The organism is Ensifer sp. YR511, assembly GCF_900103045.1.
Lineage (GTDB): Bacteria > Pseudomonadota > Alphaproteobacteria > Rhizobiales > Rhizobiaceae > Ensifer > Ensifer adhaerens.
Genome location: NZ_FNGR01000011.1, coordinates 1 through 115,343 on the forward strand (window position 1 = coordinate 1; position 115,343 = coordinate 115,343).

Sequence of the window (115,343 nt, forward strand, 5' to 3'; positions counted from 1 at the left end):
CTGAAACAGTCATCGCTCAACTGCCGTTCTGGTTCGAGCATTACAACAATCTTCACCCGCATAGTGCTTTAGGATATCAATCACCGCGCGAGTTCATCAACTCGCAATCTCAAACCTGAGCATGTCCGGTCTTTTGGGGGCAACTCCACCTCAGATCTGGTCCCCGCTTTCAGCGGCCGCCCTATTATCCCACTTTCGACGGATACGGGCTCAGTAGAACGGGCTAAACTCAAGGTCGGCGGTTCAGCCCAAACTGACTCCCGGTTCGTTCACCTGGATCCGTCAGGGCTGGTCGGGCCCGAGAGCTCGCCTGTTTCCAGAGTACGATCAGCAACTTGTGAGCGGAGCCGACGAACATCGGTTGTTTGAGACGGCCGCTATTGCGTGCGATGCGCTCCTTGAAGCAGAAGGTTAGCATCGGGCTCTGTTGATGGCGCAGCCATAACTATGCGAGTTCGACCATTGTCGCTCGCAGCCGCGGATTCCATTCCCGATTCCAAGCTGGTGTTCGAGCAAATACACCTCTCCTTCCCATTGCTACGTTTGAAAATATGGTTGCCTACCCCTGGGTTGTGACGTACCAAGTATTGCAACGTCACGCATTTTTGTGAGTTCAAAGAGCCACAGTCTTTGAGGGAAGAGATGAACCCACGCAATCCCTACGATTATGAAGTATCTTTTGATCAGCACGTTTGGCTTCCGGCCGCGGCACAGACATACCGCAGTATCGTCGACTTGATCGACGACCGAGGGGCGATTGATCGCTTGATCAATCGGCACTTGAAGCCAGCTGTCGGCCGCGACCCGGAACCTCTTGCGACAGAAAAGATACTCCTTCGGCTCTCAGAGGATGAATTGACGGAGGTACGACGCGCACTCGAAGCCAGGGGCGAGCATGCATACTCGCAAAATATGCTCGTTTTCGCCTCATTTCATTACCCAGACCTCAGGAGTAGGCTCGGCACATCCGTTAAGAACCCTCCGGACCACATCCATCGGATGCAGAAATCTGATTACTATATCGGGGACATTTACAGCGCCGACCTAGTCGCAACTACTTTGAGCCGATGCAACCTCGGGCTGGAGCCCGACTGCGTGTATTTGGACTTTGGGTGCTCATCGGGTTCACTCATCCGCGTTCTTCAGGCGGCCGCCCCAGAGGCTTCATTTCACGGTGTTGATCCGGTTCGCAGTTCGATTGAATGGGCGTCTCAGAACATTGAACGCGCCACCTTCGCGGTATCGAACATCTCCCCGCCTCTCGCATATGAGAGCGGGCAGTTCCGCGGCGTTACGGCAATCTCAATCTGGTCTCACCTAGGCCAGGTTGAGGCACTAGCGTGGTTCAACGAAATGCACCGCGTGATTCAGCCTGGTGGTTGGCTCTTGTTCACGGCTCACGGGGAATCGTCGATCTGCCATTACAACGCGATTGAGTTGTTCGCCCCACGTCGGATCCTCGCCCTTCTCGAAGGAATCGTTAACAGCGACTTCGTCTTCGAAGAGGTCTATTTGGGCAAGTCCCCGGAAGGTCTCAGTGCCGCCGGGTATGGGAATGTCTACTTTCGCCGTGCTTGGATCGAACGTTGGCTCGGCGATAAATGGGAGATAGTTTATTTCGGGGAGGCTGAGAACCAACGGAACCAGGACGTATATGTCTTGCGAAAGCGCCCGCCCGAAGTAGGAACGTTTCAGGCAGCTCGCTTAACAAATTCATACATGAGCCGGGTCCTCAGCAGGTTGTCCTGGATTGTAGCGTCGATCGAGCCGATATGGGGCAAGCGGACAGCCCAAGGGCTGCCGAAAATAGTGTGATCAGCGTAAGCGGTGACGTGAGGCAGTCATTTCTTGAGATTCCAGGGCATCAATGCGTCGATATCGCTCGCTGGCCAACCGGCCGCGATGCGCTCGAGCGTCTGCGACAATCACGCCAGTGGATCGACTTCGTTCATCTTGGCGGTCTGGATGAGGGTGGAGAGCGTCGCCCAAGTTCTTCCACCGCCGGCATCTCCGACGAATCGGTTATTTCTCCGAACGATTGCCTGTGGCCGGATGGCACGCTCGACGAAGTTGGAGCCTATTTCAATCCACCCGTCGTGGAGGAAGTTTCGAAGGCTTCACGCCGACTAAGGGCATAGCGAATAGCCTCGGTGAGTTTTGACTTTCCGGGAATGCGGGGCAGCGTGTCCTGCCAGAGCTTGTAGAGATTGGCAACGACTGCAGCGGAGGTCTCTTCGCGGGCTTCAACGCGAACATCAGGGGGTTGGGCATGCACCTTTTCCTCGATCGACCAAAGCACGACCGTCCTTCAATTGTCGCCGTTGCCACTTGGAGCTTTCGTTTGCGTGCAGCTCGTAAAACCGGCGCCAACTGTGCGCCCAGCATCCCGCCAGAACAGCGCCGTCATTTCCGCGCTCTGTCGCGCGACACGATTGTAGGCGGTGTAGCCGTCTGCAGGATACCGCGATAGTCATCGAGATGCCAGGCGACGCAATCGTCGGAGCGACGCATCGAGATCTGTGTCAATGGTCTTGCCCTGCTGTTGCGAGCGGCGGTTGGTGTCGGCAATCGTGTGGTCGCCGCGGACTACGTTCCCGATCCCCCGACGATGAAGTGATAATGCTCCCTGTCGAGAACTGATGCCAAATAGGCGCCGGCGAGCGATGATACGCGACATCTTTACCGGCTGGAGCATTCCAGCGTTAGGCGGTATTTCATGGCGATGTCCTTGTGGTTGGGCGAGCGTTCCTCAGTGGCCCGGCTTCCGCGATTGGTGGAAACTATATATATTATTGTCGTCTTATATATGTGAGCGAACGCCTCGGCGTAGATTTTTAGAACCGAAGCATTACAGGGGGCATTCATGGAGCTTGGCGAGTCAACAATCAGCGCCCAATTTCAGGGTAGCGAAATCAGCCTGATATCGAGGGATCCGCTTCTGGGGAGCTTCGAGTTAGTCTCATCGGCGGGCGCGACGATCGAAGTTTCGTTAGACCGTCCCAGTGCGGAGGCACTACTGTCAGCACTCGTCCAGTTTGTCTCGCAGGGGCAGGCTGTAGAATTTGACGATTGGATGTAATTCAACTGCGCGGCGTAATGTGCTCACACGCTTCAGGAAAGCGAGACCGCTTACTCGCAGTTGACGATCAATCGAGACTAATTTTGATTCCCGACAAAATTGCCAAAGAAGCATGGAGCCTTTCAGCCTGTCACCTTGCGCGCGGACAGCGCGACCCGACTATTATGGTGGCTGAGGCGACGGCCTTGGAGCGGCAGCGCTGTCTGGAAATCGCCACGGAATACTGCGGAATGGACAGCAAAGTTGCCAGAGACATCCGAAGTGACGCAACAGTAGTCGGAGCGCGGTTTCGGCACGCTGCCGTCACCCGAGCTGAAGAAAGCTCCAGAACCTCACGAGGATGATCTGGAGCCTTTCGTCTTGGCGTCGAAATCACAGACGTCCGCTTGTAAGGCGGTCGCGTTTGTTACTCAAGCTTGTAACGCGCCTCAGGCTGCGGTTTTGTGAGTCAGGCGCCATAATTCCAATAACCCTACGACACCGATCGCGATGAGAATTCGACGTCGGACATGCCCAGGCAGCCTCTGTGAAAGACGAGCCAGATGACAGCATGGTGAGAGCGGGTTTTTCTCTATTCGTGATGAACTGCAATTCGTTGCACGCATAAGAACAACTCTGCTGGCCTCAGCCAGCATTGTATGGTTGGCTTGCGACGCCGCTTGTGCAACACAATCGCGCAATCAAACGGAGGTGCAAGCATGTCTGGTATAGTAGAGCAAAACGCGTCAGAGGCGGTTCCGGTGTCCACCGACACCACGATTGAAGAACTTGCCGACCTCGCCTACCGGTCAATTCTTGGCCGTCCTGCTGAAAAGGGCATCGCCGAGAAATGGGCGCAGAGGGCGCAACAGGAGCCGAAAGAGCGGCTTATGACGAACCTGGTCAATTCTCCTGAGTTCCAGCGAAACTACCTGCACCGCCTCGTCCGGAAAGATGGGATGCGTGCTGTCGCCGACATCAACAACCGCCTGTCTTTTTCCATCCTCCCCAAGCCGCTTCACCAGGAGCGCTTGAGAATGATCAAAGACCACCTCCCGGTGGTCCCCAAGGTTCTCGATCTCGGCGGCGCCTCAGGCGACGAGCAAGGCGCCCTCCTCTCGATGGGGTACCGCGGAGCCGAAGACATTACGATCATCGATCTGCCACCGGATATCCGCTTCAAGGCCGCGATGGAAAAGGCGACCGTCTCGGAGCACCACGGAACAACGGTACGGTATGCCTATCATTCGATGGCCGACCTTGAGCGGTATGAGGACGAGAGTTTCGATTTCGTCTGGTCTGGCGAGACAATCGAGCACATCCCGCTCGAAGCCGGCGATAACGTCTTCAAGAGTGTCCAGCGCATCCTGAAGCCAGGTGGCATCTTCGCACTCGATACGCCGAACCGCACAGTTACCCGCCTCGGCGTGGGGGACACTGGGTTTATCCACGCCGAGCATGCTCACGAGTATCGTTTCGAGGAATTGCTCGATCGTCACAGGGATTGCGGCCTCGACGTCATCGAGACCAAGGGCTTGATGGACGCTCGCCGCTCGCTTGAGGTCGGCTATCTCCTTCCAGACGAAATGGCCGCCGGGACTATCAACGACACCCCCGAGACCTCTTACGTCTTCTTCGTGAAGTTCCAGAAGCCCGCTTAGTTCGCGAGACTGGATAGCCACTGCCATTGGGTACCGGCTACGTTCTGTAGGGTGATCCGCGAGATGTTGTTCGCCAGCGTGATATCCGCCCCTAGAAACAGGTTTTCGGTACCATTTTTCAAGGCGACATCCCGGGCGCCGGAACGTAAACAACGTGATGATGTCGCCATTGACCTGAGCCTCAAGTTTCCTACGGTGTTTCGGAAAGTCTTGGGTTTTCATGAACTGCCCCAGGTTGCTGGACCAGCGGAGGCTAGAGTTTTCCAGCTTCTCTCAGGGCCGCGGGCTGGTTGCGCCACCCGAATTCACCAGCGAGATCGGCACCTTGTTGCCGATCGCACCATATGGCCGAACCTCATTTTAGTTTCTTCGCCAATCCTCCATCCTTTCGCGGGCAATGCCACACCCCCAAACGATCGACGACGAGGACCGAGTCGCACTTCCGTGCAGCGCACGGGGTATCCGGCCATCATGAACCCCGGAATTCTCTGATTCCTGAGATGCAGGCGTGTGCTTGCCGCTTGCGTTGTCGGATGAAAAAAGTAATGTGGGCGCGTCTGTGAAGTCGAACGCTCAGACAGAAGGCTCCTTGCGCTCTCACGGCAATAGGGGCCTTTTTGTCATTGTGAAAGCGTGGATTTCTCGCGAATTGCATCGAACCACGCATTCGAGCTTTCCGGCCATTGACATCCCCAATCATCCGCCCCTAGCATTCTTCCTGCCGAGGGGCGCACTGTCACGGTGCTGAGATGGCGGTGAGCCAGACCCTTGAACCTGATCCGGATCATACCGGCGTAGGAACGGCAAGGGCCCTTCTGCTCACCAGCCGTCTTTGCGCTTACCGATCGGATCTCCGTCCATTTCCGGGAGGTCGCTTTGCTCGTGTCTGTTTTTGAATCAGTTATAGAAGGCTCAAACCTCATTCGGGTGGTCCGATGACTGCGATCGCCGTTACCATCGCAGGTTCGGATTCCGGTGGCGGGGCGGGCATTCAGGCGGATCTGAAGACGTTCTCGGCGCTGGGCGTTTATGGCGCCAGCGTGATCACGGCGGTCACGGCGCAGAATACCCGTGGGGTTTCTGCGGTTGCAGATATCTCCCCGACCGTCGTTGCGGCTCAGATCGACGCGGTGTTTTCCGATCTTGCCGTCGGTGCGGTAAAAATCGGAATGGTGTCGCGGCGCGAGACGATCGGGGTGATTGCCGCCGGTCTTAAACGCTATGGCCAGCTGGCTGTCATCGACCCGGTGATGGTGGCAACCTCCGGCGATCATCTGATGCAGCCGGACGCGATCGCGACGCTCAAGGAGGAGTTGTTGCCGCTGGCGCTTGTGCTGACGCCGAACCTCCCCGAGGCGGCGCTGTTGACCGGACGCGCAATTGCCGAAACCGAAAGCGAGGTCGCGCGTCAGGCGGAGATGCTCCTGAAGCTCGGTGCGCGTTCAGTGCTGATGAAGGGCGGCCATGCCAAGGGCAAGGACGCGATCGATATTTTCTATAGCGGGGAGGGTGTCCTTAACCTGTCACGGCCGCGGATCGAAACCAGCAATGATCATGGCACCGGGTGCACCCTATCGGCCGCAATCGCCTCGGGGCTTGCCAAGGGTATGCCGATTGACGATGCGGTTGTGGCAGCCAAGGCCTACTTGCATGCCGCGTTGGTGGCGGCCGATCGTCTGACCATCGGACAGGGGCGGGGGCCGGTGCATCATTTTCATCATTGGTGGGGCGACGCCAAAGGGTCGGCGTCGCGCCTTCGAACGTAACCGACTCCCAGGGCGCTCTTGGTCGTGCTTCGCGATCTGGCTGAGCAGTGTGGGCTTCGGGTCTATCTCAGGCCACTGCCGCGCTCGGCAGGGCCGGTTGTTCGCCCTTGAGCATCTTGCGATAGAGCGCCACATGTTCGCGCGCGCAATCGACATGGCTCGTCGGTCGCCTAAGCGTTGCCCGCAGATTGTCCCATGCCCGCGGCGCGCCGAGGACGTCGATCAGGCGGTCGGCCAGATCCTGGGCGCTGCCGGTGCGGAAGTGATAGCCGTCCAGGCGGTCGCGAACCTTTTCGGCCATGCCGCCGATGTCGGAGCAGAGGATCGGCCGGCCATGATGCAGCGCTTCCTGGATAACGACAGGGGAATTTTCCCACCAGACCGACGGCATCACCACCCAGTCGACCGAGCGCATCAGCCTTGGCATGTCCTGGTTCTGGTAGGCGCCGTAGAAGCGGACACGACGACCGGCGTCCTCAATGAGTTTCGCCACCTTCTCCTGATAGTCTTTCGGTTGGCGCTCGAGGTTGCCGCCGAAGATCATCAGCGAGGATTCATCGCCCCAGATGTCATCGGGCACGCGCGATACCGCGTCGATCAGCACGTGAACGCCCTTGAACGGCGTCATCTGTCCGAAATAGGCAAAACGGTTGCGCCGGGCCGTTGGCGACGGCAATTCGCGGGCCGGAGCCTTGTCGCCCATGACGATGCCGTTCTCGATCACGAAGATCTTTGCGGCTTCGAGCCCCCATTCGACATAGCGGTTGGCGAGAAAGGCGCTCGGCGCGATGAAGGCATCGGCGAGATTGAGCATGCCGCGCACGAACTGTTCGCGGCGAACGAAGCGCGACACCGGGATTTCGGGGAAGCACGTGTGGCAACTGATCGGTGAGGCGCCGTTGCAAAGCTGGCCCGAGGGGCGTTTCACCATTTGCCCGTGATTGTGGCAGATCGGCAGATACTCATGGAACGTCACGACGATGCGTGCCTTGGGCAGGGCATCACGGACGGCATAGAGCGCTTCCAGGCCGAAGCCGAGAATATGATGGAAGTGAATGACATCCGGCTTGATGTCGCCGACGAAGCGCAAAAGGTCGCGGCGGATCGCGTCCGTATCGCCGTTGGAGAGGAAGAAATGGTCGAAGTCTTCGGCGTGGTAGAGCACTTCGTCCATGGCGAGACGCAGGCTCATCAGTGCGGAGGCACCATGGCGCGGAACCGGATTGCCGACACGGGCGAGGTAGATCGATTCCACACCCGACAGGCCGTTCAGTGCCTTGTGAAGACCATGCGAAGCAATTTCCGCACCTCCGAGCGAATGGGTCGGGTGGCCATGGGAAACCACAAGTACGCGGAGTTTTTCGCTCATGCGTCAGTCTCCTCGAAGAATGTTTGGGCGGTTTCGGAGGCGGGCATCCAGCGGGCGCGGAAGAGCGTCCGGTCGACACGCTCCACGAACCGGGCGGTGGCGGCGGAGCCCGCTCCGGGCACCTCGTCCGATCCGACCATCTGCAGGGACGGAAGCCAATAGGCCTCGTAGCCCTTGCCGCTCAGGCGAAGGGCAAGATCGAGCCCCTTCAGTGCTGCGCCGAGATAGGTCGGCGACGGGCCTGCATCCTCCATCAGCGCCTCGCGCGGCAGGATGCAGCAATCGAGCGATGCAGTTGCGACCCGGGTCAGCTTCAGGCGATTGACGGCACCGACCGGATAACCGGCGTAGCGGCTCGATTGAAGATGGTCGGGGCGATCGAGCGACGTGCTGCCGGCCCAGCGGATCGAGTGATCCTCATAGGCTAGGGTCGGCGAAATGATGCTTCCCGTCTTTGCCTCGTAAGCGGAAACGAGTGCCTGATACCACCCGGTAATGGCTGGCGTCAGCGACGAGGAAAGCAGAACGACCGCGTCGCTGTTTACCCTTTCGGCAGCCGCTTGCGCCAGGTCGCATGCATCGCCGGCGCCTTCGACGGATATGAGCCGCAGCGGTAGGCGATAGAATTCCGAGAGCTGACGGATATGGACCGCGTGCCGTCGGAACCGCTCGGCCTGGAGCACGAGCGCGATCGGGGCCTGGCGCGTTTGCGGATCAAGCGCAAGCAGCCCCAAAAGCGGTGCGAAATCCGTCTCGGTTTCTTCGGCGACAAGAAGGATGGCGGTACCCTCGGCCTGATCGAACGGTCCCATGTCGACGACTGTCTCGACGCTCGGTGCGGTGTTGCGCGCCGCCGTCAGGAAAGGGACGATCTGCCGGTCGATAATATCGGGCAGGGCCCAGCTTGTCGGATCGATCGAGCCAAGCAGCCGCAAGGCGGCGGCGCGTGCGGGCAGCCGCACGGGGAAAAGTGGCATGTAGGCGCGGCGGGCGTCCCTGAGGGTGAGTTCGAGGTGAACTGGTCCCTCCGCTTCGCCACCAAGCGCCTCGATCCGACTGATAAATCCATGAGACCGGCGATGGCCGGAAATCGCGCTTTTGAATTCCGGCCGATCGACGAAGGCCTCTTCGACGTCGGATCGTTCGGTACGGGTCCAGGCTGCGTCCAGCCGCGCTCCGCCGCCCTGTCGGCAAAGTCGCACGCTTTCAACGTGCCCATCAGGGTCTAAAAGCCAGCCCGAAATTAGGAAGGCCCCATCCTCACCCTGGTAGAGTGCATCCACGCCAAGGCGGACAGGGACCGGAAGGCTTGAGATCGTCTCGGTGCCATCGTATCCGCTGGCGGCATCGCGTAGGCGAAGCATGACTTGCGGCGAGCTCTGGCTCTGGAGCAGCATCGCGCGGATATGGCCGGGTGTCTCGAGTGGACCTGTCACCACCCGGCGTTCGTGGAGCCCGACATAACGCCAGGCGCCGCGGCCGCGATAGAATATGCCCTTGATGTCGCGCGCTCGGGGCAGATCGTTTGCGGACAGGAGGCCGACAAAGCCGGCCGAACCGTCAGGCGCGTCGTTGCGCTGGAAAATGGCGACGTTGCAATCGGCAAGGAAGGTATCCTCGCTCTTGACGATCGCCCGGCAGACGCCGGCGGGCAGGTCGTGCGCCCATCCTTTCAGGGCGATGGTTCCATCATGCCCCTCGCCGAGCAGTTCGATATATCCGTCGCTCGCCGCTCCCGTTTTAAGCAGGGTCGTAATGGCCGCGAGCCGTTGATCGGCATCCGGCGGCTTGATCAGCACGTCGACCAGGCGGCCGAGCACGTGTACCAGCTGCGGACCGGCGAAATCCTTCAGCATCGCCGTGACTTCACCGATTGAAACGGTGCGTGGCGCAACCATATAGCGCTTACCGTTACCCGCCTTGCCGAAGCGGAGCGTAGTCGGCAGCTGCTCCGAGCCTTCGACCGGAAGCAGCGCGGCAAAGCCATGCGTGGCGGAAGACTGGGGTGCCGCCAGCCGCCAGCCGACGACCGACGCCATGACCTGGCTTGACGCATCTTCATTGATCTCGACCGGCAACTGATCGGCCAACGGGCCACCGGTACTGATAACGAGAAGCATTGTTTCGTCGATCGGGCAGGCGATAATGCGTCCACTGCGCGCAATACGGCCAAGCGGTGCAGGGCTTGCGGAAAGGCTGAGTTCCGTACTGGGCATGAGATGGGCCTCAGGTCCGAAGGAAGACGGAAAGGATCGCGCCTGCCGCAAAGCCTGCAAGGACAAAGAGAAGCAGAAACGCCGGCTTCAAATCGCCGTTCGAGCGCTGCTTCAGTGCGTTGAGGCTCTTTTCCATACCCGCGATTACACCGTCGAGCCGCATCAGATGAACGTCGAGATCGGTCAGTCGCTGGGTGATTTCTCCGCGGAGGTTCGCGACATCGTCGCTGATTGCTGCAAGTCCGGGGCTTTCGACTTCATCGCCGTCGTCAACTTTCGACCGCAGGGCGGAACGCTGCGAGACCTGCAATTGCCGTTGCGCTGCCATCAGCACGTCGAGCTTGTCGAGCACTTTTGCAAGTGGCGCTGCAATCAGCGCTTCGGCCGCCTGTTCGTCGGGCTTGGGAACACGAAGCGGCAGTTCGCCCCCTTTGCCGGTCGCCGCAAGCACGACGAGTTCACCGCTGCGCGCGCTCGCCATCTCAGGCAACGCGATTTCAAACGCGTGGTTGCCGTCGCCGATCCCGTTGCGCTTGAGATCGGGCCGGTTGCGGTCGGCGAGCGCCTCGGCGATCACCTTGCCGTCGAGAAGCACGCGAATGGCAAGCCGCTTCTCCGGGGTTTCCGGGTCGAAGGCCCAGCCGAAGACGCGGCCCTGGTCGATCGCGTCCACGCGGCCCTTCAGCGGCTTTGCATTGTTTTGCTCCGGTGCGACGTCCGGTTTGTCGGCTGCTACAGACATGGTCTTCCCTCTAGGCGGCGGCGGGTTCTCGGGGCTCGATCGCGTCGATGAGCGTGAGATAGCGCCGGGCAGTGGTATCGATATCGTTGGGCTTGCGGGCATTGGCCGAAAGGCGGCGCCGAAGGTCAGGGCTTTCCGCCATGCGGCGCATGGCGGCAGCCAGCGCACGCGGATCGTTTGGCGAAACGGTGATGCCGTTGACGCCGTCCTGCACCATTTCGGCCATCCCGCCGATATTGCTGGCGATCACCGGTTTACGCTGGGACTGGGCCTCGCCGATGACGAGCGGTGCGTTCTCCCACCAGATCGAAGGCACAATGGTGCAGTCGACCGCAGCAATGAGGCCGCCGATGTCCTCGCGCCTGTAGGCGCCGCGCTGCTGGACGGAAGGCGCCGTCTTCTTGAAGAGCCGGGCGATCTCGTCCTTGAAACTGTCGGCCTGGAAGGGGGCGCCCCCGTGCACCCGCAGCTCAAAACGCAGGCCCTCGTCGATCAGCTGCCGCGCAGCCTCGAGAAGCACGGACGTGCCTTTCCAGGGATTGAGATTGCCGAAATAGCCGAAGACCGGCCGATCGTTCTCCGGCTGGCCCTTGCGCGGCGGGTCTCGTGGCGGCAGGCCGTTGGCAATCACGTCGATTTGGTCGCCGTTAAGACCCCAGTCGATGAAACGTTGCCTCAGAAACTGGCTCGGCGAGATGAAGCGATCGACGGTTCTAAGCAACGCTTTCAGATGCTGCTCGCGCAACACGAAACGATCGAGCGGAATGTCCTTGAAACAGCTATGGCAACGGTCGGGGCTCGACTTGTGACAAAGCTCCTTGCCGCTGGTGCGCACCATCAGGCCGTCGTGATGGCAAAGCGGATAGTAGTCGTGCAACGTCATCACGATCCGGCAGTCGGGCAGGGTGCGGCGGACGATGTGCGGAAACTCGGCGCCAAGCAGCAGCAGATGGTGGATGTGAACCACATCCGGCCGGAAATCGCGCAAAAGCTCGGTAAGGTCGGGCACGACGCCATAGAGGTCGATCTGGCTCATGAAAAAGCGATCGAAATGGCCGGACCACAAAAGCACCTCGTCGCCTTCGGGGCCGATCGCCTGAAAGCTCGTGCCGGGCCGCACCTGGCGGTGGGTCTGGTTGGTGGCGCCGAGGAAGAGCGCCTCGTGACCGGCCCGCTGATAGGCGCGGAAGAGGTCGTGCGCGAAAATCTCCGTGCCGCCAGGGTGAAGCGCCGGATGGTTGTGCGCGGCGACCAGAATGCGCTTCTTCATCCGCTCACACTCCGACGTTCGGCGACGAAGACATCCTGGTAGTGACCGGCACTTTGGCCCCGCCAGTGACCGAGCGATTTCAGGACCGTCGTGAAGCCTGCCCGCTCCAGCGCCCGGTCGAGAAAGCCGTCGTCGAAACCGACGGCGGCAAGCGGCGGAAGACCGGGCACGAACCAGCAGGGGCCGTCGCCGCTACGAACGAAGGCAAGACGGGGATCCCGCCGGCCGTGTTCATCCTTCGCGGCGATGCTATCGACCACGAAGGCGGTAACGAAGAGCCGTCCGCCGGGCTTCAGCATCCGGTTGATCTCGCTGAAATAGACGAGCACTTCGTCCGGCGGCAGATGGGTGACGATCGACGTCATGATGGCGAAGTCGAACTGGCGATCCGGGTAAGGCAGCTTCAGCGCCTTGCCGTTGATCCTGCCTGACGGGTTGTAGAGTTCGTGGGCGATGTCGACATGCTGGAAGGTGAAATTCGGATAGACCGGCGTGACGGATTGACGGCACCAGGTGACGCCGCCTTCCACCGGGTCGATACCGACATAGCGCCCGTGATCGCTATCGAGATATTGCGTCAGCGGAACTGCCATGCGGCCGATGCCGCTGCCGATGTCGAGCACGCTGCTTTTCGGCTGTAATCCGCCCAAGCGGATGAAGTGGCCGAGAAACTCCGCGCCGACAGCCCGGTAGCTGCCATCTCCGACGAAGACGCTGTTTTGGTCAGGCTGCGGCAGGAAACGATTGGTGAGAACCGTCTGAAGCATGCCTTCGATACGGTCTTCGTTCTGTTGCCAGGCCGGCTGCAGGTTGTCTGCGTGGCGAAGTGCGGGCTGGTTCATGCGGCGCTCCTGGCGGCAGGCTTACGGGTGCTCGGCGCTGCCGCCTCTTCGGCGCCGAGGTAGGATGGCATCAGGGTGGTAATGTCTTGGTTCCAGCGCTCGGTATGCAGCCATGCATTGTACTGGCTGGCGACGCCGCGCGTGTAATCCTGGCTGCGGCTGATCGAGCGCCGCTCCAGATGATAGAGACAGGCTGCCGGCTCATAGACGATGTCGAAGCCGGCTTGGCGGATCTTGAGGCAGAGATCGCTGTCCTCGTAGTCGCCAATGACGAAGTCCTCGGCATAGCCGCCAACGAGGTCCCACACCTCCTTGCGCATCACCTGGCAGGCGCCGGTGACGCCGGGCACGCTCCGCATTTCCTGCGCCGGCGCATAGGCGCCCGGCATGCCCTTGTAGAAATGGTGATTGAGCCAGATGTCCTGCTTGTTACGGGCAAAATAGAGGCCCGCATGCTGCAGCGAGCCGTCCTCGAACAGCAGTTTCGGGCCGATGGCGCCGATCGATTTTTCCTTCAGCACCGGAAGCGCAAGCTTTTCCAGCCAGCCGGCCCCGCAGGGAACGACGTCCGAGTTGAGCATGACGATGACAGAACCGCGGGCAAAGCGTGCACCGGCATTGCAGGCGCGGGCATAGCCGCCGTTGCGGTTCATCACCACGAGCTTCATCGAAAGCCCGTGAAGCAGATGGAAGCCACCGAGCAGGTGTTCCGTCTCGTCGTGGATCTCCGGGGAATCGAGCACGTAGATGATCTCGGCGTTGGCCGCGACAAAAGGATCGGTCGCAAGTCCCGACAGCTGGAAGCGCAGGAAGTCGAGCACGCGGTAGAGGGGAACGACGATAGAGATGAGAGGCGTGGCCATCATCGGGCCGAAGTCCTTGGTCTGGTCGACCCTGATCGTCTTGCCCAGTCGCTGCTCTACGTCTCTCAGCGCCGGCGCAAGGATCGTGCGGAATGCCTGATCGTTGGCGTGTTGGGGCGGAACGGCACGCAGGATGCGGTTGCGTTGCGTTGCAGGATCGAAGGGTTGCGGTTTTGGCACCAGCGGCTTGACTGCGCCGGACGCCAGCCGCAACTGGAAGCGCGGCTGAAGAAGGGGACCAAGCGGATCGCGCATCGGCAGCCAGCTGACAAAACCGGTCACGTCGGTCTTGGAGCCTTCTTCGGCGCCGCGGGCCCAGCCCGGAAATTCATACCAGTTGCCATCGAGCGGCAAGGCCGTGCCGTCTTCCTGGAGATAGTCGATGCCGGCAAGGACGCCGTTCGCGTCCCGCGTCCATCCGCCGATGAGCAGGCCTTCCGACATGGCAAGGGCGAGGTCAATCTCAGCACCTGGGTGGAGTGCGGACTTGCCGGCCTGCCTTGCCGGCAGGGCGGAGCGAAGCTGCAGGTCGATCGCAAGCGCCGTCCCGCTTTCCGGAACCTCGCTCAAGGACCGCACGACGAACTCGCGCAAGCCCGGCGCTGCGCCGTGCTCAGGCCACCATTGCTGGAGGTTGGGATATCGGGAACCGCGCGGCGAAAGCTCACGCACGGCGATACCGCGCTTTCCCATGATGATGAGTGAGAGCGCCTGGGGCGCGCGCGGCGATTCAAGAACGAAATGGCAGCGGCGCTGGCCGCGCTCGGTTCGGCCGGTTATGGCGAATTGCTGCGGCAGCGGCAAAATTGCCTCGGCGCCGAGCGCATAGATGGCGTTGATCTCGCCGAGCTCGGCATTGACGGCCGTCTCTGCCAGATAGCGTCCATGCGCGAGCCGACAGGCGATGGTTGCGGGGCGCTGCCCAAGGTTCAGGGCGTGGATCACGTCATCGACGAGGCCAATAAAGAATTCGTCACGAGACAGGCGAAACGCGCTTCGCCAGACCGTCAGCAGATTGTTGAGAAACTTGAGACGACCTTCGGGCTGAAGATCGGAAAGCTGGGCCGCCAGATCGAGGAAAGGGAGTTTGGCGGTCGGTTCCAGAACCACCGTCTGCAAGATCTCGCCGTCCGCCGCGATTTCGCCGAGTTCGCGGTCGTTTCCGGGGCGCATCGCCCAGAAGATCCGTTGGCCCCCCTGGGCGCGCGGAAGCGCCATGCTGACGAGAGGTACGAGGGAGCGCGACGCAGAAAGGGCGTATTTGGTCTTTGCCGGGAGTTCGGAAGGTGCGTCCAAGATCAGCACAGCAACGTCGAAGCCGAGCCTGAAAGCTGCGGCGCTTGTGAAGTCGAGGCCGAAGCTTCTGATACGGTCGTCTGCCGTCACGCGCTACTCCTGAAGGACAGAAGGGAGGGCGCCCCACGGGAGGAAGTGGGGCGCGCCAGTCAATCTCAATGGATCGTGAAGTAGTGGTTCGGGTTCGCCTGGATGTCGTCGGCGTCCGCATTGACGAGCGTCAGCGTATCGCCATGGCCGAAGTCGATGACCACGTTGCCACCAACCTGGGTGACGCGCGATGCCAGATCTTCAGGCGACGAAATGTCGAGGCCGTTGATGTCCTTCGAAATCTGCAGAAGGTCTTCGCCGGGCGTGAAGTCGAGGATGACGTCGTTGCCGCCACCGCCGTCGAACACGAACACGTCGCTGCCTTCACCGCCGGTCATGACGTCGTCGCCGTGGCCGCCGTTGATGATGTCGTTGCCGGCACCACCGAACAGAATGTCGCTGCCGCGGCCGCCCATCAGCAGGTCGCTACCGTCGCCGCCAATGAGAATGTCGTTGCCGTTGTCGCCGTAGAGCAGGTCGTTGCCCTGGCCGCCGAACAGGACATCGTTCCCGTTGTCGCCATGGAGAACATCGTCGCCCCAGCCGCCGAACAGGGTATCGCTGCCGTTACCGCCGAACAGCATGTCATCACCTTCGTCGCCGAAAATGGTGTCGTCGCCATTGCCTCCGTTCACGAAGTCATCGCCAGCACGGGCATGGATGAAGTCGTCGAAGCGTGAGCCAAAAAGGGCGTCATCATACGCGCCGCCTTCCAACGTGGCCATATGCTACTCCTCTTAGTTGTTGCTTACGTCATCTTGGTTGTTGCTTGCGCTCATCCCCGGTCTCAAACCGGTGGCGAGCGCGGCGACATTGCACTGCAAAAAAACATATGGCAACAGCAAAAAAGAAATAAAAACAGCTGTACTGTATTATTATCTGCTACCTACGATGTATATCCTGTATCAGTTTGATGATTATCCCTGAGATCTAAGGGGCGATAGTTTTGTTATTACTTAGAAATAAATTCAAAATTAGAAACAAATTGCCGGCGAAATTGAATTTCGCCGGCGCAGGTGGTGTTGGAGCTCCATGGATCAGTCTTCGCGGAAGGCTCGATTGAGGCTCTCTGCAATCGGCGAGACCATGTAATCGATCGCCGAGCGCGGCTTGTGCACGATCAGCACTTCCGCAGGCATGCCGGGATAGAGGCGGATGTCCGGGTTGGCGGTGAGCGACGCCGGCGCAATGCGGGCGCGCGCCACGTAGTAGGAGACGTTCGACTTGTCATCGACCGATTGGTCGGCGGCGACGTAGCTGATTTCGCCGTCGAGCGGCAAGTGCGAGCGCTGATTGTAGGCGGTCAGCCGGATCTGCGTCTTTGAGCCGATGCCGATGCTATCGATGTCTCGGGTGCCGACATGCATCTCGACGAGAAGCGGCTCGTCCTCGGGGACGATGTCGAGCAAGGGCTGGCCGGCAGAGACCGCGCTGCCGGGTGTGCGCAACTGAATGTTGGTGACGATGCCGGTCTGCGGCGAGCGGATTTCGAGGCGGCTCAAGACGTCCTTGGCCGAGACGAGCCGCTGTCCCACATCTGCAAGTTCGAGGCGGGCCGTCGTGATTTCGCCGGCGATCTCCGACTGGAATTCGTTCTCGATACCGGTCAGCCCGAGTTCCGCTCCGGCTTCCGCCTTTTCGGCCTGGGCCTTGTTGCCGGCAAGCTCACCGCGCGAAGCGGCAAGTTCGCTGAGCTTGGCATCGATCTCGATCAGCTTGGAGCGCTGGGCAAATTCCTTTGCAACCAGCGTCGCGATCGCGGTGCGCTGCTCGGTGATCAGTTCGATCTGGCGGTCGGTCGCTCTGATCTGCTCGGCAAGCGATTTGGCCCTTTCCGAGTACTCTTCGATGGTCTTGCCCTGAACCTCTAGCCGGCCGGCCTTTGCTTCGCGCCGGCGGTCGAAGAAGTTTGTCTCCGCCTTCACCGCGTCGTCGGCAGCGGTTTCCGCGGTGCCCATCAGCTCGTCGGGGAAGTCTATCTGCGCGGCCTCCGTCTGCTCCGCCCTGAGGCGGGCAAGCTTTGCGATCAGACCAAGGCGCCGGCTTTGCAGTGCCTCAAGGTCGGATCGGGCGCGGGTGTCGGCAAGCTTGACCAGCGGCTGGCCGAGCGTGACGCGATCGCCTTCCTGGACGAGGAGGCGGTCGAGGATGCCGCCTTCGAAGTGGCTGACGGTCTTGCGCTTCGAATCGACCACGATCGTGCCGCTTGCGACCGACGCGCTGCTGAGTTCCGTCGAAAACGCCCAGCCGAAGAAGCCGCCGAAGGCGACGAGGATCGTCGTCAGGCCCGCAAGGACCACGCCGCGCAGCGGCGCGGTGGCGCTTCCTTCGGCGTCCGCATCCAGCCCGTGCAGCGGGTGGGGCCGGTCGGGGATCGCGGACAGGTTCGCGCGGTCGTCCTTGGCCACGAGTGTTCGCGCCTCGCGAGAGGCCGGCAGGTTCTGTTTGTTCGTCATGCGGATACGCCTTCCCGTCTCGGCTCGCCGGGTGTCATGGATGCGACCACGTCGGTGCGCGGGCCAAACTGGGTGATGCGCCCGTTTTCAAGAACGAGCAGCTTGTCGGCGGCCTGCATGATCGTCGGCCGGTGGGCGATCATGATGACGATCGCACCGTCGTTGCGCGCCCGCTCGATCGCGCGGATCAATGCGCGCTCGCCGATCGCGTCGAGATTGGCGTTCGGCTCGTCGAGAACGATCAGGCGAGGATGGTCGTAAAGGCAGCGGGCAAGAGCGATGCGCTGGCGCTGGCCGCCCGAAAGCGTCAGGTGTCCATCGCCGACCGGGGTGTCGTAGCCGAGCGGCAGGCGGCCGATCATGTCGTGCACGTCAGCAAGCCGAGCCGCTTCGAGCACTTTTTGGGGTTCGCCTTCCTCCATGCGCGAGATGTTGTCGCGGATTGTTCCTTCGAGCAGCGAAACGGACTGCGGCAGGTAGCCGGTCATCTGGCCAAAGGAAGCGCGTTCCCACAGATAGACATTGTTGCCGTCGAGGAAGACGCCGCCGGTGGTCGGCTTCTGAATTCCGACGAGGAGCCGGGCCAGTGTCGATTTGCCCGCCGCCGAGGGGCCGACGATGCCGAGAACTTCGCCGGGCGAGAGCGAGAAGGAAACGCCCTTGATGATCGGCACATCGAGGCCGGGCGCCGCGTAAACGAGCTTATCCACAACAAGATCGCCCTGCGTGCGCGGCTGCGGCATGGTCTGGCGTACGGCCAGATCCTGGTTCAGCGCAGTCTCTATTCGGCGCCAGCTTGCGATGGCGAGCACCCACTGACGCCAGTTCTCGATCATCGAATCAAACGGGGCGAGCAGGCGTCCGACGAGGATGGTCGTCGCCATCATCGCGCCGGGGGAAATCTCCTGTTTCATCACGAGGATAGAGCCTGTTGCCAGTGCGGCCGCCTGGATCATGAAACGCAGCGAACGGGTGATCGAAGCCATCGCCTTGCTGCGGCTTCCGCTTATTTCCAAAGCGTCGAGCGCGTGCAGCTGTGCGGTGCGCCAGCGAAGGGCGAGTGCTGGCAGCATGCCCATCGCTTCGATCGCCTCGGCATGGCGCAAGCTTGAACCAATTTTCGAAACGGCCTCGATATTGGCTTGATTGGCCTCTTTCATCAGCCGGCGAGTCAGCAAATCAGTCAGCAATCCACAGCATACAAGCAGGGCAATGGAAATGGCGCCAAGAAGGCCGAACATCGGGTGCAGCGCAAAGAGCACCCCGAGAAAGATCGGCGACCAGGCGGCATCGAGCGGAGCGCTGACGGCAGACGTCGTGAGGAAGCTGCGCAATTCCGCAAGGTCCCGCAGCGACTGGGTCGCCCGGGTCAGCCCTTGATCGGCGGCCGCCTGAACGGCGGCGGTCAGCACCGGCAGGTTCAGCCAGCGCACGACCGCACTACCCATCGCCTGAAACGTCAAAGCCCTGATGTATTCGAGCACGCCGTAGATCACGAGCGCGCCGATGACGAGAATCGTCAGCATGGTCAGCGTGTCCATGCTCTGGCTGTTCAAAACGCGGTCATGAACTTGCATCATGTAGAGTGGTGTCGAGAGCTGCAATATGCCGATGCAAGCACTCAGCAGGGCTGCATAAATAAGTGCCAAAACGAACACGCGGCGTGCCTTCAAAATAAGCAGCCGCGGATCGTTTGCTCCATTTTGCGCCTTCTTTGGCCCAATTTGGTTCTTGCTAATCATATTGCCTCGTTTGCTGTCACGCGTGGCGATTTTCTGGATAAGTTCGTTGGGGTCTTGAGGAAGCTATTTTGTTTGTTATCACTTAAATCACAGTGTTGCCGTGATAAGTGTGACACAATAATGGTGGAATGCTCAAGATAGTCGTATTCGGGGGGAGTAAAGGGGGCGAAAAATTGCTTCAAAATTTGAAGTAATTTTTGAATATTGTAGTAATGCTCAGTTGGAGAGAGGGATGAATCAAAGGATTCTCTATCCGTTCGCAGATTTTGGCGGCGCTGTTGCCATCCGCCCCGGGGATGACGCAGTTGGAAGTGCCCCTGAACATGACAATATTGACCAGGAGAGCGAAGCGTCCGTGGTCACATACTTCGAGTTGGCACGGATGATGGAACGGGCCAGCCGGCGCTTTACCGGCCTGTTGCGTGCCGAGCTGACGAAGCTCGGTGTCGACGATATCGGCCCGGCCCAGGCGATGGTCCTTCTGGCGATCGGCGATGCGGAAGTGTCGGTGGCGGAGCTTTTGGACCGTGGCCACTATGTCGGCTCCAACGTTTCCTACTACCTGAAGCAGTTGGGCGACGGAGAGTACATCGACAGGGCCGCCTCCCAGCGCGACCGGCGCTCGGCCCGCATCAAGCTTTCGGAGAAGGGCAAGCAACTCTGCGATGCCCTGCGCAAGGCGGCTGGCGCCTATGAACGTGTCCTCAGCCACGGCGAGCAGGACCGGCGCAATCTCGAAACCGCATTTCAAACGCTGCACCGGCTCGAGCTGGTTTGGGGGAATGCAACGCGCTACGGCATCTGAGATGCCCGCGCACAGGCTGTCCTTTCAACGGCTATAGGCAGGGAATATGCACGTAGCATTTGTACACCGGCGCGGCTTCTGCCAGTTCGCCGCTCTCGCGTCTCATTTGGCGCAGACGGGAAATGAAGTGACACTCGTGACGGAAACCGTGGATCAGCGGATTCCGGCAACGCGCGTCATTCGCCACAGAGCAGAACCCGGCCCGCAGGCCAATTCGCAGATGGCAAGGCACCTCGGTGTGCCTGACCATCATGTCCGGATCGGTCACCGGGTCGCGGAAACCTTCGATGCCATGGCCCGCCAGGGGCAGGTGCCCGACGTTATCGTCGGGCACATCGGCTGGGGCGGCATGACCTTCGTCAAGGATGTGCTGCCGAATGTCCCGGCACTCGGCTATTGCGAGTTTTTCTACCGAGCCGAAGGGGCCGATATCGGCTTTGCCCCCGACGACAAGCCCGACCAGGATACGCGCAAGCGGCTGCGGCTGCGCAACATGGCGCAACTCCTGACGCTTGATGCGATCGATGGCGGCTTCAGCCCGACCCAATGGCAACGGAGCCTTTATCCGGCGGAGCATCGCGCCCGTATCGGCGTCTGCCACGAGGGCGTCGACACTCGCGTCTTCCGTCCCGATCCGTCGGCATCATTGAAGCTTCCGGACGGACGGGTGCTAAAGGCGGGTGATCCGCCGATCGTTACTTTCGTCGCCCGCGATCTCGAGCCCTATCGCGGCTTCCCGCAGGCGTTGGAGGCGGCCGCAAAGGTCGCGAAGCGCCATCCTGATGCGCTTTTCGTTTTCGTCGGCGGCGACGGCGTCAGTTACGGCGCGCCGCCACCTGGTGGCGGTTCCTGGAAAGACTACCTGCTTCAGTCCCTGGATATCCCGGCTGACCGGTTCCTGTTTCCAGGCGTGGTGCCGCATGGCGTCCTGAGGCAGTTGTTCCAGATTTCGGCCGCCCATATCTATCTGACCTATCCTTTCGTGCTTTCCTGGTCGGTCCTGGAGGCCATGGCCTGCGGCGCGCTCGTCATCGGGTCGGATACGGCGCCGATGCAGGAGGTGTTGAGCTCCGGCCGGAACGGCCTCCTCGTGCCGTTCTTCGATACGGATGCGCTCGCGGAGGCGATCTCCGGCGCCTTGCAGCAACCGGAGAAGTATTCCGAGTTGCGTGCAGCCGCCCGCCGCACCGTCGAGCAAAGGTTCCGTCTGGGCGATTGCATTGCACGACAGATGGCATTGCTGGATAAGGCGATGGGAAATCCTGCATCCACTCAAATATTACGGGTCTCATCTGCATAATACTTCAAAACCCGAAGTATTATTTCACGAAAAACGCAAATATAACTTATTGTGCAGTGCAAATAACCTTGATATGCTTTCTCTAGGTCGTTGAATTCGCCGGTTTATTTCGGATCGGCGGATTCAACTACAGAGAGAATTCGGTTGTATTGAGGGTGGCGCGTGCAAGGGTTGGTGTCTTCTGGCGTGAGGTATTCGCAGGCGAAGAGAAAGCTGGTGTTGGCCTCGGATCACGATAGGGCGAGTGTCCAGGGCAGTGGCATCGAGCACCTGGTTCATTTTCTTCCGGCAGGCGATCGGCCTGATGCGACCTTGGAAAACGTGTTTCCATTGATCGGGCTCGCCTTTTCAAGGGAGGGCGAGGCGGATCTGGCCGACGGCATCGTCTCGCTGCGGGCGCTTGGCACCGTCCCGGATATCCCGATCAAGCGCTTGAGCGCCGAGGCCGTCAGCGAAAGTGCGGGGCTCATTCAGGCGCTGGTCGACGGTGGTGTCGGGCGGCTTGCCCGGTTTTCGTCGGCGATCACATCCGAGCTTGCGCTGCTTCGCCGCGAGCGCGAAACGCTGCTTGAAAACTATCGCGCACTCGAAGATGCGTTCCAGGCACGCAACTGGGAGCCGGTCGCCGAAGTCTTTGCGCACGACCCCTATGTCGATCCCAAGGACGAGGGCATCGGCCATCTGATTGCCAATGCCTTTGTCGAACAGCTCCTGCCGGTCTCCAGCCATGGCGTCGCCGGCATCGCGCTTCACTTCAATTCGGTCCCGCGGGATGGCGGCGAACTGGTCGTCGTCTTGAGTTATGTCGAGAGCGGCGAGGGGGTTGCCGAGTGGGCCGTTCCATTCTCGCAGCTCGTTCCAGGCTGGAACTTCTTTGCCCTGCCGCGCACCTGCGGGGGTGGCGCGAAGACCCTGCGGCTGCGCGTTTCGACGACCGGTAGTGAAACGATCGGGCTTTCGCTCGGCTATCCCATCGCCAGTGAACACTACACGGCTCGGTCCGAGACCCGCCACGCCGACCTTGATCTGCGTCCACTAGCGTTCCGCGTCTATACTGGCCTGCCCGGCGTCAAGCCGACGCGTATGCCGAACATGATCGCGCCGACCGCGCTGCTCGACGGCCACTTCATCGAGGACTATCGTCTGTCGGTCGATCTGCTCAGCCAGATCGTCGACGTATCGGTGACGCCGGTCGTCCCGGAATTCCAGACGGTACGCTTTCTCGAACACGAACACGCCGTCGTCTGCCATCCGCTCGCAAATGGCGTATCGGCCGGCGCCGTCGGTCGCGCTGTCGAGCCCGGCACCATATCCTTCTCCGCAAGCGCAGTGGTCGATCATCCCAAGGGCGCCCCGGCGGCCGTCAGCTTCCTGCTCGCTCCAGCGGGCTCGAACGCGCGCTCCGAAGTGGCGGAACTGGCTCGCAAGGGGGTGGTCAAGCCGTCCGCCTTCTTCAGCGGCTGGCGCGAGGTCACCAATGAGCAGCCGATCAACATCAACTTCCAGCTCGACGAGCCGGTGCGCCAGCCCATGGATCTGATGATCCTCAGCCGCGCCGTAACCGACTCGGTCGATTTCTCCTGGCTCAAGGTGTCGGGTTTCCGGATGGTCAAGCAGTCGGGTGGTGCGTCTCATGCACAGCAATAGCGATCCAAGGGACCTCATCGCGATCGCCATGCCGCTCTATGGCCACGCGGCGCTGGCGCTCGAAGCGCTCGAATCCGCGCTTGCATCGGATCTCGAGGGCTGCCGTATTGCCCTCGTCGTTTCGGTCGACGGCGACCCGCGGCAGGAAACCTTCGATCAGCTGTTGCTCTATACCGCGGCCCACCCCGATATCCATGTGGTCTTCGGGCGTAACGCCGGCCCCGGCGGCGCGCGCAACCGCGCCATCAACTACGTGCTCGAAAATCTGTCCGAGGCGAAGGCCGTCTATTTTCTTGACGCCGACAACCGAGTCCTGCCGGGAACGATCGAGACCCTCTATCGGCGCCTGCACGAAAGCGGCGCCGGCTGGGTCTATACCAACATTGACACCTTCTCGGTGAGCTGGCGAGCGCATTACGGCAACCAGTATTCGCGGCTCGTCCACTGCATCACGGACAACATCTGCGACACCGGCTCGATGATTTCGATCGAGGTCTTCCAGGAAGGCGTTCGGTTCAACGACGACCGGCAGAACGGTTTTGAGGATTGGGAGTTCTGGCTTTCCTGCGTCGAGCATGGTTTCGTCGGAACGCCCTGCCACGACACGACGTTCGAATACCGCCTGCGCGCCGAAAGCCGTTTCAAGGAAGCCAACCGCGACCGCGCGACATCCGTGAGCTTCCTCAGAAAGCGCCACAAGGCTCTGTTCCAGCGGCCGATGCTCGTCGATTTCGAGCATGAGGAGTGCCCGCGTTATCTCTTCGCGCGCACCGAAGACGCGGCGATCTCGTTCTTCACCGATCCGACGAAGCAACCGAAGCGGCTGCGCCTCGACGACATCATCCCGGCCTTCTGGGCAAGCACCGGCGAGCCCGACAACGTGCACTTCCCGCCCTTCGTGATGGCCGGCAGCGGTGCGACGATCGATCTGCTTTTGCGCTCGCGCATGCTGCCCAACGTGCTTTGCCACCTGGAGCGCCTGAGTGAGAAAGCCAACGTCGTTTTCGTGCATCTCGGCAACGACGCGACGCAGCGCAAGATCGAGCCGACCTTCCTCGACGCCGGCGCCCAGCATCTTGGCCAACCGGATCTCATCTTCATTTCGACGGCGCTCTTGCGCGACGTCATCCGCAACAATGCGCTCGACTGGTTTGCCTCTATCGGCACGCAGCAGGTGTGGCCGACCTCGGCGGTTCTCAATGTGCGCTTCCCGTTCCCGCGCGCTCTGCCGCGCCGCACGCTGATCACGCCGCAACAGGTGATGATCAACTGCGTCAACGCGATCGCCACCAGTCCGCTTCGCCGCACGGCCGGCCGCCGCTGGACCTGGCGCCCCGCGCGGCTCATGCCCTATTCCGACCTGCACAAGGCCTTGCGAACAGAGATCGGCGGCTCGCCGGTGCTGCCGCTCGGGCACAGCGAAGCCGGTAAGAAGACTGCAGCACTTCTCGTGCCGAACGCGTCGTTTGGTGGCGCCGAGAAGGTCATCTACGCCGCCTCGCGTGAACTTAGGGCTGCGGGCTACGAGACGCATCTGTTCGTGCTCGGCACCAGCCGGATGGACGTGATCGACGAGTTCGATTCGAGCTTCGACTATGTTCACTTCTGGGATCAGGGCATCCCGGCCTGGGGCGGCTCCGGCTCGTTCCTCGGCCAGGATTTCATTGCCGACCATCATGAAGTCGATTGGGGTGCGCTTAAAGGTCAGCTCTCGGGCTTCGATCTCGTCATCAACAACCACGTGATGGCGATGCATCCGCTGATCGCGCGGCTGCGCTCGGAAGGGACACGCACGGCGTGCTATCTGCACGTCGTCGACAACACGCCGTTCAAGCGCCCAGCCGGCCAGCCCTTTGCAGCCATCGCCCACGAGCATTGCTACGACGCCTTCCTCACCTGCTCGGAACAACTGAAGTTCTACCTGCACAGCTTCGGCGTGCCGCTCGAAAAGATCTTTGCCGTTCCGAACGGCGCAAGTTTTTCCGTGCCGCCCAAGGTGCTTGCAGACGTGCTGCAGGTGCGGCGGATCGAGCGCAAGGACGACCGGCTGCGGCTGCTCTACATGGGTCGTCTTGACCAGCAGAAGGGCATCGACCGCCTGGCCGCGACCATTGCAGAGCTGCGTGCGGCGCACGTGTCGTTCGACGCGCGGGCGATCGGTGGCGAGATCCTGGCGGATGCCTCGTTCTCCTGGACGGACCGGCTCAAGGAACTGGGCGTCGACGTGCGCCCACCGGTCTTTGCCAGCCGCGACCTGATCAAGGCGCTCGGCTGGGCCGATGTTCTGATCATGCCTTCGCGCTGGGAAGGTGCCCCGCTGATGATCGCCGAAGCCCAACAGCTCGGGTGCGTGCCGATCGCAACCGCGGTCGGCGCCGTCGACGAACTGATCGTCGATCGCGAGGACGGCATCCTGATCGATGCCTCCTCCGATCCCCAGGTGGTGCGCGACATGGTCAAGGCGATCGCCGAGGTTTCCCGCGATCGCAACCTGCTGGCTCCGATCATGGAAGGGTGCCTGAGAACAGCGGCGCGTCGCGGCTGGGCGAACTCTTTTTCGGAGTTCCTCGGCTGGTGCGACGGCGCCGTGAACAATTCCTCGCTTTCGCGCGCCAAGGTCATCCGGGCGCGTGAGACATCCAATACCGGCGTCGCAGCTGCAGGCTGATTGACCCGTACGACTTTTCAAAGAGAAGGGACTTACGCATGCGTCCAAGAATCCTCCTGACGGGTATTCCTGGTCATTACACGCGCCTCGCAAACGGCGCCAATGGCCTGTCGGTTTCCTATTCGGAACGGCAAAAACAGCCCGAATCCAAGGACGAGTTTCTTCAGGAGCTTCGCAATATCAGCAACACCGGCAACTATCTGATCGGTGAGGGGGCTCTGCGCGCCATCGCGCCGCACGCCAAGCAGATTCCGTTCTGGCATCTTTACAACGCCCACAAGAACGGCACCGGTTTCGACGAATTCAACAACAACTTCGACATCTGCGTGTTCACCTGCGCCAATCTGTTGCGCAAGGGGCTTTCTGCGGATGCCGAGGCTGATGTCTTGAGCAAGCTCAAGATGCCGATCGTCATGCTCGGTATCGGCCACCAGAACCGCAAGGACCTGGAAACAGGCCTGCCGGAGGGGACGAAGCGGCTGCTCGATGTTCTCAAGGACCGTGAGCACTATTTCCTGACCCGCGGCTACGAAACCGCCGGCTACCTGAAGGACCAGGGATTCAAGTACGTCCGGCCAACCGGCTGCCCCTCGGTCTATTTCGCGCCGAACAACATGCGCGCCTCGATGAAGAAGCTGCCCGACGTCAAGATTGGTCAGGCAAAGACCATCTTCTCGGGCTATCTCGGCGCCAATCACGATTGTATCGTCGATGCGATCGCGCTCAACCCGGAAGGCGCCAAGCCCCAATACATCATCCAGGACGAATTCCTGCACTTCGACATGAAGGTCGAGCCGGATGCCGATGGCAGGGTCTTCGATTCCTGCTCGGGCAAGATGCTCGGCGAGCTCGCTTTCCCGGGCGCTGAGCGCCAGAAGGTGCCCTTCGATGTACGCACCTTCTTCGATACCAACATGTGGCGCGCCTGGGCCTCGCACATGGACTTCAATTTCGGCCGTCGTTTCCATGGCTCGATCATCGCCATGCAGGCAGGCGTGCCGAGCCTGATGGTGGCTGTCGACGATCGCATGCGCGAAATGCTGGGCTTTACCGGCCTGCCGTCGGTCGACGTCCAGGAGCTCGAAAAGGCGGAAAACCGGGCGGAGTTCGTTGCCAGCCATCTGGCCGGGCTGAACGCGTCGGAACTGGTCGACCGCTACTCCGATCGCGAACGCAATTTCCGTACGGTGCTGCGCGAGATCGGCATCGGCCTCTAAACCGTGATGCCTCGGACGCGTTCGATCCGAGGCGCTCAATTCATGATGTTCGGGCGGCACGGTGAGGTTTGCAGATCCGCTTCCTCGTGCCGCCCTCCCTCTTCCTCAACTCTGTGGGCCAGTCCACAAACCAGGTGTATCGATGCGTATCCTGCTCACCGGAATCCCTTCCTACCTCCAGCGTACCGTGGCGCGCGTTTCCGGTGCGACGGTTCATCACAAACCATATTTCGACGATATCCGAAGCAAGAAGGATCTGGTCGACCAGGTCAAGAAGATCGCCAACACCGGCAACTACCTGATCGGCGAGGGCGCAGCTTATGCCTTGCGCGGTCATGACGTGACCTATGTGCCGTTCTGGCATCTGGTCAACAGCCGCGGCGCCAACGACGTCTACGATGCCCTGAACAAGGAATTCGACATGTGCGTGTTCGCTTCGGCGAACCTGCTGCGTCCGGGATACTCGGCCGATCTCGAAGCGGATGTGTTCGAGAAGCTGAAGATGCCGGTTCTGGTAATGGGCATCGGCATCCAGAAGCGTGAAGGTCTGAAAGAAAACCTGCCGGCCGGTACGTTACGGTTCCTCGAGGTCTTGAAGCAGAAGGAAAGCTTCTTCCTGACCCGCGGCTACTTCACCGCCGAGTTCCTGCGCGCGGAGGGCATGAAGTTCGTCAAGCCGACCGGCTGCCCCTCGCTCTTCTTCGCTCCCAACGAGATGCGCCACTCCTTGACGTCGCTTGCCAACGCAGACCTTGCCTCGGCACAGAAGCTCGCGCTCGGCGGCTATCTCGGTAGCGTCGCCGACACCATCGTCGATGCCCACGCGCTGCTGAAGCCGGAGAGCGTGGCCAGCTACGTCATTCAGGACGAAGTCGTCGCCTATAACCTCACGCTGCCCGTGGATGACAACGCGCCGGTTTACGACCGCTCCAGCGGCCGCATCACCGGCAAGACCGAATACAAGCATCAGGAAAAATGGCAGCGGCAGAACGAACTGATGGTGTTCTTCGACACCAACCAGTGGCGCGCCTGGTCATCGACCCGGGACCTCTGCATCGGCAGGCGCTTCCATGGCTGCGTCATCGGCATGCAGGCGGGCACGCCCTCGCTGATGATCGCCGTCGACGACCGCATGCGCGAGATGCTCGAATTCATCGGCTTCCCCTATATCGAGGCGGGTGTTTGGAACCGTGAGACGGACAAGAAGGCGCATCTCGCCAACTTCCTGTCGAAGATCGATGCGCAGGCGGTTACCGAACGCTATTCGGCATGCGAGGCGAACTTCCAAAGTGCGCTTAAACAGGTTGGCATTTAATCTGCCCCTGACCCGGGCAGCGCCGTTGGCGCTGCTCCTTGCCGCCCTGGTCTCCTGGGCGGCGCTTTCGCGTGGCGCAACGGCGTTCGCGGGCGAGGCTGCGGCTGCGCGCTACGGCGTCAATCGGCTCAATCTCGCCTGGCTGGAGCGCACGGATCAGGAACGCATCCTTCGCGAAATTGCCGACAGCGGCGCAACCCATGTGCGGCTATCGTTGTCGCGCCCCGTCGACAAAAGCATCGACGCGCTGGAGATTGCCAACCGGCTGGGTCTGCGGATCCTGCTCGAAATCCAGCTGTCGAACAAAAGCTATTATCCGGACAGCGTTCGCCCGCGCACCGGCTTCGGGCGCATCTGGGATATCAACCGGTTGTCCGATCTGGACCTTGATCGTTACCGCGTCGGCCTGGCGTCAGCTCTGCAGCGCATCGATGCCCTTGGCATCCGTCTGGACGCGGTAGAACCCGGAAACGAGATCAACCTCGCCGGCTATAACGGCGACCTCGCCGTCTACGAGAAGTCGGGCCAAGCGACGCCGCGACATCTCGGCGAACTCAGGGATCCCCAGGCGTTCGGAAAAGGTCTCGACAACTACGTCGAGGCGCTGAAGATCACCCGCGACGCCGTAAGAGCGAGCGCCAACAGCAAGGCGATCATCGTCTCTGCCGGGCTCTCCGACATGGGGCCCAAGGAAGCAGACCGGCAGGGGATGGAGCGGCTGGATCCGGGCGAGGTGATTGCCCTTTTGAGGGCGCGGGGCATGGACGCGCTCGTCGATGCCTATGGCATTCACATCTACCCGGCGCGCAAGGATAAGGCTGCAATCACGTCGATCGTCACCAGACTTCTCGATTTCTGCGCGCCTGCCGACCGGGGGCGGCCCTGCTGGGTGACAGAATGGGGGATTGCCAACACGGCGCGCAGCTGCCCCGTCGACGATCGCGAACGCGAAGGGGCGATGACGGCCATGCGGACGGTCTTCGAGCGGTTTTCCGAAGAAAATCGCCTGAAGGCGGCCTACTACTACGACTGGGACACCCAGCAGAACTACCGGCTATGGCGCTGCGGTGCTCTAAGCCCGGCCGGCGCGCTTGCGATCGAACCGGCCAAGGGTGAATGATGCGAGGCATTTTTAGCTGTGAGTTGGATGGAGCGAAGCGCCCTTGTCGATCAGCGCCGCGTTGCGCGGCTCGTCGCCGGTTCAAGCCCCTTGCCGCGGTAGGTGACGGGAATGCCGAGTTCCTCGTGGGTTCGCGCCAGCGTTTCCAGCCAGGTCGCCAGCTCCTCCGGGACCATTTCGTCCCCGGTCTCCATCGCCTCGATCCATGCCAGGTTGCAATGGAGGGCGCTTGCCAGATTGATCGGCGTCCAACGAAGAACGAGAAGGCATTGGGTGAAACGGGCGGGGGTCATCGGTTGTGCTCAAGGTTGCATGTGGAATGGATGAAGCAGGCTTTACACGTGGAAATAAGTCAAGGTGATGACTTGCCGCGGCCAAAAGTCGTGATCTTTTCGTGAGTTAGAGTTGATTGGGCAAAATGCCGCAGTGCAGCATGGAAATGGCGCCTTTCACGCGGCATTTGCCGGGACCGCCTGGACACGATTGCCGCGCCCATGCGACAAAATCGACGAAAATACGGGACTGACCGTCGCTCTCCAGAGGGTTCTCTGCCCCTAGCCGGTGCGAATCGCGCGCCTTTGAGGTTGAATGGCCGCAAATCCAGAGGACCGATTCGGTCCTGGACAAAGCGCTGAGGCGATCAACCGTTGCATGCACCCCTCTATCAGACCGCGATCAACATCGCCGCGAAGGCCGCGTTCTATCTGTCGCTCGCGATGCTGCTGCCGGCCGCAGTCGATCTGTTCTATGGTCATCCCAACTGGAGAGTGTTTGCCGGTTCGGCCTTTGCGACTGGCGGTCTGTCGCTTCTGGCGATTGCCGCCACGCAGGGCGGCTCGCCGCTGTTCAGCCGCAAGATGGGCTTTCTCGTCGTCAATCTTCTCTGGATTGTCGTGTCTCTCGTCGGCGCCGTGCCCTTCTGGCTGTCGTCGCTGAAGCTCGATTTCGCCAAGGCCTTCTTCGAATCGGTCTCCGGCATCACCACGACGGGCTCAACCGTCATCAGCGGGCTCGACCATGCGCCTCCGGGTATCCTTCTCTGGCGCTCGGTTCTGCACTGGCTCGGCGGTATCGGGATCGTGGCGCTCGGGCTCTTCGTCATGCCCTATCTCAGGGTCGGCGGCCTGTCCTTCTTCAAGATGGAGTCCTCGGACACCACCGAAAAGCCCTTCGCCCGCATCGTCACCTTCACGCGCGCCTTCATCCTGATCTATGTCGTGATGACGGTGACGTGCACAATCATCTTCTCCTATCTGGGCATGAGCCGTTTCGACGCGATCAACCACGCAATGTCGACGGTCGCGACCGGTGGCTTCTCCACCCACGATGCCTCGCTCGGCTACTTCAACAGCCTGCCGATCCTCTGGGTCGCAACCTTTTTCATGACGCTGAGCAGCCTGCCGTTTTCGGTGCTCATCCTCTTCATCGTTCGTGGCCGGCTCGATACGCTGAAGGATCCGCAGATCATCGTCTTTCTGTCCTATCTGACGGCACTTGCGCTCGCCGCAAGCCTCTACCAGCGGATCGTCAACGGGGTCTCGGCGCACGAGGCATTGGCGCACGGCTTCTTCACCGTCTCGTCGATCCTGTCGACGACCGGTTTTGCCAGCGACGATTATATGCTCTGGGGTGAGTTCATCGTCGCACTTGCCTTTGCCGCCACCTTCATGGGCGGCTGCTCCGGTTCGACGGCGGGCGGCATGAAGGCCTACCGCTTCATCATCATCTTCAATTCTATCCGCGCCGGTCTTTTCAAGCTGATCTACCCCAATGCGGTCCACACGGTGCGCTACGGCAAGACACTTGTCGACATAGACGTGCAGCGCACCGTGTTCATGTTCTTCACGGCCTACATGTTCATCTGGGCTTTCGGGAGCCTCACCATGGGGGCGATGGGCTATGATCTCGTCACGGCGGTGTCAGCGGTCGCAACGGCGCTTTCAAACGTTGGCGCCGGGCTCGGCCCGATCATCGGGCCGGCCGGCAACTTCTCGACGCTGACCGACCCGGCGCTCTATCTCCTGTCGCTCATGATGCTGCTCGGCCGTCTGGAAATCCTGACGGTCCTGGTCATCCTGACACCGCTCTTCTGGAGGGACTGAGCGACGGGTCGAAACGAGGCGCGCCCTGTCAGGCGGCCTCGGTCTTGCGGCGCGTGCCGGCGCTTTCGATGTAGTACTTCTCATAGCGGTGGCGATAATGCTCGGCACCGCCAAAGTCGCTGTACTTTGCCAGTTCCTGCATGTCGGTCTTGTTGAGGATCACGCCGAGGATCTTGGCATTGATCTGCGGCTCCGAATGCAAGAGGTCGCGCACCAGGCGCGACGGCGTCCGGCCCCATTCGGCGACATAGAGGAAGCCGTCCGCAAGCGGCGCGAAGGCCTTGGCATCGACGACCGGGGCGAGTGCCGCGAGATCGACGACGACATAGTCGAAGGACTTGCGTGCATTGTCGATGAGCTCGGCCATGGCCGGCGACGCAAGCAGCTCATGGCTGTCATACGGGCCGTTGCCGTCCACTGCTTCACCGCCGACCGGCAGGATCGCAAGCTTCGTCTGCTGGTCGATCTTGATGCCCGCCGGCCAGGATGCCTGCCCGGTCAAGGCTTCCACCAGACCCGCCTTCGGCGGCGGATTGATCATCTTGCTCAAACCCGGCTTGCGGATGTCGGCATCGATCAGAAGGGTCTTCTTGCCGCTTGCGGCAAGGAGGGCCGCAAAATTCGCGGCAATGATCGACTTGCCTTCATCGGGCACCGCCGAAGCGATGCCGATGACGCGCGAACCGTTGCCGGTCAGCATACGGTCGCAGGCAAGCTTGGCGTTGCGGAAGGTCTCGGTGAAGGACGAGCGCGGAGCGTCGAGCACGATGCGGCTGAGGCGCTCGAAAGACGGCGCCCCTTGCGTTACCGGCGGCGGCATCTTGTTCTTCATCAGCTTGGCGCGAACGAGATCCGTCGTTCCAGGGTGACGCGGGCCGACCAACGGAATGTAGCCGAACGACCGATGACCGAGGATCGCGCGCACGTCGCCTTCGAGCCGGAATGTCCGCTCGCGAAACTCCTGGAAGGCCGCAAACGCGCCGCCCGCCATCAGGCCGAGCACCGCCGAAAGCGCCAGCACCATCGACTTCTTCGGGCTCGAAGGTGAGGCCGGGACGCCGGCGCTGGAAATCACCCGCGCCTTGGCGATCGGGAAGGAGCGCTGCTGCGAGGCCTGCTCGTAGCGGTTCAGATAGGTCTCATAGAGCGTCTTCAGCGCGGCTGCCCGCTGCTCCAGTTCGCGCAGGTGCACGAGCGAGACATTTGCATTTGCGTTGCGGCCGGTGGTGCCTTCTATGTTTTCTCGCAGCGACGCTTCGCGTGAGCGCGCCACCTCGTATTCGTTGCGGTAGCTTGCCGTCAGCTGCTGCAGTTCCTGGAAGATCTGGCGGCCGACATCGGTTTTCTCCTTGCGCAACGACACGGCCTGCGGATGGTCGGCGCCGAAGCTCTGGCTCACGTCCTGTTCGCGCTTGCTGACCGCAAGGTAGCGCGTGCGTAGATCGCGGATGACCGAGTTGTCACCCTCCTTGGCGGAAATCGTGGCGTTCTTGACCGCCGTCTCCGGTCCCTGGTCGACGATCGCCTGGAATTGCTTGTAGCGCGCCGAAGCGCTTGCGCTATCGGCCTGGGCAATGATCAGCTGGCTGTTGAGATCGGCGAGCTGCTGTTCCGACATGAGTTCGCCGCGCGCAAGCGTCAGGCCGTTTTCGCTGCGGTATTTTTCGACCTCTAGAGACGCGGTCTGCGTGCGCTGCCGAAGGTCTGCAAGACGTTCCTGCAGCCAGACCGAGGCCCGTTCGGTCGCCTCGAAATTGGCGTTGAGCTGGTCGTTGAGATAGGCGTCGGCATAGGTGCGAACGATGCCGGCGGCAAGCTGCGGATCGCTTGAACGATAGGCAAGCGAGACGACGGAGCTTCGCGTCACGCGTTCGACGGCCAGTCCCTGCTGGAGCAGTGCCGCCGCCTTTTGCCTCCGGCCGTTGCGGGCCATATCCTCGGAAATCTCCGGCCCGCTCGAGAAGATGCCCGTAACGGACTTCAGCCCGTCCTTGACGACGTCGAACGGCGAGCGCGGCGGATTGAGGACGGTATCGTTGTCGGCAAGGTTCATCTTGTCGACGACACGCAGGGCGAGTTCGCCGGATTTCAGGATTTCCACGGCGCTGGCAATCTGGGTGTCGAGCAGGGCGCTGTTTTGCGGCGGCGCCTGTTCTTCGGCAAATTTCGACAGGTTCTCGTCGAGAAGGACCTGCGTTGCCGATGTGTAGAGTGGTGTTGCGAAGACCAGGTAGGCGACACCGAGCGCGATGAAGAGCGCCACAAACAGGCCGACCATTCTGGCGCGACGCAAGACGACCGAAAACAGACGATCGAGGTCGATGAAGCCGTCGGGCTCCTCCACGTTGCGCGGTACGACACTGTTGAAGGGGAGACTTCTTTGATTCATTGGGTCGCTCTGTCCGTTTCCCTTTGGTCCGAAGGCTGGCGCCTCTTCTTTTCAAAAGAGGCGCCGAAGCCAGTTATGCGGCGCGGATGCGGCCTTCGTGAGACAGGACCATGTCCTTGACCGAGGCATAGACCGCGTCGCCGAGATCGGAACGCGCCAGCGCGAAGGCGACATTGGCCGCGATGAAGCCTTCCTTGGAGCCGCAGTCGAACGTGCGCCCGTCATAGGGATGGGCGTGAAACGCTTGATTTTGCGACAGTTTCAGCATGCCGTCGGTCAACTGGATCTCGTTTCCCGCACCGCGAGGCTGATGGGCGAGTATGTCGAAGATCTGCGGCTGCAGGATGTAGCGACCGTTCAGATAAAAATTGGACGGGGCCTCGCCCATAAGCGGTTTTTCAACCATTTGGGTGACTTCGAAGCCATAGGGGACGGCCGCACCCTTGCCGACGATGCCATATTTCGAGGTATCTTCCGGAGCGCATTGCTCGACGCCGACAACGTTGCCGCCGGTCTGACGGTAGAGGTCGACAAGACCGGCCATGCAGCCGCGTCCGCCGTGGCAGAGCATGTCCGGCAGGAGCAGTGCAAAGGGCTCGTCGCCGATGAGATCGCGGGCGCACCAGACGGCATGGCCGAGGCCGAGCGGCGCCTGCTGGCGGGTAAAGCTGACGGAACCGGCGCGCGGCAGCATCTGCTCCAGTTCGGAAATCTGGGCGTTCTTACCGGAGCGGGTCAGCGACGAGATGAGTTCAGGCGTGTCGTCGAAGTGGTCTTCGATCGCCTGCTTGTTGCGGCTGGTCACGAAAACGATGTGCTCGATGCCCGCTTCACGGGCTTCATCGACCGCATATTGCACGACCGGACGATCGACGATCGTCAACATCTCCTTCGGTATCGCCTTCGTCGCGGGAAGAAACCGCGTTCCATTGCCGGCGACCGGGATCACAGCTTTCCTGACGGTCCTGATACGGTCCATGGTCTTATCCTTTACTTACGTGTGGGCTTTCGCCCGAGGTGGGTCGTTCGGCCGCCACCGTCGAGGTGGCAGGCTTCATGCGTGCGATTGGCGCAAAGAGCCGGCGCAATCGCACGGCGATCGGCATTCTGAGGTGCCGAAGCGCTCTGGGGTTGGTCAGAGCCACCTGGGTAGCTCCGGCCAATGATCTGGATTTCAGGTGTTCGACAAGGCGAAGGAAGGCGTGCGCCTCGACGAGGCTTTTCTGGCGCCGGCGCTGCATCGCCAGCGCCTCGGCATCGAGCGTGTGCCTGGCAAGGAATTCCCGGTCGGCCGTCATCATCGCGTCGATGTGGCGCAGTTCGAGCACGCGCGAAATCGAGCCCTCGCGGATGTGATAGCAATAGCCGGCCGAGGGATCGATGACGCATCGGCCGCCATGGGCAAGCGCCGAGGCGAGCAGGATGTAATCCTCACCGATGCGGATCGTTTCCTCGAAGTGCAAGCGATGTTCGTTCAGAAACCGGCGCTCAAAGATCGGCTTCATGTAGCCGAAATTGAAGGTGGAGCGGAAAAGCACGTTGGAACCGATGAAGGCCGCAAGCGTCAGCGTCCGAAGGCGCTCAAGCTCGGCTTCGGGAAACATGCGCTCCAGCCGCCCATCGAGATTGAGGACGTCGATGTTGTCGACCACAATCGAAGCTTCGGTCGAGGAAGCAAGGCCGATCATGCGCGACAGCCGCTGAGGGCTAACCGTGTCGTCCGCGTCAAGAATGGCGATCCAGTCGCCACGGGCCGCTTCGAGACCGGCATTGCGCGCGCCGCCGGGCCCGCGGTTCTCGGCAAGTCGCAGCAGCCGCACGCGCGGATCAGCGAGTTCTTCGACGACCGCACAGGTCTCGTCCTTTGAGCAATCGTCGACGACGATCACCTCGACGTCGACGCCCTTCTGCGCAAGCGCACTGTCGATGGCGCGTTGGATCGTGTCGGCAGCATTATAGGCCGCGATGACGAAGCTGACGTCGGGCGCGCGTTGCGTCATCAAGCGGTCGCCGCTCCGTATTGCTGGAGTTCGCGCACACCAATGAGGCCGCTGACGACGCCCGCATGCATGATTGCGCGAAGCGCGTAGCGCGAGCGAGCGACCGGCGATCCGAGCAGCATAAGACTTGCGATGGCGCAATAGCCTGATTTCGCCGTCGCGCGGACGATTTCGGCAACTCGGCTGCCGGCTTGGCCCGGTTCACTCAAGAGCCGGCCATGGGTTTGGCCGGAACGGAAACGACGCTTTGCAAGCCAGGCAAGTCGCGCGCGTTTCTCCGGTACCGGTTCGAAGACCAGCGCATCGGGCGCATAGGCCAGACGCCCACCATCCGCATGCATGTGGCGGAAGAACTCCGTATCCTCACCGCCGGTCTGCCCGAGCGCCAGATTGAACCGCCTGTTGAAGACGACCGGGCGAGTGAGATCGATCAGAACATTGCAGGTGTAGCCCGTGCGGATCTCGCCATCGACCCAGACCGGCCGGGTTGAATGAAAATCGCCGCGGCGCATCCAGTTCGGGGCAGACAGCGTGTATTCGGCACGAACCGGGCCGAGCACGACATCGGCGCCGGTCGTTAGCGCGGTATCGAGCAATTGCACGAGCCAGGTCCTCGACACCGTCTCGTCGTCGTCGACGAAGGCGAGATAGTGCCCGGTGCTGTTGTCGAGACAGGCGTTGCGGGCGATGGAAATGTTCGACGCCGGGCAATGCACGTAGAGGATCTCGCAAGGCATGGTCGGGCGCATCTGGTTGACGAGCGCCTCCGCACTCGGCGTCACGTCATTGTCGGCCACGATAATGCGGATCGCCACATCGGCAGGCACGGTGATGAGCGCGAGGGAATGCAGCGTTTCTGCAAGCTCCGGCCGGCGAAACGTGCACACCGCTATGTCGATCTGTGTCCGGGCGACGGTGTTGGTCATGGTGCCACCCTCCGGTTACGCGTGGTGAGCAATTCCCGCCAGAAGCCGGCCGACCAGGCAAAATGCATGACCATTGCCGAGATGGCCGCGAGCGGGCCGTAGGGGTTCTTCTGGCCGAGCGCCATCCACATGCCGTAGCCGATGCAGGCCACAGCCCAGAGCACGACCGGAACGACCGCAAGCCAGCTGACGACCGCGAGCAGTGCGCCGACAGCGACCGGAGCGACGGCAAGCGGCAGCAACTGCCTGAGGCTCGGCCAGGCGCGATGCTTCAACACATTGCGCGCGCGTCCGCGCCCATAGGCGAAGTACTGGCGGAAGAGCGGCCCGACCTTGGCGCGGGGGTAGTAGACCATGCTGGTCCGGTCGGTCATCCAGATGCGATAGCCCGCCTGGCGGAAGCGATAGTCGAACTCCGCGTCTTCGTTGTGGCTGAAGATCTCGTCGTAGCCGCCGATCGCCTGGAAGGCGGAAATGCGCATCAGTGCATGGTGACCGTGATCGGCCCAGTGGCTCGCCGCGCCGAGACGGTGCTTGGCGCCGCCATTGCCGAGCTTGGAATTCTGGGCGTAGGCCGTGGCCTTCTGGAAGGGCGTGAAGCCAACCGTCTGCATGGCGACGACGACGGAGTCCGCGCCGGTCAGAAGAGCCTCCTCGACGAGGCGCTCGCAATAGTCATCCGGATAGGTGCCGTGCGCGTCGATGCGGATCATATAATCGAAATCGGTGCCATGGCGTGCGACGGCGAGATTGATCGCAGCACTCTGGATGCGTTTCGGATTGTCGAGCACCAGCACGGCCGGATCCGCCTCGGCGAGACGCGCCGCGATCTCACGGGTGCCGTCGGTGCTGCCGCCGTCGGCGATCAGGATGGCGCCGTTGAGGCGCCTTGCCGCGGGTAGCAAGGCTTCGGCGAGGCCCTGCAGATGTTCCGCCTCGTTGAGGCAGGGAATGACGATGAGGACACGTATGCTCATGACAATCCACCTTCGTTTTGGGGCGTTGAGGTGTTTTGATGTGCTTGCGGGAAGTCCAGCGCGATGCGCGGCGGAGCGGCGGACGTGACGGCCGACAGACGGCGCACGAGGCCCTCGCAATCGCTGCGATTGAAGATCCAGGTTTCCGGCGCGCAGGCCGCGATCCGCCGGGATGTGGCGTCGTAAATCTCGGAGGTCAACGAACCCATGAGCGCGGCAAGCGCGTCGGCATCAGCTTCTTCGAGCAGCACGCCAAGGCCACGTATGGCCAGAAACCGCGCGGTCTCGGTGCCGCGAAGCGCAATCGGCACCCGCCCGAAGCGGCAGCCTTCATAGAGCCGGTTCGGGAGCAGCCATTTGGAGTTCTGACCTTCCTCGAAGAAGTCGATCGCCCAGGTGAAGTGCACGTCGGAGTAGATCGCGCCAAGCTCTTCCGGGCTGCGATAGGGTCCGTGGAACGTCATGAAAGGTTCGTTGCGGATGAAGCCGTCGAAGTCGTCGAACTCGCGATAGGCCGGCCGGCCGCGTAGCACGATCTCGAAGCGACCCTCCATGCGGCGCGAGAAGGCCGCCAGCAGCGCAAGTGATTTGCGGCAGCGCAGAGCACCGAACCAGCCAATCCGCCATGGGCCATGTGTCGGTGCGGCGGCAGCGGTCACCGATGGTCGCGCATCGGTTTCGTCGAGCTCGAGTACTTTGTTCTCAAGCATCATGGTCGGTGCCGAGATACCCGATAACGGGCGGAAATAGTTCTCGACGAAGGCGGGAGAACTGGTGATCAAAAGGCGCGCGTCACGGCCGAGCAGGCGCTCGCTTGTCCGCAACGCCTTGCCAGCGATGCCGGGGGAAAGGAGTAGGCGGTGAATGTCGAGGCATTCGTAGACGATTGGGACGTCGCCGCCGAAGAGGCTGACGGCCTTCCTGGCGATGGCCAGCATGTCGAGGTTGCGGGCTATGATCAGGTCTGGACGTTCGACGCCGCGCAGCGCCTGCTTCAGCGAGAGACAGCTCTTCGCGATCGCACCGACGCGCTGGACGAACCGGCCATCATGGGTGTTGCCGAGCTCGACAGGTACGATGCCCTCGATCGCCGCCAGCGGGTTTGCGTCGCGCCTGAACCCGGCAAGCGTCACCTTTGCGCCGCCGGTAAGCAACATCAGCACGCGTCGGCGAACGGCGGGGTCGGCAAGATCCTGGGCGAAGTAAAGTATCTGCAGCATGAACATCCAGTTTTCTGTCCGGCTGCGCCGGACATGGTTCAAATTTTGCGCCTTGCAGCGGCGAGAGCCACGCCCACCGGCGCGGCTCCCGATCGTCGGCTAGTTTATTTTGCAGGCAATCGACTCGGGGAACTGGCACTCGTCTCCCGGCGCGGTGAAAGCGACCCGGTCGACCTGCATCATCGAGGGACCCTTGTAGGCAAAGGCGCCCATCCAATCCGTCAGGGTATCGGTTCCCCAAAGGCTGAAGAAAATCTTTTGCGGATTGGGCGGGATCTTCGCTGGGTCGGTGACCTCGTGGACCAGTTCGCCATTTACGTAATAGCGAATACGCTCCTTCTCCCAGACGAAAGCGTAGTCGTTGAAGCCCTGGTTGGCGCCGCCCGGCACGTCGACCAGCTTCTCGTTGCCGCCCTTGGCGGAGACGTATTGATTGATCTGGACCTTTGCCGGGTTCTTGCCGAGCACTTCGAAATCGATCTCGTCATGCGGCTTTTTGTCGGCCGGCCCGATATAGGTGAAGAAGGCCGAGTTGAGCCCCGAGCCGTCGGCCGTCTTGATCCGCGCCTCGTAGGTGCCATAGCTGAAGCGCTTGCGGGTCTGGATTTCGCCGCAGGCGTAATTGCGCTCGCCGAGTTTTCCTTCAGCAAACGTCAGTTCGGCGATGCCGTTGACGACCTTCGCCTGTTTCTTCGACCAGGTGCAGTTCTGATGCGCGCCATTGTTCCAGCCGTCCGAGACGTACCAGACGGCGGTGTCGAGTGTATCGAAGTTGTCGATGAAAGACGCACCCGTTGTGGTCTCTTCGGCCAGGGCCGGACCGGCAAGGCCGACGGCGACAAGGGTGAGCAGGGCGAGGCGGTGAGGTCGTTTCGATCTCATGGTCAGGTCCTTTGCTGGGGGGAGGGACCGGCGCGAACAGCCCCTGTCCGCGCACGCATGTCGCGGGCCGAGCCGGTCCGGCTGCCGGTGAGAATAGCGGTGAGGGCTGGCAGCCAGCGCGCGGAAAGAGCGTAGGCGCCGGCGAGGAAGGCGATCGTGATGAGCGGAACCGCGCAGTAGAACGCCGGGTAGTAGCCGATGTCCGAGCGGTTCCAGATCATCCAGAAGAGCACGAGTAGCGGAAAGTGCGTGCAGAAGATCCAGAAGCTGAGACCGCTGCCGCGCGAAAGCTGAGCGCCGATGTTGGTTCGCACGAGAAGTGCCGAAACCGCCCAGGAACCGACGATGCCGGAAATCGCAATCAGACTGCGCAGCATTTCGAGCCACACCGGAAAATTCGGGCCAAACTGATAGAGCAGGATGGACAGGAGCACGGCTGCGCTCAGGAACGCGATGGTAATCGGCCAGGAAAAGCGATCGAAGCTGCGGACATCGATGCGATGCAGGCTCATGTAGATGCCGGCGCTAAACCCGAAGAGGATCGACTTCTTCAAGAAGATGCCGTTCGGAACGGGCAGCACTGCATAGGCGAAGAGGACGGCGAGCGTCTGTGCCGGATAGCGCTTGATCAGCCACGCGAGCGCAGGCGAAAGAACGATACATAGCAGGAGATCGCGCAGAAAATAGAGCGGTAGATTGATCGGCAGATCCTCGAGCGCGAAGGCAAAGCTCAGCCACTCTCTGGGGCTGGCTCCGATGACCTCCGGCAAATAGCCCGAACTGATGTCCTTGCTCTGCGCGACGAAAACCAGCGCGAGAAACGCCAGGTTCCACAACAGGAATGGCAAAAGTACCGTCCGAGCCTTGGTCTTCAGCGTCCGGCCATAGTCGAAATTTTCGAGACCGCGACGGAACAGGAGATAACCGGAAATCGCGCTGAGGCAAGGGACGCCGACACGGAAGAGGCTGTCGCCCAGGAAAATGCGCAACCAGTCGATGCCGCCATAGGTGCCGACATACGGACTGGTCGCCGGATCGTAAGGCACATGCACAAAGACAATGCCTGAGATCAGCACGATGCGCATCAGATTGATCCGCGAGGAGATATTCGCGTTCACATCAACGATATCCGTCACCCCCATCTGGCAGCGCGTTTAGAAGCGGCCGTTTCAACAGAGCAGACCAGAGCCCGCACCCAGAAGATTAGGCTCGGGCACGGATCAAAATATGGCGCCGCAGCAAACGAATCGGCCTTGGTTTGCTGCGGTGCAGCATTAGAAATCGCGGCAATACTAGGAAAATAGGCCTATCCCCGCACTTGGACTGGGAAAAAACCATGACGTGGGCGTCAGTTGCGGAATATTAACGGCCGCTGATTTTCTGATGCTTCTGCTTGTTAAAGTGCATATGTAACGCCGAAAAGTTGTGCGCTTTTTCTTCTGTTTTTCAGTTGAGACAATGCCGCGGATCTCATTCCTCGCCGAAATGCGGCAAGGGTGGGGCAGTCTTTAGCGCTATTCCAGCCGTTATTCGGCGGCGGCTGGTACCGAGCTCGAAGCACCGCGGGAACGAACCATATCGGTGAGCTTTGCCAGCAGCGACCGTTCGGTAACGAGTACCAACACCAGATAGATCAGGGCACCGATCGCGGCGCCAACAAGAACCTGGAGCACCGCGCTTGGAAGAAGCATGCCGTAGTGGTCCAGCAGCAGCCTTACGACGACAGCCATGATGAAAGCCGAGACCAGCGGCCTCACCGAAATCAGGAACCCGCGCAGGAAGGGCAGCTGGTCGGCGCGAAAGACAACCCAGGAATAGCCGACAAGCGTCGCTAGGTTCACGAGGCAGAGGGCGATCATCGCTTCGACGAGCGAGCCGCCGATCGCGGCATAGGCGACGGCGGCAGTGGTGGCGATTGCCCGGATCACCGCCCACCAGAAGAGGGTCGTGCCCTGGCCGATACCCTTGAGATAGGGAATGTAGGTGCTGCAGGGTGTCAGCAGGCCCTTCGACAGGGCGAGCAGGCCGAGCACCGGCCAGGCTGAGGCCCATTGCTGTCCGAAGAGCACGAGCATCGCCGGCTCGGCAAGCGCCCAGAGGCCGAACATCATCGGCGCGAGCAGCACGGTGGTGACCTGCGTGCTGAGCATCAGCGCTTGCGAGCGCCGCTGGCGATCCTCGCCCATACGGCTGAAGGCGGGAAAGAGAACGCCCATGACTGCTGAAAGGACGATCTGGTTCGGAATGCTGGAAAAGCGGTTCGCCGCCGAATAGGCGCCGGCATCCGAAAGGCCGAGATAACGGCTGATGACGACCATCGGCGATTGGAAGGTGACGAAGTTGGCGATCTCGGAGCCCATCATGCCAAAGCTGAAGCGGCAGAGCGAAAGTACGCGCCGTGCCGAAAACACGAAACGCGGGACATAGCCGGAGACGGCGTAGAGACCGGCCAAACGGATGAATGCAGAAACGAAAAGCTGGGCGAGCAGCGACCACACCCCAAAGCCGAGAAGCGCCGCCCCGACCGCGATGAGCGCGCCGAGGATTTCGGAGAGCATGGTCCAGACCGCGTCCTTGCTGAAATTCATCCGCCGGGCAAGCAGTGAATAAGCAACATCGCCGGCAAGCTGCAACGGGATGAGCAGGCTCATGATCTGGAGCAGATGGCTTGCCTCCGGCGCACCCAGCAGGCTCGCCAGCGGTTCGGCAAAGACGAAAAGCCCAAGCGCCATCATCAGCGAAACCACCAGATTGGCCCAGAAAGCGGAGTGGATGAGTTCCATGTCCTCGTCGCGCTGGATGATCAGAGCGGAGGCAAGACCGGCGCCGCCGATCATCGCCAGAAACTGCACGACGGTGAGCGCGACGGCGACCGTTCCGAACTCCTCGGGCGTCAGGATACGGGCAAGAATCGGCACGGTGACAAACTTCAGCCCGAATGTGCCTGTCTTTGAAAGGACGCTCCAGCCGACGTTCCGAGTCACAGACTTGGCATTTACGTTTGAAGGCATGTGAGCATCCCGTGATGCCTTTGAAGGATTTCCGACAAAGGGCAAGCGCTAGATTTGAGGTCGCGACCCGGTGGGAGGAGACCACGAAATACTCTTTTAGAGAAACCGCAGGGGCGAAAAGATGGCGAAGCTGACTGTTATTATTCCCTACTACCAGAAGGAGCCGGGTATTCTTCGGCGCGCGCTCGCGTCCGTCTTTGCCCAAAGCTATCAAGACTTCCATGTCCTGGTGATAGACGATCAATCTCCCTACTCGATCGACGAGGAGTTGAGGCCGCTTGCCGATGGCGAGCGGGCGCGCGTGACGGTGATCCGGCAGGACAACAAGGGTCCAGGCGGCGCGCGCAACACCGGGCTCGACAACGTTCCGGCCGACGCCGCGTTCGCCGCGTTCCTCGATTCCGACGACATCTGGACCACCGATCATCTCCAGAATGCCGTCGACAGCATGAGCCGCTTTGGTGCCGACTGCTACTGGGCGTCGATAACAGGCGGGGAGGCGTTCTACTACCATTTCGGCGTCGCCGATCTCGAGGCAAGCGATACGGTCGTGCGCTTGCAGGAAAGCCCGCTTGTCGTCGAAGTTCCCGATCTTTCCAATGTCATGCTGCGGAACTGGAGCTTCCTGCACCTGTCTTGCATGGTGGTTGGTCGCCGGCTTTTCGAGACGGTGCGCTTTGATGCCGAGCTGCGTCTCGCGGCCGAGGACGTGCTGTTCTTCTGCGACTGCATTCTGGCGGCAAATCGTGTCGTGCTTTGTGATGCAGCCGGTGCCATGCGCGGGGAGGGCATCAACATCTTCCACTCGATCGACAACGATTCGCCGCAATTCCTGCAGCAGCAGTTCAACACCTTTGTTGCCCTTGAGACGCTTGAGCACCGGCTTTCGCGCAAGCCATCGGCCGTCGCGTCGATCCAGTCCTACCAGCACACGGCCCGTCGTCAGGCGCTCTGGAGCCAGGCGCGCCGGCTGAAGCGGCGGAAGTCGCCGCAGTTTCGACTGCTGGCACGTTGGGTCCTGCGCGATCCCAAGCTGTTGCAAAGCGCATTCGAGCTTGCCGTCGGCAAGTTTTCCCGTTCACGCTGATCCGGACAGAAACTCCTTTTGGAGGAAGAACAAGCCCGCCAGGCGCGGCATCGAACCTATCTCGCATTTGAAAGAAGGGACCGCCCATGAAGCCCTATTACTGGGAATCTCAGCACGGCAATTTCGGCGACGACCTCAACCTCTGGCTTTGGGATTTCCTGCTGCCGGGTTTTCGCGATGTCCATGACGACATCCTCCTCGTCGGCGTCGGCACGGTGCTCAACCGCGCGCTTCTGCCTGATGGCGTCCGCAAGCTCGTTATCGGCAGCGGTTTCGGCTACGGCAGCTTGCCGGACATGCGGGATGCCGCCGAATGGGACCTTCGCTGCGTGCGCGGCCCGTTGACAGCCGAGAAGATCGGCCTTGCGCCGGAGCGCGGTATTGTCGATCCCGCGGTCATGGTCGCCGACATGCCGGAATTCCGGAACCTGCCTAAGCTATACAAGCGCAGTTTCATTCCCCATTGGGAAAGTGCGATCGCCGGTATGTGGCCCGTCACCTGCGGCACCGTCGGCCTGCACTACATCGACCCGCGCGGCGAGGCCAAGAGCGTGATCCGCGAGATCGCGCAATCGGAGTTCATTGTCGCCGAATCGATGCATGGGGCGATTCTCGCCGATGCATTCCGCGTTCCCTGGGTGGCGGTGACGACGTCGGACAGCATCAACAGCTTCAAGTGGAACGACTGGGCAAAAACCGTCGGCGTCGAATACCGTCCCCGCCATGTTCCGGTCTCCAGCCGCACCGAAGCCATGATTAAGGGCGCACGTTTCTGGGGCATGGGCTTCGAGGCGCAGACTGTGCCGGAGGCTGCGAACCTGCGATCCGCCGACGGCGAGGTGATCGTCGCGGCCAGAGAACCGCGTCAGACGTTCTTGCGCAGCGCGGCCAAGCAGGTGCTTGCGGCGCCGTCGACGCTTGCACTTTGGCAGGCCACTCGGGCAGAGCCGCAATTGAGCAGCGACAGCCGGCTCGCCGAACGCAAGGAACGCTTCCAGGATGCGTTGGCCGCCGTACGGCGCGCCTACTTCTAGGATGTGACAAACGACGCTCCGGACGAGATGCCGGAGCGTATTCCGCTCGCGATGGTTCGACGTGGCGCCGACGCCGCAACGCGTGGTGCTAGCGCGCGTGCTCCGCGCCGATTGGCAGAAGGTAGCGCACTGCCGCGCCTCCGCCCGCCGGTGCCGCATCCTGGCGCGGCCTGAAGCGCTCCGTCTTGTCGGCGAAAATACCGGCGGTGACGGCCGGCGCGGCGCCCGGGCGCCGCATGAGGTAACCGATCGCAGCCATAGCACCGCGCTCTTTCTTGAGGTCGAGGAAGTGGCGGTGCTGGTAGCGGCCACGCACGTGACGCTCATGCCGTCGCACGGCAGCCGCTGCCTCACCGTCGAGGTCGTTTGCCGCGAGTATGACGCGGTCGGCCTCGTAGAGGCGCTTTAGATCCTCGGTCCGGTGGCTGCCGCTCAACGAATTGCCGCGCACGATCGCCGCATAGCCACAGCTTTGAATGACCTTGTAGCGTGCACCTTTGGCCAGTGCGCGAAGATAGAGGTCATAATCCTCCCCCAGACGAAGCGCCTCCTGATAGCGGATGCCATGCTTATCGAGGAAGCGGCGGCGCATCAGCGGCTTCAGGAAGCCGATCTCGCCACGTTTCACGCCCGGCTGCGAAATATTGCCCTCGACGAAATCAATGAGGCCGAGAAGGCGCGGCCGTGGCGGGAAGTCATCGACCCTTGGAGCCGCACCAGTCACTGCGGCCTCGCCCATGAAGGCGATATTGTCGGCGATGAAATCCCACTCCTCTACTGCGAGCAGCCTGCCGAGCCTGCCCGGTAGAAAGAAATCGTCGGCGTCGAGGATCGCCAGGACCGGGGCGCGGCTGATGGCAATCGCATGGTTGCGCGCTGCTGAAGGACCGCGATTGCTTTCAAAGCGTGCGATCGTCAGCCGTCCGCTGTGATCTTCGGCAGATCGCGCCGCGGCGACGGTCTGATCGGTGGAGCCGTCATCCACCACGATCACTTCGGCGGTTTCCTGTTCGGCCAGCGCCGACGCGACCGCGCGGGCGATGGTCGCCTCGGCATTCTTCGCAGCAATGATGACGCAGACATCTGTCCGGGCGACTGTGGTCATGAGGGCCTCCAGTATCGTGTCTCGCGGGCAGCGCGGCGCCTAGGGGCCAAGTGGACTGCACCAGTTCTCGATCGCTGCATGACGCAGCCGGGTCATTGGCGACCGGCTAGATCATGCAGCCCGGCATGGAATCTTGCCGTAACGGGCCGCACCATGCAGGGCGATCATGTCGCAACCGCGTCAAAGGCGATTTTTTTGAAGAATGGCGAGGCAGGCTTGTCCGGCCGTGCGGTCAACGATTGAAGTGACCGGGCCGGTCCAGGCGGTGGCTATTGCTGCCCGGCTTGTCGTCATTGGCCGATTGCAGCACTTCAGCCGCTTTTTTTCCGCGCTCGCGCGCTTTCCTCCAGATTAGGAAAACGACCGCGAGGAAATAGCCGATCTGAATGAGGACCGCACAGATCGCCGTCTGGATCAGCGTGGATGTGAGAGAGCCATTGAGGAAATAGGTGACGACAGCAAAAACCGTCAGGGCGCCGATCATACTCACGAAGACGCGTGGTGCGTACATGGCACTAGCTCGCAATCGGTTCTATCGCTGCAGACGTCATCGCAAAATCGGCCTTTCCTCTGCAAATGTTAATATATTGGCGACGGACATCGGCTGCAACCGGCAATAGCCGCCGCTTTGGCACATAGAAACAGGCAAATCTTTATGTCGCGTTTCGAGCAGCGTCGATCGAATCAAAATCAGTTGATTGGCCTCGAACGCCATTGTGACGCGAGCCTGCGCTCGGCAGCTTATTTTCCACCTCCCGTCGGGAGACGCTCTCCGCGTCGCCCAATGGTTGCCGCCACACTCACGTGCTGATCAACTTTTATTACAAGTTTGAACGATGTTGCGAGCCTTTGTGTGCGCCGCGAAGACTTGGTGCGACGCAGCAAAATTTGGGAAATACGGACGACCGTAAATTTTGGAGCAGGGGAAATCACGCTCCCGAAGCTCAAGGAAAACATCGGCCTGCGAAGATATCGCCACTTCGACGGAAATGTAATTTGGCTCGCCAGAAACAATACAGGAATACGTGCGAGGTGATACTGTTACTCGCAATAATATAACAGCCTCTGTCACGAGAAATATTTCATATTCGAAAGTGGTGATATACGCATTTTGGCCCCTGCTCGGATACTCGCCTTTATTTCGCCTTCAAAAAGCAAATCCTTACCGGACGTTCATTATTCACGATGAGCGCGCCCCAGTGTGGGCTGTAGGCCCCCCTGGGGAGACCGACAAATCGCCAAACGTAAATGGAGTCACCTCTATGAAGTCTGCGACCAGATCGGCCAATTCGCCGTTTTTCAGTGCCGCAGAGTTTGCGGCAATCCCACCCGTGGGTGGCGTTTCGAAGCGTGGCTTCGACGTGTTTGCCGCTTCCCTCGCCCTCGTTTTCTTAAGCCCGCTGTTCCTGATGCTCATGGCGCTGGTCAAGTTTTCCGACGGCGGCAGCATCTTCTACGGCCACCGCCGCATCGGCCATAACGGCAAGTCGTTCCGTTGCCTTAAGTTCCGCACCATGCGGCCTGATGGGGACCGGATCCTGCAGGACTACCTCAAGGCCAATCCGGCCGCCTACGAGGAATGGCGCGCGACGCGCAAACTGCAGGACGACCCGCGTGTCACGGTCGTCGGCAGTGTCCTGCGCAAACTAAGCCTTGATGAACTGCCGCAGCTCGTCAACATCGTGCGCGGTGAAATGAGCATGGTTGGCCCGCGCCCGGTGGTGGAGGACGAACTGGAGCTCTACGACAGCGCCGCCGTCTACTACCTGCAATCCCGACCCGGTCTTACCGGCCTTTGGCAAATCAGCGGGCGCAACGACGTATCCTACGCAACCCGCATCGCGTTCGATACCCAGTACGTCCAGAACTGGTCGCTGCTGAAGGACTTCTCCATCGTTGTCAGAACCATTCCCGCCGTTTGCCTTTCGCGCGGCAGCTACTGACGAAACAGCGCCTGGAAAGCCCGCGCGACCGGTCGCGGGAAGGCGCCTTCAATCGGGAAGCCCATATGAGAGAACATCATCTGTCGGGAAAGTCGCGCATGCCGCGCACGCTACCCCGTTTCCTGCGCCGGGCGGTTCTCATCGCCGCGGCGCTCACTTGTGCTTTTCCGGCTTGGGCCGATGAGTATCAGCTCGGCACTATGGATAGGCTGAGAATTCGCGTGGCCGAATGGCAGACCGCGGAGGGGGCTGTCCGCGACTGGTCGGTCGTCAGCGGCGAGTACACCGTTGGTCCTTCGGGTGCTCTATCCTTGCCCTTCATCGGCGACCTGCCGGCGGCGGGCAAGACGACGACCGAAGTTGGTGAAGCGATCGGCGAGAAGATGCAGACGCTCTTCGGTCTGCGCGATCGGCCGTCCGCCTCCGTCGAACTCGCGCAGTACCGCCCGGTTTATCTCGCGGGCGAGGTCCAGAAGCCCGGCGAATATCCTTTTGCCCCCAATCTGACGGTGCTGAAGGCCGTAAGCCTTGGCGGCGGATTGCGCCGTTCGGAAAGCGGCCAGCGCTTTGCGCGCGACTACATAAATGCGCATGGCGATTCGAGCGTCCAGACGTCCGAGCGCAACCGGCTGCTGATCCGTCGCGCCCGCCTTCAGGCCGAGATCGCCGAAAAGGATGGCATCGAACTGCCGAAGGACCTTCAGGGCGTTCCCGGTATCGACAAGCTTCTCGCAAACGAGACCGCATTGATGGCCTCGCGTGACAGGAAGCAGAAGCTGCAACTGGAGTCGCTCGCCGATCTGAAGTCCTTGCTCGAAAGCGAAATCCAGTCGCTGGCAAAGAAGACGGAAACCCAGAACCGCCAGCTCGAGCTCGTCGTTGAAGACCGCGAGAAGGTCGAAAGCCTCGCCGAAAAGGGCCTGGCGCTCAGCCAGCGCAAGCTGTCCCTGGAGCAGCGCGTAGCCGAACTGCAGGCCGCCCTTCTCGACATCGATACTGCTTCGCTGAAGGCGAAACAGGATGTCAGCAAGGCGGGCCAGGACGAAACCAATCTTCGCAACGATTGGGACGCTCAGCTGGCGCAGGACCTGCAGAACACCGAGGCCGAACTCGACACGCTTTCGATCAAGCTCGGCACCAGCCGCGACTTGATGGCCGAAGCGTTGCTGCAATCGGCCGAAGCCGCGCAGTCGAAGGACAATACGGCGGAGGCGACGATCGCCTATTCGATCATGCGCGAGCGCGACGGAAAGCCGACGGAGATCTCCGCCGACGAAAATACGCCTGTATTGCCGGGTGACGTGATCAAGGTCGAAGCCAACCTGGCAACGCAGTAGGAACGGCTGTGAAAATTTCGAAGGCGAGCCTGATTTCTCCCGATCGCAATGGTGTCTATGGCACTGTTGCGATCGCGCTATCGCTCTTCGTCTTCGCCTATTCCTCGCGCTTCGGACAGGCGTCGATCCTGCTCTACTATGGCCTGTGGCTGCCGCTGGTGCTGGTCGATTACCGTCGCGTGCTCGGCAACTACGGAATCCGCCTCTGGATCTTAGGATTTGCGATCTTCGCCTGCCTGTCGGTCTTCTGGTCGGCGGCGCCCGGTATGACGGCGCGAACGGGGATACAGTATCTCTCCCACGTGATCTGCGCCCTGATTGCCATGCGGGTTGTCGGCATCAGGACCCTGGTGCGCGGCGCGATTTCCGGAACCGGCGTCGTTCTCGTCTACTCACTCCTCTTCGGCGTCTACCACCTCGATCCTCTCGACGGCACTTACAGCTTCGTCGGCGCTTTCGCCTCGAAGAACCAGCTGGGATTCTACGCCTCGCTCGGCATCTATTTCGCCTTTGTCGCGCCGATCGCGCTTGGCGAACGCGGCCTGTGGTTCGCGGCAGCCAGCCTGGTCGCGTTGCTGTCGGCCTATTCACTTTTTGCCTCGCAATCGGCGACGTCGGTGTTGACCACAGTGGTCATCATCGGGGTGTGGCTGGGCATGCGGTTGGTCGGACTATTGTCGCCGGCACACCGCAAGGGGCTCTTCCTCGCCGCCGCCGTCTGTGGCGTCATGGTCGCCGTTGCGGCCATCTATGGTGGGGGCGTCGATCTTGTCCTCGGGCTTTTCGGCAAGGATTCCACCCTAACCGGACGGACCTATCTGTGGCAGCAGGGCATCGAGGCGGCCATGTCGTCACCGCTGGTCGGTGTCGGCTATCAGGCCTATTGGGTCCAGGGCTTCTCGGAGCCCGAACGCCTGTGGGAAGAGTTCTATATTGCCACGCGCTCCGGCTTCCACTTCCACAACACCTTTATCGAAGCGATGGTGGAGACCGGCGCGATCGGGCTCGTGCTTCTGTCCGGCATCCTTCTGATAACCGTGCTCGGGCATACCAAGCGGTTGTTGACGCAGGATCATGACACGCAATCTTCCGTGCTCTTCGGCATAGCGCTGCTTCTGCTGGTGCGGTCCTTCGTCGAAATCGACATCATGAACCCCTATCACATCGGCTCGTTCCTGCTCTATTTCGCCGCCGGAAAGCTGACTTTACCGGAAGCGCGCACGCACCAGAGCGTCGAAGATCGTCCGGCGCCGGCCGTATCGGAGATCCCGCTACGACTGAGGTATCAATGATCAGCGCCCCGACGACAACGATCTACGGCATTCAGTATCTGCGGGCCGTCGCAGCGCTCGGGGTCGTCGTCTTTCATGCCGCCGAGCGCACCGGGCACCACTTCGCAATTGGTGCTGCCGGCGTCGACGTCTTCTTTGTCATCAGCGGCTTCATCATGTGGGTGATCAGCGAACGGCGGCCGGTGTCACCGCTCGCCTTCCTCCGCGATCGCATCCAGAGGATCGCGCCGATCTACTGGCTCGCAACCGCGGTCATGGTCATCGGCGGCCTTGTTGGCCTGTTTCCCAATCTTGTCTTGAGCAACGCGCATGTGCTTTCCTCGCTGCTGTTCATTCCCATGCGATCGCCAAGCAGCGGCGAAATCTGGCCAGTGCTGGTGCAGGGGTGGACGCTGAACTACGAGATGTTCTTCTATGCGGTCTTCGCCTTGACACTGCTGTTGCCGCGGTCGAGACGGCTGCCGGCGATCGCTGGCTGTTTCTCGGCGCTGGTTGCCATCGGCGTTGCCGTCGACAGCGACAGCGCGCTCTTCGTCACCTATACGCGGCCGATCATTCTTGAATTCGTGGCAGGCATGATCGTCGCCGAGTTGTGGCTGAGAGGCAGGGTGCCCGGCGCAATGTCCGGCCTTATGCTTGTCGCCGGCGCGTTTTCAGGATTTGCGGCGGTCGCCGTGCTTCGCCTGCCTTTCGACGAATTCATCCTCGGGCCTTTGGCCGTCATGCTCGTCTTGGGAACGCTGGCGCTCGAAGCGCAGGGCTGGTTCCGCCCCAGCAGGCTGCCGATGATGCTTGGCGACGCATCCTACTCGATCTACCTCTGGCACACCTTTGCGATTTCGGTCGTGGTCAAGGCTTGTGGAATGATGGGTATAGGGCTGCTCACATCGGCGCTGCTGGCGGTCATTGCGGGGACCGCGCTCGGCGTTTTCGCCTATCTTCTGATCGAGAAGCCGCTGGCCACACGGCTGCGCTCGGGCTTTTTCTCAAGGCCGGTGCAACACACGGCCTGACAAATCGGAGCCGTCTGGCGCGGCGATCACCGCCGCGCCAGACGTGGTCTATATCTCAGACACCCTGATTACGACGGGAATGCCAGTTCCACGCCGTGCGCGTGATGTCGGTGAGACCGTATTTCGGAACCCAGCCGAGAATGTCGCGCGCCTTGTCGTTGTTGGCGACCAGGGTGGTCGAATCCCCTTCGCGGCGGTCGACGAGATCGACCTGGAATTCGCGTCCCGAAACCTCGGAAATCGCCGTCAAGAGTTCCTTGACGGTCGTGCCGGTACCTGTTCCGAGGTTGAGCTCGACGCTGTCGCCGCCCGAAAGCAGGTGTTCGACCGCGCGCACATGGGCGTCGGCAAGATCAAGCACGTGGATGTAGTCGCGCACGCAGGTGCCGTCGCGGGTGTCGTAGTCCGTGCCGAAGATCTTGAAACTCTGGCGTCGGCCGAGGGCCGCGTCGATGGCGAGCGGGATGGCATGCGTCTCCGGCTCGTGCCACTCGCCGATGCGGCCTTCCGGATCGGCGCCAGCGGCGTTGAAGTAGCGCAGGATCACCGAGCGCAGGCCCTTGTACTGCCCGTAGTCCTTCAGTGCCTGTTCGCACACCCATTTGGTCCGGCCGTAAGGGTTGATCGGCGCCTGGCGGTGCTGTTCGTCGATCGGCACGCTCTCCGGCAGGCCATAGGTGGCACAGGTCGAAGAGAAGACGAAAGCTTCGACGCCTGCGGCAAGGGCAGCCGAAAGCAAGGTCAGCGTGCCGATGACATTGTTGTCGTAGAAGGAAACCGGGTCTTTCACCGATTCACCCACCTCGATCATCGCGGCAAAATGCAGGATGGCGCGTGGCTTGTGACGGGCAAGGACTTCGTCGAGCCGCTTTCGGTCGCGGATATCACCCTTTTCCAGCACGCCCCATTTGACGAATTCTTCGTGGCCGTTCGAAAGGTTGTCGTAAACGACAGGCTCGAAACCCTTGTTGGCGAGTTCGAGGCACGTATGCGAGCCGATGTAGCCGGCACCGCCGACGACGAGGACTTTATTGCTTTCCATGATGCTTACGATCCTTGGGAGGTTCAGAGAAATTGCCAAGATTTTTCGACGGATGACGACAATGGTGTCAATGCCGCGCGCAATCAAGCACGTGTCCATGTCGCGTATGTGGCGGTGGTTACCAGCGGGCTTCTTTCCACACTTCCGTCGATCCCGGCCCTTCAAAATTGGTGGGAAAAATGCGGGAAGGGACAATTATCTCCCCGGCGACGGCGCGCTAGATGCTTCTTTCGGTTCGGGTAAAACATATAGCATATTAATTTACTAGATTTAATTGATTACGCCGGCCGCAGTCGTACCATAGCCTCCAGATTTCTGAAGGAAGGCTCTCATGACGACGAAACTGAAACGCTTGGCACTGACGCTCGCCACACTTGCGACCACTGGCCTGGCTCTGAGCGACGCGCAGGCGCAAGCGGCAGATCCGGTCAAGGGCGGTACGCTGATCTATCTTGAGCAGCAGGCCCATACGAACCTCTACCCGCCGGCCGGCGGCTTTTATCCGAACGGTGGCATCCTCAACCAGATCACCGACAAGCTGACCTATCAGAACCCGAAGACGCTGGAGATCGAGCCCTGGATCGCTGAATCCTGGACGGTCAACGCGAATGCGACCGAATATACGTTCAAGATCCGTCCCGGCGTGACGTTCTCCGATGGTTCGCCGCTCGACGCGGCTGCCGTTGCCAAGAACTACGACGTCTTCGGCCTCGGCAACAAAGCCCTGAAGCAGCCGGTCTCCGAGGTCATCAACAACTACGAGCGCAGCGAAGTCGTCGATCCGCTGACGGTCAAATTCTACTTCAAGAAGCCGTCGCCGGGGTTCCTTCAGGGAACGTCCGTGATCGGTTCGGGCCTGGTCGCGACAAGCACGCTGGCACTGCCCTTCGAAGAACTCGGCGACGCCACGAAAATCATCGGCTCCGGCCCATTCGTCGTCGAGAGCGAGACGATCGGCAAGGAACTGAACCTGAAGGCGCGCGACGAATACAACTGGGGCCCGGCCAAGCTCGAACACCAGGGCCGCGCCTATCTCGACGGCATCAAGTACATCATCACCGGTGAAGACAGCGTGCGCATTGGTGCACTGCTCGCAGGGCAGGCGGATTTCATCCGCCAGGTCCAGGCCTATGACGAGGGCCAAGTCGAGGCGCAGGACTATCAGATCTACGCGCCTTCCACCCGCGGGGTGAACAACAGTGTCGTCTTCCGCCCAGACAACCCGTTGGTGTCCGACATCAGGGTGCGTCAGGCGCTGCTGCATGCGACCGACACCAAGGAAATCGTCACCACATTATTTTCTGCCAATTATCCGCAGGCAACCTCGATCATCGCGTCGTCGGCCCTCGGCTACAAGGATATCTCGGCCAAGCTCGCTTTTGATCCGGCGAAGGCCAAGGCCCTGCTCGATGAAGCGGGCTGGTCGGTCGCCGCCAACGGTCTGCGCCAGAAGGACGGCAAGGAACTGGTGCTGACGGCTTATGAATCGCTGCCGCAGCCGCAGAACAAGGAAACGCTGCAACTGGTCGCGCAGCAGTGGGGAAAGGTGGGCGTCAAGCTGAGCGTTCTTGCCGGCGATAGCGGCAGCAAGACGGTGGATGATCTCGATCCGCTGAAGACGCCGGTGTCGCCTGCCATGGTCGGCCGTGCCGATCCCGATGTGATCAAGAGCCAGTACTATCCGAAGAACCGCGATGTGCTGCGCCAGAAGGGCGGGCTTAGCGACAAGGTCCAGAGCTTCGTCGATACCAAGCTGAATGGTCTGCTCGATGCGCTCGCGTCCGAGCCGGATCGCCAGAAGCGCCTCGCGATTGCCGGCGAGGTTCAGGATTACGTCGTCGATCAAGCCTATGCGATCCCGATCTTCGAGGAGCCGCAGGCCTATGCAGGTGCGCCCTACGTCCAGGGCGTGGCATTCGAGGCCGTCGGGCGTCCAAGCTTCTACAGCACCTGGCTTGCTGAACATTGATCGGTTCGACGGCCACCGCAACGTCGGTGGCCGTCGTCTCTGAAATCCGCCTGCGAGGAACGGATCATGTCCGCCTATTTGTTCAATCGTGTTGCTCAGGCTCTGTTTGTGCTTTGGGCCGCATTCACGATCTCTTTCGTGCTGCTGCAGGCAATGCCCGGCGATGCGATCCTCATTAAGTTCCAGAACCCCGATCTCGGCCTGACCGCCGAACAGGTCGCCGAAATCCGCGCCTCTTATGCGATCGATAGCTCCGTGCCGGTCCAATACGCGCGGACTATCGGCAAGTTCCTGGCCGGCAACTTCGGCTACTCGGTTCAAGCCGGTGTTCCGGTTTCAAGTCTGCTTGCTGCGCATCTGCCGGCAACGCTGAAGCTCGCGGGGCTCGGCTTCCTGCTAGCTGCGATCCTGGCGACCGTCATCGCTTTCCTCTCCAGTCTCGCGCCGTTTGCGTGGCTGCGTGGCGCGCTGCAGTCGGTTCCGTCGCTCTTCATTTCTATCCCGACCTTCTGGCTCGGCATCATGCTCATCCAGATCTTCTCCTTCCGCCTGAAACTCGTGCCCGTCATCAACCCTGGTCCCTGGCAGGAATTGATCCTGCCGGTTGCAACGCTTGCCGTGCCGATTTCCGCGCCGTTGGCGCAGGTGCTCGTTCGCAATATCGACGAGGTGATGACGCGGCCCTTCGTCGCCGTGGCGCGGGCAAAGGGCGCCACTCGCCTTTGGGTTCTCTGGCGGCACGTCGCGAAGAACGCGCTGCTTCCGACGCTGACGATTGCCGGCGTGTTGTTCGGCGAACTGATTGCCGGGGCCGTGGTGACCGAGACCGTCTTCGGGCTGAACGGCATTGGCGGGCTGACCGAACGCGCCGTGGGCAGCCAGGACGCAGCCGTGCTTCAGGCGATCGTCGTTCTGTCTGCGCTGGCCTTCGTGATCATCAATCTCGCTGTGGACCTGCTCTATCCGGTGCTCGACCCACGCCTCAGGACCAAAACGGGAGCCGTTGCATGACGACCTTCGATACGCTTCGCGATGACGCTATTGCGGCGCCAAGGGCAAAGAGCGAGCGGCGTTCTGGCGCGGCATCGCGGCTGCGCCGTGTACCCGTAGGACTGGCCCTTTCCTGGCTTATCCTCGGTTCTGTTTTCCTCTGGGCGGTCGCCCCCTCGTTCTTCACAGGCTACAACCCGCTTGAGGGCGTCGGTGGCGCGCAGTTGCAGCGGCCGAGCGCCGATCATCTGCTCGGAACCGATGCGCTCGGGCGCGATCTCTATGCGCGCATCGTCTACGGGGCCGTTCATTCCCTGACAGGTGCTTTTGTCGCCGTTGGGCTGGGACTTGCGGTTGGCACCGGTCTCGGCGTCGTCGCTGGTTCGGTGCGGCGTCGCTTCGACGATGCGATCATGCGCGTTGTCGACGTGCTCCTGTCGATCCCTCCGCTGCTGCTTTCGCTCAGCATCATTATCCTGCTCGGCTTTGGAACTGTGAACGCGGCAATCGCTGTTGGGGTCACCTCGGTGGCAGGCTTTGCCCGGCTGGCGCGGGCGGAAGTCGTGCGCGTGTGTCGCAGCGATTATGTCGAGGCGGCCTTCGGCAGTGGCGGGACCTTCGCCTCGGTTCTGTGGCGCAATATTCTGCCGAATTCCTTAACCTCGGTCGTCGCCTTTGCCGCGCTGCAATTCGGATCGGCCGTACTGCAGATTTCGACGCTTGGATTTCTCGGCTACGGCGCGCCGCCGCCGACCCCGGAATGGGGGCTGCTGATCGCCGAGGGGCGCAATTACATTTCTACCGCCTGGTGGCTGACCACCGCGCCAGGCATCGTGGTTGTCCTCGTCGTGCTGGCTGCCAATCGCGTCAGCCAATCTTTCGGGAGGCCCGCAGCATGACCGTCATACCTGGACCTTTTCCCCCCGTTCTCGAGGTCGAGGATCTTTGCATTGCCTACGCTGACAGCAGCGGCGAACGCCGCGCCGTTCATGACGTTTCGTTTCGCATCAATCCAGGCGAGGTTGTGGCCCTTGTCGGTGAATCCGGTTCCGGCAAGACGACGACCGCACAGTCGATCATCGGTCTGCTCGCTGCGAATGGCCGAGTGGAACGCGGAACCATCAAGCTGAATGGCACCGACATTGCCCGCTGGACGGATCGGCAACTGGATACGGTGCGCGGCGCGAGGATCAGCCTCGTGCCTCAGGATCCGGGAAGTTCGCTCAACCCGGTCAAGACGATCGGCTCGCAACTCGGCGAGATGTTCCGGATTCATGGTGCGCTGAGATCCGACGAGATCGAGGCCCAGGTGCTCTCTCTTCTGGCCCGCGTCGGCTTGAGCGAGCCGGCACTTCGGGCGCGGCAGTATCCGCATGAACTGTCGGGCGGCATGCGCCAAAGGGTCTTGATTGCGATTGCGATTGCGCTGAAGCCGCAGCTGATCATCGCCGACGAGCCGACGAGCGCGCTCGACGTCACAGTCCAGAAGCGCATTCTTGATCTCATCGACGAGTTGCGAACGGAGTATGGTACGGCCGTGCTTCTGGTGACCCACGATCTCGGTGTTGCCGCCGACCGGGCCGATCGGATCGTCGTCCTACAGGGCGGCCGGATTCAGGAGCAGGGCGCAACGGGCGCTGTTCTGGCCGCACCACGCAGTCCCTACACGAAACAACTGCTTTCGAACGCGCCATCCTTTACCGCCCCCCCGAGGTTGGCAACGGTTCGACCACCCGTTGCGGAGGCTCCGGACGATATCGTCGTCGTCGAGGGCCTTGTCCGCGAATTCGTTCGCAAGGACGGCGGATCCCCGCTACGCGCCGTCGACGACCTGAGCTTCCGCGTCCGGCGCGGAACGACACATGCGATCGTCGGGGAATCCGGTTCTGGGAAGACGACGACGATCCGCAACATCGTCGGCTTTGACAGGCCGACGGCCGGCCGGATTGAGATCGACGGCACCAATGTCTCGGGCCTGAGCGGAGAAGGGCTTCGGCAGTTCCGCCGCAAGGTCCAGCTCGTTTACCAGAATCCCTACGGCTCGCTGGACCCGCGTCAAAGCGTGCTGCAGATCGTGACCGAGCCGCTGACGAATTACCCGGGACTTCTACGTTCTGATCGTGAGGAGAAGGCAAGGGCGATCCTTGGCCGCGTCGGTTTGCCTGAGGACGCATTTGCACGGCGGCCCCATGCGCTTTCCGGCGGCCAGCGCCAGCGTGTTGCCATCGCCCGGGCGCTCGTGCTCGATCCGCAACTGGTTGTGCTCGACGAAGCGGTTTCCGCACTCGACGTCAGCGTGCAGGCCCGCATTCTCGACCTCTTGGACGAACTGCAGGGCGACCTCGGGCTCACCTACCTCTTCGTTTCCCACGACCTCGCCGTGGTGCGTCAGATCTCGGACACCGTTTCGGTTCTGAAGGATGGGCGGCTGGTCGACGGCGGAACCGTTTCCGACGTCTTCGAAAACCCTCGCAGCGATTACACCCGTGAGCTGATCAATGCCATTCCCGGACGCAACCGCCGGGCTGCGGCCTGAAGCAGCGGACTACAGACAGGACCGACCATGATTGAGACGACGCCACGCAAACGCCTTGGCTTTTTTACCCGGCTGCTCGACGACGTTCAGGCGGGCACCCGCTACTACTACGCAAAGGAGCAGATCGTCACCGCCGAGCGTTTCGGCTTCGACACGGCCTGGGTCGCGCAGCACCATTTCCACGCGGACGAAGGCGGCCTTCCGGCGCCTCTGGTTTTCCTTGCTCATGTCGCCGCGGAGACGACGCGCATCCGCCTCGGGACCGGTGTCATTACGCTGCCGCTCGAAAATCCGATCCGGGTGGCCGAGGACGCCGCCGTTTTCGATCTGCTCTCCGGCGGGCGACTGGAGGTCGGGTTCGGGACCGGCGGCACGCCGTCCTCCTTCACGGCCTTTGGCTTGGAAAGCGCCGATCGCGGCGCGATCTTCGGCAGGCATCTCCAAACGGTTCTCGACGCTTGGGCAGGTCGGGCCCTTCCAGGCGGAGATCGCCTCTACCCGTCAGCGCCGCAACTGCTCGGCCGTATCTGGCAGGCAACCTTTTCGGTGGCGGGTGGCGAGCGGGCAGGGCGGGCCGGCGACGGCCTGATGTTGTCACGCACCCAACCGCGGCCAGAAGACAATCCGCACGCTTCGCTGGCGGCGTTGCAAAACCCGATCATCGACGCCTATCTGCATGCGCTTCCTTCCGGCCGCGCGCCGCGTATCCTCGGTTCTCGCAGCCTGTTCGTTGCCGACAGCCGTGCCGAAGCGTTGCGGCTTGCCGAGGTTGGGTTGAGACGGGGTGCGGAACGACTGATCGCTAGCGGTCATACAGTTCCCGGCAATTCACTTGCCGATCTGATTGCGGCCTTCGACGTGCATGTCGGCTCCGTTGACGACGTCATTGCCAGTCTCAGCGCAGATGAAACGCTGGAGCGTGTCACCGATCTGGTGTTCCAGGTTCATTCCGTTGATCCGCCGCACCCATTGATTCTGCGCTCCATCGAGCTCATCGCCACCAAGGTCGCTCCGGCGCTCGGCTGGTCGCCGCAGGAGAAATTCCATGCCCGGCGTTTCGGCGCCGTCGGTTGAAACGGACAGCTGGTTCCATTTTTCAAAGGAGACGACGTCATGACCACCACGTCACCGGATATCATCGATCTGCTGGCCGGCATCACCGCCGGGTCGGCGCTCGACCGCATTCGCGCCCAACGGCCGGAAACCCGCGAACAGGCGCAGAAAAGCTATCTTGCACTCTTTCAGCCCGCGGATTTCGGCGACGTGTCGGCGGCGGAGCGGCATGCGGTCGGAAGTTTCGTTGCCGGCCTGCACCGTCAGCCGGACATTTTCGAATTTTACAGCAGTCATTTCGAGGATAGCGACAACGATCGCTGGTTGATCGAGGTTATCAAGGCCGAGATCGGGGTAGGACGGGCAACAGGGCCATACGGCAACTATCCGGACGGGCCCCTTAATGGAGAGAATGAAGTCGGCCCACTCTATCAAGTATCACGGTCAAGCCGCGAGGTGCTCGGCCGTAAGCTGTCCGCCGCGCTGGAGCACGCCCACCTGCTCGTCTTCCATTTGCGTGATGCCAGCCCGCAGGCGTTGCAAGCCTTGCTCGACGCTGGCTGGACGACAAATGGTGTCGTGACCCTGTCGCAGCTGATTTCCTTCGTTGCGTTTCAGATCCGCGTCATCACCGGTCTTGGCTTGCTGTCGACCGCCACGAAGCGCGCTGCGGCTTAAGAACTCAAGGACATGCGAATGACCGAACATGCCATCATCCCGATCGTTGAAAATCCGCCTGTTACCTTCACGCAGGCCGAGATCGGCTGGACACCGTGGCTGCAGCCCTTGCCTGAGGAAGAGCTGACGGAGCGTCACCTCAAAGGCCTGGTCGAGGCTGGGCGCGCAAAGTCGCCTTACTTCCGCCTGCTCGTGCGCGATCCGGAAGTGCTTGAAGCGCGCACGAAAACTGACAAGGACATCTTCTACAACACCCGCTCGGGCCTGCCGCGCGCCGAGCGCGAACTGGCGGCGACCGCCGCGTCTAGATATAACGGCTGCATCTTCTGCGCCTCGGTACATTCGCGCTTCGCTTCGCATCACTCAAAGCGCACAGAGGATGTGCAGAAGCTCCTCGACGAGGGCGTCGGAACCGATCTCGGCGAACGCTGGAATGCAATCGTCGCCGCTTCCGTGGCGTTGACGGCGACCCCGCCTACCTTTGGGGAGGAGCACATCGGCCGACTTTCGGCAGCGGGCCTAGACGAACTGGAGATCGCCGACGTCATCCATGGTGCCGCCTTTTTCAATTGGGCAAACCGGCTGATGCTCTCACTTGGAGAGCCAACGCCGGCAAACTGAGCCGCACACGCGGTCGGTCGCAACCGACGCCAGACATAGGCGAGCCCGCAAGATCGAGATCTTGCGGGCTTTTGCATGCGCGTCACCTGACGCATCTCGAACCTGTGAGCGGCCGAAACAGAACCCGCGGTGATTGTTTGCGGTCAGAAAGCGGCAGGCACTCCAGAACAATTGCAATCGCGCAAAGCGCTCATGCCGGCTTCGATCGAAGTAATTCGGCTTTTCTGAAGAGTGGCACAAGAACAGCGGCCAATTTTACTTCCACCATAGAAAAAGCCCGCAACGTCTTACGATGTTGCGGGCTTCTTTCATCCGAGTTTTATTCGGATTAGAAGTTACGCTGCAGACGGACGAAGCCGAGAACCTGGTCGTCCGAACCGCCACCAACCTTGTCGGTGTCTTCGTACTGAACCGATACGCGGGTCGCGAGGCCTTCGGTGATCGCGTAGTCGAGCGTTACGCCAGCGCGCCACTTGGAGAGGTCGTTGTTGAAGTCGTTGCCCGTGCGCAGGCTATCCCAGTACTGAACGCCGGGGGTGATCTTCAGCTTGTCGGTTGCCTTGAAGGCGTACGAAGCAGCAACGGTCCACTCCGAAGCGTTCCAGTATGCGTTCGGGTTCGAAGCCCAAACACCGGCGACCTGGAAGACACCCGGGCCGAGGTCGGCCGAGAGCAGAGCGCGGATTGCGCCTTCTTCGTATTCAGAGTCGTAGCCGCCGAGCAGGTCGAAGGAAACGCCACCGAGCGTAGCCGAAACGATGGCTTCAACACCAACGCCGTTCGACTTGGTCGAGGTGCCTTCAAGTTCGTCAACGGCGATACCGGCCTGGAACGAACCGCCGTCATAGAGGTAGGCGATCGAGTTGAATTCGGTGACGTTGCCGATCGAGTCGGTTTCGCCGTTCAGGCCCTTATCCCACCAGCTGTAGAAGAAGCCGGCCTTGAGGCCGCCGAGCTGGATGTAGGCTTCATCAACGTCGATCAGGCTGTCGCCAGCGTCGGTGTCGTTGTCGGCGTTGAATTCAGCAGCGAAGAAGCCAGTGAGCGTGCCGTATTCGGTGTCGCTCTTGGCGTCGAACGAGATGTAAGCGCGCGAGAAGGAATCCCAGTCAGATGTAGACTGGCCGCCGAACTTTTCCTGATTGTAGCGGCTATCAGCGGCGTCACGACCAAACGAAGTCTGGAAACGGATGAAGCCGCCGATCTTGAGGCAGGTTTCGGTGCCCGGGATGTAGAAGTAGCCAGTGCCGAAAGCGTCGCAAACGCGAACGTATTCCATGGGCTCCGGCTCGGCTGCAACGATGGCGTCGGCAGCCTGAGCGCCGGAAACTGCTGCGAGAGCAGCAGCGGAGCCGAGAAGAAGGCTTTTGATAGTCATTCGATCGATCTCTCTAATGGTTATCAAGGTCAACAAGGCCCGCCCCTGGTGTCCCCCAGAGATTTATCGGTTACCTCGCTCGCGCTGCTACGAAATGAACCACTGCGATGACTCGCAGCGGGCAGCGGCGACACCGCTATCACAAAAAACAAGACAGTTACGCAACAAACGCGTTTCGAGCGTTTGTGAACAGCTATTACTATAAACTGTTGCACTTCGGCAACTATCATATATTTCTAAAATAAGTTTATCTTACAGATGATAGTAATGAATCCGAACTATATTAAAAGCGAAGCCTTTATATGACAAAATGCTCTCATAAAAACTTCACAGTTTGCACGTTGACGTCTTGATTTTGTTATTTTACGTAGAGCCGGCCTTTGAGAAGAGAGGCTTCCGGTGAAAGCGCCGTCAACTATCAACAGTTGGCGGCGCAATTATTTTTTAGGGGTATACACGGAGGCTTTGGGCTTCTCTTTCGCTCAGGAGTGAGCCTTCGAAGATCTACTGCGTCGCCACCGGCGGCTCGGCGTTTCGCCTTACGACCTTGCCTTCCTCAGCCTTGTAGAAAAACTGACTTGAGACGAGCCAGCCCTTCAGGGGGCGAAGCGGCGGAATGCAGGTCAGCAGCATGAAGGGCCCGGTCACCAGTAGGTGTATCCAGAGCGGTGCGCTGTATTGAACTTCCAGCCAGACGCCAAGGAAAACACTCGGTACGCAGGCAAAGCAGATGACGAAGAAAGCGGGGCCATCGGCCGGATCGGCAAAGGAGTAATCGAGGCCACAGACTTCGCATTCCTTGCGCATCTTCAGGAAGCCGTTGAACAGGTGCCCTTGCCCGCAGCGCGGGCAGCGGCCGCGCAAGCCAGTCTGCATGGGCGGGATCGGCGGCCAATCACTATCGGAAGACATGTTTGTTCCTTTCAGGCGTTCCGGTTGGCGCTGGAGTTTTGCGCCGAGATTGCCTGGATATGCGGCCGCTTCTTCTTCTTGGGGCCGCATCAGGCTCGCCAAGATTAGGCGCCGAAAAACATACATTGTCAATTTATTGTATGCATACATGTCTGCGACAATTTCGCCCGCCGACCATTTACACCACGAAGCTTGAGGCGGCGGGGGGCTGGCCGATGAGGTCGTTGATGACAAGAAGACTGCGTCGCAGCTCCGCGTGGCCGGCAGCGGCGCCGAGGCCGAGGCGGACGGCTTCCGGTGGCGCGCCGAGCGCAAAGGCGTCGCTTGCAACGACGCTGATGCCGGCTGCTTGCAATCGCGCGCTCAGTTCGCCGCGTGTCCAGGGCGGCGGCAACTGCAGCCAGGCGTGAAACGCGTGCGGATGCGTTTGTGCGACGCCGGCTGGAAGAAGCTCGGAGACGATGCGCTGTCGCGCCGCCGTCTCTCTACGTATGGCTGCGAGCACGGCGTCAGCCGTCCCGTCCTCGATCCAGCGCGTGGCGATAGCGGCCGCAAGAGGGGACGCCATGCCGACAGTGGCCCGGATCGCGCCTTCGACGCGGACCGAGCTTCGGCTGTCCGGCACGATAAGATAGGCGATGCGCAAGGCCGGCGACAGGCATTTCGCAAGGCCGCCGACATAGTAGACCAGGTCAGGCGCCAGCGCCGCCAACGGGCGCGGCGTCGAAACGGGAAGGGCGCCATAGGCATCGTCTTCGATGATCGCTACGTCGTGCCGCCGGGCAATTGTGACGATCGCCTGGCGCCGTTCGAGCGAAAGTGTCGTTGTCGTGGGATTGTGAAGCGTCGGATTACAATAGAGCGCTTTCGGCGTTTCCTTCGCGCAGAGTTCTTCGAATGCTTCGGGCAGGAGGCCCTCTCGATCCATGGCGAGGCCGTGCAGTCTGATGCCGAGATGTGCTGCGAGCGCGCGGAGGCCGGGGTAGGTGATTGCCTCGGCGCAAATCATGTCACCGGCCTTGGTCAGGCTGCCAAGCGTGGCAAGCAGAGCCCCTTGCGCGCCAGCGGCAATCAGAACGCGCTCAGCCGGAACCTCGCCCAGCCTGGGTTTCAGCCATGCGGCGCCTGCAGCACGGTTGTGCAGGGTGCCGCCCGGCGGCTGGTATCGCATCAGGAGTTCGAGCCCATGCTCGGCCTGCAGCGCCGCCATGTCGTCCCAGAGCCGAGCGGCGAGCATCGGGTCGTCGAACAACGGCGGCAGGTTCATGCTCATGTCGATGAGGCCGCCTGCCGGCGTACGGCCGGTTCGGATGCGTCGCGTTTTCACGTAGGTGCCCTGGCCGACCCGGCCCTCGACGAGGCCGCGATGCCGGGCTTCGTTATAGGCGCGACTGACGGTGGTGAAGTCGATCCCCAGCGCCTCGGCAAGCGTGCGTTGCGGCGGCAGACGCATCCCCTCGGAAAGGCGCCCTTCGCTGATATCGGCAGCGATGGCGTCGGCGATCGCGAGATAAAGCGGTCCATCCGATTTACGGATTACCGGTTGCCACGAAATTCCCAAGCGCACGTCCGTCATCGCGATTACCTCATGCTAATTGTATGGATATTGCATGGTTATCCGATTGAGGGCAAGTGTTAACAGTGGGAATGCAGCGGCACGCCCGCGACCAAGCGTCGCCTAGCGTGTCACGCTTGCCGTTGCCAGCAACGCGCCGAAGCCGACGAGCAGGGCGCCGAAGGTGCGATCGATCCAATGGCGAAGCGCGATAAGACGAAGCCGCACCGTGCCGGAGGAAAAGAACAGGGCAACGATTGCGAACCAGATCAGATGCGCGGCAGAGATGAACGCGCCGTAACCCATCTGGACGGGCAGAGCCGTGGTCGGCCCGACGACTTGCATGAACAGGCTGACGACAAAGATCGTCGTTTTGGGGTTGAGCGCGTTGGTGAGAAACCCCACACGCAGCGCACCGATGTCGGAGAGTGCGGGATGCACGGCCAAGCCCGTCGTTTCGGCTGGCTTGGTGCGTAGCATCCTGATGCCAAGCCAGATCAGATAGGCGGCGCCGACGAACTTCAGGACTGTGAAGAGAAATAGCGACTGGCGAATCGAGAGGCCGACGCCGAGCAAAGTGTAGGCGACATGGACCCAGACGCCGGCGGCGATACCGAGCGCCGTCAGGACGCCGGCCCGCCGCGACAAAAGCAGGCTGTTGCGTGTCACCATCGCGAAATCCGGTCCCGGACTGATGACGGCAAAGATTGTAATGGTTACTACAGCTAACAGTTCAGTCATTGTCTTTCCCGTTCGTCTCTTTCATTAATGTCTAAATAACTTGATCGATGAGAAGCGACTAACGATGAGTTCTGACCATTTTGGTGAGCTGCACTCACAGATGTCGGCGACGCGGCTTCCGCCGCTGGCGGCGCTGCGCTGTTTCGAGGCGGCGGCCAGACTCGAGAGCTTCAGTCGCGCCGCGGACGCGCTCCATCTGACGCACGGCGCGATCAGTCGCGCGGTCCGGCTTATCGAAGATGAACTCGGCGTGGCGCTGTTCGAACGCCGCAGCCGGCGTGTCTTCCTGACAGAAGCCGGGCGAAAGCTGGCGGCGGCCGTGCGCGAAGGTTTCGGTCTGGTGGAGAGTGCCGTCCGGGAGATCAGGGACGTGGCGCGAACGCCGGCGCTGGTGGTGTCCTGCGAGCCGACCCTTCTGATGCGCTGGCTGATACCGCGCCTTCCTGATTTCCAGGCGCGGCATCCGGAGGTGTCTATCCATCTCGTTGCCGGAGGTGGGCCGGTGTCCTTGGGCCGTGGCATCGATCTGGCGATCCGACGCGATGATTTTCCTCGAGCGGGCGGCACGCATGCCGTGCCGCTCTTTCCGGAGCGAATAGGTCCGGTCTGCCGAACGGACAAAATCGCCCTGTTTTTTAACGAGGCTGAGGCCGGCTCTTTGCCTCAATTGCGCAAGGACGCGATCCCCTTGCATACGCGAACGCGGCCAAATGCGTGGGAGACCTGGGGGACGACGGCAGACCGCGCCGCACCCGAACAGCGCGGCCAAGTCTTCGAGCATTTCTATATCAGCCTTCAGGCGGCCATCGCCGGGATCGGCGTGGCGATCGGGCCTTGGCAACTCGTCCGCGACGATATCGACAATGGCATCCTGGCCGCGCCATGCGGATTTATCGAAGACGGTACGGCCTATCATCTGCTGTCGCCGTCAGCGATCGGCGACCATGGACCAAGCGCGGCGTTGCGTGACTGGCTGCTGGCCGTATCGATCTGAAACGGACCGTTTTCATTTCTGTCATTTGCATAAAGGCGAGCAACGTCATACGTTTAACGAATACGCGCGCATGACCGGCGATGCCAGTCGGCGGAAAGGCGCGCGAAGCACCTGATATGCAATCGATTCGACCCTCGGGTCCTGGAGCGGCGCCATGAACATCCTCAAAATCAATCTCGGCCAGGAGCGGGGTACGCTGCGCCCGGCTAGCGCAAAGGCATCGAGGATCGTGGCCGACGTCATGAAGGCACTGGTCGTTCCGGCGGCGGCTATAGGCCTAGTGGCGTTCGCAGCGCCGTCGATGGCGCATGCCGCCAGTTGCAAGGATTCCGCATCGCCTGGAGCCGATTGGACCGACTGCAACAAGAAAGCGCTTATGCTCGGCGGCAGCGACCTTCAGGGTGCCAATCTCGTCAACACCGACTTCACCTTGACGGATCTGCGCGGTGCGAACCTGACAGAAGCCAATCTGGAAAAGGCAACTCTGGTTCGATCCTCGATTGCGGGGGCTACCGCGAATGGCGCGAACTTCTCCAAAATCGAAGCCTATCGGTGCAATTTCGCAGGCGTCTCCGCCGAGAAGGCATCGTTCGTCAATTCCGAGCTGCAGCGGGCCAATTTCGGCGGTGCCCGCCTGACGGGGGCAAGCTTTGAAAAGGCCGAACTCGGCCGGGCGAATTTCGACAAGGCGGAGCTCACCGGAACCCGGTTTACCCATGCCAACCTTTCGCGCGCGGACCTGACCAGCACGAGTTTTTCCGGCCCGATCGATTTCCAGGGGGCGTTCATGTTCCTGACACGTATCGAGGGCGTCGACCTGTCCGAGGCAACCGGACTTGAACAGGAGCAGGTCGACATGACTTGCGGTGACAGCTCGACCAAGCTTCCCGCCGGCATGAGCACGCCGGCGGGCTGGCCCTGCGCCAGCGACTGATCGCCGTCACAAAGCCGCAGCCCAATCGGTCGTTATGCCAAATGCCGCTTTGCGGCAATCGCAAGGCATTCCTTGAAGGCTTGCAGGTCGGTCAGGCGATCGGCCTCAGGCACTTCGCACTGGACGAGCCTGCCTTCCCTTCGCAGAACGCCGCCATCGAGCATCAGGTTGTCGGCCATATCGAAGTCTTCGATGCTGAGCCCGTCCGGACCGGCCATGCGGCCGTCGAGGCGCAAGCCGGCCTTGCCGCCGTAGTGGTCGTGCAAGATGCGCTCGTAGTAGCTGCGGGAGGTGTTGGTATACGCATAGACGTGCTTACCGTGACCGCACATGAAGCCGAGTTCGAATACCGTGCCGACATCGGCGCTGATGCCGCGAAACGGTGTCAGGTTGGCGATGATCATGTCGGCGGCAAGCATCATGCCTTCGTCGACGGCGTAGATCGCAAGGCCGCGCTGATGCTTGGTCGGAGCCGGCGGAATCTCGAGATCGCCGGGCACGAGCGGTGTGAACCCGGCTGCACGCGCCAACTCTGCCTTCAATTTCTGAATCTCCGCCGCATTGGGCAGAAACACTTCCGGGCCAGCGAGATAGACTTTCACGCGCATTTCTCCTCACATTTTCGAGCGGCCAATCTAGGAGAGCTGCAGCGCCGAGCCTAGCCATGGACTTCAGCTTGCCCACGGTTTTTTGGAGCGTGGGAAGCAGGTATGCTGGCTGAGCGCATTGCCCCACCGGTGGAGACGCCCGTGGCCCGCCATGTGCCACCTTCGGCCAATTCCGGAGATTTGCGCATGCCACGCGGGCGAGCTGGACATGCGGACGTGTCAAAATCTGCAGCCGATGTCAGCGGGGGCTGCGATCGCAACCGCCGCCACCGGCGCGCGCACCATCCCACGGGAAGGCTCGCGGGTCGTTGGTGGCAAGGTCTCCGCCACGTTCACATGCGGAAACACTCATAAATACGGGTGTTTCCTAACGAATCCTGTTTGCACGCAGACATGCCAGGATGCCCGCCGCCGGTTTGCAAGGGCGCTTCTCCGGTTTCGATTCGCTCCATGGTTGCCGCTTCCCCCTTATTTTTCCCATGCCCTGGTCCGCTGGTGGGCCGTCGTTTTCACCGCCGCATGCGACTTTAAACAATCATGCATACAAAATTGTCGACAAAATAGTTGACATTGTCGCCGACAGCTTCAAATCTAGGGCAACTTGCTCACGAGTGGGTGAGGGCGCCTGCATATGGCGACTGATGAGAAAACAGAGGGAACGACATGAAACTGAGAAAGCATCTCCTCGCGGGGTTGGCATTTGCCTTTCTCGCATCCTCGGCCTCCGCCGAAACGCTGCGTTGGGGTAGCCCGCGGGATATCTTCTCGCTCGACCCCTATTCCTATGGCAGCACCTCGAACCTGGCCTTCCTCAACCACGTGTACGAAGGCCTGACCCGCTATACGCCGGAGTTCAAGGTCGAGCCGGCCCTCGCCACGAGCTGGGAGATGGTCAAGGACAAGGTCTGGCGCTTCCATCTGCGCAAGGGCGTAAAGTTCCAAAACGGCGCCGAGTTCAACGCTGACGACGTCGTCGCCTCCATGGCCCGCGTCAGCCATCCGACCTCGCCGCTGCGCGGCAACATTCCGGCCTATGTCTCGACCACCAAGGTCGACGATTACACGGTCGACATCGAAGTCAATTCGCCAAACCCGCTCTTCCTCAACGACATGACCAACATCTTCATGTTCGACAAGGACTGGCTGGTCGACAACAAGTCCGAGCTGCCGACCGATGTCGGCGCCAAGGTCGAAGGCTACGCCACCTACAACACTAACGGCACCGGCCCGTTCAAGGTCGAATCGCGCGTGCCCGACAGCAAGACCGTTCTCATCAAGAACGACGGCTGGTGGGATACGCCGAAGCACAATCTCGACCGCATCGAATTCATGCCGATTACCTCGGCCGCAACCCGCGTTGCAGCGCTGCTTTCGGGCGAAATCGATCTGACCGATGGTGCGCCGGTGCAGGATCTTGAGCGCCTAAAGAGCTCGCCGGACATCAAGGTCATCGAGCGCACTGACCTGCGCACCGTGCACATGGTCTTCAACCGTCACGAGACCTTCGCCGACGGTCGCGAAAACTTCTTCAACAACATCAAGGTGCGCCAGGCGATTGACCATGCCATCGACCGCCAACTGATCTTCAAGCGCGTGATGCGCGGCAAGTCGCATGTCGCCGGCACCATGGTTGCTCCGGAAATCCCGGGCTACAGCGCCGAACTCGATGTGCCGACCGCCTATGATCCGGAACTCTCCAAGAAGCTGCTCGAAGAGGCAGGCGCCGTCGGCAAGGAGTTCACGCTCGTCTGCATGAACGACGAAAGCGTCAACGAAGAAGACGTCTGCAGCGCACTGGTCTCTATGCTGTCGCGCGTCGGCCTGAAGCCAACCCTCGACATCGGTCCGCGCGCCGTGCAGGCGCCGAAGCGCGCCGGCGGCAAGTCCGACGCCTACATGATCGGATGGGCCAACGAGCCGACGCTCGATGCCTATTCGATCCTGGTTCAGGTTCTCTCGACCCGTGAAGGCGCGGCCGGCGTCGCCAACTATGGCGGCTGGTCCTATCCGGAACTCGACGCGATGGTGAAGAAGGCCGCGCTCGAGATGGATCACGACAAGCGTCTGGCGATCGAAACCGAGGCGCTGAAGTTCGCCAAGGATGAGGTCATCATGATCCCGTTGCACCAGCAGCCGATGGCCTGGGCAATGTCGAAGAACGTCACGGATGTGACCATTCGGGCCGACAACAAGCCGCGTCACTGGCTGACCCGTATCGGCGATTGAGTTTTCTTGCCCCGGCAGAGCGTGCTTTGCCGGGGCTCCTCATTCAGCGAGAAACCCAATGATTGTCTTTCTCATCAAGCGGCTGGCCAATGCCGTGCTGGTCATGCTCGCCGTCGCGCTGCTCGCCTTCCTGATCTTCCGCTTCGCCGGCGATCCGGTCGAGTTGATGGCCAACGAGCAGATGTCGCAGGCCGACCGTATCGAGCTGCGCGAAAAGCTCGGGCTCAACGATTCGTTCCTCACCCAGTTCGGCCGCTTCGTCGGCAATGCCGCCCAGGGCGATTTCGGCATCAGCTACCGTAACGGCCAGGACGTGATGAAGCTCATTGCCGAGCGCTTCCCGGCAACGATGGAACTGGCGCTGGTCGCAACCGTCCTGTCGCTCCTGATCGGTCTTCCACTTGGTGTCCTGACCGCTATCCACCGAGGGCGATGGTATTCCGAGGGGTTGCAGTTCGTCAGTATCATCGGCGTCTCCTTGCCGAGCTTCGTCGTCGGTATCCTTCTGATCCTCGTCTTCGCCGTAACGCTCGGCCTCGTACCTGCTTTCGGGCGCGGCGATGTGGTGCAGCTCGGCTGGTGGAGCACCGGCCTGTTGACGTCGTCGGGCCGCGCATCGCTGCTTCTGCCGTCGCTCGCACTCGCGCTCTACCAGATCACTCTGGTCATGCGGCTGGTGCGCGCAGAAATGATGGAAGTGCTGCGCTCGGACTTCATCAAGTTCGCACGCGCCCGTGGCGTGCCGCGGTGGCGGATCTATTTCCGACATGCGCTCAGGAACTGTCTGATGCCGGTTGTCACCATGACGGCGATGAACTTCGGCTCGCTGATCGCCTTCGCGCTGATCACCGAAACCGTGTTTCAGTGGCCGGGCATGGGCATGCTCTTCATCCAGGCGGTCACCTTCCTCGATATGCCGGTCATGGCGGGCTATCTCTGCATCGTCTCCTTCATCTTCGTCACGCTCAATACGCTCGTCGATATCGCCTATGCGGTCATCGATCCGCGGTTGCGCGATGCAACCCGCTGAGGTCGTTGCCATGACAGATCACGTCCAGCAAACCACACCGGCGCGCAAGCCTTCGCGGCTTGCCCGCTGGCGCCAGAGCGATCTCTGGTGGTCCTTCACCCACAAGCCTTCGGCAATCATCGGCGCGATCATCCTTACGTTCCTGATCGCGACCGCCTTTGCAGCACCTTTGATTGCGCCGCAGAACCCCTTCGATCCGGCTCAGCTCGAGCTCTGGAACTCCGAGCTGCCGCCGATCTGGGAGGCCGACGGCCAATGGCCTTACGTGCTCGGCACCGACACGCAAGGGCGCGACATGCTCTCGGCCATTCTCTATGGCTCGCGCATCTCGATCCTGATCGGCGTCGCCTCGGTCGTGCTTTCGCTCGCCGTCGGCCTTAGCCTCGGCCTCGTTGCCGGCTATTTCGGCCGCTTCATCGACAATTTCCTGATGCGCATCGGCGACGTGCTTCTGTCGATCCCGACGATCCTGATCGCCATTCTCGTCAGTGCCGTCGCGCGCCAGATGCTGCCGCCGGAACTGCGGGACGTCGGCTCTGCCGCCGTTCTGGTGCTGGCGATCACGCTCAGCGCCTGGGTGCAATATGCCCGTACCGTGCGCGCCCAGACGATCGTCGAGCGCGGCAAGGAATACGTTCAGGCGGCGCGTCTTCTGAAAACGCCAGCGCGGCGCATCATGCTGAAGCACATCCTGCCGAACACGCTGACGCCGATCATGGTTGCTGCGACCCTCAACTTCGGCATGGCGATCCTGACCGAAGCGACGCTTTCGTTCCTGGGTATCGGCATGCCGCCGAGCCAGCCGAGCCTTGGAACGCTGATCCGTCTCGGCAACCAGTTCCTGTTTTCGGGCGTATGGTGGGTGGTGCTCTTCCCCGTCGTCCAGCTTTGCCTTCTCGTGGTTTCGGTCAACCTTCTCGGTGACTGGCTGCGCGATGCGCTCAATCCGAAATTGAGGTGAATGATGTCCAATCTCCTGATCCGTAACGTCAGGCCCAACGCCGGCGAAGCGACCGACATCCTGGTGCGCGACGGCAAGATCGCCGCCTTCGGCAAGGGCCTCGCCGCCGATGGCGTGGCCGTGGAAGACGGCAACGGTCATATCGTGATCTCCGGTCTGATCGAGGCGCATACCCATCTCGACAAGTCGGTCTGGGGCATGCCCTGGCACGTCAACGCCAAGACCGCAACGCTGCGCGAACGCATCGATTTCGAACGCGAAAAGCGGCTGGAAATCGGCATCGACCCGCACCGTCAGTCCATGCGCCAGGCGATCATGCTCGCTGCCAATGGCGCAAGCCACATCCGCAGCCATGTCGACATCGACACCACCCACGGCCTTCGGCTGATGGAAGGCATCATCGAGACCCGCCAGGTGCTGAAAGATGTCATCGATATCGAGATCGTCGCATTCCCGCAGTCGGGCCTCGTCACGCGGCCCGGCACTGTCGAGTTGCTCGACAAGGCTCTGAGCAATGGCGCGGAAGTCCTTGGCGGCATTGACCCCTGTGGCATCGATCGCGACCCGAAGGGCCATCTCGACGCGATCTTCGGCCTTGCCGAAAAACATGGAAAGCCGATCGACATTCACCTGCATGAGCAGGGCGAACTCGGCGCCTTCAGCATGGAGATGATGTTCGAGCGCATCCGCGCGCTCGGCATGCAGGGCAAGGTCGCAATCAGCCACGCCTTTGCGCTCGGCGCACCGGATTATCTGCGCGTCGGCGGTCTCATCGAACAGATCGCCGAACTCGATATCCGTATCGTCACGACAGGCTCTCCGTCTTCGACCGTGCCTTCGATCCTGCGTCTGAAGGATGCCGGCGTGAAGGTTGCTGCCGGCTGCGACGGTATCCGCGACACCTGGGGTCCGTGGGGCCAACCCGACATGATGGATCGTGCCCGGATCCTCGGCATGAAGAACGGCCTGCGCCGCGACGTCGATCTCGAACATGCGCTTTACGTCTGCTCCAAGGGCGGCGCCGACGTCATGGATATCAAGGGATATGGCCTCGATGTTGGCTGCGATGCCGATTTCACCCTGCTCACCGGCGAGACGCTGGCGCATGCCGTCGTCGACGTCGCGCCGCGGCCGCTGGTCGTCAAGCGTGGCCGCGTCGTCGCCCGCAACGGCGTTGCGGAGGTGGCGATCCCATGACCAACATCAAGGATTTGACGCTCGGTGAGCGCGCCGAAGGACGCACGCTTCTGACAGCACAATGGGTGCTCGGGCACCGCGACGGTTCGCACCGGCTGATCCCGAACGGCGAAGTCGTCATCGAGGGCGGCACGCTGCTCTATGTCGGCCCACGTTTCGAAGGAGAGGTGGCACGCCGCATCGATCTCGGCGCAGCCATGATCAGCCCCGGGCTCATCGACCTCGATGCGCTGTCCGATCTCGACACGACGATCTTAGCGATCGACCATCAGCCTGGTTGGGCCAAGGGTCGCGTCTGGCCGCTGAGCTACATCGAGCGCGGCCCCTATGAGATGTACACGCAGGAGGAGCTGGCGTTCCAGAAGCGCTTCGCCTTCGCGCAGCTTCTCTTGAATGGCATCACCACCGCAGCGCCGATCGCCTCGCTTTTCTATCGCGAATGGGGCGAGACCGTTGCTGAATTCGCCGCCGCATCCGACGCCGCAGGTGACCTGGGTCTTCGCGTTTATCTGAGCCCGGCCTATCGCGCCGGCGGCATGATGGTGACGGCGCCGGGTCAGCTCGAAGCGATCTTCGACGAGGCAAGGGGTCTGAAGGGCCTTGACGAAGCGATTGGCTTCATCCGTGACCATGAAGGTCGCCATGGTGGCTTGGTGAAGGGCCTGCTGGCTCCCGACCGGGTGGAAACCTGCACCGAGAAACTGCTGGTGCGCACCGCCGATGCGGCGCGCGACCTCAATTGCCCGATCCGGCTTCATGCTGCGCAGGGCACGATGGAGGTCGACACCGTCCGCCGCCTGCATGGCAAGACGGCGCCGGAATGGCTGGCGAGCTTCGGTTTCTTGAGCGACCGGCTGATTGCGCCGCATGCGACCCAGGCGACCGACAACGATCTGCGTCTCTATGCCGAAAACGGCGTGAGTATCGTGCACTGCCCGCTGGTTTCGGCCCGCGGCGGCAGCACGCTCAACTCGTTCCGCTCGGTCAAGGCCCGCGGCGTCAATATTGCCATGGGCACCGATACGACGCCGCCGGACATGCTGATGAACCTACTCGTCGGCCTGATCGCTGCCCGCGTCGTCGAAGGCGACCCGTCAGCCGTCAGCTGCGCCGATCTGTTTGATGCTGCGACACTTGGCGGCGCCAAGGCCCTCGGTCGCTCGGATCTCGGTCGCCTGGAAACGGGCGCCCGTGCCGATATTGCCGTGTTCGATCTCATGGACCATCACATGGCGCCGGCGATCGATCCGATCACGACGCTCGTCGTCGGTGGTTCCGGACGCGTCACCAAGGCGGTCTTCGTCGATGGCCGTCTGTCGATGCGCGATGGCGAGGTGGCAGGCTTCGACATGAACGCGGCACGCGCGCAGGCACAGGTCCAGTTCGATGGTCTGATTGCCAAGTATCCGGAGCGGAGCTTCGGTCACCCGCCTGTCAGCGAGATCTTCCCGCCGAGCTACCCATTGGAGGTGCAGCGATGACTGAACATACCTCATCGGCCGTGCTCGACGTGCGCGGTCTCTGCGTCGAATTCCCTGGCCGCCATGGAACGGTGCAGGCGCTATCCGACGTTTCGCTCAGCATTCGCCCCGGCGAAATTCTTGGCGTCGTTGGTGAATCCGGCGCCGGGAAGTCGATGACCGGTCTTGCCGTCCAGGGTCTTCTGGAGCCGCCTGGCCGCATTTCCGGCGGCGAGGTCTGGGTCGGCGGCCGCCGCATCGACCAGCTCGACGACAAGCAGATGCAGCAGGTGCGCGGCCGTCAGATCGGTGCGATCTTCCAGGATCCGTTGACCTCGCTGAACCCGCTCTTCACCGTCGGGGCGCAGCTAGTTGAGACCATCCGCCTTCACCTGAAGCTTTCCAAGGCCGATGCCAAGGCGCGGGCGATCCAGCTCCTGAAGGAAGTTGGCATTCCGGCGCCCGAGGCACGCTATGACCACTATCCGCATCAGTTCTCGGGTGGCATGCGCCAGCGCGTCGTCATTGCCCTGGCACTTGCCGCGGAACCGAAGCTGATCATCGCCGACGAACCGACGACGGCGCTCGACGTCTCGATCCAGGCGCAGATCACCTCGCTGCTTCGCCGTCTTTGCGATGATCACGGAACGGCGGTCATGCTCGTCACCCACGACATGGGCGTGATTGCCGAGACGGCCGATCGCGTCGCGGTCATGTATGCCGGGCGGCTCGTCGAAATCGGCCCGGTCGCCGAGGTGCTGAAAAACGCCCGTCATCCCTATACGCGGGGCCTGATGGGCTCGATCCCGGCGCTTGGCCGCCGCGTCGAGCGGCTGAACCAGATCGACGGTTCCATGCCGCGGCTGAACGCGATCCCCGCCGGCTGCGCCTTCAACCCGCGCTGCCCGGATGCCGGGCCGCGTTGCCGCAAGGATAGGCCCGAACCGGCGCCGGTCGGGACCGGCGTCGCCGCATGCTGGCTCAATGCAGGAGGAGTGCTATGAGTGATGCCCTGACGGTCAACGACCTGACCTGCAACTTCGACGTTTCGGCACCCTGGCTGAACCGCGTCATCGAGCGCAAACCGCGGCAGTTCGTGCGCGCCGTGGACGACATCAGTTTCAGCGTGCCCATGGGCGGCTGTCTGAGCCTCGTCGGCGAATCTGGCTGCGGCAAGTCGACGGTGGCGCGGCTGGTCACAGGTCTTTATCGCGCCAGCGAAGGCGAGGTGCGGTTTGCACCGAGCAAGAACGGCGAGCCGCTCTCGGCCCAAATGATCTTCCAGGATCCCTATGCAAGCCTCAATCCGCGCTGGCGGGTGCGCAACATCATCGCCGAACCGCTGCGCGAGTTGAAGCTGCGCAACTCCGAAGCCGAGATCATGGACCGGGTCGGCGAACTGCTGACGATCGTCGGCCTTGCGCCCTCGGACGGTGCCAAGTTCCCGCACGAGTTTTCGGGAGGCCAGCGCCAGCGTATCTCGATTGCCCGCGCGCTTGCCGGTGAGCCGGAGTTCCTCGTCTGCGACGAGCCGACCTCGGCGCTCGACGTGTCGGTCCAGGCGCAGATCCTCAACCTCATGCGCAAGCTGCAGGACGAGATGGGGCTGACCTATCTGTTCATCAGCCACGACATGAGCGTGGTTCGCCACATGTCGGACCGGATCGCCGTGATGTATCTCGGACGCATCGTCGAGGAGGCCGACACCGAGACGCTCTTTGCCAATCCGAGGCATCCCTATACCCAGCTGCTGCTGGAGACGATCCCGGATATTACCCATCCAAAGCGCGGGCGCAGCATTGCGGCGAGCGAAGTGCCGAGCCCGCTGAACCCGCCGTCCGGCTGTACCTTCCATCCGCGTTGCCCGTTTGCAGACCAGCGCTGCAAGAGCGAGCGGCCGGAGATGCGCAGCTTCGCTGACGGCTCGCGTGCCGCCTGCCACCGCATCGAAGAAACTGTGAAGGCGATCAACGCAGCGTAACGCCCACCTCTTTCCCTGAAGACTTGGGCTCCGTGTCGTACCAGTCGCGGAGCCTCTTTTTTTGCCGCCGGCGATTTTCAGTATTTGCGCCAAGCAGTTCGCATGCCCCTTTCGCATCGCTGTCGTGGGGCAAGTGCTAGGCTGCTAACCGGAATTCAACGAAATAGACCGATGACCATTCCCGGGCTCCAACACTCACGTTAGGGTAGGGGCCAATGGTCGGACCGCTTCCCGCTCGGGACATCCGGCCGGGATCGAAATGCGTTGATTTGAAGAGTTGGCTTATGAACACGACCTCCGACACCGATTTCCCCGTCCTCAATGCCGTTGAAGCCCGCGTTCTCGGATGCCTGATCGAGAAGAAGGAAACGACGCCCGACGTCTATCCGCTGACGCTCAATTCGGCGCATTCGGCTGCCAACCAGAAAACGGCGCGCGATCCCGTCATGGCGCTCGAGCAGGTCGAGATCCACCGCGCTCTCTCGTCTCTGGGGCAAAAAGGGTTGGTCCGGCAAGCATTTGCCTCGCGGGTCGAGCGCTACGAGCACCTCGCAGCCAACCGCTTCTCGCTGACGTCGCCGCAGATCGTCGTGCTCGGTCTGCTTCTTCTGCGCGGCCCGCAGACGGCCTACGAGCTTTGGGCGCGCAGCGAGCGCATGGCGCGGTTCTCGTCGATCGAGGAGCTGAAGGACAATCTGGATCTGATGATGGGCCGCCGGCCGCCGCTCATCGTTCAACTGAACCGGGGTGCCGGCCAGCGCGAAGACCGCTTCGCGCATCTCTTGTGTGGTGAAGTCGAGCAGCCTGCCGAAAGGCCGGCCGTGTCGTCGGCGCCGAGCGGTTCGGCCCTATCGGCTCTCGAAGAACGACTGGAAGCGCTTGAGCGGAAGGTGGCGACGCTCGAGGAACAGCTTGACGCCCTGACGCGCTGACAGCACGGCGCCGGAAACAAAATGTCCCGGGCGCCATGTGCGCCCGGTGACATATTCGGATGCGCTCAGCTGGCGTCGACCAGCCGGCAGGCCGGCGCTTCCTTGGCGCGCGGATAGTCGTACGCACCGACCTTCGAGGTGGCATAACCGCCCCCGACGAGCGCCTCGGCAAGCTTCACGGCTGCCGTCACGCCGTCGATCACAGGCATGCCGGTACGCGCCTTCAGGCGGTCGCAGAGCTCAGACATACCGGCACAGCCGAGGATGATCGCTTCGGCGCCATCCTCCTGGCGTGCTTTCAGGATCTCCTGAACCAGCATCTCCTCGGTGTGGGCCAGATCCTCCTCCAGCGCCAGCACGGGCATGTCGACCGATCGCACCTTGCGGCAGCGATGGCCGGCACCGTATGCCTCGGCGAGGTCCTCGATGATCGGCACGGAGCGGGGCAGGGTGGTGATGATCGTAAAGCGGGTCGCAATGTTCATCGCCACCTGCACGGCCGCCTGACAGATGCCGATGACCGGACCGCGAGCGATCTCGCGTGCAGCGCCAAGTCCGGGATCGTCGAAGCAGGCGATTACATAGGCATCGATGCCGCGCGCTTCGCCTTTGCGGATTTCCGCAAGCATCGCTGGCACAGCCATCGCTTCGTCGGCATGGCCTTCGATGCTGGCTGGGCTCGATGTCGGGTTGATCGATTCGAGCTGGGTGTCGGATGCAGCGACGCGCTCGGCGCTGCGATGCGCCTGTTCGGTCATCGAGCGGGTGGAGTTCGGATTGATCAGCAGGATACGCATGGATCAGCTCGTCTTCCGCATGGTGTTTGCAAGGGGGGCATAGGCGGTAATGTCGGGCGTCGGCATGACGAACTGACGATCCGATGTGATGTAGTTGTTGGCGTGCAGCCGTGCGATCGGCTGGTATTGGGACGGGTCGACGTAGCGGCCTTCCTCGTCGAGGCAGTCCTTACGCACGTGCATATGCACGACCTCGCCGAGAACGATGACGCGGCGGTCATATTCGATCAGCCGCTCAACGCGGCATTCCATCGAGCAGGGTGACTCGACGATACGGCGGGCGCCGACCTTGAGGCCGTCAGCCGCCGTCAGTCCGGCGATTGCCACTTCGTCGACATCCGGCTCGAAGGACAGGCCGCAGACCAGCATCTGGTCGGCGATCGCCATGTCCACCATGTTGACGACGAACTCGTTGGTGCGCCGGATATTGGCGACCGTGTCCTTCTCTTCCCCGTTCGGGCGGGTCTGGATACCGAGAATGACGATCGGCGGGTCGTGCGAGAAGACATTGAAAAAGCTCATCGGCGCGGCATTGTCCTGTCCGCTCGGCGAGAGCGTCGAGACCAGCGCGATCGGTCGCGGACCGATGAAGTTCGTCAGCAGGCGGTAACGGTCCTGGGCCGGCAGTTCTGTGAAATCGAAGTCCATCGGAGCTCTCAATTGGCGCCGCGGCCCGGTCTATTTGCCGGTCGCACGGTCGTGTTTAAGCGGTTGCCATTGCACATCAAGTTGCGGTACACAATATTGTCTACAATTTTGTAGTCAATATCTAACTGCAGCGGATGGAATTGACTTTGAGCGCCGCACGGCGAGAGTAAGCGAACGGCTAAGGGAGATTTCATGTATAACGCGGACGAAGTCGCCGGTGCTCCGACGGCGATCATTTGCGAGAAGATCTGGCTTGCGATTGCAGAGCGTCGGCTACGGCCGGGGACGCGATTGAAAGAGGAACAACTTGCCGAAATATTCTCCGTCAGCAGGGCTCGCATCCGCCAGGCACTGACCGCGCTCGAGCGCGATGGCCTGGTGACGATCATGCCGAACCGGGGCGCCTTCGTCTCCGAGCCTTCGGTAGACGAGGCACGCGATGTCTTCGTTGCCCGCAGGGCGATCGAACAGCGGGTCGTCGAGCGGCTTTGCGAGCGCGCCAATCCCAAGGATATCGTCCGGTTGCGCGCCCATATCGAAGAGGAGCGCATTGCCGGCCGATCCGGAAATCTCTCTGATATCGTTCGGCTTTCCGGTGGTTTCCACCTGTTGCTCGCGGAGCTTTCGGGGTCTGCCTTCCTCTTCGGTATCCTGCGCGACCTCGTGTCCCGGACATCCCTGATCACCGCAATGTACCGGTCGAACCACCTGCACAATTGCGGACCGGACGAACATCTGGCCGTGGTCGAGTACATCGCGTCACGCGACGTCGCGAGCGCGATCAAGGAAATGGCCGAGCACCTGAACCACGTCGAAGCGGAGCTGGACCTGGACGAGGAGAAAGACCAGCCCCGCGATCTTCGCACCGCATTGCTTTGATGCGGCGCGCGCGACCCATTGCACCGCACTTTAGAGGAGGCGGTGCCTGCAAGCAGACTGAAGGAAGATATGACCAACCGTAGTTACTATGCGCCGCATGGCGGCAACCCGCCCCAAACCCAACTCCTTTCGGATCGCGCGGTCTTCACCGAAGCCTATGCGGTGATTCCGAAGGGGACGATGATGGACATCGTCACCAGCTATTTGCCGTTCTGGGACAAGACCCGGCTGTGGATACTGTCCCGGCCGCTCTCTGGTTTTGCTGAAACATTTTCACAATATATCATGGAAATCGCTCCGGGCGGCGGCAGCGACCGGCCGGAACTCGACGAAGGCGCCGAGGGCGCGATCTTCGTCGTCGAGGGCGAATTGACCATCACGCTCGACGGTAAGGCGCATAAGATGCAGCCGGGCGGCTTCGCCTTCATTCCGCCGGCGAGCAACTGGACCGTTCGCAACGGAAGTGAAGCGATCGTTCGCTTCCATTGGGTGCGCAAGGCTTACGAGTACGTCGATGGCCTGCCCGCGCCGGAGGCCTTCTTCACCAACGAGGCCGAAATCACCCCGTCGCCGATGCCGGGCACGGAAGGCAAGTGGGCAACGACCCGCTTCGTCGACCCGACGGACCTGCGCCACGACATGCACATGACGATCGTCACCTTCGAGCCCGGCGCGATCATTCCCTTTGCCGAGACGCACGTGATGGAACACGGCCTTTATGTGCTCGAAGGCAAGGCCGTCTACCGGCTCAATCAGGACTGGGTCGAGGTCGAGGCCGGCGATTACATGTGGCTGCGCGCTTTCTGCCCGCAAGCCTGCTATGCTGGCGGTCCGGGCAAGTTCCGCTACCTGCTATACAAGGACGTGAACCGCCACATGAAGCTGAAATCACGCTGAGTAGTTCACCTTGGGCCAAGAAAAACCGCGCATTCCAGGGATTGCGCGGTTTTTCTTTTTTTCCGCCAGATAAAGCCGTTTCCAGATCCTGGCTCTCAGCGCTTCGCCGTTTGCCAACCGTGGACCGGACTATCAGTCCACCAGTTGCGGATCGGCCGGCTGCAGGCTGCGCGGCTGGAGACGCCTGAGCGTGTTGCCGGTCGGGTTCTTGTCGAGGTGGAGCACGCGGGTAAAGAAGTCGCTGCCGCGTTCGGTGCGTCCGATGTTGACGATCGCAACACCTTGAAGCTCGTCGTCCATGAACTTCAGCACGCGCTGGTAGGCGTCGTCCTCAAGGGTATCGAGCGCTTCGTCGATGATCAGCCAGCGCGGCTTGTGCAGGCTGAGCCTAGCGATGGCGAGGAGGCGCTGCTCGGCCTCGCTGAGGTTCATCTGCTTTCGCGCATCCTGGTCGAGCCGGCCGCTCAGGCGGCCAAGGCCGACCTTCGAGAGAACGGCGGCGAGTTCGCCCTTGCTGTAGGTATCGGGCGGGCTCGGATAGGCGAGCACTTCTCCAAGCGTGCCCGGCGGGAAATAGGGAGACTTCGGCACAAAGGCGAGGCCGTCGTCAACCGGCAGTGCAATGCGGCCGTGCCCCCAGGGCCAGAGCCCGGCGATCGCGCGGAAGAACGGCGCCTTTTCGACCTCAGGCGCGCCGGTGACGAGCACGCGTTCGCCCGGATCAATGGTGACGCTCGGCTCGCGAAGCTGGATGCAGCCGGTCGGCGAGACGATTTCGATGTTGTCGAAGCTCATCTGCGGCGTATCGGAGGTCCTGAAGTCGATGCGCTTGTCGCCCTCATGCCGTTCGTCGGTCATCAAGAGCGCCGAGCGGAAGGCGGCGACGCGCAGCAATGTAGCGCGCCAGTCGGCGATCGCGCCGATATTGTCGACGAACCACCGCAGCGACGCATGCACCTGATTGAAAGCGCCGACGGCCATCATCAACCCACCGAAGCTCAGGTCGCCGGCGAAATAGACCGGTGCAGCAATGACGATCGGTGCGACGACGGTGATCCAGCCATAGCCGCCGGTCACCCAGGTGAGCCGCGTAACCGCACGCAGCAGGCCGTAGCTGATCTCGAGCACCGAGGCGAGGTCGCGCTGCAGCCGCTTTTTCTCATTGGCCTCGCCTGATGAAAGCGAAACGGCCTCGATATGTTCGTTGACGCGCATCAGCGAGAAGCGCAGCGCCGCCTCCCGGGCATAGTGTTCGCCATTGAGCGCCACCAGAGGCCGGCCGACGAGCCAGCTCAGCCAGGAGGCGGTGCCCGCATAGAGGATCGCGGCCCAGACCATGTAGCCGGGAATGTCGAAGGAATAGCTCGCGACATGGAAGACGAAACCGTCGGACAGTGACCACAGCACGCCGATAAAGCTCACCAGCAGAATACCGGATTGGAAGAGGCCGATCGAAAGTCCGGCCGAGAGATCGGTCAGGTGGCGCGCGTCCTCATGGATTCGCTGGTCCGGGTTGATGCCGATGGCGCCGGCATTCGCCAGCCGGAACGCGCGCGTCGGGCGCATCCATTCGGTGATCAGGTCCTGGGTCAGGCCTTCGCGCAAGCGCAGCTTGATGACCTGGCCGAGCCAGGTTTGCAAAACATTGAGAACGAGGAGCACGCCGGCGATCTGGGCGAAGACGACGAGCTGATGGAGAAAGGCCGGAAGGTCGCGTCGCTCGAGCGTGTCGTAGAACGGCTTGTACCATCGGTTGAGGATGATCTGACCAAAGGCTGTCACAACGATGACAACGATGATGCTTATGCTCAGCCAGATGATCTTGTTGCGCAGTGGCGAGGCCATGAAGGCCCGATGCATCATCCGCAATTGATCACCGAGGGATTGTTCGTCGCTGGGTTCTATCCGGCCGCTATTTTTGCCGTTCGTCCGGTTCGACATCGGTGCGAATCTCTCCTTCCCGGTCTCCTCGAGTAGAATATAGCCTGCCTTACCCTCTCTCCCTAGCGCGGATTGTCTGCGCCCACATGTAACCGCGGTCACAGCGCGGATCGTAAAATCCGTGACAATGCGGCACACTGCCCGAATTGCGGCGGGAAAGTTGAATTGCAACCCTCCGCAGAGGGTTCATAGTTTCGTGAGCGAGGTCGGAACACGGCACCGAGGGAGGAGCCTGCATGTCGGCGCATCTCGATCAAATCCGCGATCAGCAAAGAGAGACCTGGGACCGCTTCTCCGCCGGCTGGAAGAAGTGGGACGCACTGGTGCTTGGATGGCTCGCCCCCTTCGGCGAGGCAATGATCCGGCAGGCGGCCATCAAGGACGGCGACCGGGTGCTTGACGTCGCTGCGGGAACTGGAGAACCAGGCCTGACGGTGGCGGCGTCGATACCGAAGGGCCGCGTGACTGTCACCGACCTTTCAGAGCGCATGTTGCAGGTGGCGACGGAGAACGCCAGGCATCGCGGTCTTGCGAATTTCGAAACGAGAGCCTGCGACGCTGGCGCCTTGCCGTTTCCGGAAGCAACATTCGACGCCGTCCTCTGCCGGTTCGGTTTCATGTTTTTTCCCGACGTTGCAGCGGCAGCCCAACAGTTGACGAGGGTCGCAAAGCCCCAGTCGCGTGTATGCGCTGCGGTGTGGGGTGCACCGGAAAAGAACGCCTGGGCAACGACGATCATGGCGACGATCGCCCGGCACGTCGACATGCCGAAGCCTCCGGCCGGCGCGCCCGGCCTGTTTCGCTGCGCGTCTGCAGGCCTGATGAAGACCGTTTTCGAGGATGCGGGATTGCACGACATCCACGAGGAGGAGGTCACCACCACGATGGTCCACGAGACTCCGGAGGACTACTGGGCCTTCATGACCGAGATCGCCGCACCCGTCGTCGCCGGACTGGCACAGGCGGACGATCAGACGCGCAACCGCATCCGCAGCGAGGTTCTCGACCTGGCAGGCCACGCGATCCGCGCGGGCAACGTGGAACTGCGCGCGACGGCAACGATCATCGCCGGCACGCGACCATAGCAGAAGGGAACGATGGGGAGGGGAGGTTTCCATGGACAAGCGATCGGCAGCGTCCAGCAGGGTGGAGGAAACGCTCGACCCGAAAGACTGGGCTGAATTGCGGGCTCTGTCGCATCGCATCGTCGACGATGCGATAGACTATCTCAGCCAGGTCCGGGAACGGCCGGCATGGCGCAACATGCCCGATATGGTGCGGGAGAGCTTTTCTACCCCGCTTCCCAGGACACCAAAGCCGCTCGAAGAGATCTACGCGTCGGTCGCGGAAAACGTGCTCGGCTATCCCATGGGCAACATCCACCCCCGCTTTTGGGCCTGGTACATGGGGTCGGGAAACTTCACCGGGGCGCTTGGCGAATTTCTTGCTGCCGTCCAGGGGTCGAACGTCGGCGGCGGCAACCATGCCGCCGCACTCATGGACCAACAGGTCGTCAATTGGTGCAAGGAAATGCTGGGGTTTCCGACGACGGCCAGCGGCACGCTCGTCAGCGGCGGCTCGGTCGCCAACATCGTCGGCCTGACGGTTGCCCGCAACGTCAAAGCCGGGATCGATGTGCGTGCACATGGCATCGGCGATCGGCCGCTCTGCTTCTACGGTTCGGACCAGAGCCACAGTTGCCATCGCAAGGCGGTCGAACTGTTCGGCCTCGGCGACCGGGCCCTCCGGCGCGTTGCGACGGATGCCGAGTTGCGCGTCGATATCGCGGCCTTGCGCGGTGCGATCGAGCAGGATCGCGCGTCCGGTCGGCTGCCCATCTGCATCATCGCCAATGCCGGAACGGTGAATACCGGCGCCATCGATGACATCCAGGCTCTCGCCGATCTGGCTGCAGAGTTTGGCCTCTGGCTCCACGTCGACGGCTGTATCGGCGCTCTGCTCCGGATCGCGCCCGAGAATGCCTGGCGTGTCGCAGGCATCGAAAGGGCAGATTCCATCGCGCTGGACCCGCATAAATGGCTGCATGCGCCCTTCGAGGCAGGCTGCGTCCTCGTTCGCGATGCGGCCGCACACCGCGGTACCTTCGCCGTTACGCCGGAATATCTGGAGTCGACCGTGCGGGGTCTCGCTTCGGCGCCCTGGCTCTATGACTATGGCCTGCAGACGTCGCGTGGTTTTCGTGCCCTGAAAATCTGGATGTCGCTGATGGAGCACGGCATCGAGAAATTTGGCCGCCTCGTCGACCAGAATGTTGCTCAAGGCCATTATCTGAGCGGCCTCGTCGAGGCAGAGCCCCAACTCGAACTCGTGGCGCCGACCAACATCAACATCGTCTGCTTCCGTTACCATCCGGAGGAAATGACGGCTGAGCGATTGAAGGCGCTGAACACGGAAATCATGCTGCGGCTTCAGGACGAGGGGACCGCCGTCATCTCCGACACGACGGTACACGGCGAGCATTGCCTGCGCGTGGCAGTCAACAATCACCGGACGCGACGGGAGGACCTGGACCTGTTTGTGCGCGAAGTTGTGAGACTCGGACGGGAGATTGTCGCAGGCGGCGGCATCGACTGACACATAGTTCTGCGAGGCTCCAAGCGTCACCGGGTTGCGGCCGGTTCTTGCGCCGGCAGGGTTTCTGGCGCCGCCGTGGCTTGGAGCACGCGAACCATCTCAGCGATCGCGGCTTCCCGCTGCGGATCCTTGCCGGCCGCATAGGCAAGCGGAAAGGCCATCTGCACATCCGGCGCGATGCCCACCCCCTCAAGCCTTAGCTTGTCGCCGATGACCGCATCCGAAACCGCCACTTCCAAGAGGCTGTCGTCCGGTAGCACATAGGCACGACCGGCAAGCAGAGCACCGGCCGTCCGCTCGCCGACGAGCGTGATCCCGTGTTGCCGCAGCGTGTAGGCAAAGAGTTCGAGGCCGCTGCGGGTTCCGTTGTCGATCAGCGCGACCACAGGCTTTTGCCAGCGGAAATTGGCAAGCGTGGCTTCGCCCCGGCGTGGAATCAGCCGGAACGTCGGCGTACCACCGACCAGAAACTCGGCTGCGTCTGCCGGCCCGCCGCCCCAGCGGCCGCGCAGGTCGACGACGAGGCCTTCCGCATCCTTCAAGCGGCCGCTCGAAAGCGCCTCGGCGACGAGATTGAGCCCGTTTCGCGTGGAAAGGGTCCAGAGCCGCACATAGCCGACCTTCCGGCCGCCGGTCTCGATGAGCGCGACACTTTCTTCGATCGCGCGCTCGAACATTTGAAGTGGTCGTAAGCTTTCGACCGGAACCTGCAGCGACAATGGCTCCGCATCGCGGTGGCGGCGGAGCCGAAGTTCGACCGTGCGGCCGACCTTACCTTCGAAGGATCCGATCTCATGATAAGCCTGCCCGTCGACCGAAAGGATCTGGTCACCGACGAGGAGGCCCGCCTTCTTTGCAGCCGATCCGTCATAAACATCGCTGACGAACCGCTGCCCATTCTTAACCGTCGTCACCATGCCGATGCCGGGATAGCGCGCGGCGCCATCCGGCGGAAAAAGACGCCGCATATCGTCACGGATGGCGAAGCGAAAAATGTCGGCGAGCTCGAAATAGTCGATCGTGTCGGCTTTGAAACGTCCGGTATGGGAAACCCCGAGACTTGCAAGGACGGACGCGATCGCCGCATCGACGCGGGAAGACGCGCTCGTCCTGGATAGTGCCGCAACGGGATCCGTGATCTCGGCCTGGGCGGTGGTATTGAAACGGTCGAGCGCCTTGCCGTCATAGAAGTTCGCGTTCACGAGTTCGATCACCCGGTCGAATGTCGGCTCGCCGGAGCGTGGCAGCTCCGCGGCCCACGCCATAGCGGCCGTCGACATGACGAGGCTGGCGATCAACGCTGTACACCTTAGTCTCGGCCGCATGGTCGTTGCTCCGGTTTCGCGCCGCCGATTATCGACAAAAGCGCGCGCACCTGCCGGCAAAATCGCGTGATCACGCCGTGATCCCCGCCCGGCACCCCGATCTGCCGAACCCACTGCGGCCAAACCTTTCAGGTTCGTGTCAGGTTAGGGTGGCTTGTGTGGTGCATCGATCGCTCCGGGGACAGAGGCGATTGCCTCTCCTTTGGCGTGCTCCGGAAAAGAAAGGAAAGTGCGAATGGTTGGCAAGGCCCCGCATCTACACGTGCACGACAACAGCCACCGCCGGGACGAGGTTTTCGCCGCACCGGACCAGAATGTCGGCGACTTCGCCTTCAATGCAACCGTGGCCGCCGTCTTCGACGACATGGTCAGCCGATCGGTTCCCTACTACGGCGAAATCCAGCGGATGGTTTGCGAACTCGCCAGCGACTTTGCCGAAGCCGATACCAACCTCTACGACATCGGTTGCTCGACCGCGACGACGCTGCTCGGGCTCGACGCCATGGTTGATCCCGCCGTGCGCTTCGTCGGCATCGACAACGCTCCCGACATGATCGAGAAGGCGAAGGAAAAGATCGTCCAGGCAAATTCCAACCGGGCGATTGATCTCAGGGGCGGCGACCTGCACCACGGCATCGAAATCCACAATGCCAGCGTCGTCCTGATGCTTCTGACCTTGCAGTTCGTGCGCCCCCTCTACCGCGAGCGCGTCATGCGCTCGATCTATGACGGCCTCAACGAGCGCGGCGCTCTGCTGCTCGTCGAGAAGCTGACCAGCGAAGACTCGACGTTCAACCGCTTGTTCATTGAGCACTACTACGACTACAAGCGCCGCAACGGCTATTCCGAGATCGAGATCGCCAGGAAGCGCGAGGCGCTTGAAAACGTGCTCATTCCGTACCGCCTGGAGGAAAATTTCCAGCTGCTGAAGGAAGTGGGTTTCCGCAGCGTCGAGGTCTTTTTCCGCTGGTATAATTTCTGCGGCATTGTCGCGATCAAGTAGGACGGACCGAGCATGATCGCGATCGGCAATTTTCTCTTCCGCTTCCGCAACCAGCTTTTTCCCGCGATCATCGTGGTGTTGTTCCTGCTGATGCCGCCGCCGGCATTGGTCTTGGACAACCCGCTGCTGACGCTGGCCAAGGACGCGGTCGCGATCCTCGTCATTCTGGCAGGCCTCGCGCTTCGCGCGACGGTCGTCGGCTATAAGTACATCCAGCGTGGCGGCCTGAAAAAGAGGGTCTACGCCAAGGACCTGGTAACCGAGGGCATGTTCGGCGTTTGCCGGAACCCGCTCTATGTCGGCAACATGCTGCTCTACTGCGGCGTTTTCCTGCTGCACGGCAACCCGCTGCTCATCGTGATCGGCATCGGGCTCTTTGCCTTCATGTACCAATGCATTGTCTATGCGGAGGAGGCTTTTCTTCTTCGCACCTTCGGCGAAGCCTATCAGGTCTATTGCCGTGACGTGCCGCGCTGGGCGCTGCGCCTTTCAAACTTCAGCCAATCCACGGAAGGCATGGCGTTCAACATCAGACGTGTCGTCGGCAAGGACTATTCGACCGTCTCGGCGGCCATGATCGCGGTGCTCGCGACAGAGATGTACAAGCTCGCGACCTACGAGCCATCAGGCCGGAATGTTGGCGTCCTGGCCGTTCTTGGCGGCGCGATGGCTCTGGTCGGGATCGCGACGGCGGTGATCAGCTACAAGAAGAGGCGCGGGGCCTTTCGCGATCCCGTCGCCTCCTGAAATCCTCCCATTCTTGCGCCCTGTATGCGGCGGCCGAGACGGGCAGCCTCACCGCATTTCGCCGCTTGGGCGCTCAAGGACTTGACGGCCATCCCCGATCGACCCTAGGCAAGGACGAACAAGTGTCCGGTGATATCTTGAGAGTCCTACTAGTCGAAGACGATCAGGTTCTGGGGGAGGCGCTGCGCGACCATGTCGCCGCCGCCGGCCACGCGGTCGATTGGTTCAAGCGCATCCTCGATGCGGTGGCGGCGACCGATACGGTAACCTACGGACTGCTCCTGCTCGATCTGCGATTGCCCGATGGCGAAGGGCTGACGCTCCTGCGCTCTCTCCGCGCGCGCGGCGATGGCACGCCCGTAATCATTCTGACGGCGCACGACCAGATATCCGACCGGATCGAGGGGCTCAACAGCGGGGCGGACGACTATCTGGTCAAGCCCTTCGATCTCAATGAACTGACGGCCCGCATGCTGGCCGTTTCCAGGCGCTATACGGGCAACGCGACGCCGACGGTCAAGCTGCCCGGCATCGAGATCGACCAGGTTCACCGCAAGATCGCCGTTAATGGTGACAGCCAGAGCCTGAGCGCTCGGGAATGGGCCGTTTTGGACAAGCTGGCCGCGCATCCCGGCGCCCTCGTGTCGAAGGCGCAGTTGCACGACGCGCTTTACGCCTTCGGTGCCGAGATCGAAAGCAATACGGTCGAGGTCTATATCAGCCGCCTGCGCAAGAAGATCGGGCCTGACCGGATCGAGACCGTGCGCGGCCTCGGCTACTGCCTCAGGTGATCGCATGTCCGACAAGAGGAGCATGACCCGCAGACTGGCCATTGCGCTCACCAGCGTCGTCGCCCTCTTTTGGTTTGTTGCGCTCGGGCTTGGCGTCTATGTGATGCAGGACGAGTTCACCGAAATCTTCGACAGCGGCGTGCAGGAAACCGCCGAACGATTGTTGCAGATCGTGGCTAACGAGACGACGAGGGACGCGCCCAGCGGCTTGGCCCAGGCGTCGGTTGTGGCGCCCGCGCTCAATTCGCAATTCCTTACCTACCAGGTGCGCGACCGCGACGGCCGCGTTCTCTTTGACGACGGCGCGCCGGAGCCCTTCGCGGTTCCCCTTGCGACCGGCTTCTCGCAGACCCCCACCCATCGGATCTACACGGCCGGAACGACTGACGGATCACTCTATGTGCAAGTTGCCGATGCGATCGAACATCGCACAGAAGCGCTCATGGAAGGCGGAACGGCGCTGCTTTTGCCGCTGCTCGTGCTGATACCGGGCAGCATCCTTGCGATCGTCTTCGTCGTTCGCAGCACGCTGTCGCCCGTGTCGCAGCTGCGCGACGATATCCTGACCAAGGACAGCGGTAATCTGGCGCCGATCGACGAGGCGACGCTGCCGCGCGAACTGCGGGCGATCGCGCGTTCCGTGAACCTGCTTCTGGCGCGGCTGAAGGCGGGCCTAGAGGCGGAGAGGGAATTCACCTCGAACAGCGCCCATGAGCTGCGGACCCCGATTGCCGGTGCGCTCGCGCAAACCCAACGGCTGGCGCGCGAGGTGCCGCCGGCATACCAACCGCGAACCGCCCAGATTGAACGTGCGCTCGTGCATCTGAGCCGGCTTGCCGAGAAGTTGCTGCAGATGTCGCGCGCCGAAGCGGAGATTGCCATTTCGGACGAGCAGCACGATCTGCTGCCGGTGTTGATGGTCGTGATGCAGGATCTGGAGCGATCCGCGCTCGGCGCCAACCGCCTGAACGTTCAGGTCGCCAAGGGCACCGTACTTGAACGGCCGATCCGCGTGGACGCCTTTGCGATCGTCTTGCGCAATCTTCTTGAAAACGCCCTGATCCACAGTCCGCCGGGCAGCCGGGTCGATCTCCATGTCGACCCAATGGGTATCCGCGTCACGAACGAAAGCGCTGTTGTCGCCGAGGACGTCCGCGCCAACCTGACCAAGCGCTTCGTCCGCGGGCCGACCGAGGCCTCCGGTTCCGGGCTCGGGCTTGCCATCGTTGAGCGGCTGGTCGCGCAGATGCAGGGCCAATTGCTCATCGCTTCGCCGGCGCGCGGCAAGACGCAGGGGTTTGAGGTCGAAGTCCGCCTTTGACGGCTGCAGGACCGGTCAATCCGGTCGCGTTTCCGTTCCTCGCAATCAAGGTCACGCGAGGAAAGGACGAACAAGCGGGACGCCTGTAACTGCGCCCCGCCTGCCTCTGGATCTTACTGCTGGTCGAGCGCGCGGCTGAGGCTCAGCGCCGCGATCGTGCAGATCGCACCCGAAATCAGGTAGCCGCCGATGAAGATGATGCCAAAGCTGCTGGCAAGCCCGAGTGCCACGAGCGGCGCGAAAGCGGCGCCGACGAGCCAGGCGAGGTCCGACGTCAGAGCGGCACCCGTGTAGCGATAGTACTGGGTGAAGCGCGAGGAGACGGCGCCCGAGGACTGGCCGAAGGAAAGGCCGAGGATGGCGAAGCCGATCAGGATGTAAGCGTCCTGGCCCTTGCCGCCGGCATCGAGCAGGAAGGGGGCCGAGAAGCTGAAGATCGCGATCAGGATCGCACCGATCATCAGCTGGTTGCGGCGACCGACCCGGTCGGCAATTACGCCCGAAAGCACGATGCCGATGGCGCCGACGACGGCACCTGCCACCTGAACCCACAGGAATTCAGCCGCCGACTGGCCGCCATTGAGCGTCACCCAGCTCAAGGGGAAAATGGTGACGAGGTGGAACATTGCGAAGCTTGCGAGCGGCACGAAGGCGCCGAGCACGACGTCGATGCTGTGCTTGCTCAGCATCTCGAAGATCGGCCGCGCCTCAAGCTCTTTGGCTTCCATGGCGGCGCCGAATTCCTTGCTGGCGACGATGCGCAGGCGCGCGAAAAGCGCCACGACGTTGATCGCAAAGGCGACGAAGAACGGATAGCGCCAGCCCCAGGCGAGGAAATCTTCCTGCGAAAGGTTGCTGACGAAATAACCGAAGAGGATGCTCGCAAGCGCAAAGCCGATCGGCGCCCCGAGCTGCGGGATCATCGCGTACCAGCCGCGGTGATTCTGCGGCGCATTAAGGTTCAGCAGCGATGCGAGGCCGTCCCAGGCGCCGCCAAGCGCAAAGCCCTGGCCCAGCCGGAACAGCGCCAATAGCGCCACCGCCCAATATCCGATTGTGTCATAGCCGGGCAGGAAGGCGATTGACGCCGTCGAGCCACCGAGAATGACGAGCGCGATCGTCAGCTTCGTGCCGCGCCCGTAGTTGCGGTCGACCCACATGAAGACGAAGGAGCCGACCGGGCGGGCGAGGAAAGCGAGCGGGAACAGCGCGAAGGACATGAGCGTCGCGGTGACCGCATTGGGCGCGAACGGGAAAATCAGCTTCGGAAAAACGAGGATCGAGCCGAGGCCGTAGACGAAGAAGTCGAAGAATTCCGAGGTTCGTCCAATGACCACGCCGATGGCGATGCTGCCCGGGGACAGAGGCTTGTCGTCCTCGTGAATGCGACGTGCATCCCGCTCGAGACCAGACGATGTTGGGTTAGCGACCGAAACCATGAATTTCTCCGACGATCGAACGTCTTGTCGTTAGAGTGTTGACCAATTGGCGTCTGATATCAAGAATGCCGTGCACGTACCTGCGCACATGCCTCATTCGAGTTCGTGCCTAACGTTCGCTGGAACAGCCGGCATCGAACCGACAATATGCCTTTGCGCCCGTACAAACGCGCATAGAGCGATACGGTCGTCACTGCACTGCGGCAAAATGTTGCGCTGCGACGATGGACCTCACTTCCATGCCCGATCATGCCCGAGTAATGCCGACTAGACAAAACGCAAGTTGAGGCCGCAATGCCGAAGCCATACAGTTTAGCCGGACGATCGACGATTGCCGTCCTGTTGCTCTCCGTTCTCTCGGGATGCAACATGGTGGTCATGTCGCCTTCCGGTGATATCGCCGCGCAGCAGCGGGATCTGATCGTTATTTCGACGGTCCTGATGCTGTTGATCATCGTTCCCGTCCTTTTCCTGACGCTGTTCTTTGCCTGGCGCTATCGCCAGTCGAACACGGCCGCCAAGTATGATCCGGAATGGCACCATTCCACCGGCCTCGAAGTCATCATCTGGTCGGCTCCGCTCGCGATCATCATCGCGCTCGGCGCGATCACCTGGGTCAGCACCCACAAGCTCGATCCCTATCGACCGCTCGATCGGATCGATGCGGCGCGCCCGGTGACCGAAGAGATGAAGCCGATCACGGTCGAAGTCGTCGCGCTCGACTGGAAATGGCTGTTCTTCTATCCGGAATACGGTATTGCCACGGTCAACGAGATGGCGGCGCCGGTCGACGTGCCGATTAATTTCAAGATCACTGCCTCGTCGGTGATGAACTCGTTCTACGTTCCGGCGCTCGCCGGCATGATCTATGCCATGCCCGGCATGCAGACCAAGCTGCACGCCGTTATCAACAAGGCCGGCGAATACGAGGGCCTCTCGTCCAACTACAGCGGCGACGGCTTCTCGCACATGCGCTTCAAGTTCCACGGCGTGGACCAGGCGGGCTTTGATGCCTGGGTTGCCCGCGTCAAGCAGAACGGCACGATGCTCAATCGTGACGCCTACCTGAAGCTCGAAAAGCCGAGCGCGAAGGAGCCGGTGCGCTACTACGCTTCCGTGGAAAACGGCCTCTATGAAGCCGTTCTCAACATGTGCGTGCGCGAAGGCCAGATGTGCATGAAGGATATGATGCACATCGACATGATGGGCGGAGCCGGCGTCGAAAGCCATGAGAACCGCGCCAAACTCGAGCATGACAACCGCCATACGGGCGGAGTGACCGAAGCGGCCGCACCGGCCGCGACCTTCCCCGAAACCGGTAACCCCGCCAAGAGCGAGGAACCGGCCGAAGGCGTCAAGGAAGGGCAGCCGGCGCCGATGAACCACGACATGCACAAGACGCAGTAGGACTTTCGCGCGCTCGCCGGCCTTGATCCAGCGAGCGCCAGGGCCCTTCGGGCCGCAATTCGAGACATATTGGAAGACCCATGTTTGGTGACACCAGCCTCACGCAATTCATCTTCGGGCGGCTTACCTGGGAAGCGATCCCATACCACGAGCCGATCCTTGTCGTGACCTTCGCAGCCGTGGCCGTCGGCGGCCTGGCGATCCTCGCGCTGATCACGAAGTACAAGCTCTGGGGCTATCTCTGGAACGAGTGGTTCACGTCGGTCGATCACAAGAAGATCGGCATCATGTACATCATCCTGGCGATCGTGATGCTTTTGCGCGGATTTGCCGACGCGATCATGATGCGCATACAGCAGGCGATCGCCTTCAACGGCAACGAAGGCTATCTCAACCCGCACCACTACGACCAGATCTTCACTGCCCACGGCGTGATCATGATCTTCTTCGTGGCGATGCCCTTTGTCACCGGTTTCATGAACTATGTCGTGCCGCTGCAGATCGGCGCGCGCGACGTCTCGTTCCCCTTCCTCAACAATTTCTCGTTCTGGATGACGACGGGCGGTGCGGTCATCATCATGATGTCGCTGTTCGTCGGTGAATTCGCGCGCACCGGCTGGCTCGCCTATCCGCCGCTCTCGGGTGCCGACTACAGTCCCGGCGTCGGCGTCGACTATTACATATGGGGCCTACAGGTGGCGGGCGTCGGGACAACCTTATCCGGCATCAACCTGATCGCCACGATCGTGAAGATGCGCGCTCCGGGCATGACCTTCATGAAGATGCCGGTCTTCACCTGGACGTCGCTGTGCACCAACATCCTCATCGTCGCGACCTTCCCGATCCTGACGGCGACGCTTGCGCTGTTGTCGCTCGACCGCTACCTCGGCTTCAACTTCTTCACCAATGACCTTGGTGGCAATCCGATGATGTACATCAACCTCATCTGGATCTGGGGCCACCCGGAAGTCTACATTCTCGTACTGCCGGCCTTCGGCATCTTCTCCGAAGTCGTCGCGACCTTCTGCGGCAAGCGCCTCTTCGGTTATACGTCGATGGTCTACGCCACCTGCGTGATCATGATCCTCTCCTACCTGGTGTGGCTACATCACTTCTTCACCATGGGTTCGGGTGCTTCGGTGAACGCCTTTTTTGGCATCACCACGATGATCATCTCGATCCCGACCGGGGCGAAGATGTTCAATTGGCTCTTCACCATGTATCGCGGCCGTATCCGCTACGAACTGCCGATGCTGTGGACGATCGGTTTCATGGTGACCTTCGTTATCGGCGGCATGACCGGCGTCATGCTGGCGATCCCGCCGGCCGACTTCGTGCTGCACAACTCGCTGTTCCTGATTGCCCACTTCCACAACGTCATCATCGGCGGTGTGCTGTTCGGGCTGATGGCCGGCCTTGTCTACTGGTGGCCGAAGGCCTTCGGCTACAAGCTCGATCCCTTCTGGGGCAAGATGAGCTTCTGGTTCTGGCAGATCGGCTTCTTCTTCGCCTTCATGCCGCTCTACGTGCTCGGCCTGATGGGGGTCACTCGGCGTGTCAGCCAGTTCGAGGATCCCTCGCTGCAGATCTGGTTCATCATCGCCGCTTTCGGTGCGGTCCTGATCGCCATCGGCATCGCGTCCTTCATCATCCAACTTGTCGTCAGCTTCCTGCGTCGCGACCAACTGCGTGAAACCTCAGGCGATGCCTGGGATGGCCGCACGCTCGAATGGTCGACCTCGTCGCCGCCGCCGGACTACAACTTCGCCTTCACGCCCGTCGTTCACGACCATGACAGCTGGTACGACATGAAGAACCGGGGTTACGAGCGTCCGCTCGAAGGCTTCAAGCCGATCCACATGCCGAAGAACACCGGCACTGGCATCATTCTCTCCGGCATCAGCGTCGTGCTCGCCTTCGCGTTGATCTGGTACATCTGGTGGCTGGCGGCGGTATCCTTCATCGCCCTGATTGCGGTCTCCATCGGCCATACCTTCAACTACAACCGTGATTTCTTCATTCCCGCGGAAACCGTCGCGGCGACCGAAGACGCACGCTCGAAACTGCTTGCGGAACGGATCTGAAACGATGAGCCAAACCCAAGTCCAAGAAACAGAGAAGCCGCAGTTCTACCTCAAGGAAGAGCACCACCCGGAGCACAGCACCATGCTGGGCTTCTGGCTCTACCTGATGAGCGACTGCCTGATCTTCGCCGTTCTCTTCGCCACGCACGGTGTGGTCGGGCGCAACTACGCGGCAGGTCCCGCACCAGCCGACCTGTTCGACCTCAACCTCATCGCCATCAACACGGCGATGCTGCTGTTCTCGTCGATCACCTACGGCTTTGCCATGCTTCAGATGGAGCGCAACGCCAAGATGGAGACGCTGTTCTGGCTCGGCGTCACCGGCGTGTTCGGCGCGATCTTCCTCGCGCTCGAGCTCTATGAGTTCTACCACCTGATCCACGAGGGAGCCGGTCCGACGCGTTCGGCCTTCCTGTCCTCGTTCTTCACGCTGGTCGGCACCCACGGCCTGCACGTAACCTTCGGCATCATCTGGCTGATCACGCTGATGGTGCAGGTCAAGAAACATGGATTGAACCCGGAAAACCGCCGCCGCCTGATGTGCCTCTCCATGTTCTGGCACTTCCTCGACGTGATCTGGATCGGCGTCTTCTCCTTCGTCTATCTGTTGGGAGTACTCGGATGAGTTCGCAGCATCCTGGCCACGAAAGCGCGTTCGAGCCTCACCACGCGCACAGCCATCCGGGCGACGCTGCCGGGCATGGTTCGCTCAAGAGCTACATGACGGGCTTCATCCTGTCGGTGATCCTGACGGCTATCCCGTTCTGGCTGGTCATGAGCGGTGCGCTCGACAGCAAGTTGCTGACCGCCGTGCTCGTCATGGGTATCGGCGTCGTGCAGATCGTCGTGCACGTGATCTACTTCCTGCACATGAACGCCCGTTCGGAAGGTGGCTGGACGCTGATGGCGCTGATCTTCACGATCATCATCGTCGGCATCGCGCTCGCCGGCTCGCTCTGGGTCATGCATCACCTCAATACGAACATGATGCCGATGACCCACGAGATGATGAAGAACATGCCCTGATCAGGGGCGGGCAGACGCGAACATGACCGGCGGCAGCGACGTGAAAGGGGAGGGTGCGAAAGCGTCCTCTCGCGCCAGGTTCCTTCTGACCGGCGCGCTCCTGTTTCTTTGCGCCATCTTCGTGGCGCTCGGGACCTGGCAGATCCAGCGGCTCTTCTGGAAGCTCGATCTGATCGCTCGCGTCGATGCGCGTGTGCACGCTGACGCCGTCCCGGCCCCGTCGCGGCCGGACTGGGGTGGCATCACCCGAGAGAACGACGAATACCTTCGCGTCACGGCAACGGGTACCTTTAGCCACGACAAGTCGGTTCTGGTGCAGGCCGTAACCGAGCGGGGCGCCGGGTTCTGGGTCTTGACGCCGATGCGCCGCGAAGACGGCGCGACGGTTCTCGTCAATCGCGGCTTCGTGCCCGCCGACCGGCGCGATCGGACTGCCCGCGCCGCAGGCGAAACGCCCGGCACCACCGGGATCACCGGGCTCTTGCGCATCAGCGAACCCGGCGGCGCCTTTCTTCGCTCCAACGATCCGGCTAGCGATCGCTGGTTTTCCCGCGATGTCGCGGCAATCGCGGCAGCACAAGAGCTGACGGATGTCGCGCCCTATTTCATCGACGCGGACGCGACGCCAAACCCAGGTGGCCTACCGATCGGCGGTCTCACAGTCGTCAGCTTCCGCAACAGCCATCTTGTCTACGCGCTGACCTGGTTCGCGCTGGCGGCCATGAGTGTGGGGGGCGCGTGGCTCGTCTACCGGCGGCGGGTCGCCTAAACGTCCAGGCCCATTGACCGGTCGTGTGAATGGGGCTTCCGTCAAACATTAAAGATGAGTAATGGAGGAAGGAATTAGCCGGAGGCGTCGCCTCGTCCCTAGAGCATTGGATACGCCTCGATGTCGTTTCAACCGCGGATGCAGAACAAGATTTCCGGGTTCAAGGTGATCGGCGGCCTGCACCGGCGCGAATGGAACGGGATCATCGCCGACGTCTGGGACGTCGAATGCGAGGCGAGGGCAGGTGGCCACTACCTCTCGGATGATCCGCGCATGTTCATCGTGCTCGACGCTGAAGGCGGTAGCCGTTGCAACGTCAGACTTTCGCCCGATGGGCGCGGCGCGGTCGAGAACGAGCGCCAGCAGGCGCTTTCCTATATCCCGGCGGGCATGGAAATCTGGGCGGACATGGTCGATGTCAGGCGTATCCGCCACCTCGACCTGCATTTCAATCTCGAGGTTCTCGGCCGACGGCTGGAGGAGGAGCTCGATGCGGGGCGATGCGACACGCCACGGCTGATGTTTTACGACGAACGCTTCCTGCAGCTTGCACAGCTGATCGCCGCCGAGTGCCTCAATCCGCAGCCCTTGCACGATCTCTACGGCGATGGCCTGACGGTCGCATTGTTCATCGACCTGATGAAGCTTAATCGCAGCGATGCCCGCAAACGCAGCGCGCTTGCCACCTGGCAACTCCGCCGGGCGGTCGAATACATCGACGAGAACTGGGGGCGCAACATCCGCCTGGAGGAGCTGGCGTCCCTTGCCGGACTGTCGCAGTCGCACTTCAGTCACGCCTTCAAGGCGTCGACCGGCATGGCACCGCACCAGTGGCAGACCAATGCGCGGGTTGAGAGAGCCAAGCAACTGTTGCTGAAGAACGAGGCGTCGCTGACGACGGTTGCGGCCGAGACCGGCTTCTCCGACCAGGCGCACTTCACCCGGGTCTTCCGCAAGGTCGTGGGCGCGACGCCTGCGTCTTGGAAACGCAGCCGATTGAGCTGAGCAAGTTCCATCTTGAAGGGCGGTTGTTCGCATCAAATAGCCCAGAAACGTTCAATTTCCGCTGATCGCGACAAGAGCCACCGCAATAGTTGATATAAACACTCACCTTATTAGAGGGTGTAAGCCGCCCCGCCTGTAAGGCACTGCGGTGGTTCGGGTGAGATGGCAGACAGATGATGGTAAGAGGCAAGGCAGTACGGCTGACGGAGTGGCTGGCAAGCGGGGTCGCCGCCATTGCGGTTCTGGCCACCGGCGCGGCAATGGCGCAGGATGCGCCGGCGACAAGGCTGGAAACGATCGAGGCGACCGGCGCGAGGACGGAGAACGACGCCACAGGTCCGGTCGACGGCTATGTCGCCAAGGCGACGACGACCGGCTCGAAATCCGCAACTCCGATCGCTGAGATCCCGCAGAGCGTTTCCGTCGTCGGACGCGAGGAGCTTGACGACCGCGGCGTCGTCAACAAGGTCGACGAAGCGCTGCGCTACACGCCGGGCGTGATGGCCGAGCCCTTCGGCGTCGATCCGGATACCGACTGGTTCTACATCCGCGGCTTCGACGCGACGCAGACCGGCGTGTTCCTCGACGGCCTCAACCTCTTTTCCTACGGCTTCGGCGGGTTCCAGATCGATCCCTTCATGCTGGAACGTGTCGAGGTGCTGAAAGGTCCGGCTTCGGTGCTTTATGGCGGCGCCAATCCGGGCGGGATCGTCAGCCTCATCAGCAAGCGGCCGACGGAGGGAAGCTCCGCCTATGTCGAGACGGGCATCAACAACAACGGCAATGCCTTCCTCGGGATTGACGTGAACCGGCAGCTGGACGACGCAATCAACTATCGCGTCACCGGCAAGATCTCAGGTGGCGACAACTATGTGGACCATTCGGAGGATCTGCGCGGCTTCATCCTGCCGCAGATCACCTATCAGCCCGACGACGCGACCAGCTTGACCGTCTACGGCCTGCTGCAGGGGCTCGATCAGGTTCATACCGGTGGCGGCTTCCTGCCCTATGTCGGCTCGGTCGTCGATGCGCCCTTCGGCAAGATCGACCGCAAGGCCTTCTTTGGCGAGCCGGACATCGATACCGGAACTTATGTGCAGCAGATGCTCGGCTACGAATTCAAGCACGAGTTCGACAGCGGCTGGCAGTTCAGTCAGAACCTTCGCTACGGTCATCTCTACAAGCACGAGAACGGGCCTTACACCTACGGCTACTACGATCCGAGCCTTCCTTTTCCGGTTTCGAACACGCCGGCGACCCCGGACAACCTGCTTTATCGCCTCGGCTTCGAGGCGACGTCGAAGGTCGATACGTTCGCCGCCGACAACCGGCTCGAAGGCGAGTTCGAGACGGGAGCGCTCGAGCATACGCTGCTCGTCGGCCTCGACTACAAGTTCTTCCGGCTGGACCACGTCCAGGCGTCGTCGGCGGGAACGCCGATCAGCGCTACTGATCCGGTCTATGGCGCGCCGCAACCCGCGAACGCCATCTACATCAACCAGGTGATCACACAGCAGCAGATCGGCGTCTACGCGCAGGACCAGATCCGCTTTGGCGACGGCTGGCTCGTCACGCTCAACGGTCGCTACGACTATGTCGACACCAAGACCGACAACGGACCGACCTTCTGGGCGCCGACCCAGAATTCGAGTTTCGACTACAGCGAAGGCGCGCTTAGCGGCCGCGCCGGCCTTGCCTATGAATTCGACAACGGCCTCACCCCTTACGTCAGCGCCGCGACCTTCTTCAATCCGGTCGTGGCGGTAACGGCGACCGGCAACACCAAGCCGGAAGAGGGTGAGCAGTTCGAGGCCGGGATCAAGTACGAACCGACCTTTTTTGATGGCGTGCTGACGGCGTCCATCTACCAGCTGACCAAGCGCAACGCTCTCGTCACCGATCCGCTGACCAGCATCTCGACCCAGACCGGCGAAGTGCGTTCCCGCGGCATCGAGTTCGAGGGCAAGGTCAATCTCGACGAAAGCTGGAAGCTGATTGCGGGCCTCGATTTCATGGATATCGAGGTGACCGAGGACGCAAACCGTGCGCTGATCGGCAAATCGCCCTATCTCGTCCCCGATACGCAGGCTTCGCTGTGGCTCGACTACACGGTGCAGCAGGGCGCGCTGGAAGGCCTCAGCCTCGGCGCCGGCGTGCGCTATCGCGGCGAGAGCTGGGCGGACAAGGAAAATACCGCGAAGGTGCCGGCGTCGACCGTCTTCGACGCAGCCCTGCGCTACGAGAAGGACGGCTGGGGCGCTGCCCTCAATGTCACCAACCTGTTCGACAAGCACTATGTCAGCGGCTGCAATGGCCTGCTTGTTTGCGGATATGGCGATGCGCGCACGGTCACGTTGAAGCTCAGCAAGACCTGGTGAGATCGTTCGGCTGATCGATGACCTGCTAAAGCAAACAGGGCGCTCGACCCGTGCCGGGGAGCGCCCTGTTTTTAACCCGGAGTGCCACTATCGCACGCCAAAGGCGCCGACGGCTGAGAGCTCTCGAAACGGGTAGTGGCCTTTAAATGGAGAGGCCCGCCGCCTTTTCAAGGGCGAGAGCCCCCCTTGGAGCGAATTACTTCGAGCCGATTGCAGCAAGGCCTGCTGTCGCGCAGTTTGCGTCAACGTCGCCCGACGGCGCACCGCCGACACCGATGCCGCCGACGAGCGCCTTGCCGAACTTGATCGGCACGCCGCCGGCCTGGATGACCATGCGTGCGTCCATGTCGCGGAGACCTTCATTGGCGGGCTTGGAAGCGATGAATTCGCCGAGGCCAGCCGTGTCGCGCCCCATGGCCGCCGAGGTGAAGGCCTTGCCCTGGGCGCTGTTTCCGGTGTGCGGACCGGAATTGTCGGCCTTCAGCAGCACCTTGGTCGAACCGTCCCGTGCAACGACCGCGACGCTGACATTGTGGCCTTCGGCGGCGCATGCCTTCAGCGCTGCGTCGGCCGCCTTGACGGCCATGTCGAGCGGCAGGTAGGCGGCGGTCGGAAGCTCCTGGGCGGTGGCGGCAACGGGAGCGAGAAGAGCTGCTGCAAGCACGATATTGCGGATCATCAATGGGTTCCTTTCCTGTTGATATGGAAAGGTTATTGCGGGACGCCGCCCATCGATATTCGTAGCTCTTCCATCACCATCCGTAGTTCTACGGAGTTTGCGTCCCTTCGAGCCAGATGCGGGTCAACTCCGCCTGCGAGGTGCTGCCGAGCTTGGCGCTGATCGCCGCGCGATGGCTTTCCACCGTTCGCGGCGAGAGGCCGAGCCCCTCGGCGATCTGGCGGGTGGTGAAACCTGCAGCGATGCGATCGAGAACCTCGCGCTCACGCTGCGTGAGCGCTGCCAACAGAGCAAGAGTTTCCGCCTTTTCCGCCCGTGCCTGCATCGTACGCACCAGTATTTCCTGCCCCTTGTGGATCGCGTCGATCAGGTCCTCTTCGTCTATGGGCTTGGAGAGAAAGTCGATGGCGCCGTTGCGGAAGGCGCGCCGGCAAGCTTCGATATCGCCATGGCCGGAAATGACGATTGTCGGCCAGTCCACGCCATTTTCGCGGAGCTTTTCCTGCAGCTTCAGCCCGGAGATCGCCGGCATGCGGATGTCGAGGATCAGGCAACCCGGCTCAAGGCGCGACAATTGCCCGATAAAAGCCTGCGGATCGGCGAAGGGGATGACCTTGATGCCGACCGTCGAGAGCAGCAGGCCGAGCGCGCGGCGGACCGCATCGTCGTCGTCGACGAGATAGACGGGAACGGTCATTGTGTCTCTTCCAGACGGGCTCGCGCCTTGGGCAGTGTCACCCGGAAGGTGGCGCCCTCGTCGCCGGCCACCAATGTAATCTCGCCGCCGACGCGTTCCACCAAGCGTTGGCTGAGGGCGAGGCCAAGTCCCGTGCCGCCCGCCCGCGTCGTCATGAACGGGGTGAAAAGGCGCGGGCGCAAGGCTTCGGGAATACCTGGGCCATTGTCGACGACATCGAAAACCACCATGGAGTCTTCTTGCCTCAAGGTCACGACCACGCCGGGCGCTTCGCCTGCGTGACCGTCAAGTGCTTCCATCGCATTACGCACCAGATTGAAGGCTACCTGCTCGATTTCGACCGGGTCGCCTGTCACGATCACCGGCGTTTCCGGCAGGTGGAACTCCAGCAGGATGCTGCGGGACCGGGCGTCCTGCTCCAGCAGCGCCTCGACATTGCCGAGCGCTCGGCGCAGGTCGAATGCACTCACAGGTACCGCATTCGGCTGCGACCAGTTGCGGAACCGCTCAAGAATACCGGAAGCCCGGCGCGCCTGGCTGATGGTATCGTCGAGCACGGAGGCGAGGGCAGCGTGGTTCCCCTGGTTGAGGAGGCGACGCCCGGCTTGAGCCTGCGCGAGGATTGCGGTCAAGGGTTGGTTCAACTCGTGGGCCATGCCGCTTGCCATCTCTCCAAGCGCATTGACCCGTGAGGCATGGCTAAGCCGCGAATCGAGCGCGCTCAGCCGTGCCTGCTGTTCCGCCGCGCGGGTTCGCGCCCGTTGGCGCAAGGCCGCCAAGCCTGCGAGATAGGCGAGCGTCAGGGCGACGAACGTCAGGCCAGTCTGTAGGGGCGGAAACATATCGGAGAGACCGATATCCATACCGGTTTCGAGCAAGAGCGGTTGTGACGCGCTGCTGAGCGGCCTGGAGAAGCGGATGGCATTGGGCAGCGTGGCCGGCTGAAGCAGATTGTGCCCGTCCGGCAGCGAAAGCCGGACGGCCGTGCTCGATCGGGACCAGAAAGGCCCGCCATCGCCGATCAGCTTGCCGGCATCGATGGCGAGCATCAACCCGTAGCGCGCCTCGTTCGTGTTGGGGCTGCGCTTGACCATCATGTAATGATCGGGGCGCTGCGGATGCGGCAGAAGCGCAATCCGGCCGTCGGAAGCTTTGGCCGCCGCACGAATGCGCTTGGCCGTCGCCGCATCCAGCGGACCGGTCCCGATCGTCTCTGTCTCCGGATCAAGCGAGATAAGCTGGACTTCATCAATGCGCGGATAGAAGCGGGTAATCGTGCGCGCGACATCCAGGAAGAGATCGTGCCGGCGCCCTTCGGACGCAACCGCCACGGCCGAAAGCGCCGTCAAATGGGCATCGTGCTGATCGGCGCGCTGGGAGGCCAGCCCATGGAGCACGGTACTTTCCTGCTCCAGTTCGGCAACGAGGGACTGTCGCTCACGAGCGCCGAGAGCCACGGCCCCGACAAGCAGGAGGAGACACCAAAGGGCAGCAAGAAAAAAGGGCCGCTCAAGAAACGGACGGTTGTTCGGTAACATTGATCATTCTTGTCATTTGCAGACTTTCTTGCACAGCCTTCCATTGCTGCTGTCCGGCTGCGCGGGGCGCCTGCCGGGGAAAATACGGTCCCGACGACAGAAAATCCAGAGCGCGTCGCGCGGCGCTACCCCGAAGGATCGCGAAGCACGGCCGGCCGTTTCAGCCCGGCTTGCGCGCGATCACGAGCTTCGCCTTGAGGATCTGCACGACCTCGTTGCGCTGGTTGATCGTCTGGCTGACGACGACGGCGATGCCGCGGTCCGGTTTCGAGCGCGAGGGAATGATCTCGACCACCTCGCTTTCGACACGCAGGGTATCGCCGGGCCGCGTCGGGGCCGGCCAAGTGATGTCTCCGCCCGCGCCGATGAGGCCACCGGCGAAAGGCAGGCCGGTCTCCACGTTCAGCCGCATCGTGATCGCCGCCGTGTGCCACCCGCTTGCGGCCAGGCCCTTGAAGAGCGTGTCACTGGCGGCCGCCTCGTCCAGATGAAACGGCTGCGGGTCGAACTGCGCGGCAAAAGTCTTGATCTGCGCCTCGTCGACCGTATGCGTCGCGCTGGTAAAGCGTTGCACGACGTGAAGATCCTCCAGATAGAGACGATCCGGTCTGGAACCTTGCATGGGCCTTCCTCCTTCCATCGTATCTTCGAATTAGTGTGCGCCACCCGCGCCGGCGCCGCCGAGTTGGATCTTGCGGGTGAAGAGCAGCGCGATGGCTGCAAGCGCCAGCACGATCCCGATCACCGCGAAGGTATCACTGAAACCGAGGATCAGCGCCTGCCGGCGAACCGTAGCACCGATCACGGCGATCGCCTTGTGCTGTGCGACGGCGGCATCGGTGACGCCATGGGCCATGAAATGCCGCGTCAGATCGCCGATCCGGTCGCGGACTTCGTCGCGATAGACGGTCACCGACTGGCCGATGATGTTTGAGTGAAACTGCTCACGCTTGGTCAGCACCGTCGCAAGGGTGGCCGTGCCGACGGCGCCGCCGAGATTGCGCAGCATGTTCGACAGGCCCGAGGCGGCTGCCGCGTCGTTCGGGGCGATACGGGCGGTGGTGATCACCGTGATCGGCGTCAGCACCAGCGCCTGACCGATGGCGCGTACGATATTCGGGATGAAGAACTGGTCGCCGGCACTGTCGAGCGACAGCGTCGTGTTCATGAAACAGCTGGCCGCGAAGATGCTTATGCCGACGAAACCGATGTAGCGCACGTCGAACCGCTTCATCAGCGCCGGCACGAGCGGGATGATGAGAAGCTGCGGCAGCCCGGTCCAGGCAAGCACGAGGCCAATCTGCTCGGCATTGTAGCGCTGCACCTGGCCGAGATACTGCGGCAGGATGTAGACCGTGCCGAACAGGGCGACGCCGACAAGCACGTTGACGAGAACGCCGACCCCGAAATTGCGCTGCTTGAGCAGGCGCAATTGCACCAGCGGCTTTTCGACCTTGAGCTCTATGATGATGAAGGCGATCAGGAACACGGCCGCCGTCAAAGCGAGCTTGACGATGAACGGCGATTGGAACCAGTCGTCCTTGTTGCCTTCCTCCAGAACCGTCTGCAGCGCCGAAAGGCCGATGGCCATGGTAATAATGCCGGCCCAATCGCCCTCCTTGAGCAGGGACAATTGCATCGGCTTCTTCTCAAGGGTGAAGTAGAGCGCAATTACCATCACCAGGCTCGGCGGGGCGTTGACGAAGAAGATCGACTGCCAGCCATAATTCTCGGTGAGATAGCCGCCGATCGTCGGGCCAATCGCCGGGGCGAAGGTGACCGAGAGCGCAAACAGCGCCAGGCCGAGCGGCTGCTGCGCTTTGGGCAGGCGGGTCAACACCATGGTGAAGGCCATCGGAATGAGCACGCCGCCGGCAAAACCCTGCAGACCGCGCAGCGCAATCATCGAGCCTAGATCATGGGCAAACGCACAGGCCGCCGAAAACAGCGGAAACAGGATGGCGTTCGTCAGCATATAGCGCCGGAACGAGAAGACGCGGCTCAAATAGTCGGTGAGCGGGATCACGACGATTTCGCCGATGAGATACGAGGTCGATATCCAGGCGCCGTTGTCGACGCCGGTACCGATGCCGCCTTCGATATCGAGCAGCGAGGCGTTGGTAATCTGGATGTTGAGGATCGCCATGAAGGCGCCGATCAGGCCGGCAAGAACGGAAATCCAGGCCGTCGTACTTGCCTTGTCGGGCGACGTTGCTGCGGGCTCACGCACGCCGGGCGAAACCATGGGCATCGTGGTGGTGGACATTGCATCCTCCTGCCAGCCCTTAAAGCTGGGAACGGCGCCTGAGCGTCCTTCAGTTTATGCTTGCCGACACGGCGGCCACCGCCGTTCCTGCGGTTCGGGTGTCGATCGTCGGGTAGACGGACATGCCGGGCCGCAGCACCACGTCGTGCGGACTGTCGCGATTGATCACGATCTTGACGGGGATGCGCTGCACCACCTTGGTGAAGTTTCCCGTCGCATTGTCGGGCGGCAGCAGCGCAAATTCCTGGCCGCTTGCCGGCGAGATGCTGTCGACGTGGCCCTCGAAGACCTGGCCCGGGAAGGTGTCCACCTCTATCGCCACGGTCTGGCCGGGAACGACATCGGCAAGCTGTGTTTCCTTGTAGTTGGCAACGATGTAGGCCGCGTGCGTGGGCACGACTGCCATCAGCTGTGTCCCGGCCTGCACATATTGACCGACGCGCAAGGTGCGGTTGCCGATCACGCCGTCGATCGGTGCTGCGAGCGCGGTGTAGGAGAGGTTGAGCTCGGCCTGATGATCGGCCGCCTTCGCGCTGTCTAGCGCGGCCTTTGCTTGTGCGACTTCGGCTTTGATCACGTCGAGCTGCTTGACCGCGCTTGCGAGCGCTGCCGTGTCGCGCGTCACCGCGGCCCTTGCGGCGGCAATGCGTGAGGCCGCCTGTTGCGCGTTCTGCAGGGTACCGAAGCCTTGCCTTGCGAGCTCCGAATAGCGCCTGTCGTCCTGCTCGGCGAAGGTTTGGTCGGCCTTGTCGGCCTCGACCGTCGCCTTGGCCGAATCGATCACGGATTGCTGTGCGATGAGAGCCGATTGCTTGTTTGCGATATTGGCCTCGGCGGCTTCGACGCCGGCCCTGGTCTGTTCGAGGCTGACTGTGAAGTCCCGATCGTCGATGCGGGCGAGAACCTGTCCGGCCTTGACCTGCTGGTTGTCGGTGACCAGCACCTCGGCGATATGGCCCGAGACCTTTGGGGCAATGGTCGTGCTATCGGCCTTCACATAGGCGTCGTCGGTCGACACCTCGAAGCGACCCGTCGTCCAGTAGGCCCAACCGAAATCGGTCGCGCCGGCGACGGCGGCGATGGCAACGGATGCGAAAAGCACATTGCGGAGCCAGCGCCTGCGGGTTCCGATAGCGTTCGTGGCGATCACAGTCGGGATGACAGGCAGCGTCCGCTGTGCCTCCACGCCGGGCACGGCCTCCATCGTTTTCATAGGCTGGGCATTTTCGATGCTGAATGACTGCTGGCTCATTTCCGGTTCCTTTCACCGGTGCGGCGCGCGTCGAAATGAACGGTTGGCCAAATACGGAAACTTTATGCTTTCCAAAATATTCGCGCCGCCGATTGCTGTCAAACGAATTTGGAAAGTTTGGCCGTTCCATAATCTGAGCTGTCACCCAGGTAACATGATTACGAGGCGTTCGCGATCGACGGCGCCCGCGCCATCTTCAGTTGGCCGAACATGACCGCTATCTCAATGCGGCTACCGGGGCGCATATTCCGCGTGAACCTCACGACCCGGTTCTGAGGTATTTGTCACGCCGAGCCCTTAAAGCCCGGCCTGTCGCATCTCGCTTGCCAGAAACTCGGTGAAGGCCTTCACCTTCGGCAGCAACAGCCGATTGGTAGGATAGACCGCGTAGATGCCGCGTTCGGCGAGCTTGTGACCAGGCAGCACCTGGCAGAGCTTGCCCTCGGCAAGCAACGGCGTGGCGATGAAGGAGGGCAACACGCCAATGCCGATGCCCGCCTGAATCATTTCGCTGAGCATCAGGCTGTTGTCGGCGACGAAACGTGCCGGCAGGTCGATCATGACGGCGCCGTCAGGCCCTTCCAGCCTCCAGCTGCCGGGCTGGTCGGCCAGGCGATAGGTGAGGCAATGGTGGCTCTTGAGATCGGCAACGGTCGCGGGCGTGCCATTGTCTGCGAGATAGGCCGGGGCGGCGCAGATGACTTGGCCAATGTCGCCGAGCCGCCGGGCGATCAGCGATGAATCCGTCAGAGCCGCGCGCACCCGGATGGAAACGTCAAAGCCTTCCGAAACGACGTCGAGCACGTGGTCGTCGAGCGTCATGTCGACCTTCAATTGCGGATGAAGTGTCATGAAGCGCGCGAGCATCGGCGCAAGCACGGTCAATCCGAAGGAGAGGGGCGCATTGAGCCGGAGCCGGCCGTTGATCTCGCCGGCCTCGCCGGAGGTGGTGCGCTCCAGATGATCGAGCTCGTCGAGAAGCCGGCAGCATTCGGAAAAATAGGCGCGTCCGTTTTCCGACAGGCTCATGCGCCGGGTCGTGCGCACGATGAGCACGGCCCCGAGCCGTTCTTCCAGTTGCCGGACCTGCTTGCTGATCGACGCGTTCGACTGTCCGAGCTCCTCCGCCGCCTTGTTGAAGCTCTGAAGTTCGATGACGCGGCGGAACGAACGCATGGCGGCCAGCAGATCCATATTTTCTCCAGAGTAAATTATATTTTCAATTCATCGCTGATTATTCTCTTCAGCGCCAGCAATAAGGTGAGCCCAGCTTCCTGATATCGCGGGAAGACCAGAAGAAGGAGTTCATCATGTTCAACACCGCAGTCCTGGAGCGTGTCTTGGTCGCTTCTCTCGTCGCCAGCCTCGTCGGCGGCACGGCCTTCGCGCAGGAGGTCGGCAAGAGCCCGTGGGGGCCGAAGGATGAGATCGGGCGCCTCAATCTCATCACGCCGGATTCCCGCGCCGCCATTTTGTCGCGGATCGAGGGGAGCAAGTCCTACGACCTCGCGGTCGAGTATTTCATCGGCATGCCCAGCTGGGAGGCGGCCGGGGACCCGCCCTACCAGATGTGGATGACGCACACGCCGAATGGCACCCTGGTCTCCGATCCGATGAAGGTCGGCAAGGAGATGAACGCCCATGTCAGCTACACCGGCTCGGCGGTTTCTATGTATGCCCACATGGGTACCCACATTGACGCGCTCAATCACTTCGGCCTGAACGGCAAGATCTGGAATGGCTATGCCGCCGCCGATCACCTCGGGGACCAGGGTTGGACCATCACCGGCGCCGAAAAGCTGCCGCCGATCGTCGCGCGCGGCGTGATGATCGACGTCGCGGCAGCCAAAGGCATGCAGATGCTGCCCGACAACTACCGGATCACGCGCAAGGATCTCGAAGACGCGCTGAAAAGCCAGGGCGTGACGCTGGCGGAGGGCGATGTCGCCTTGATCCGCACGGGTCGCATGCAGAACTACGAAGACAAGTCCGCCTATATGAGCAACCCTCCCGGCCTCAGCATCGACGCGGCAAAGTTCCTCGTCGAGGACGGCGGCGCCATGGTGGTGGGCGCAGATAACCTGAGCTTCGAAGCCTTCCCGGCCGAAACGGAAAACAACTACATTCCCGTTCACACCTACCTGCTCGCGCAGCAAGGCGCTCCGATCATTGAGCTCATCAATCTCGAAAAACTGTCCAAGGACAGGGTCTACGAGTTTGCCTTCGTCGGCGCGTCGTTGAAGTTCCGTGGCGCCGACGCAGCTCCGATCCGGCCGGTCGCCTTCCCGTTGCGATAGGCGGATGCCGTTAGACCATAATCGGCTGACCCGAGTGCCGCGGGATTGACCCCACGGCACTCGCCGTTTCCGCAACAAACGCCGCCCGATATTCATGCCGCAGGGCGACGTCCGTACACGAAAAATCTTGACATTGCACGCAAATGCACGAAATTGCCCGACCGCATCACAGCCATTATCAATGGAGGGCAGCATGAGCATTGCACACCGAATTCAAGTGGAAGACGTCACTATTCTCTCGGACGATTGGTACGTCCTGAAGAAGACCACCTTTTCCTTTCTGCGCGGCGACGGGAGCTGGCAGCGGCAGTCACGGGAAACCTACGATCGCGGCAACGGCGCGACGATCCTGCTCTACGATCCGGTCCGCCGCACCGTGATCCTGACCCGACAGTTTCGCTACCCAGCCTTCGTCAACGGCCATGATGACCTGCTCGTCGAGGCGCCGGCGGGACTGCTCGACAACGCCGAACCGGAAGCGCGCATCCGCGCGGAGACGGAGGAGGAGACGGGCTTTCTCCTGCGCGACGTGCGACAGGTGTTCGACGCCTTCATGAGCCCAGGCTCGGTGACCGAGCGCCTGCATTTCTTCGTTGGCGAGTACCAGCCCGACGACCGCACATCCCAGGGCGGCGGTAACGAAGACGAAGGCGAGGATATCGCAGTTCTCGAACTTGGCATAGACGAGGCGCTTGCCATGATCCGCTCTGGCGCCATCCGCGATGGCAAGACGATCATGCTTCTGCAGTACGCCGCCTTGAACCTGTTCTCCAACCGAGTACCGGTCGGCGGCGTTGCAGATTGAGGCTGCGGCGCCCACCCGCCTCTGGGTCGGCGTCGATGACCCGGTTTTCCGACGGCTGTCGAAAATGCTCAGCAACGTCAGCCGGTGACCGCACCTTCGCTGGCCGGGCGCACCAGGGCCGCATACTTTGCCAGCACGCCGCGCCGATAACGCGGCACAGGCTGGCGCCACAACGCCCGCCGTCGGGCGATCTCGTCTACCGGCAGGTTAAGCTGCAGGAGCCGCTTGCCAGCGTCGATTGTGATCTGGTCACCATCCTCGACGAGGGCGATCGTTCCGCCTTCGAACGCTTCCGGGGAGACATGGCCGACGACCATGCCCCATGTGCCACCGGAAAACCGCCCGTCGGTGACAAGGCCGACGCTCTCGCCGAGACCGCGCCCGATGATCGCCGATGTGGGAGCGAGCATTTCCGGCATGCCCGGTCCGCCCTTCGGGCCGAGATAACGAAGGACGAGGATATCACCTGGCCTTATTGTGTCGGAGAGAATGGCATCCATGGCGGACTGCTCGTCCTCAAAGACCCGCGCCGGACCGGTCATGACGGGGCGCTTGAGCCCGCTGATCTTCGCAACCGCCCCGCCTTCGGCGAGATTGCCATTGAGGATCGCGAGATGTCCTTCGCGATAAAGAGGTGCACTGAGCGGCCGGATGACCTCCTGCTCTGCGGTGGGCCTATCCGGCACGTGCGAGAGTTCCTCTCCGATTGTCCTGCCGGTTATCGTAAGACAATCACCGTAGAGCAGGCCCGCGTTCAACAGGAGTTTCAGTACCTGCGGCACGCCCCCGGCCTTGTGAAGGTCGACGGCCATATAGCGGCCGGACGGCTTCAGGTCGCAGATCACCGGAACCTGGCGACGCACGCGCTCGAAATCCTCCAACGTCCAGTCGACCTCAGCCGCATGCGCGATCGCCAGGTAGTGCAGCACGGCGTTCGTCGAGCCACCCGTCGCCATGACGAGTGTGACTGCGTTTTCAATCGATTGCCGCGTGACGATGTCCCGCGGCCTGATGCCCTTCTTCACGGCATCCACCAGGACGCGTGCCGATTCGACGGTGCTGTCGATCTTCTCCCGGTCGGATTTGGCCATGTTCGACGAGTAGAGCAGGGACATGCCCAGGGCTTCAAACGAGGAACTCATCGTGTTGGCCGTGTACATGCCGCCGCAGGATCCGGTCGTCGGACAGGCATTTCGCTCTATGCCTTCGAAATCCTCCGCGCTCATCTGGCCTGCCATGTAGGCGCCGACGGCCTCGAATGCCGAAACGACCGAGAGGCTCTGCCCCTTCCAGAGACCGGGCTTTATCGTGCCGCCATAGACATAGATGGCCGGGACATTGGCGCGGAGAATGCCGATCATGCCGCCCGGCATGTTCTTGTCGCAGCCGCCGAGCACCAGAACGCCGTCCATCCATTGACCCTGCACCGTCGTCTCGACGCAGTCGGCAATTACCTCACGCGAGACGAGGGAGTATTTCATGCCCTCTGTCCCCATGGACATGCCGTCCGAAATCGTCGGCGTCCCGAATATCTGTGGGTTGGCTCCAGCAGCCTTGATCGCGGCTACGGCCGCGTCCGCGAGTGGCTGCAGCCCGGCATTGCAGGGCGTGATCGTCGAGTGGCCATTGGCAATGCCAATCATCGGCTTGGCGAAATCGGCCTTCTTGTATCCGAGCGCATAATACATTGCCCGGTTCGGCGAACGCGCGACGCCTTCTGTAATCTGTCTGGATCGTTGGTTGTGCATCTTGGCCTCCCGAAATCGAGACCAACCTACTGGCGCGCAAAAGAGTTGTGAAATATATTTATGACGCCAATTTAGGTCTCTGGACATATTAATGAGCAACATGGACCTGAGACAGATTCGCCAGTTCGTGGCGGTTGCCGAGGAACTTCATTTCGGCCGCGCCGCCGAACGCCTCAACATGACGCAACCGCCGCTCAGTCAAGCGATCCAGGCGCTGGAAAGAGAACTCGGATTGCGGCTTTTCGATCGCACCAAACGCGAGGTGAAACTCACGCCCGTCGGCGAGCAATGGTTTGTGCATGCCCGACGCGTTCTGGCAGAGGCGACAGCGCTGCCTGATATCGCGAGAAAGCTTGCACGCGGCGAAATGGGGCTCCTGCGCCTGTCCTTCGTCAGTACTGTCGACTATAGCCTGCTGCCAGCAGCCGTCGGTCGCTTTCGGGCTGCCTATCCAAACGTCGAGCTCTCTCTGCGCGAAGCGACAAGCGACGTGCAGATCGATGCCCTGCTGAGGAGCGAAGTCGATGTCGGCATCGTCATCGCTCCGCCATCCAGTTCGCTGAGCCAAACCCTGAGCTATCGCCCGATCCTTCGCGAACCGCTGATTGCCGCGGTCCCGTCATCCTGGATAGACGAAGGGCGCGACGGCTTCTGCGAGGGGATACTCGAACCTGCCGCGTTCTTCGCCGCGCCACTGATCCTCTTTCCACGGCGGTCCGCGCCGATCTTTCACGACCTTGTTTCGGGCTACTTCGCCGAGCATCGCTCAGCCTTCTCCGTCTTCCAGGAGGCTATACAGATGCAGACGATCATCGGACTGGTGGGCTCCGGGATGGGTGTCGCACTGGTGCCGCAGTCCATGACCAGGCTGCAGCGAGACGGGGTGACCTATCTGCCGCTTTCCGGGCGCGTCCCGACAGTTGAAACTGGCTTGCTTTGGCGCACCAATGATCGGAACGCGGCATGCGCAAACTTTCTCGCTGTCGCCAATGCGTCGGTTCATCAGCCTGCGCAAGCGCTGTAACCGACAGGTGGATCCTGCGAAGGACGCAATTCGCGAATGCGAGGCGATGTATGCGCCTCCTCACCTCGCTAACTTGCTTCGGCGGATATCCATGCCGCTCCTGTCTGACCGTGGTGGAAACCATTGGAAAACGGCCTGTTTGGGTAAACGCCGCCAAGATCCGCCTGTGCTTCACGTGGCCAGCATCGCCCGGCGATGACATCGTCGAAGATGCGGGCCACGGCCGCCATGTCGCAATCCTGCGGCGACAGCCGAACGCGGGAAACGCCGGCGGCGGCAAGCTCTGGCAGTTCCTGCAGCAGCACCTGGCAGGTGTGCGACATGGTCTGTACGCCGTTCAGCGCCAGAAAAGGCTGGCTGTCGAGGGTCTCGACGGTCAGGCCGTCAGGGTCTTCGCCGCAGATGAACTGGCAATTGTCCTTGATCAGCCCCTTGGAGCGGGCATGGGCGCAACGCGCCGAAATCGCCAGCGGTACGCGGCCGAACGCGAAGACCTCGAAGGCGACCCCCGGACTTTCCTCGATAATGCCGCGCACCGACGTCATCGGCAGTTCTGGCGGCAGACAGATGCTCATCGCGCCCCTCGAGGCCAAGAGCCGGGCAGTCGCGCCGTTATAGACGTTGACCAGCGGCCCGATAGAATGCGGCTTGCCGGCAAGCAGGTGCAGCGCGGATAGGTCATTGACCTCGATCGGATGGGCGCTGTCACGCACCAGCCCGCGCACCAACTGGCTTTCACGTTCCAGCGTCACCAGCGCGAGCGAGGCGAGGCTCACCTGCTTGCCGGCATTCTCCAGCCGTTCGATGACCTCGCCGACATGGGGCTCGATGAAATGCAGCCGCTTCGAGCAGACGGCCTCGCCGATCGTGACGTGGGCGATCGGCGCTTCGTCAGCGATGCGGAAATAGAAATCGCGCCATTTGGGGCCATCCCAGAGATAGTAGACCGGGCCGAGGCTCAGGACGGGCTTGGATGGGCTTGTCGATATGGTCATGGGCCGATTACCTCCAGCGCTTTTCGTAGGCGCCTGTTGTCGTCTTCTGGCCTTCGCTGAGCGCCTTCAGCCGCGACACCAATGCGGGCCGCTCGGTGGCGCTGGCGGTCAGTGCCCGCCGCATCACTGACACGACCTCGGCGACATAGGCCTTGCCGCGCTGCCGGCCCTCGATCTTCAGCGCGCTGACGCCGGCGCTGCGCAGGGCATCGATATGGTCCATGACGTCGAGTGAAACCGGGTCCTCGAAGGCGTAGCCGCGGTCCTCCGCAATGTCGAAGCGCCCCTTGCAGAGCGTCGGATAGCCAGCGGCTTCGCCCGCCGGGAAGCGGTTGATAGTGTAATCGCCGAGCTCGGACACCAGCTCGCGTCCGTCCTGGCGATAGCGCACGTGGCTTGCGGGCGAGCAGACACCGTTCATGTTGGGCGACTTGCCCGTGGCGTAGGAAGAGAGCGAACAGCGCCCCTCGGCCATGACACAGAGGCCGCCGAAGGCAAAGACCTCGATCTCGCAATCGATCTGTTTGGCAAGGCGAGCGATGTCGGCGATCGTCAGGGTGCGCGGCAACACAACGCGTTTTGCCGCGAAGGTCTCGACGAGGAAGCGCACGGCGTCGGCATTCGAGGCCGAGGCCTGGACGGAAACGTGCAGCCGCTGCTGCGGATGGCGTTCCACCGTATAAGCCATCAGGCCGAAATCCGCGAGGATGACGGCATCGGCACCAAGTGCCACGGCGTCATCCACCGCCTGATGCCAGAGCGTCTCCTGGCCGGCGCGCATGAAGGTGTTGATCGCAACAAAGGTCATCACCCTGCGCTGCTTGGCATAGGCAATTGCCGTTCGGAGTTCGTCGCGCGAGAAGTTCAAGCCCGGAAAATTGCGGGCGTTCGTCTCGTCGCGAAAGCCGCAATAGACCGCGTCGGCACCGGCATCGACGGCTTCGCGGAAGGCAGCTGGCGTGCCGGCGGGGCAGATCAGTTCCATTGGGGAGCCTCCTCCTTGAGAACGCGGCCAAGCGCCCGTTCGCGGATCTTTTCTCCCGCGCGGCGCACGAGCGGGGCCAGCGGTCCGGCCATGTCAGCGAGATCGCTTGGAAGGTCGATCTCGCAGTCGTCGAGTGCGTTGCGCAGCGCCAGCATCGCCTCCATGTCGCCGCTGACGGCAAGATCGCGCGAAAAGAACACGGCGTCGCCGTCGATGCGGCCCTCGAGCAGCGCCAAGAGCAGTACGAGCTCGCCTTCCATGCAGGCATCGGAAACCGGCGTGCGCTCCTTGCGATGTACGGAGATGCGCGGCACGGCCGGTTCGACAAGGAAGCCGATCGGCAGGTCAGACGGCTGGAAGGCGTAGCGCTTGGCTGCATGATCCGCGAGACGGTCGAAGAGGCCCGGATGGCTCGCGATCACATGGGCAAAGACGCGCTGCACCAC

97 protein-coding genes, 2 pseudogenes and 1 riboswitch (1 of these 100 running past the window's edge) are annotated in these 115,343 nt (G+C 61.7%); of the genes and pseudogenes, 54 read left to right on the plus strand and 45 right to left on the minus strand.

Translation table 11 applies throughout. From position 1 onward, the window contains the following. Window positions 1-119, plus strand: a 119-nt coding sequence (locus BLU15_RS19110; RefSeq protein ID WP_143034230.1) for an integrase core domain-containing protein, incomplete at its 5' end; no start/stop codon positions are given. A gap of 523 nt (window positions 120-642) precedes the next feature. Further along, window positions 643-1,815 (plus strand): class I SAM-dependent methyltransferase, encoded by a 1,173-nt coding sequence (locus BLU15_RS19120; protein ID WP_090297159.1) that lies wholly within the window; start codon window positions 643-645, stop codon window positions 1,813-1,815. 26 nt (window positions 1,816-1,841) lie between these two features. Here BLU15_RS19120 and BLU15_RS19125 read toward each other — a convergent pair. Next, window positions 1,842-2,505: pseudogene (locus tag BLU15_RS19125) on the minus strand (transposase); the annotation flags it as partial. Between the two features lie 1,272 nt (window positions 2,506-3,777). On the opposite strand from BLU15_RS19125, the gene BLU15_RS19135 reads away from it, so the two are divergent. Further along, on the plus strand, window positions 3,778-4,719 hold the full coding sequence (locus tag BLU15_RS19135; protein ID WP_176960310.1) for a class I SAM-dependent methyltransferase: 942 nt from the start codon (window positions 3,778-3,780) through the stop codon (window positions 4,717-4,719). Between the two features lie 273 nt (window positions 4,720-4,992). Here the strand turns inward: BLU15_RS19135 and BLU15_RS38985 are convergent. Continuing rightward, a pseudogene (locus BLU15_RS38985) lies at window positions 4,993-5,115 on the minus strand (IS3 family transposase); the annotation flags it as partial. A gap of 318 nt (window positions 5,116-5,433) precedes the next feature. Beyond that, window positions 5,434-5,537: riboswitch (TPP riboswitch) on the plus strand. A gap of 117 nt (window positions 5,538-5,654) precedes the next feature. On the opposite strand from BLU15_RS38985, the gene thiD reads away from it, so the two are divergent. Beyond that, on the plus strand, window positions 5,655-6,485 hold the full coding sequence (thiD, locus tag BLU15_RS19140; RefSeq protein ID WP_090297166.1) for a bifunctional hydroxymethylpyrimidine kinase/phosphomethylpyrimidine kinase: 831 nt from the start codon (window positions 5,655-5,657) through the stop codon (window positions 6,483-6,485). Between the two features lie 67 nt (window positions 6,486-6,552). On the opposite strand, the gene BLU15_RS19145 is transcribed toward thiD, so the two are convergent. From BLU15_RS19145 to BLU15_RS19185, 9 genes are all read right to left on the minus strand, one after another. Then, on the minus strand, window positions 6,553-7,854 hold the full coding sequence (locus tag BLU15_RS19145; protein ID WP_090297168.1) for a glycosyltransferase family 4 protein: 1,302 nt from the start codon (window positions 7,852-7,854) through the stop codon (window positions 6,553-6,555). Beyond that, a complete protein-coding gene (locus tag BLU15_RS19150) occupies window positions 7,851-10,070 on the minus strand; it encodes a hypothetical protein (RefSeq protein ID WP_090297171.1) in 2,220 nt (739 codons plus the stop codon). Before BLU15_RS19150 ends, BLU15_RS19145 begins: the two co-directional genes overlap by 4 nt. Before the next feature lie 10 nt (window positions 10,071-10,080). Then, window positions 10,081-10,812 carry a hypothetical protein gene (locus BLU15_RS19155; protein ID WP_090297174.1) on the minus strand — a complete coding sequence of 244 codons (732 nt, stop codon included), beginning with the start codon at window positions 10,810-10,812 and terminating at the stop codon, window positions 10,081-10,083. Between the two features lie 10 nt (window positions 10,813-10,822). After that, a complete protein-coding gene (locus tag BLU15_RS19160; RefSeq protein WP_090297176.1) occupies window positions 10,823-12,082 on the minus strand; it encodes a glycosyltransferase family 4 protein in 1,260 nt (419 codons plus the stop codon). Then, the gene (locus tag BLU15_RS19165; RefSeq protein ID WP_090297179.1) at window positions 12,079-12,924 is read right to left on the minus strand and encodes a class I SAM-dependent methyltransferase; all 846 of its coding nucleotides are present in this window, start codon (window positions 12,922-12,924) and stop codon (window positions 12,079-12,081) included. Before BLU15_RS19165 ends, BLU15_RS19160 begins: the two co-directional genes overlap by 4 nt. Continuing rightward, window positions 12,921-15,173, minus strand: coding sequence for a glycosyltransferase family 2 protein (locus BLU15_RS19170; RefSeq protein WP_090297183.1), 2,253 nt, complete (start codon window positions 15,171-15,173; stop codon window positions 12,921-12,923). Before BLU15_RS19170 ends, BLU15_RS19165 begins: the two co-directional genes overlap by 4 nt. Window positions 15,174-15,238: 65 nt before the next feature. Further along, window positions 15,239-15,898: a calcium-binding protein gene (locus BLU15_RS19175; RefSeq protein WP_060521066.1), complete on the minus strand. Its 660-nt coding sequence runs from the start codon at window positions 15,896-15,898 to the stop codon at window positions 15,239-15,241. 312 nt (window positions 15,899-16,210) lie between these two features. Further along, complete coding sequence (locus tag BLU15_RS19180; protein ID WP_090297186.1) at window positions 16,211-17,629, minus strand: HlyD family type I secretion periplasmic adaptor subunit; 1,419 nt, start codon at window positions 17,627-17,629, stop codon at window positions 16,211-16,213. Next, entirely contained in the window at window positions 17,626-19,371 is a 1,746-nt protein-coding gene (locus BLU15_RS19185; protein ID WP_090297188.1) for a type I secretion system permease/ATPase, read from the minus strand. Before BLU15_RS19185 ends, BLU15_RS19180 begins: the two co-directional genes overlap by 4 nt. Before the next feature lie 232 nt (window positions 19,372-19,603). On the opposite strand from BLU15_RS19185, the gene BLU15_RS19190 reads away from it, so the two are divergent. The 7 genes from BLU15_RS19190 to BLU15_RS19220 all read left to right on the plus strand — a co-directional run bounded on the left by BLU15_RS19190 (window position 19,604) and on the right by BLU15_RS19220 (window position 29,443). Continuing rightward, window positions 19,604-20,176 (plus strand): MarR family transcriptional regulator, encoded by a 573-nt coding sequence (locus BLU15_RS19190; protein WP_060521069.1) that lies wholly within the window; start codon window positions 19,604-19,606, stop codon window positions 20,174-20,176. 46 nt (window positions 20,177-20,222) lie between these two features. Continuing rightward, window positions 20,223-21,476 carry a glycosyltransferase family 4 protein gene (locus BLU15_RS19195; RefSeq protein ID WP_090297191.1) on the plus strand — a complete coding sequence of 418 codons (1,254 nt, stop codon included), beginning with the start codon at window positions 20,223-20,225 and terminating at the stop codon, window positions 21,474-21,476. 174 nt (window positions 21,477-21,650) lie between these two features. Next, window positions 21,651-23,123, plus strand: coding sequence for a DUF6212 domain-containing protein (locus BLU15_RS19200; RefSeq protein WP_162251902.1), 1,473 nt, complete (start codon window positions 21,651-21,653; stop codon window positions 23,121-23,123). Next, window positions 23,110-25,791 (plus strand): glycosyltransferase, encoded by a 2,682-nt coding sequence (locus tag BLU15_RS19205; protein WP_090297194.1) that lies wholly within the window; start codon window positions 23,110-23,112, stop codon window positions 25,789-25,791. Before BLU15_RS19200 ends, BLU15_RS19205 begins: the two co-directional genes overlap by 14 nt. A 38-nt stretch (window positions 25,792-25,829) precedes the next feature. Then, entirely contained in the window at window positions 25,830-27,008 is a 1,179-nt protein-coding gene (locus BLU15_RS19210) for a polysaccharide pyruvyl transferase family protein (protein ID WP_060521073.1), read from the plus strand. A gap of 142 nt (window positions 27,009-27,150) precedes the next feature. Beyond that, window positions 27,151-28,323 (plus strand): polysaccharide pyruvyl transferase family protein, encoded by a 1,173-nt coding sequence (locus tag BLU15_RS19215; protein WP_060521074.1) that lies wholly within the window; start codon window positions 27,151-27,153, stop codon window positions 28,321-28,323. A gap of 46 nt (window positions 28,324-28,369) precedes the next feature. Beyond that, window positions 28,370-29,443, plus strand: coding sequence for a glycoside hydrolase (locus BLU15_RS19220; protein WP_371589962.1), 1,074 nt, complete (start codon window positions 28,370-28,372; stop codon window positions 29,441-29,443). Window positions 29,444-29,493: 50 nt separating this feature from the next. Here BLU15_RS19220 and BLU15_RS19225 read toward each other — a convergent pair whose 3' ends face one another. Then, on the minus strand, window positions 29,494-29,736 hold the full coding sequence (locus BLU15_RS19225) for a hypothetical protein (protein ID WP_034798024.1): 243 nt from the start codon (window positions 29,734-29,736) through the stop codon (window positions 29,494-29,496). Between the two features lie 354 nt (window positions 29,737-30,090). Between BLU15_RS19225 and BLU15_RS19230 the strand changes: the two genes are divergently transcribed. Beyond that, window positions 30,091-31,545, plus strand: coding sequence for a TrkH family potassium uptake protein (locus BLU15_RS19230; protein ID WP_090297198.1), 1,455 nt, complete (start codon window positions 30,091-30,093; stop codon window positions 31,543-31,545). A gap of 28 nt (window positions 31,546-31,573) precedes the next feature. Here the strand turns inward: BLU15_RS19230 and BLU15_RS19235 are convergent, their stop codons facing one another. The 9 genes from BLU15_RS19235 to BLU15_RS19275 form a co-directional block, all read right to left on the minus strand. Next, window positions 31,574-33,934, minus strand: coding sequence for a polysaccharide biosynthesis tyrosine autokinase (locus BLU15_RS19235; protein ID WP_090297199.1), 2,361 nt, complete (start codon window positions 33,932-33,934; stop codon window positions 31,574-31,576). A 73-nt stretch (window positions 33,935-34,007) separates the two neighbouring features. After that, window positions 34,008-34,913 carry a UTP--glucose-1-phosphate uridylyltransferase gene (locus BLU15_RS19240; protein ID WP_060610494.1) on the minus strand — a complete coding sequence of 302 codons (906 nt, stop codon included), beginning with the start codon at window positions 34,911-34,913 and terminating at the stop codon, window positions 34,008-34,010. 4 nt (window positions 34,914-34,917) lie between these two features. Next, the gene (locus tag BLU15_RS19245; protein WP_090297202.1) at window positions 34,918-35,934 is read right to left on the minus strand and encodes a glycosyltransferase family 2 protein; all 1,017 of its coding nucleotides are present in this window, start codon (window positions 35,932-35,934) and stop codon (window positions 34,918-34,920) included. Continuing rightward, window positions 35,934-36,860, minus strand: coding sequence for a glycosyltransferase family 2 protein (locus tag BLU15_RS19250; RefSeq protein ID WP_060610500.1), 927 nt, complete (start codon window positions 36,858-36,860; stop codon window positions 35,934-35,936). The genes BLU15_RS19245 and BLU15_RS19250 overlap by 1 nt, the downstream gene beginning before the upstream one ends. Next, window positions 36,857-37,837 carry a glycosyltransferase family 2 protein gene (locus BLU15_RS19255; protein ID WP_090297203.1) on the minus strand — a complete coding sequence of 327 codons (981 nt, stop codon included), beginning with the start codon at window positions 37,835-37,837 and terminating at the stop codon, window positions 36,857-36,859. The genes BLU15_RS19250 and BLU15_RS19255 overlap by 4 nt, the downstream gene beginning before the upstream one ends. Beyond that, window positions 37,834-39,057, minus strand: a complete 1,224-nt coding sequence (locus tag BLU15_RS19260; RefSeq protein WP_060610847.1) for a glycosyltransferase family protein — start codon at window positions 39,055-39,057, stop codon at window positions 37,834-37,836. The genes BLU15_RS19255 and BLU15_RS19260 overlap by 4 nt, the downstream gene beginning before the upstream one ends. Before the next feature lie 99 nt (window positions 39,058-39,156). Beyond that, a complete protein-coding gene (locus tag BLU15_RS19265; RefSeq protein WP_060644388.1) occupies window positions 39,157-39,939 on the minus strand; it encodes an endo-1,3-1,4-beta-glycanase ExoK in 783 nt (260 codons plus the stop codon). Between the two features lie 2 nt (window positions 39,940-39,941). After that, window positions 39,942-41,057 (minus strand): acyltransferase family protein, encoded by a 1,116-nt coding sequence (locus BLU15_RS19270; RefSeq protein WP_090297405.1) that lies wholly within the window; start codon window positions 41,055-41,057, stop codon window positions 39,942-39,944. A 408-nt stretch (window positions 41,058-41,465) separates the two neighbouring features. Beyond that, window positions 41,466-42,950 carry a lipopolysaccharide biosynthesis protein gene (locus BLU15_RS19275; protein ID WP_090297205.1) on the minus strand — a complete coding sequence of 495 codons (1,485 nt, stop codon included), beginning with the start codon at window positions 42,948-42,950 and terminating at the stop codon, window positions 41,466-41,468. A 121-nt stretch (window positions 42,951-43,071) separates the two neighbouring features. On the opposite strand from BLU15_RS19275, the gene BLU15_RS19280 reads away from it, so the two are divergent. Continuing rightward, the gene (locus BLU15_RS19280; RefSeq protein WP_060521083.1) at window positions 43,072-44,037 is read left to right on the plus strand and encodes a glycosyltransferase family 2 protein; all 966 of its coding nucleotides are present in this window, start codon (window positions 43,072-43,074) and stop codon (window positions 44,035-44,037) included. An 86-nt stretch (window positions 44,038-44,123) separates the two neighbouring features. Next, window positions 44,124-45,071 carry a polysaccharide pyruvyl transferase family protein gene (locus BLU15_RS19285; RefSeq protein ID WP_060529216.1) on the plus strand — a complete coding sequence of 316 codons (948 nt, stop codon included), beginning with the start codon at window positions 44,124-44,126 and terminating at the stop codon, window positions 45,069-45,071. Window positions 45,072-45,159: 88 nt separating this feature from the next. Here BLU15_RS19285 and BLU15_RS19290 read toward each other — a convergent pair whose 3' ends face one another. Together BLU15_RS19290 and BLU15_RS19295 are read right to left on the minus strand one after the other, a co-directional pair. Beyond that, the gene (locus tag BLU15_RS19290) at window positions 45,160-46,176 is read right to left on the minus strand and encodes a glycosyltransferase family 2 protein (RefSeq protein WP_090297208.1); all 1,017 of its coding nucleotides are present in this window, start codon (window positions 46,174-46,176) and stop codon (window positions 45,160-45,162) included. 232 nt (window positions 46,177-46,408) lie between these two features. Next, window positions 46,409-46,687 (minus strand): exopolysaccharide production repressor protein, encoded by a 279-nt coding sequence (locus BLU15_RS19295; protein ID WP_060582949.1) that lies wholly within the window; start codon window positions 46,685-46,687, stop codon window positions 46,409-46,411. Window positions 46,688-47,438: 751 nt separating this feature from the next. Here BLU15_RS19295 and BLU15_RS19300 point away from each other — a divergent pair. The 4 genes from BLU15_RS19300 to BLU15_RS19315 all read left to right on the plus strand — a co-directional run bounded on the left by BLU15_RS19300 (window position 47,439) and on the right by BLU15_RS19315 (window position 51,761). Further along, complete coding sequence (locus BLU15_RS19300; RefSeq protein WP_090297211.1) at window positions 47,439-48,119, plus strand: sugar transferase; 681 nt, start codon at window positions 47,439-47,441, stop codon at window positions 48,117-48,119. A 65-nt stretch (window positions 48,120-48,184) separates the two neighbouring features. Further along, on the plus strand, window positions 48,185-49,456 hold the full coding sequence (locus tag BLU15_RS19305; protein ID WP_034797963.1) for a polysaccharide biosynthesis/export family protein: 1,272 nt from the start codon (window positions 48,185-48,187) through the stop codon (window positions 49,454-49,456). Between the two features lie 8 nt (window positions 49,457-49,464). Continuing rightward, on the plus strand, window positions 49,465-50,748 hold the full coding sequence (locus BLU15_RS19310; protein ID WP_090297214.1) for an O-antigen ligase family protein: 1,284 nt from the start codon (window positions 49,465-49,467) through the stop codon (window positions 50,746-50,748). After that, window positions 50,745-51,761 (plus strand): acyltransferase family protein, encoded by a 1,017-nt coding sequence (locus BLU15_RS19315; RefSeq protein WP_060582947.1) that lies wholly within the window; start codon window positions 50,745-50,747, stop codon window positions 51,759-51,761. The genes BLU15_RS19310 and BLU15_RS19315 overlap by 4 nt, the downstream gene beginning before the upstream one ends. 55 nt (window positions 51,762-51,816) lie before the next feature. On the opposite strand, the gene galE is transcribed toward BLU15_RS19315, so the two are convergent. Further along, window positions 51,817-52,803 carry a UDP-glucose 4-epimerase GalE gene (gene galE, locus BLU15_RS19320; RefSeq protein ID WP_060521088.1) on the minus strand — a complete coding sequence of 329 codons (987 nt, stop codon included), beginning with the start codon at window positions 52,801-52,803 and terminating at the stop codon, window positions 51,817-51,819. 331 nt (window positions 52,804-53,134) lie between these two features. Here galE and BLU15_RS19325 point away from each other — a divergent pair, with 331 nt between their 5' ends. The 7 genes from BLU15_RS19325 (at window position 53,135) to BLU15_RS19355 (ending at window position 60,650) form a co-directional block, all read left to right on the plus strand. After that, window positions 53,135-54,772: a TIGR04028 family ABC transporter substrate-binding protein gene (locus BLU15_RS19325; protein WP_090297217.1), complete on the plus strand. Its 1,638-nt coding sequence runs from the start codon at window positions 53,135-53,137 to the stop codon at window positions 54,770-54,772. A gap of 66 nt (window positions 54,773-54,838) precedes the next feature. Then, entirely contained in the window at window positions 54,839-55,783 is a 945-nt protein-coding gene (locus BLU15_RS19330) for an ABC transporter permease (RefSeq protein ID WP_090297219.1), read from the plus strand. After that, window positions 55,780-56,661, plus strand: a complete 882-nt coding sequence (locus BLU15_RS19335; protein WP_090297221.1) for an ABC transporter permease — start codon at window positions 55,780-55,782, stop codon at window positions 56,659-56,661. The genes BLU15_RS19330 and BLU15_RS19335 overlap by 4 nt, the downstream gene beginning before the upstream one ends. Further along, window positions 56,658-58,298 (plus strand): dipeptide ABC transporter ATP-binding protein, encoded by a 1,641-nt coding sequence (locus BLU15_RS19340; RefSeq protein ID WP_090297224.1) that lies wholly within the window; start codon window positions 56,658-56,660, stop codon window positions 58,296-58,298. The genes BLU15_RS19335 and BLU15_RS19340 overlap by 4 nt, the downstream gene beginning before the upstream one ends. Before the next feature lie 27 nt (window positions 58,299-58,325). Next, window positions 58,326-59,372 (plus strand): putative FMN-dependent luciferase-like monooxygenase, encoded by a 1,047-nt coding sequence (locus BLU15_RS19345; protein WP_090297227.1) that lies wholly within the window; start codon window positions 58,326-58,328, stop codon window positions 59,370-59,372. A gap of 39 nt (window positions 59,373-59,411) precedes the next feature. Beyond that, window positions 59,412-60,029 carry a CMD domain protein gene (locus BLU15_RS19350; protein ID WP_090297230.1) on the plus strand — a complete coding sequence of 206 codons (618 nt, stop codon included), beginning with the start codon at window positions 59,412-59,414 and terminating at the stop codon, window positions 60,027-60,029. 18 nt (window positions 60,030-60,047) lie between these two features. Continuing rightward, a complete protein-coding gene (locus tag BLU15_RS19355; protein ID WP_090297233.1) occupies window positions 60,048-60,650 on the plus strand; it encodes an alkylhydroperoxidase domain protein in 603 nt (200 codons plus the stop codon). 328 nt (window positions 60,651-60,978) lie between these two features. On the opposite strand, the gene BLU15_RS19360 is transcribed toward BLU15_RS19355, so the two are convergent. From BLU15_RS19360 to BLU15_RS19375, 4 genes are all read right to left on the minus strand, one after another. Next, window positions 60,979-62,028 (minus strand): porin, encoded by a 1,050-nt coding sequence (locus BLU15_RS19360; protein WP_090297235.1) that lies wholly within the window; start codon window positions 62,026-62,028, stop codon window positions 60,979-60,981. A 504-nt stretch (window positions 62,029-62,532) separates the two neighbouring features. After that, window positions 62,533-62,940 carry a DUF983 domain-containing protein gene (locus BLU15_RS19365; RefSeq protein ID WP_060521096.1) on the minus strand — a complete coding sequence of 136 codons (408 nt, stop codon included), beginning with the start codon at window positions 62,938-62,940 and terminating at the stop codon, window positions 62,533-62,535. Between the two features lie 178 nt (window positions 62,941-63,118). Continuing rightward, window positions 63,119-64,516, minus strand: a complete 1,398-nt coding sequence (locus tag BLU15_RS19370; RefSeq protein WP_090297240.1) for an aminotransferase-like domain-containing protein — start codon at window positions 64,514-64,516, stop codon at window positions 63,119-63,121. A gap of 102 nt (window positions 64,517-64,618) precedes the next feature. Beyond that, on the minus strand, window positions 64,619-65,236 hold the full coding sequence (locus tag BLU15_RS19375) for a LysE family transporter (RefSeq protein ID WP_090297242.1): 618 nt from the start codon (window positions 65,234-65,236) through the stop codon (window positions 64,619-64,621). Window positions 65,237-65,276: 40 nt separating this feature from the next. Between BLU15_RS19375 and BLU15_RS19380 the strand changes: the two genes are divergently transcribed. Together BLU15_RS19380 and BLU15_RS19385 are read left to right on the plus strand one after the other, a co-directional pair. After that, window positions 65,277-66,230: a LysR substrate-binding domain-containing protein gene (locus BLU15_RS19380; protein ID WP_244546774.1), complete on the plus strand. Its 954-nt coding sequence runs from the start codon at window positions 65,277-65,279 to the stop codon at window positions 66,228-66,230. A gap of 241 nt (window positions 66,231-66,471) precedes the next feature. Further along, window positions 66,472-67,164: a pentapeptide repeat-containing protein gene (locus BLU15_RS19385; protein WP_090297408.1), complete on the plus strand. Its 693-nt coding sequence runs from the start codon at window positions 66,472-66,474 to the stop codon at window positions 67,162-67,164. A 32-nt stretch (window positions 67,165-67,196) separates the two neighbouring features. Here BLU15_RS19385 and BLU15_RS19390 read toward each other — a convergent pair whose 3' ends face one another. Beyond that, a complete protein-coding gene (locus BLU15_RS19390; protein WP_090297245.1) occupies window positions 67,197-67,772 on the minus strand; it encodes a nucleoside 2-deoxyribosyltransferase in 576 nt (191 codons plus the stop codon). 663 nt (window positions 67,773-68,435) lie between these two features. Here BLU15_RS19390 and BLU15_RS19395 point away from each other — a divergent pair. From BLU15_RS19395 to BLU15_RS19430, 8 genes are all read left to right on the plus strand, one after another. Beyond that, a complete protein-coding gene (locus tag BLU15_RS19395) occupies window positions 68,436-69,998 on the plus strand; it encodes an ABC transporter substrate-binding protein (protein ID WP_060539346.1) in 1,563 nt (520 codons plus the stop codon). A gap of 58 nt (window positions 69,999-70,056) precedes the next feature. Beyond that, window positions 70,057-71,028, plus strand: a complete 972-nt coding sequence (locus tag BLU15_RS19400; RefSeq protein ID WP_034797927.1) for an ABC transporter permease — start codon at window positions 70,057-70,059, stop codon at window positions 71,026-71,028. Window positions 71,029-71,038: 10 nt separating this feature from the next. Beyond that, on the plus strand, window positions 71,039-71,989 hold the full coding sequence (locus tag BLU15_RS19405) for an ABC transporter permease (protein ID WP_060529200.1): 951 nt from the start codon (window positions 71,039-71,041) through the stop codon (window positions 71,987-71,989). Between the two features lie 3 nt (window positions 71,990-71,992). Further along, window positions 71,993-73,186, plus strand: a complete 1,194-nt coding sequence (locus BLU15_RS19410) for an amidohydrolase family protein (protein ID WP_090297411.1) — start codon at window positions 71,993-71,995, stop codon at window positions 73,184-73,186. Beyond that, window positions 73,183-74,667, plus strand: coding sequence for an amidohydrolase family protein (locus tag BLU15_RS19415; RefSeq protein ID WP_090297251.1), 1,485 nt, complete (start codon window positions 73,183-73,185; stop codon window positions 74,665-74,667). Before BLU15_RS19410 ends, BLU15_RS19415 begins: the two co-directional genes overlap by 4 nt. Continuing rightward, a complete protein-coding gene (locus tag BLU15_RS19420; protein WP_034797922.1) occupies window positions 74,664-75,650 on the plus strand; it encodes an ABC transporter ATP-binding protein in 987 nt (328 codons plus the stop codon). Before BLU15_RS19415 ends, BLU15_RS19420 begins: the two co-directional genes overlap by 4 nt. Next, the gene (locus BLU15_RS19425; protein WP_234798773.1) at window positions 75,647-76,627 is read left to right on the plus strand and encodes an ABC transporter ATP-binding protein; all 981 of its coding nucleotides are present in this window, start codon (window positions 75,647-75,649) and stop codon (window positions 76,625-76,627) included. Before BLU15_RS19420 ends, BLU15_RS19425 begins: the two co-directional genes overlap by 4 nt. 284 nt (window positions 76,628-76,911) lie before the next feature. Then, complete coding sequence (locus BLU15_RS19430) at window positions 76,912-77,559, plus strand: YceH family protein (RefSeq protein WP_090297253.1); 648 nt, start codon at window positions 76,912-76,914, stop codon at window positions 77,557-77,559. 65 nt (window positions 77,560-77,624) lie between these two features. Here BLU15_RS19430 and BLU15_RS19435 read toward each other — a convergent pair whose 3' ends face one another. Together BLU15_RS19435 and BLU15_RS19440 are read right to left on the minus strand one after the other, a co-directional pair. Next, window positions 77,625-78,356, minus strand: coding sequence for an aspartate/glutamate racemase family protein (locus BLU15_RS19435; RefSeq protein WP_060582932.1), 732 nt, complete (start codon window positions 78,354-78,356; stop codon window positions 77,625-77,627). 3 nt (window positions 78,357-78,359) lie between these two features. Next, window positions 78,360-79,004, minus strand: coding sequence for a flavin reductase family protein (locus tag BLU15_RS19440; protein WP_090297255.1), 645 nt, complete (start codon window positions 79,002-79,004; stop codon window positions 78,360-78,362). Window positions 79,005-79,196: 192 nt separating this feature from the next. On the opposite strand from BLU15_RS19440, the gene BLU15_RS19445 reads away from it, so the two are divergent. Together BLU15_RS19445 and BLU15_RS19450 are read left to right on the plus strand one after the other, a co-directional pair. Beyond that, window positions 79,197-79,883, plus strand: a complete 687-nt coding sequence (locus tag BLU15_RS19445; protein WP_060521105.1) for a GntR family transcriptional regulator — start codon at window positions 79,197-79,199, stop codon at window positions 79,881-79,883. A 69-nt stretch (window positions 79,884-79,952) separates the two neighbouring features. After that, complete coding sequence (locus tag BLU15_RS19450; RefSeq protein WP_060521106.1) at window positions 79,953-80,780, plus strand: bifunctional allantoicase/(S)-ureidoglycine aminohydrolase; 828 nt, start codon at window positions 79,953-79,955, stop codon at window positions 80,778-80,780. Window positions 80,781-80,912: 132 nt separating this feature from the next. Here BLU15_RS19450 and BLU15_RS19455 read toward each other — a convergent pair whose 3' ends face one another. Then, window positions 80,913-82,721, minus strand: coding sequence for an ABC transporter ATP-binding protein/permease (locus BLU15_RS19455; RefSeq protein ID WP_034797910.1), 1,809 nt, complete (start codon window positions 82,719-82,721; stop codon window positions 80,913-80,915). 236 nt (window positions 82,722-82,957) lie between these two features. Here BLU15_RS19455 and BLU15_RS19460 point away from each other — a divergent pair, with 236 nt between their 5' ends. Further along, a complete protein-coding gene (locus tag BLU15_RS19460; RefSeq protein WP_090297257.1) occupies window positions 82,958-83,806 on the plus strand; it encodes a class I SAM-dependent methyltransferase in 849 nt (282 codons plus the stop codon). 31 nt (window positions 83,807-83,837) lie between these two features. Then, window positions 83,838-85,316: a pyridoxal phosphate-dependent decarboxylase family protein gene (locus BLU15_RS19465; RefSeq protein WP_090297260.1), complete on the plus strand. Its 1,479-nt coding sequence runs from the start codon at window positions 83,838-83,840 to the stop codon at window positions 85,314-85,316. A 26-nt stretch (window positions 85,317-85,342) separates the two neighbouring features. On the opposite strand, the gene BLU15_RS19470 is transcribed toward BLU15_RS19465, so the two are convergent. Beyond that, a complete protein-coding gene (locus tag BLU15_RS19470) occupies window positions 85,343-86,641 on the minus strand; it encodes a S41 family peptidase (RefSeq protein WP_060610564.1) in 1,299 nt (432 codons plus the stop codon). A 235-nt stretch (window positions 86,642-86,876) separates the two neighbouring features. Here BLU15_RS19470 and cmoA point away from each other — a divergent pair, with 235 nt between their 5' ends. The 4 genes from cmoA (at window position 86,877) to BLU15_RS19490 (ending at window position 90,503) form a co-directional block, all read left to right on the plus strand. Continuing rightward, window positions 86,877-87,644, plus strand: coding sequence for a carboxy-S-adenosyl-L-methionine synthase CmoA (cmoA, locus tag BLU15_RS19475; protein WP_034790738.1), 768 nt, complete (start codon window positions 86,877-86,879; stop codon window positions 87,642-87,644). 12 nt (window positions 87,645-87,656) lie between these two features. Beyond that, the gene (locus tag BLU15_RS19480) at window positions 87,657-88,391 is read left to right on the plus strand and encodes a methyltransferase family protein (RefSeq protein WP_060521111.1); all 735 of its coding nucleotides are present in this window, start codon (window positions 87,657-87,659) and stop codon (window positions 88,389-88,391) included. Window positions 88,392-88,528: 137 nt separating this feature from the next. Continuing rightward, entirely contained in the window at window positions 88,529-89,182 is a 654-nt protein-coding gene (locus BLU15_RS19485; protein ID WP_060610856.1) for a response regulator transcription factor, read from the plus strand. A gap of 4 nt (window positions 89,183-89,186) precedes the next feature. After that, window positions 89,187-90,503, plus strand: coding sequence for a sensor histidine kinase (locus BLU15_RS19490; protein ID WP_090297263.1), 1,317 nt, complete (start codon window positions 89,187-89,189; stop codon window positions 90,501-90,503). Between the two features lie 113 nt (window positions 90,504-90,616). Here BLU15_RS19490 and BLU15_RS19495 read toward each other — a convergent pair whose 3' ends face one another. After that, window positions 90,617-91,942 carry an MFS transporter gene (locus tag BLU15_RS19495; protein WP_060521113.1) on the minus strand — a complete coding sequence of 442 codons (1,326 nt, stop codon included), beginning with the start codon at window positions 91,940-91,942 and terminating at the stop codon, window positions 90,617-90,619. 294 nt (window positions 91,943-92,236) lie between these two features. Here BLU15_RS19495 and cyoA point away from each other — a divergent pair, with 294 nt between their 5' ends. The 7 genes from cyoA to BLU15_RS19530 all read left to right on the plus strand — a co-directional run bounded on the left by cyoA (window position 92,237) and on the right by BLU15_RS19530 (window position 100,611). After that, a complete protein-coding gene (gene cyoA / locus BLU15_RS19500) occupies window positions 92,237-93,349 on the plus strand; it encodes a ubiquinol oxidase subunit II (protein ID WP_090297267.1) in 1,113 nt (370 codons plus the stop codon). A gap of 80 nt (window positions 93,350-93,429) precedes the next feature. Then, window positions 93,430-95,433 (plus strand): cytochrome o ubiquinol oxidase subunit I, encoded by a 2,004-nt coding sequence (cyoB, locus tag BLU15_RS19505; RefSeq protein WP_034790697.1) that lies wholly within the window; start codon window positions 93,430-93,432, stop codon window positions 95,431-95,433. A gap of 4 nt (window positions 95,434-95,437) precedes the next feature. Next, entirely contained in the window at window positions 95,438-96,058 is a 621-nt protein-coding gene (gene cyoC / locus BLU15_RS19510) for a cytochrome o ubiquinol oxidase subunit III (RefSeq protein ID WP_034790695.1), read from the plus strand. Then, window positions 96,055-96,459 (plus strand): cytochrome o ubiquinol oxidase subunit IV, encoded by a 405-nt coding sequence (gene cyoD, locus BLU15_RS19515; protein ID WP_034790693.1) that lies wholly within the window; start codon window positions 96,055-96,057, stop codon window positions 96,457-96,459. Before cyoC ends, cyoD begins: the two co-directional genes overlap by 4 nt. A gap of 22 nt (window positions 96,460-96,481) precedes the next feature. Then, complete coding sequence (locus BLU15_RS19520) at window positions 96,482-97,228, plus strand: SURF1 family protein (protein WP_090297269.1); 747 nt, start codon at window positions 96,482-96,484, stop codon at window positions 97,226-97,228. 120 nt (window positions 97,229-97,348) lie between these two features. Next, window positions 97,349-98,233, plus strand: a complete 885-nt coding sequence (locus BLU15_RS19525; protein WP_034790688.1) for a helix-turn-helix domain-containing protein — start codon at window positions 97,349-97,351, stop codon at window positions 98,231-98,233. Window positions 98,234-98,406: 173 nt separating this feature from the next. Then, window positions 98,407-100,611, plus strand: coding sequence for a TonB-dependent siderophore receptor (locus BLU15_RS19530; protein WP_090297272.1), 2,205 nt, complete (start codon window positions 98,407-98,409; stop codon window positions 100,609-100,611). A 196-nt stretch (window positions 100,612-100,807) separates the two neighbouring features. On the opposite strand, the gene BLU15_RS19535 is transcribed toward BLU15_RS19530, so the two are convergent. From BLU15_RS19535 to BLU15_RS19545, 3 genes are all read right to left on the minus strand, one after another. Then, window positions 100,808-101,290: a GlcG/HbpS family heme-binding protein gene (locus tag BLU15_RS19535; protein ID WP_060583487.1), complete on the minus strand. Its 483-nt coding sequence runs from the start codon at window positions 101,288-101,290 to the stop codon at window positions 100,808-100,810. A gap of 88 nt (window positions 101,291-101,378) precedes the next feature. Continuing rightward, window positions 101,379-101,987, minus strand: coding sequence for a response regulator transcription factor (locus tag BLU15_RS19540; protein ID WP_090297275.1), 609 nt, complete (start codon window positions 101,985-101,987; stop codon window positions 101,379-101,381). Next, on the minus strand, window positions 101,984-103,384 hold the full coding sequence (locus BLU15_RS19545) for a sensor histidine kinase (protein ID WP_244546776.1): 1,401 nt from the start codon (window positions 103,382-103,384) through the stop codon (window positions 101,984-101,986). The genes BLU15_RS19540 and BLU15_RS19545 overlap by 4 nt, the downstream gene beginning before the upstream one ends. On the opposite strand from BLU15_RS19545, the gene BLU15_RS40010 reads away from it, so the two are divergent. Continuing rightward, a complete protein-coding gene (locus BLU15_RS40010; RefSeq protein ID WP_234798769.1) occupies window positions 103,376-103,522 on the plus strand; it encodes a hypothetical protein in 147 nt (48 codons plus the stop codon). The genes BLU15_RS19545 and BLU15_RS40010 overlap by 9 nt on opposite strands. 163 nt (window positions 103,523-103,685) lie before the next feature. On the opposite strand, the gene BLU15_RS19550 is transcribed toward BLU15_RS40010, so the two are convergent. The 4 genes from BLU15_RS19550 to BLU15_RS19565 all read right to left on the minus strand — a co-directional run bounded on the left by BLU15_RS19550 (window position 103,686) and on the right by BLU15_RS19565 (window position 108,237). Further along, the gene (locus tag BLU15_RS19550; RefSeq protein WP_090297279.1) at window positions 103,686-104,147 is read right to left on the minus strand and encodes a MaoC family dehydratase; all 462 of its coding nucleotides are present in this window, start codon (window positions 104,145-104,147) and stop codon (window positions 103,686-103,688) included. Window positions 104,148-104,177: 30 nt separating this feature from the next. Further along, window positions 104,178-105,770 carry a DHA2 family efflux MFS transporter permease subunit gene (locus BLU15_RS19555; RefSeq protein WP_090297414.1) on the minus strand — a complete coding sequence of 531 codons (1,593 nt, stop codon included), beginning with the start codon at window positions 105,768-105,770 and terminating at the stop codon, window positions 104,178-104,180. A 70-nt stretch (window positions 105,771-105,840) separates the two neighbouring features. Further along, window positions 105,841-107,043 carry an HlyD family secretion protein gene (locus BLU15_RS19560; protein WP_060583493.1) on the minus strand — a complete coding sequence of 401 codons (1,203 nt, stop codon included), beginning with the start codon at window positions 107,041-107,043 and terminating at the stop codon, window positions 105,841-105,843. 297 nt (window positions 107,044-107,340) lie between these two features. Next, on the minus strand, window positions 107,341-108,237 hold the full coding sequence (locus BLU15_RS19565) for a LysR family transcriptional regulator (protein WP_060521125.1): 897 nt from the start codon (window positions 108,235-108,237) through the stop codon (window positions 107,341-107,343). Window positions 108,238-108,353: 116 nt separating this feature from the next. On the opposite strand from BLU15_RS19565, the gene BLU15_RS19570 reads away from it, so the two are divergent. Continuing rightward, window positions 108,354-109,340, plus strand: coding sequence for a cyclase family protein (locus tag BLU15_RS19570; RefSeq protein ID WP_090297282.1), 987 nt, complete (start codon window positions 108,354-108,356; stop codon window positions 109,338-109,340). A gap of 193 nt (window positions 109,341-109,533) precedes the next feature. Beyond that, window positions 109,534-110,145 carry an NUDIX hydrolase gene (locus BLU15_RS19575; RefSeq protein WP_090297285.1) on the plus strand — a complete coding sequence of 204 codons (612 nt, stop codon included), beginning with the start codon at window positions 109,534-109,536 and terminating at the stop codon, window positions 110,143-110,145. Window positions 110,146-110,222: 77 nt separating this feature from the next. Here the strand turns inward: BLU15_RS19575 and ilvD are convergent, their stop codons facing one another. After that, window positions 110,223-111,893: a dihydroxy-acid dehydratase gene (gene ilvD, locus BLU15_RS19580; RefSeq protein WP_090297287.1), complete on the minus strand. Its 1,671-nt coding sequence runs from the start codon at window positions 111,891-111,893 to the stop codon at window positions 110,223-110,225. A 91-nt stretch (window positions 111,894-111,984) separates the two neighbouring features. Between ilvD and BLU15_RS19585 the strand changes: the two genes are divergently transcribed. Then, window positions 111,985-112,917, plus strand: coding sequence for a LysR family transcriptional regulator (locus BLU15_RS19585; protein WP_234798768.1), 933 nt, complete (start codon window positions 111,985-111,987; stop codon window positions 112,915-112,917). Window positions 112,918-112,985: 68 nt separating this feature from the next. On the opposite strand, the gene BLU15_RS19590 is transcribed toward BLU15_RS19585, so the two are convergent. The 3 genes in view from BLU15_RS19590 to BLU15_RS19600 are tightly spaced (at most 7 nt apart) and all read right to left on the minus strand, a layout consistent with a single transcriptional unit that may run on beyond the window. After that, window positions 112,986-113,912, minus strand: coding sequence for a ubiquinone anaerobic biosynthesis protein UbiV (locus tag BLU15_RS19590; protein WP_090297290.1), 927 nt, complete (start codon window positions 113,910-113,912; stop codon window positions 112,986-112,988). A gap of 7 nt (window positions 113,913-113,919) precedes the next feature. Further along, window positions 113,920-114,897: a ubiquinone anaerobic biosynthesis protein UbiU gene (locus BLU15_RS19595; protein WP_034790618.1), complete on the minus strand. Its 978-nt coding sequence runs from the start codon at window positions 114,895-114,897 to the stop codon at window positions 113,920-113,922. After that, on the minus strand, window positions 114,888-115,343 hold the 3' portion of the coding sequence (locus BLU15_RS19600; protein ID WP_034790616.1) for a ubiquinone anaerobic biosynthesis accessory factor UbiT. Its footprint extends 63 nt past the window's final position; the window shows 456 of its 519 coding nt (coding positions 64-519); its start codon lies beyond the right edge, outside the window; the stop codon is at window positions 114,888-114,890. Before BLU15_RS19600 ends, BLU15_RS19595 begins: the two co-directional genes overlap by 10 nt.

Coding starts and splice junctions, on each gene's coding strand:
- BLU15_RS19480 (WP_060521111.1), top strand. CDS start 87,657: ATGATCGCGATCGGCAATTTTCTCTTCCGCTTCCGCAACCAGCTTTTT.
- BLU15_RS19575 (WP_090297285.1), top strand. CDS start 109,534: ATGAGCATTGCACACCGAATTCAAGTGGAAGACGTCACTATTCTCTCG.
- BLU15_RS19120 (WP_090297159.1), top strand. CDS start 643: ATGAACCCACGCAATCCCTACGATTATGAAGTATCTTTTGATCAGCAC.
- BLU15_RS19530 (WP_090297272.1), top strand. CDS start 98,407: ATGATGGTAAGAGGCAAGGCAGTACGGCTGACGGAGTGGCTGGCAAGC.
- BLU15_RS19290 (WP_090297208.1), bottom strand. CDS start 46,176: ATGACCACAGTCGCCCGGACAGATGTCTGCGTCATCATTGCTGCGAAG.
- BLU15_RS19490 (WP_090297263.1), top strand. CDS start 89,187: ATGTCCGACAAGAGGAGCATGACCCGCAGACTGGCCATTGCGCTCACC.
- BLU15_RS19150 (WP_090297171.1), bottom strand. CDS start 10,070: ATGCCCAGTACGGAACTCAGCCTTTCCGCAAGCCCTGCACCGCTTGGC.
- BLU15_RS19385 (WP_090297408.1), top strand. CDS start 66,472: ATGAAGGCACTGGTCGTTCCGGCGGCGGCTATAGGCCTAGTGGCGTTC.
- BLU15_RS19280 (WP_060521083.1), top strand. CDS start 43,072: ATGGCGAAGCTGACTGTTATTATTCCCTACTACCAGAAGGAGCCGGGT.
- BLU15_RS19360 (WP_090297235.1), bottom strand. CDS start 62,028: ATGACTATCAAAAGCCTTCTTCTCGGCTCCGCTGCTGCTCTCGCAGCA.
- BLU15_RS19325 (WP_090297217.1), top strand. CDS start 53,135: ATGACGACGAAACTGAAACGCTTGGCACTGACGCTCGCCACACTTGCG.
- BLU15_RS19210 (WP_060521073.1), top strand. CDS start 25,830: ATGCGTCCAAGAATCCTCCTGACGGGTATTCCTGGTCATTACACGCGC.
- BLU15_RS19400 (WP_034797927.1), top strand. CDS start 70,057: ATGATTGTCTTTCTCATCAAGCGGCTGGCCAATGCCGTGCTGGTCATG.
- BLU15_RS19215 (WP_060521074.1), top strand. CDS start 27,151: ATGCGTATCCTGCTCACCGGAATCCCTTCCTACCTCCAGCGTACCGTG.
- BLU15_RS19160 (WP_090297176.1), bottom strand. CDS start 12,082: ATGAAGAAGCGCATTCTGGTCGCCGCGCACAACCATCCGGCGCTTCAC.
- BLU15_RS19370 (WP_090297240.1), bottom strand. CDS start 64,516: ATGACGGACGTGCGCTTGGGAATTTCGTGGCAACCGGTAATCCGTAAA.
- BLU15_RS19185 (WP_090297188.1), bottom strand. CDS start 19,371: ATGATTAGCAAGAACCAAATTGGGCCAAAGAAGGCGCAAAATGGAGCA.
- BLU15_RS19145 (WP_090297168.1), bottom strand. CDS start 7,854: ATGAGCGAAAAACTCCGCGTACTTGTGGTTTCCCATGGCCACCCGACC.
- BLU15_RS19560 (WP_060583493.1), bottom strand. CDS start 107,043: ATGAGCCAGCAGTCATTCAGCATCGAAAATGCCCAGCCTATGAAAACG.
- BLU15_RS19275 (WP_090297205.1), bottom strand. CDS start 42,950: ATGCCTTCAAACGTAAATGCCAAGTCTGTGACTCGGAACGTCGGCTGG.
- BLU15_RS19590 (WP_090297290.1), bottom strand. CDS start 113,912: ATGACCATATCGACAAGCCCATCCAAGCCCGTCCTGAGCCTCGGCCCG.
- BLU15_RS19365 (WP_060521096.1), bottom strand. CDS start 62,940: ATGTCTTCCGATAGTGATTGGCCGCCGATCCCGCCCATGCAGACTGGC.
- BLU15_RS19355 (WP_090297233.1), top strand. CDS start 60,048: ATGACCGAACATGCCATCATCCCGATCGTTGAAAATCCGCCTGTTACC.
- BLU15_RS19435 (WP_060582932.1), bottom strand. CDS start 78,356: ATGCGTATCCTGCTGATCAATCCGAACTCCACCCGCTCGATGACCGAA.
- BLU15_RS19190 (WP_060521069.1), top strand. CDS start 19,604: ATGAATCAAAGGATTCTCTATCCGTTCGCAGATTTTGGCGGCGCTGTT.
- BLU15_RS19465 (WP_090297260.1), top strand. CDS start 83,838: ATGGACAAGCGATCGGCAGCGTCCAGCAGGGTGGAGGAAACGCTCGAC.
- BLU15_RS19250 (WP_060610500.1), bottom strand. CDS start 36,860: ATGACCAACACCGTCGCCCGGACACAGATCGACATAGCGGTGTGCACG.
- BLU15_RS19470 (WP_060610564.1), bottom strand. CDS start 86,641: ATGCGGCCGAGACTAAGGTGTACAGCGTTGATCGCCAGCCTCGTCATG.
- thiD (WP_090297166.1), top strand. CDS start 5,655: ATGACTGCGATCGCCGTTACCATCGCAGGTTCGGATTCCGGTGGCGGG.
- BLU15_RS19205 (WP_090297194.1), top strand. CDS start 23,110: ATGCACAGCAATAGCGATCCAAGGGACCTCATCGCGATCGCCATGCCG.
- BLU15_RS19445 (WP_060521105.1), top strand. CDS start 79,197: ATGTATAACGCGGACGAAGTCGCCGGTGCTCCGACGGCGATCATTTGC.
- BLU15_RS19455 (WP_034797910.1), bottom strand. CDS start 82,721: ATGTCGAACCGGACGAACGGCAAAAATAGCGGCCGGATAGAACCCAGC.
- BLU15_RS19595 (WP_034790618.1), bottom strand. CDS start 114,897: ATGGAACTGATCTGCCCCGCCGGCACGCCAGCTGCCTTCCGCGAAGCC.
- BLU15_RS19570 (WP_090297282.1), top strand. CDS start 108,354: ATGTTCAACACCGCAGTCCTGGAGCGTGTCTTGGTCGCTTCTCTCGTC.
- galE (WP_060521088.1), bottom strand. CDS start 52,803: ATGGAAAGCAATAAAGTCCTCGTCGTCGGCGGTGCCGGCTACATCGGC.
- BLU15_RS19525 (WP_034790688.1), top strand. CDS start 97,349: ATGTCGTTTCAACCGCGGATGCAGAACAAGATTTCCGGGTTCAAGGTG.
- BLU15_RS19425 (WP_234798773.1), top strand. CDS start 75,647: ATGAGTGATGCCCTGACGGTCAACGACCTGACCTGCAACTTCGACGTT.
- BLU15_RS19415 (WP_090297251.1), top strand. CDS start 73,183: ATGACCAACATCAAGGATTTGACGCTCGGTGAGCGCGCCGAAGGACGC.
- BLU15_RS19330 (WP_090297219.1), top strand. CDS start 54,839: ATGTCCGCCTATTTGTTCAATCGTGTTGCTCAGGCTCTGTTTGTGCTT.
- BLU15_RS19225 (WP_034798024.1), bottom strand. CDS start 29,736: ATGACCCCCGCCCGTTTCACCCAATGCCTTCTCGTTCTTCGTTGGACG.
- BLU15_RS19240 (WP_060610494.1), bottom strand. CDS start 34,913: ATGGACCGTATCAGGACCGTCAGGAAAGCTGTGATCCCGGTCGCCGGC.
- BLU15_RS19405 (WP_060529200.1), top strand. CDS start 71,039: ATGACAGATCACGTCCAGCAAACCACACCGGCGCGCAAGCCTTCGCGG.
- cyoA (WP_090297267.1), top strand. CDS start 92,237: ATGCCGAAGCCATACAGTTTAGCCGGACGATCGACGATTGCCGTCCTG.
- BLU15_RS19375 (WP_090297242.1), bottom strand. CDS start 65,236: ATGACTGAACTGTTAGCTGTAGTAACCATTACAATCTTTGCCGTCATC.
- BLU15_RS19315 (WP_060582947.1), top strand. CDS start 50,745: ATGATCAGCGCCCCGACGACAACGATCTACGGCATTCAGTATCTGCGG.
- BLU15_RS19450 (WP_060521106.1), top strand. CDS start 79,953: ATGACCAACCGTAGTTACTATGCGCCGCATGGCGGCAACCCGCCCCAA.
- BLU15_RS19565 (WP_060521125.1), bottom strand. CDS start 108,237: ATGGATCTGCTGGCCGCCATGCGTTCGTTCCGCCGCGTCATCGAACTT.
- BLU15_RS19350 (WP_090297230.1), top strand. CDS start 59,412: ATGACCACCACGTCACCGGATATCATCGATCTGCTGGCCGGCATCACC.
- BLU15_RS19540 (WP_090297275.1), bottom strand. CDS start 101,987: ATGACCGTTCCCGTCTATCTCGTCGACGACGACGATGCGGTCCGCCGC.
- BLU15_RS19175 (WP_060521066.1), bottom strand. CDS start 15,898: ATGGCCACGTTGGAAGGCGGCGCGTATGATGACGCCCTTTTTGGCTCA.
- cmoA (WP_034790738.1), top strand. CDS start 86,877: ATGGTTGGCAAGGCCCCGCATCTACACGTGCACGACAACAGCCACCGC.
- BLU15_RS19550 (WP_090297279.1), bottom strand. CDS start 104,147: ATGCAAGGTTCCAGACCGGATCGTCTCTATCTGGAGGATCTTCACGTC.
- BLU15_RS19585 (WP_234798768.1), top strand. CDS start 111,985: ATGAGCAACATGGACCTGAGACAGATTCGCCAGTTCGTGGCGGTTGCC.
- BLU15_RS19300 (WP_090297211.1), top strand. CDS start 47,439: ATGAAGTCTGCGACCAGATCGGCCAATTCGCCGTTTTTCAGTGCCGCA.
- BLU15_RS19245 (WP_090297202.1), bottom strand. CDS start 35,934: ATGACGCAACGCGCGCCCGACGTCAGCTTCGTCATCGCGGCCTATAAT.
- BLU15_RS19495 (WP_060521113.1), bottom strand. CDS start 91,942: ATGGTTTCGGTCGCTAACCCAACATCGTCTGGTCTCGAGCGGGATGCA.
- BLU15_RS19265 (WP_060644388.1), bottom strand. CDS start 39,939: ATGAGATCGAAACGACCTCACCGCCTCGCCCTGCTCACCCTTGTCGCC.
- BLU15_RS19345 (WP_090297227.1), top strand. CDS start 58,326: ATGATTGAGACGACGCCACGCAAACGCCTTGGCTTTTTTACCCGGCTG.
- BLU15_RS19340 (WP_090297224.1), top strand. CDS start 56,658: ATGACCGTCATACCTGGACCTTTTCCCCCCGTTCTCGAGGTCGAGGAT.
- ilvD (WP_090297287.1), bottom strand. CDS start 111,893: ATGCACAACCAACGATCCAGACAGATTACAGAAGGCGTCGCGCGTTCG.
- BLU15_RS19195 (WP_090297191.1), top strand. CDS start 20,223: ATGCACGTAGCATTTGTACACCGGCGCGGCTTCTGCCAGTTCGCCGCT.
- cyoC (WP_034790695.1), top strand. CDS start 95,438: ATGAGCCAAACCCAAGTCCAAGAAACAGAGAAGCCGCAGTTCTACCTC.
- BLU15_RS19410 (WP_090297411.1), top strand. CDS start 71,993: ATGTCCAATCTCCTGATCCGTAACGTCAGGCCCAACGCCGGCGAAGCG.
- BLU15_RS19460 (WP_090297257.1), top strand. CDS start 82,958: ATGTCGGCGCATCTCGATCAAATCCGCGATCAGCAAAGAGAGACCTGG.
- BLU15_RS19295 (WP_060582949.1), bottom strand. CDS start 46,687: ATGTACGCACCACGCGTCTTCGTGAGTATGATCGGCGCCCTGACGGTT.
- BLU15_RS19235 (WP_090297199.1), bottom strand. CDS start 33,934: ATGAATCAAAGAAGTCTCCCCTTCAACAGTGTCGTACCGCGCAACGTG.
- BLU15_RS40010 (WP_234798769.1), top strand. CDS start 103,376: ATGGAGCACGGTACTTTCCTGCTCCAGTTCGGCAACGAGGGACTGTCG.
- BLU15_RS19180 (WP_090297186.1), bottom strand. CDS start 17,629: ATGACGAACAAACAGAACCTGCCGGCCTCTCGCGAGGCGCGAACACTC.
- BLU15_RS19520 (WP_090297269.1), top strand. CDS start 96,482: ATGACCGGCGGCAGCGACGTGAAAGGGGAGGGTGCGAAAGCGTCCTCT.
- BLU15_RS19420 (WP_034797922.1), top strand. CDS start 74,664: ATGACTGAACATACCTCATCGGCCGTGCTCGACGTGCGCGGTCTCTGC.
- BLU15_RS19260 (WP_060610847.1), bottom strand. CDS start 39,057: ATGCTGCAGATACTTTACTTCGCCCAGGATCTTGCCGACCCCGCCGTT.
- BLU15_RS19135 (WP_176960310.1), top strand. CDS start 3,778: ATGTCTGGTATAGTAGAGCAAAACGCGTCAGAGGCGGTTCCGGTGTCC.
- BLU15_RS19430 (WP_090297253.1), top strand. CDS start 76,912: ATGAACACGACCTCCGACACCGATTTCCCCGTCCTCAATGCCGTTGAA.
- cyoD (WP_034790693.1), top strand. CDS start 96,055: ATGAGTTCGCAGCATCCTGGCCACGAAAGCGCGTTCGAGCCTCACCAC.
- BLU15_RS19535 (WP_060583487.1), bottom strand. CDS start 101,290: ATGATCCGCAATATCGTGCTTGCAGCAGCTCTTCTCGCTCCCGTTGCC.
- BLU15_RS19440 (WP_090297255.1), bottom strand. CDS start 79,004: ATGGACTTCGATTTCACAGAACTGCCGGCCCAGGACCGTTACCGCCTG.
- BLU15_RS19555 (WP_090297414.1), bottom strand. CDS start 105,770: ATGGTTTCGCCCGGCGTGCGTGAGCCCGCAGCAACGTCGCCCGACAAG.
- BLU15_RS19390 (WP_090297245.1), bottom strand. CDS start 67,772: ATGCGCGTGAAAGTCTATCTCGCTGGCCCGGAAGTGTTTCTGCCCAAT.
- BLU15_RS19285 (WP_060529216.1), top strand. CDS start 44,124: ATGAAGCCCTATTACTGGGAATCTCAGCACGGCAATTTCGGCGACGAC.
- BLU15_RS19255 (WP_090297203.1), bottom strand. CDS start 37,837: ATGAGCATACGTGTCCTCATCGTCATTCCCTGCCTCAACGAGGCGGAA.
- BLU15_RS19395 (WP_060539346.1), top strand. CDS start 68,436: ATGAAACTGAGAAAGCATCTCCTCGCGGGGTTGGCATTTGCCTTTCTC.
- BLU15_RS19155 (WP_090297174.1), bottom strand. CDS start 10,812: ATGTCTGTAGCAGCCGACAAACCGGACGTCGCACCGGAGCAAAACAAT.
- cyoB (WP_034790697.1), top strand. CDS start 93,430: ATGTTTGGTGACACCAGCCTCACGCAATTCATCTTCGGGCGGCTTACC.
- BLU15_RS19335 (WP_090297221.1), top strand. CDS start 55,780: ATGACGACCTTCGATACGCTTCGCGATGACGCTATTGCGGCGCCAAGG.
- BLU15_RS19165 (WP_090297179.1), bottom strand. CDS start 12,924: ATGAACCAGCCCGCACTTCGCCACGCAGACAACCTGCAGCCGGCCTGG.
- BLU15_RS19305 (WP_034797963.1), top strand. CDS start 48,185: ATGAGAGAACATCATCTGTCGGGAAAGTCGCGCATGCCGCGCACGCTA.